This window comes from Pseudomonas sp. URMO17WK12:I9 (assembly GCF_900230165.1).
GTDB classification, from domain to species: domain Bacteria; phylum Pseudomonadota; class Gammaproteobacteria; order Pseudomonadales; family Pseudomonadaceae; genus Aquipseudomonas; species Aquipseudomonas fulva.
In genome coordinates, this window is record NZ_OCMQ01000009.1 from 1 (window position 1) to 112335 (window position 112335).

The window sequence follows — 112335 nt, forward strand, 5'->3', positions numbered from 1 at the left end:
AACGCAGGTCTTGCGGAGGGAGGTGACAGGCATGGATGCCTGTCAAGCGCTGGGCCCCAGGATGGGGCCTGCAGCGCGGTCCTCCCGGGAGCAAGCCCGGAGTGAGGGAACCCCGAAGCGCAGCGTAGGGGCCGTATGAATGGAGCGCAGCCTTTTTTGGTTACTTTTTGTGGCGTTTGACAAAAAGTAACTCGCCGTAAGGGCGAAAAGGTGATTAAGCGTCGCCATCGCAAATGGACTATGCCCTCTATCAATACCCACAAATACCCACACAAACCCAATCAAACTTCCAACTTCAAACCTCAAACCTCAAAGCGTTGGCGCATATATTGAGTTGGTATTCATTGGCGCGGGTGGCGCACAGTCACCCTTCCGCCCTTACGGCGGCTCACTTTTTGTCTTGTCAAAAAGTAAGCAAAAACCGCCTGCTCCTATCATCCGGCCCCTACGCTACGCTCCGGGGTTCCCTCGCTCCGGGCTTGCTCCCGGGAGGACCGCGCTGCAGGCCCCATCCTGGGGCCCAGCGCTTGACGGGCATCCATGCCCGTCACCTCCCTCCGCAAGCCCTGCGCTCGGCCTCCTGAAGTCGCGATCTGTGGCGCCTGGACTATCGCGCGCTTAGAAGCAAGAGCAACGGCAACGGCAATGGCAATGGCAGCATCAGCATCAGCATCAGCATCAGCATCAGCATCAGCATCAGCATCAGCATCAGCATCAAGGATTGCAAACCACTTAGGCTATTTGGTCAATGCCTCCGATTCCAGCTGCCGCAGACGCCGCCCGTCCGGCAACATGATCTCAACGGTCGTCTCGGAGACGCGCCGCTCAGGCTGGACCGCCTGTTGCTGCGCCTTGCGCGCTTCAACCCTGCGCTCGATCATGCTGGGGTAGCGAGACGCCCACAGGCCAAGCGCAGCAACAAACAGGACCACCCACACTATCGCACCGGCATCACCCTGAGCGCGACGCCTCTTCATCCTTGAACCACCGTGCAAATCACTGCAAAACGCCCCCTGTCAACGATCCTTGAACTGCGCTTCACGCTTGGCGATGAACGCGGCCATGCCCTCTTTCTGATCTTCGGTCGAGAACGCCGCATGAAACACTCGCCGCTCGAACCGCACACCTTCGCTGAGCGTGACCTCGAACGCGCGGTTGACGCTCTCCTTGACCATCATGCTCACCGGAATGGACTTGGCAGCGATGGTGGCGGCCACGTTCAGCGCCTCCTGCAACAGCTCGTCCTGCGGCACGACACGCGCCACCAGCCCTGAGCGCTCCGCTTCCTCAGCACCCATCAGGCGACCGGTCAGGCACAACTCCATGGCTTTGGCCTTACCCACCGCACGGGTCAAGCGCTGCGTTCCACCCATGCCCGGCAACACCCCCAGGTTGATTTCCGGCTGACCGAACTTGGCATTGTCACCCGCCAGAATGAAGTCGCACATCATCGCCAGTTCACAACCACCGCCCAGCGCAAACCCCGACACTGCGGCAATGATCGGCTTGCGCCGATTGGCAATGCGGTCGGCATCGCTGAACAGGTCGTCCACGTAGATTTGCGGGTATTTGAGCTCAGCCATTTCCTTGATGTCTGCGCCAGCTGCAAACGCCTTCGCCGAACCTGTGAGCACCACGCAGCCAATGCCAGGGTCGCGCTCAAGCTGATCCAAGGCCTGGTTCAGTTCGCTGACGATCTGCGCGTTCAAGGCGTTGAGCGCCTGCGGGCGATTGAGCGTGATCAGGCCAACCTTGCCATGAATGTCCAACAGGATGGTTTCGAATGCCATGTGGTCTGCTCCTTCAAAGATTGCGCGCAATGACCATGCGCTGAATATCGCTGGTGCCTTCGTAAATCTGGCAAACCCGCACGTCACGATAGATGCGCTCCAGCGGGAAGTCGCTCAGATAGCCATAACCGCCCAGGGTCTGCAAGGCATGTGAGCAAACCTTCTCGGCCATTTCCGAGGCAAAGAGCTTGGCCATGGACGCTTCCATCAGCGCAGGCTGCCCCGCATCGCGCAAGGCGGCAGCGTGCAACACCATCTGCCGGGCGACGGCGACCTGGGTTGCCATGTCCGCCAACCGGAAAGCCACGGCCTGATGCTCGATCAGCGGTTTGCCGAAACTCTGCCGCTCCTTGGCATAGTCACGGGCCACTTCGAACGCGGCGCGCGCCATGCCTACGGACTGCGCCGCGATGCCGATGCGTCCGCCCTCGAGATTGGCCAAGGCAATCTTGTAGCCTTCACCCTCCTCACCCAGTCGGTTGGCCACAGGCACGCGCACGTTCTCGAACACGATCTGACAGGTGTCGGACGCATGCTGGCCGAGCTTGTCCTCGACGCGGGCCACCTGATACCCCGGTGCGTCGGTCGGCACGATGAACGCGCTGATGCCGCGCTTGCCTGCCTGCGGATCCGTCACGGCGAACACGATCACCACCCCGGCATTCTGGCCGGAGGTGATGAACTGTTTGCTGCCACTGAGCACGTAGTCGTCGCCCTCGCGGCGCGCACGGGTTTTCAGGCTGCTGGCATCGGAGCCTGCCTGAGGCTCTGTCAGGGCGAACGCCCCAAGCATGGCGCCGGTTGCCAGCGGCGTCAGGTACTCGCGCTTTTGCTGCTCCGAGCCAAAACGCAGAATAGGCACACACCCTACCGAGTTGTGCACGCTCATGATGGTCGAGCACGCACCATCGCCGGCAGCGATCTCCTCCAAGGCCATGGCATAGGCCACATAACCGGTGTCGCTGCCGCCCCACTGCTCAGGCACCAGCATGCCGAACAAGCCGAGCGCTGCCATTTCCTCGATGGCTTCGCGCGGAAACCGATGGTCCTTGTCCCATTGTTCGGCAAACGGTCTCAACCGTTCCTGTGCAAAGCTGCGCACAGCATCGGCGATTTGTTGTTGTTCCTCGTTGACCAGCATGGTTCACCTCACTCCAGGCATTCGACAGCCATGGCCGTGGCTTCACCACCGCCAATGCAGATGGCCGCCACCCCACGACGCAGGTTGTTCTGGCGCAGGGCATGCAACAGGGTGACCAGAATGCGCGCCCCTGAGGCGCCGATCGGGTGGCCCAAGGCGCAAGCGCCGCCATGAATGTTGACCTTATCGTGGGGCAGGTCCAGATGCTTCATGGCTGCCAGGGTGACAACCGCGAACGCTTCGTTGATTTCGAACAGGTCGACATCGCTCAGCGCCCATCCCGTACGCTTGATCAGCTTGTCGATGGCCCCAATAGGCGCGGTCGGAAACAGGGCCGGGGCATCGGCGAAGGCCGCATGGCCGTGGATGATCGCCATCGGCTTCAGGCCTCGCTTGTGCGCCTCGGAGCGACGCATCAGCACCAGCGCTGCCGCACCATCGGAAATGGAGCTGGCGTTGGCAGCCGTCACCGTACCGCCGTCTCGAAACGCCGGGCGCAATTGGGCGATCTTGTCCAGGCGTGCCTTGGGCGGCTGCTCATCGTCTTTGACCAGACGGCGTTGCTTGCCTTGCGTCACCTCTACCGGCACGATTTCATCCGCAAAGCGGCCACTGAGGATGGCCTGTTGGGCACGGGTAAGCGATGCGATGGCGAAATCGTCCTGGTCTTTACGGCTGAAACCATTGGCCTGGGCACAGTCCTCGGCAAACGTGCCCATCAAGCGACCCTTGTCATAGGCGTCCTCAAGACCATCCATGAACATGTGATCGATCACCTTGCCATGGCCCATGCGGTAACCGCCGCGGGCCTTGTCCAGTAGATAGGGGGCGTTGCTCATGCTCTCCATGCCGCCGGCGACCACCATGTCGGCGGTGCCTGCCGCCAGCAGGTCATGGGCGAGCATGGCGGCCTGCATGCCGGACCCACACATCTTGTTGAGCGTGGTACAGGTGGTGTGCTTGCCCAGGCCAGCACCCAGTGCAGCCTGACGCGCCGGCGCCTGGCCAAGGCCAGCCGGCAACACGCAGCCGAACAGCACCTGATCGACGCTGTGCGCCTCCACGCCCGCGCGCTCAATCGCGGCGCCAATGGCCGCGCTGCCCAACTGCACGGCAGAGAGACTGCTAAGCTCGCCTTGTAATCCACCCATCGGGGTTCGTACTGCGCTGACGATGACGATGGGATCTTCGCGGGTGTTCATGGGTGTAACCCTCACTTGGCTGCCATGCGCAAGGCACCGTCCAGACGGATGACCTCACCATTGAGCATGCTGTTCTCGATGATGTGGCGCGCCAGCGCCGCGTATTCCTCTGGACGCCCAAGCCGCGGAGGAAAAGGCACACCCGCTGCGAGCGAGTCACGAACCTCGGGCGTCATCCCGGCCATCATCGGCGTTTCGAAAATGCCTGGCGCGATTGTCATTACACGAATACCGTAACGCGCCAGCTCGCGCGCGGCGGGCAACGTCATGCTGGCAATGGCCCCTTTGGACGCTGCATAGGCACATTGCCCGATCTGGCCGTCGTAGGCCGCGACGGAGGCCGTGTTGATGATCACGCCCCGCTCGCCTGCGTCGTCCGCCCCTCCCTCGGCCATGGCCTGGGCACATAACCTCAGCAGGTTGAAGCTGCCCACCAGGTTGACATTGATGACGTGGGCAAAACTGCTCAGACGGTGCGGGCCTTGCTTCCCCACTACCTTTTCAGCGCCCACGATGCCTGCGCAGTTCACCAGACCGTGCAGGCTACCGAACGCTGCCAGTGCCGCCGATACGGCCGCCTGCGCAGCGGCTTCGTCACTGATGTCGGCCACGCTGAAGCGCGCGCGCTCGCCCAGCTCGTGGGCTTTGGCTTGCACGGCGTCGCCGTTGAGGTCCACGAGCATGACCGAAGCGCCTGCCTCGATCAGCATGTGCGCGGTAGCGGCGCCCAGACCGGAGGCTGCGCCGCTGACGATGAAGTGTTTGTTGGCTATTTGCATGATCGGTTTCCTCTCAAACGCCGGCCGTGGTGGCGAGCTGCGCGTGTTGTCGAGCTACTTCCTGATTGCGCAGGATGAAGCGTTGCAGCTTGCCGCTGGGTGTCTTCGGCAACTCGCTGACGAACTCGACTTCTCTGGGGTAGGCATGGGCGTAGAGGCGCTGGCGGACATGCTGGCGCAATTGCTCTTCAAGTTCGGCGCTGGGGCCGTAACCCGTGGCCAGCACCACGAATGCCTTGATCACCTCGGTGCGTTCAGGATCAGGCTTGCCGACCACTGCCGCTTCGATGACGGCCGGGTGCTCAATCAGTGCGCTCTCCACATCGAAGGGCCCAACCCGATACCCGGACGTGGTGATTACATCATCGCTGCGCCCGACGAAGCTGATGCTGCCATCGGGGTTCAGTTCGACGGTGTCGCCGCTCAGGTAGTACTTGCCAACGAAGGCCTTGGTTGGCAGCCCGTGGTAACCGGCGAACCAGCACAGGGGCGATCGTTCGCGATCCACCGCCAGGATACCCGGCTGACCGGCGGGCAGTTCGCGTCCCTGCTCATCGAGTACGACAATGCGATGCCCCGGTATGGCAAAACCTGCAGATCCCACGTGCACCGGGTGGGCCAGGCCGTGATGGTTACACAGCACCATGCCCAGCTCCGTCTGCCCATAGTGGTCATGAATGGTTACCCCGGCATGCTCGGCGAACCAGCGGATCACTTCAGGGTTCAACGGCTCTCCTGCACTGCTCACCACGCGCAGGCGTCCTTTGACTGGGGTGCTGAACTGATCACCGGCTGCAATGAGCAGGCGAAAGGCCGTTGGCGAGCCGGCCAGGTTGTTGATGCCCAGCTGGGTAATGACCTTCGTACAGCTGTCGACACTAAAGGGGCCGTTGTAGAAGGTGGTCGCCTGCCCGAGTGAAAGCGGCCCGGTCACTGCGTAATAAAGTCCGTAGGCCCAGCCTGGGTCCGCCAGGTTCCAAAACCTATCCTCTGGGCGCAGATCGATGGCATCACGCATGTAGCCTTGGAACGCTACGATGGCCCGTAGCGGGACCTCAAGGGGTTTGGCAGGGCCGGTGGTTCCGGATGTGAACATCAGCAGGAAGGGATCGTCACCTGTGAGCATGACCGGTTCACATTCAGGCGAGGCGTTTTCAAGGCACTCCTGGAAGTCCAGCTCGCCGTCACGGGCATCGACCGTTATCGTGAGCGGGCAGCCGTGTACGTCATCGAGCTTTATCCGGTTGCTGCGGTCAGTCACCACGACACGGGCATGCGACTGGTGCAGTCGATGTTCGATGGCAGCAGGCCCGAAGGCGGTGAACAACGGCTGATAAACGGCACCCAGACGCCAGGTGGCTAGAATGGTGATCAACAGTTGCGGGGTGCGCGGCAACAGCCCCGCTACACGGTCGCCCGCACTCACCCCGTGGGCGCGCAAGACACTGGCAAAGCGGGTGGCCAGTGCCTGCAGGTTGTCGAAACTCATCTGTTCGCAGTTGCCTTCGCTGTCCAGCCAGTTCAGGGCCAGCTTGTCGAAGCCAGTGTGGCGATCACAACATTCGACACAGGCGTTGAGGGCCTGCAGTTCGCCCTGCAGGGCAGCCTGCGCGGCCCCAAGGTAATGGAACGAGCGAACGGCCTCGGCGTAATCACGCATCGTCAGACTCCTGCTTTTTATTGTTGGAGTGCACTGTCAAGTCAGGACGATGTTCGCGCCGCTCAGGGGTAACCACAATGGCCAAACCATTCATTGTGAATGATCGGTTTGGCCACAACGGCGGTTAAGACAATCCGCGTTCGCGACCTATAAGAAACTGCCGAGTCAGTTCGAACACCAGCGACTGGTCCTGAGTGGCTTGTTCGGTGTCCAGGCTGTCTAGCAGAAGCTGATAATCGATGGCATCCAACGTTGATTGTCGCAAGGCCAATGCCGATCGACGTGCGGCGAACTGAGCGTGCAGCGCCTCGAACACCTCGGTATGCCGCTCATGGATATAATTCGCCCAGAACACACGTTGGGACAGGCTCATCGACAGCGCATCAGGGGTCATCGCTGCGATCACCTCACGGTAGGCGTTCTCAAGCTGAGTGCTGGTCAGCTCGGCAGCATCGGCGTAGAGCATGCTATGGGGCTGACACGGCAGGTTCAGGCGAGCCCGCAACCTCACACGGTAAGCCAGGCTGACGGCAGCCTGATCCACCCTCTCCAGCGCTGCGAGGCGCTGCAACACATCTCGCCTGGCGACCTGCTCAAGCCGGTCCAGACGAAACAGTTGCTGCCCGATACCCAATAGCTCATTACCGCGCTCCGGCGCGACGTTGTGCTCAGACCTATCGATAAGTGCTCTGACTTGAAGCTCACTGAACCGATCAGCAACGGTGTTCATGCAGGTTAACGGCAGGCGAGCCAGACTATGGATTCTCTGGCGCAGCTGCTCGTTTGCGTCAACTGCTTCGAGTAATGCCCACACTCGCTCCGCCAGCTGGAACGGTGCAGTGTCGTAGTCGCCGGTATCCCCGAGAAGCCCCAGCAACCGTACCAGACCATCGCTGCCCGGATCAGCCACCAAGCGTGACCAAAGGGCCTGACGGCTGACGCGCAAATGCGGATCGCCTGCATCGAGCCATAGATCACGGGTCACCTGCCGGTCGATTACGCGCCGTGGCTCGGGAAGATGGAAATGCTCGGCGATCGAATCAAGGGCAAACAGCCGCTGCATCTCGACACTGCTCAACCGGTTTCGCTCCACCATGAAACCCATTCGGCGGGCATGTGGCAGCTGTACAATTTCCGCTGGCACAACGTGCAAGAGGTTGTCACGCAGGTCGGCGCGTTCCAAGGTGCTGCACAACTCCAACCCCGAGGGCCACGCACCCAACCTGCAGCGACGCAAGTTCAATTCGACAAGGCGCGTCAACTGGTTATAGCGCATCTCGAATGCCCCCAGCGGGTTGTAGCTCAGATCCAGGTGAGTCAACTGCGGCAGGCGGGTCAATGCGTTCAAGGCCTGATCGTTCAGCCGAATGTTGTTGCGTGCCAGGCGCAGGGTGCGCAAATCGACCAGGTAGGCGACTTCTGTAGGCACGCCGAGCAGGCCGGTGCTGCTCAGGTTCAGCTCTCTTAAGCGGGTGAAGCTTGAAAGGAACCCAGTAGGCATATGCGTGATCGGCACATCACGGATGACCAATGAGCGTGTCAGCTCGAACTCGATATGGGCAGGCAGTTCAGGGAGACTGCCGACATTCAGGTTGATAATGCTCAGCCGTTGACCAGCCGTCTCATCGCCCAGAGGTTCGCCCATCTGTCGCCAGGCGCGGCGGATCTGATCGGCGACCTGTCGACGAGTCCGCTGACGGGCCGGATTGGACTCAAAGCCTGTCCAGCGGCTCAGGTGTCTTTCAAGGTCAGCATGGTCCTCTTCCAGTTCCAGCAAGGCGTCATAGGCAGTATGAGGGCCTGTAAGCAAACGCGCCAAACGGTTGTCGATCGCACTGTCGTCCAGGCCAGGGTACAGGTTGCGCAAACGGCTTCGCAGTAGGCTGTCGGGGTTACGTCGTCGAGCCGGGCTACCACTGAGTGGGTAGCCTATGCGACCGTCGGGCATACGACGGCCTGGATTGAACCAACGATCTTGTCGAGGCCAGCCCAGCAGTTGCTCGACTTCGGCGTGCGTTTCAGGCAACTGCTCAATCAGGCGATCACGCAAGGTCGAGGCAGCGTGATCGCCATCCAGATCAAGCGCAGTACGCTGGGAAGGCTCCAGCAATGCGAGCAGCGTCTGGTAGAAGTCGTTCGACTCATCGACCACGGCTCCATAGCCTGCTTCTGGCTCTTCGATCGCCCGGAAACGCCCCTCCTTGTGAACGATCTTGACCAGATTGGCGCCCGGCAACTGATTACCTACCGCCGCAATCCGGCGCGCACCCGGGCCGTCTGTCCAGAGCTCGATGTGACGGGCCGGCCATGCATCCAATCGCTGCAGCAGGGCCAACGCGAGTTCGCCCGCTTCATCGCAGTAAGCGTTAGGGAGGTACACACCGCACATGGCCCGGGTCAACCTGGCAACACGCAGCAACGAAGCACCCTGGCGTAGGCAACGCAACGGCAGTTTTCCCATGCTCAGAGCAAGATCGCGCTCGGTTCGCCCTACGTCCGCGGCCAACGCTTGAACGTAACGCTCGGGCAAACCCGGCATGCCTGTTCTGATGACGGCCGACAACGGGTCATCGACCGCTGGCACCTGGCACAGGTGCTGGAACATTAGCCCACGTAAGCGATCTGCATGCTCAAGTAGGTTTTCCTGCAGCTGCACAAGGCTACCGCTACCGGTTTGTTCCAGGCACCACTGCACCAACGCGCTTTCATCTCGCGGGCTCGCACCGTGTTGAAGGGCGGTAAAAAACCTGCTGACACGCGCATTGGCTTCGAAACGCTCCAGGCTGTCACACAAACTGGCTGGAATGTCCCGCGCCTCCACCAGTAACCCGCGAAGTGCCGCGACATCCATTCCGGCGGCCTGCATCACCCTGCTGGCCTGCTGATGAGTGAGCGATCTAGGCTGAGGCCAAAGCTGTTCAAGCATGAGATCAGGCTGATCCATTTCCACTGCTCGACCAGCGTTCAACTGCCAGCTTCGCTCGCCGAAGTGCTCCAGAACCGGCCCAAAGCCTGCCGGACGCCGAGCATGACGCAAGCGCCATGGCTCATTTGGATCAGGGCGATGCGCCTGGAAATAACGTTTGCCACTACGGAAAAAGGCTCGCCCCCAGTCCCTGTACAGACCGTCGCTGTGCAATTGCGGGTCCTCCGGCAAGCTGGCATAGACCTTGAGGTCGTTGGCCCATAGCCGCGATTTCCCATCGACCCCGCGCACGGGTTCCAGCCCTTCTACGAAATCAGTGGCCGCATAGCCTCTGGCCAGAATATTGGCTCCGGCGCCGACAACCGCAGTCACCGCCAGCGTCTCGGCCACGCCAAGCATCTGCTCCAGAGCCTCGTGCTGATGACCGTGATACCAATCAGTTGCACCCTCGAAGACTTCCGATAGCGTTTGCACCACCAACTGCCCAAGCAGCATCGCGCCCACCACAGGTATGAAAAGCCCGGCCAGGTTGACCAGATTCCAGCCCAACGAGCGCCACTGCTTGCGTCGCGCTTCAGAGGCGTCTCGGTCCACCTGTGCGGTGGGTACCAACAGCAGACGGGCGTCGTCTTTGATTCGCTGAACCTGTTGGTCGACCAGCCTGGAGAAGATATCCTCAGGTCCCGTGACGCCTTCAAGGGAAAGGTCAGACACGGCGTCGCTCAAGCGCTTGCTCAATGTATCGAGGAAGCGTGCGCGCTCTTCCACAGACACCAACTGACTGAAGTAAGCCCGGTAATCCTCCTTCTGCAGAGCGGCCGCGAGCACGGTGTTCATTTCCTGAATGGACGTGAAATGGCGCAATGCCTGGCCCGGATCGCTGGGTCTGTAGAGTACGATCCCTCGATCCACACCTTGCCGATCGCGCAACTGGACGACTACGACATCGCTCAGGGTATGCCCCAGCATGCTCAGCATACCCGGATAGGCACCCAGCTCAGCGTGAGAGACCTCATCGTTTGCCAAGCCCGCCAACGCAATCTGCTGTCTTGCCGTTAAATCACCGCGCAGCGCCGCCACTTCGGTGGCCAACGCAAACGCCGCTCGCTTGTCTGCAATCAGCGCTTGGCAGGTGTCATCGGTGAATACCTGCGACAAGAGCTTCTGGTAACGCCCGCCCGCATCCAGGTCCCGGCACGCTTGCACCAGTGCATCCGTGCCCGCAGTGAGCAGGGCGTCTTCACCTGTACTCACCAAACCGGTGCCCAGATAGAAGCTGGCCTGCTCGTTAAAATTCTGCATCAGGCGCAAGACGGCAGGCTCTCTCACCTCGATGACCTCATCGACAGGCAGGACCATGCCATGCGGGACCTTGAAATTGCGCCGTATCTCCCGCCACTGCAGCGCATCCAGGGCCGGACTGCCCGGCAGGTGTGCAACCAGCCTCTGCATATGCAGCTCAGCGAAGCTTTGCAGTGGAATCAACCGCCGAGTAAAGGCGCGCACACGCTCCTGGCTGCCCTGGTGGGCCTTGAAGCGATCACGCAGCCGGTTGAGTTGAGCGGGAGAACCCCGCTTGAGCCACTCAGGTAGGCGCGCGGCTATGAAGTCATGTGTAGCGCTGGCGACCTTTGCAGAGGAGGGATTCGGGCCGGGAGCGGTCGTGAGAGAAGCTGTCATCGTGTAGTCCTGTCGATGCTGATTCAACCTCGACTGTGTGATGGGCGCTCAGCGACTGGCACACGGAAACCCCACCTAACCGACCTTCCCTGCACCCAGGGCCAACGTTCGATAGTGACCCGGATTGCAACCAAACCACTTGCGGAAGGCCTTGTAGAACGAACTGCTGTCGGCGAAGCCCAGACGCGCTGCAATTTCCAGCATCCCCACCTGCTCTTGAGCCAGCCAGCTGATAGCCAATTGACGCCGCACGCTGTCCTTGAGGGCCTGATAGCTATGCCCCTCCTCTGCCAACCTGCGCCGTAGCGTGGAGGCCGACAGGCATAACTGGCGGGCAAGTTCATTCGCATCGGGCCACGACGCTGGGTCGCGCTCGCTCAGATCGCGTCGAATGCGTCGAGCGAGGCTGTCAGGGTCCCGATACTTGACCAGGATATTGGCCGGCGCCTGGGCCAGAAAACGGTGCAGCTCATCGTCGCTGCGCCGGATGGGCTGATCGAAGCAGTCGGCTGCCAGGATCATGCGGGTGCGCGGGCGCGAGAACTGCAGGTTTTCCGAGAACATGACACGGTAGTCATCGCAGAACGCAGGTTCGGTGCAGCGCAACTCGATGGCCAGGATCGGGATGCGACGCCCTGCCAGCCAGCACGCTACACCATGGACGATCATCCAGAATGTGAAGTAAGTGAATGCTCGTCGAGGCTCATCACAGGGCTCGACGATGACGATCTCGGCCAGGCTTTGCTGCCGAATCAAGTGGGGCTGTAGATGATCCAGGGTCAACGACAGGAAAGCCAGTGCGGTTTCGATACCTGCTCCGATCGTCGGTTGTCCCCTGCTGGCACGGCAGAGAAATGCCAGGCTGCCGCTGCGTAGCCCGCGCGGGTCCATGGCAAAGAACTCATCGTTGCAGCGCCGCGCCAGCAGGCGCCAGAGGCGTGCGTAAGCAGTTGCCGGCACGCGCGCACCTGGCATCGTGAGCAGATGCGGCTCGATGCCTGCCTTGCGCAGCACCAGAGGCGCGTCGCCTGCTTGATGACAAGCCTGCAACAACGCCTCGCGTACCAGTTCGATGGAGATAGTGTCCTTGTCGCTCATTGACGGCCCAGTTTGCTCGAATGCAGCCATCTTAGGACCACAGCGCCAAAAGGCTAGCATTTGATCACCACAGGCCCAATCACCCTGGTAAGGCTTCACCCTCCCGGGCCAGTGCTTGGCGTGTGAGTTCGAGCGCCTTGGCCTTTACCGCCTCATCACACGCCTTGGCGATTGCCCTGGCCTGGGTATCGTACTGGGCATCTGTCAGACTCTCACGCCCTGCATAGAGCGCCTCCATCTGCTGCACGAACGGCTCGCATAGAACGTCAAAGGCTGAGCGGTACTGGCGTTGCAGGTGATCGAACCAAAAGCCACGCTCACTGATGTCCATGGCCAGATCATCGCTGGCCTCGGCTGCGCGAACCGCTGCTTCGGCTGCGTTCAGGTGCTCTTCCGTGACCCCTGCAATCGTCCTGAACTGCATGGTGGTTGCCTGACCTGGCAACTCCAGCGCCCGCGCCAGCCCCACCCTGTAGGCAAGGCTGACTTCGATCTGATCCACCTCCTCGCCACGGGTTTCGCGACTACTCATGTCTTGGCGGGCGTAGGCCTCCACTTGGTCCAGGCGGAAGAAACGTCGCGCCAGACTCAACAGTTCGCCTTCTGCGTGTTCTCCAGCGGCCGCCTCGACCGACGCACTCAGTAACCTGATCTCAAGCAAGCCGAAACTGGATATGACACTGTCCACGCACGTACGAGGTTCACTGGCCAAGGCAAAAGTTTGTTCGCGCAGTGCGGTGTTACTCTCGATTCTGTCTAGCATTGCCCAGACCCTGGCCTCCAGATCGTCCCTGGCCAGACGAAAATCACTGGTGTCAGTGAGTTCACCTATGAGCGTGAAGAAATCGCCACTGCCAGACTCATCCACCAGACGGTTCCACTGGGCGGTACGAGCGTCCTGTTGTGCTGGGCTCAAGCGCTCGACCCAACGGCTGAGATGAAACGCGTCACCGTCGGCACTGACCTCGCTTTCGGAGGTGCGACTGGCATCGATCCACAAGTCGCGGTAAAGGGCAGGCAGAGGGTTGCCCGTCAATGCCAATCTGCTTCGCCAATGGTTTCGCTGAGCCCGCAAGGGCAAGGGCAGCTCGCCGATATGGTTGTCACGCAGGTCTACATACTCCAGCGAAACCGCTCGCTCCAGATGGACCGGGACTTGCGTCAACCCCACTCTACGAAGCCCCAGCTGACGCAGGCGAGGTAATCGGTCCATGGCAATCGTGAAATGGCCGATACTGTTGTCGCTCAGGTCAAGCACACTCAGCCTCGGCATGCCCGCAAGCACTTCTAAACCAGCATCGTCCAGATGCAGGCTATTGCGCGAAATCGTCAGCTCCTGTAGTTCACGCAACTGCGAAAGCCCAGAGGGGAGCCGGGTCAGGGCGTTGTTGTCCAGGTTCAGCGTCGTAATGCCATGAAAGGGCCTGAGAAAGCGTTCGGGCACTTCACCCAGCCGCATGTTGGCCAACACGACCTCGCTGACATGGCCGAAACCCTCCACCGCGCTCAAGTCGGGCAGCTCGCCAGCACCAATATCCGATAGCGATAGCAGCATACCTGGGTCCCCATTGGTCTGCCGCCTACCTGCGTGCCCCTGAAAGCGCCAGCAGCGCCTTAGCTGGTCGCTGACTCTACGTCGCAGCGCTACATTGGCCGCATCGGCAGGCAGTGCAGTCCATTGCTCAAGGGTCAGGTCCAGGCGCGAGTATTGGCCCTCAAGCTCCAGCAAATGGGTGAAAGGCGAACCGGGCTGCTCCTCAAGCACTTGAAGATAGAGTTCGAGTTGTTGTGCGCTGAAACCTGGATACAGGCTGCGCACGCGATCCTGAAGCGTCCGCTCGGCCAGGTGGTTGACGCTGCCGCGGCCACTTAGCAAGTAGCCATAGCGATGATCAGGCAGGCGGGCGGGTGGGCGAAAGGTCGGCTGGCTCACCTGCATGCCCATCAGTTCCTGCACAGCCCTTCTTTGTGCCGGAATGCGCGCTTGCAAGCCTTCCCGCAGCGCTTTCACACCATCGGTTGTTGACCACCCCAAGCGACTACGCTGGTCTTCAGGCAGAAGCTGCCAAAGCCTCTCAAGCAAACCGCAGGCGCCAGGCACGTCTTGTGGAACGGGTTTGCCCCCCTCATAGACCGACATCTGCCCATGCTCCCACACCAGTACCTTCACACTGGCGGGATCCGTCACCGGGTACAGCTGTGCCAATACGCGCCCTGTGGGTGACGCTTCGCGAACCTGGACATTGTGGGCCATGGGCCATGCAGGTTCTTTTCGCAAGAGCCCGAAGACCAGCGACGCCAGGTCAGGGTGATAGGCATTTTCAAGGTACAGGCCCTGTAATGCGCGACAGGCGCGGGCCTCCTGTAATGCCAGGCGCGCCTTCTCGGCAAGCCCCAGATCAAGACGGCCCTGCGCGAGCAATCGCTCACACTGCTCGGCAGTGCCATTGGCTATTACCCCTTCAGCGTAAGCATCGGGTAACCCTGGAAAATCACGTTGGATTGCCGCCGCTTCGGGACTAATGGCAAGCCTGTGCGTCAAGTGGCTCATCAGGCCCTCACGCAAGCGAGGCGCCTGCGCGAGGATCGACGCAGATACGGAGGCAGGTGCGCGCTGTTGCTCGGTCAGTTGATCGAGGCACCATTGCAACAGAGAGGGATCGTTCTTGCCCTGGTGGCTCGCGAATGTGGCGAAGAAGTCTTCGATGCGCTTATCGGCTTCAAACCGTTCCAATGTGTCGCGCAGACGTACCGGCAACGCCCTCTGCTCAGCGACCGCCCGGCGCAACTGAGCCTGGTCCACGTCGGCGACCTTGAGTATCTGAGTCACACGTCCCGAATCCAGGTCGCCAGTCACGGGCCAGAGATGACTCAACAAGGCTCGCTCGCCACTCCACAATTGCGGTCGCTGCCAGTTCAGCCGCCAGCCATGCTCACCGTTCCAGTCCAACGCCGGCCCGAAGCCCGTCTTGCCATCGTTGCGCACTAGGCGCCAGGGGGATGACGCAGTCTTTCTGCTGACGGCGTAATAAGCGCCTTCATGAACCCACCAGTGCCTGTCGCCGTGCTGGAACAGACCATTCTGGCCTCGTACGGCATTGTGAGGCACGCCAACTGCTCGATAGCGCCTCAAGTCTTCAGCCCACAGCCGAGGCGATGCATTATCCAGTTCGACTGGCACCATCTCGTCAACGAAGGCGCTGCGCATGAAGCCGCGTGCAACCGCCGCGCCACCTGCCGCCGTCAGTGCGGTAACTGCAACCGTTTCGGCCACACCCAGTACATGCTCCAACGCTTCGTGCTGATGGCCCCGCGACCAGTCATACACCGCTACGCCAATTTCACCCAGCACGTCGACTACGGTCGCGGCCAACATCATCGCGCCCAGCTCCGGGACGAACAACGCTGCCATCTGTGCCAGGTTCATTCCCACCTGTTCAAGCGTCTGCAGCCGTTGAAGCCTTTGCAGCCTATCTACCTCTTCGACAGGCACCAGAAGAAACAGGGCGTCCGCTTTGATGCGGGCCACTTGCAGCCCAGCCAGCTCGGCAAACAGCGATGCGCCGGCGGTTTTGCCGGTCACTTCAAGATCAGGGGCTGCATCACTCAGACGCTTTTTCAGCACTGTCTGAAACGCTGCCCGGGCATCGGCCGCCACTAGCCTCAATAGATCGAAGGCATGCGCTGGCGTTTTGAACAGGTTCACCATGTGGGCCTTCAAACTGTCCAGATCGTCAAACTTCTTCAAAGGCCCATGGGGCAGGTAGAGCACCACCCCTGCACCCGGACTGGCCAGGCCGCTGGCCCCGCCGTCGGACAGTTCGATCACCAGCGCCCCGATCAGTGCATGTCCGAGCACATGAAGGTGCTTGACCACGACTGCCAGTTGCTTCGGATCAGGCGCCACCACCTTGTCAAAGGTTTGCCCCAGGGCAGCGGCATCTACTTCGCTGATGTCGCCTCGCAGCCCGGCAACGTCAACGGCCAACGCAAGGCGCGCGCGCTGGCCCTGGGCGAGCAGCGTGCAGGCGGCGTCGTCAAAGAAGCTTTTGAGGTAGTCCTGATAGCGCTTGCCCGTGTCCACCAAGCGGCAGGCAGTGGCCAGGCTCGCACTGTTCACCAGCAGTGGCGCGGTCAAAGACATGCCATGAGCCCCGGAGATGATGCCGCTGCGGGCGTCGAAGCTCGATCCGGAGGGAAAATTCTGCATCAGGTGAGCCATGACAGGGTGAAACGTGTAGTGATGACGTAGCGTCTCGCCCCCAAGCACGCTATAGCTGTCCCAGCGCTCTCGCCAGAGCGCATGCGTCAGATCCACCTGCACGCCCAGCTTCTGCTCTATCGTGGCAGTCAGCATCTGCTCTGCGTACCACTTCGGCGAGACCATGCCTTTGAACAGTGACGCCAGGCGCTGCTCGATACGGCGGTTTTCTTCAGCGTGCATGCGCAGGGCTTGTATCTGCCCTAAAGAAGCGGCACGCAGCCACTCAGGCATGTGCTGTGCGATGAATCTGTCGGTATGGTTCGAAGGCGTAGTGAGGACGGCCATGCTAGGCTCCAGGTTAAGGGTTGCCGCGCACCTTTACCGAACCTTGCGAATCAATACAGAGGGAACTCGATCACCTCACACAGCCGCATTGCCCTTCTGCGAGGCAGGATGCCAAGGGGCAGACCTGGCAGCCAACCCCTTTACCTCCAAAGCCAGTACCTGGTTGGCGGTTATCGCGGTAGCTGCACCTGAGGCTTGCTCGAAGCAAAGATCGCCCAACTGGAGATGAACAGCGCGGCGATCAGCGGGCCGATGACGAAACCGTTGAGGCCGAACACCGACAGGCCGCCCAGAGTCGATACCAGGATCAAATAGTCGGGCATGCGGGTGTCCTTGCCGACCAGGATAGGCCTAAGCACGTTGTCTACGAGGCCGATCACCAGCACGCCGAATGCGGTCAGGATCACGCCTTGCAGGATTGCGCCGGTCATCAGGAAGTAGATCGCCACCGGCCCCCAGACGATGCCTGCGCCAACGGCAGGCAGCAGCGAAAGGAAAGCCATCATCACCGCCCAGACCAGCGCGCTGGGGATCCCCAGGATCCAGAAAATCAAGCCGCCCAGCGCGCCTTGGGTGATGGCCACCAGCACGTTGCCCTTGACCGTGGCGCGCACCACACGTTTGAACTTCAACTGCAGTCGACGCTTCTGGTGTTCAGGCAGCGGCACGGCCATGCGCACCTTGCGCACGACCTCGGCGCCCTCGCGCAGAAAGAAGAACAGCAGGTACATCATGATGCCGAAGCCAACCACGAAGTCGAATGTGCCCTGGCCAAAGCTGAAAGCCTGGGTAGCCAGAACCTGGCTGCCTTGGGAGGCCCAGGTGGTGATCTTGTCACGCAAGGCTTCCAGGTTGCCCATGCCCAGGTTATCCAGCGCGTTCTGGGCGAACGTTGGCAGCATGTCCTTGCCCCGCTCGACATAACCTGCGATGTCCAGCTGGCCGCTCTGGATGCGTTGATACAGCGTTGCCCCCTCCTGCACCAGCAGACCGCTGATGATGATCACCGGCAGTACCGCCACCAGTAAGCAGATGAGCGTGGTCACGGCAGCGGCCACATTGCGTCGGCGCCCGAAGCGCATGAGCAGGTTGCGTTGCAACGGCGCGAACAGGATGCCAAGGATTACCGCCCAGAAGATTGCGCCGTAGTAAGGCAGCAAGATCCAGACGAAGGCAATGGTGACCAGTGCCAGGAGCACCGCCAGCGCCTTGTTCTGCAAAGCAGTTTCGTTCATTTCCGGTCCTCGGATGGGTTCTGGGGTATTAGTGCGTGGTGCTGGGGTAAAAGTGCCACCTGCCCCTTGATTCAGATCAATAAGGCCCAACCGAAAGCGGCTTAGCATCCGCGCCCTTTAACCGGTGTATTCATGAACTCCGTTGCCAAGCCCGAATTGCTGGCGCCTGCCGGCACGCTCCACACCATGCGCTACGCCTTCGCCTACGGTGCTGATGCGGTCTATGCCGGCCAGCCCCGCTACAGCCTGCGGGTGCGCAACAACGCCTTCGACCATGCCAATCTGGCGTTGGGCATCCAGGAGGCGCACGCGCTGGGCAAGCGCTTCTATGTGGTGGTCAACATCGCGCCTCACAATGCCAAGCTCAGGACCTTCCTCAAGGACCTGGCCCCTGTGATCGCCATGGCACCGGACGCGTTGATCATGTCCGACCCGGGCCTGATCATGCTGGTACGCCAGCATTACCCGCAGATGCCCGTGCACCTCTCGGTACAGGCCAACACGGTCAACTGGGCCAGCGTGCAGTTCTGGCAGCAGCAAGGCATCAGCCGCGTCATCCTCTCGCGCGAACTGTCGCTTGAAGAAATCGAAGAAATTGGCCAGCAGGTGCCTGGCATGGAGCTGGAAGTATTCGTGCATGGGGCACTGTGCATGGCCTACTCAGGCCGCTGCCTGCTGTCGGGCTACCTGAACAAGCGCGATGCCAATCAGGGCAGCTGCACCAACGCCTGTCGCTGGAAGTATGATGTTACGCCGGCAACCGAGAGCGTCACAGGCGATATCGTGCGCGAAGTGCAGCCGACCTTGGGCCAGGGTGCGCCCACCGACCAAGTGTTCCTGCTGCAGGAAAGCGAGCGTCCCGGTACCGAAATGCCCGCATTCGAGGACGAGCACGGCACCTACATCATGAACGCCAAGGACCTGCGGGCCATCCAGCATGTCGAGCGACTGGCGCGCATGGGCGTGCACTCGCTGAAGATCGAGGGTCGCACCAAGTCGCATTTCTATTGCGCACGGGCCGTGCAGTCCTACCGAAAAGCCATCGACGATGCGGCCGATGGGCAGCCTTTCGACCGCACCTTGATGGACAACCTCGAATCCTTGGCGCAGCGGGGCTACACCGAGGGCTTTCTGCGCCGCCATGTGCACGACGAGTACCAGAACTATCAGCGGGGCAGCTCGGTTTCCGAGCGCCAGCAGTTCGTGGGTGAACTGACCGGACAGCGGGTAGACGGCTGGGCCGAGGTCAAGGTCAAGAACCGCTTTGCCCTGGGCGACCACCTGGAGCTGATGACACCGCGCGGCAATTACCACTTCGACCTGAATCAGTTGCATGACCGGCAGCAGCAGGCCATCGAAGTCGCACCCGGGGATGGCCATGTGGTGTACCTACCAGTACCTGAACAAGTGTCGTTGGCGTTCGGGCTACTAATGCGCGACCTGAACGGTGACCAGGCCGCTGGCTGACGGAACTGTAATGCGCCGGTCAGCAGGTTGAAAGCCAGACGGGGCGACCCTGGCGCCTTGCGCGTTTGGACCAGGCCGTGCGCTATGCTGGGCGCAGGTCACACGTTTATCAGGAGCTCATCCATGCTGCGATCGAATCGGCTGGCCCTTGGCCTGCTGGCCTTCACCACCCTTGCACAGGCCACCGACACCATTGATGTCTACCGCGACCCCAACTGTGGGTGCTGCAAAGCCTGGATCAGTCATCTCAAAGACAACGGCTTCACTGTGAACGACCATGTCGAAACGAACATGAGCGCCGTCAAGCAACGCCTGGAAGTCCCGCAGCGGCATGCGTCGTGTCATACCGGCGTCATCGCTGGCAAGTTCGTCGAGGGCCATGTCCCCGCAACCCAGGTGCATGAGCTGGCTAGCCGCAGTGACCTCAAGGGCATGGCCGTTCCCGGCATGCCGGTCGGTTCGCCGGGCATGGAAATGGGCGAGCGCAAGGATGCCTATCAGGTCATCGGTATCGACACTGAAGGCAAGGACTCGGTGGTCGCCGATTACTGACCCGGGGCTGGTTTCACGCTTGGTAACACCTTGCGCCTCTATGGCAACTGCCCGGCTGCTACAGTCGAGTCTTCCTACTTGATCTGACATGGAGTGCCTCATGCTGCGAGCATCCGCCCTGGCCATGGTGTGCCTGGCCAGCAGCCCGGCCATTGCCGCCGAATCGCCTACCTATGGCGCCCAGCTCGAAGGGTTCGACTACCCGCATACGCTCAAGTATTTCGACTTCGAATCACAGCGCCAATCGCTGCAGATGGGTTACATGGACGTCCCGGCTTCGGGTAATGCCAATGGCCACACGGTCGTGCTCATGCACGGCAAGAATTTTTGCGCAGCCACCTGGGAAACCAGTATCGATGCCCTGACCAAGGCAGGCTATCGCGTCATTGCCCCTGACCAGATCGGCTTCTGCACCTCCAGCAAACCTGCCCACTACCAGTACAGCTTCCAGCAACTGGCCAGCAACACCCATGCACTGCTCGAACACCTGGGCGTGAAGCAGAGCATCGTGCTGGGGCATTCGACCGGGGGCATGCTCGCCACCCGCTACGCCTTGATGTACCCGCAGCAGGTCACGCGCCTGGCCATGGTCAATCCGATCGGCCTTGAAGACTGGAAAGCCCTGGGGGTGCCCTACCGCACCGTTGACCAGTGGTACGACCGCGAACTCAAGCTCGACGCAGCCGGGGTGCGCGAGTACGAGCGCAAAACCTACTATGCCGGCCGCTGGAAACCTGAATATGAGCGCTGGGTGCAGATGCTGGTGGGCCTGAATCAGGGCCCAGGTCACGAACGGGTCGCGTGGAACTCGGCCTTGATCTACGACATGATCTTCACTCAGCCGGTTTATCACGAGTTCAAGGACCTGCAGATGCCGACCCTCTTGTTGATCGGTGACAAGGACACTACGGCAATTGGCAGCGACATCGCGCCACCGCAGCTCAGGGCCAAGCTGGGCAATTACGCCTTGCTCGGCCCGCAGGTGGCCAAGCTCATTCCCAAGGGCGAACTGATCACCTTCGAGGGCATGGGCCACGCGCCGCAGATCGAGGAACCCAAGCGTTTCAACCGCACGCTGATCCAATGGCTGAACCGCTGATCGGGCGCGGCCGCATCAGGCAAAGCGCTGCAGCTGCATTTCACGCAGCCGGCTGAGGGTGCGCTGGTAGGGAAAGGCGAGATACCCCTGCGTGTACAGCGCCTCGAGCGGCACTCCTGCTTCCAGGTACAGCGCCACCCGGCGGTCGTAGCATTCGTCGACCAGGGCGATGAAGCGGCGCACGGCATCGTCCTTGGGCGAGAGTGCCGGCAAGTCGCGGTCGCCCGCTAGTACACGCGAAGCACCGTCCTCCGTGCCGCGGGCAATGCGTCCGGTCTGTTGCTGACCACTTAGAGCCGGTATGTCCGACACCAGGATCGCCGCGAAACGGTCACACAGCATCATGAATTCCTGGGTAGCCATCGGTTGTTCGCACAACGCGTCGAAACGGCACCAGATGGCCTTCGCACTTCGGCGCACTACCTGTACCTGGCGACTCCCCAACATGAGGGGCCGGTCGGTGCCTGGATCGTCTGGGCTCAGCCGCTCGAAGACCGCAGCCAGGTGACTGCCCCGGTCGTCGGTCACCCAGTAGCGCTGGCACGGCAGACCTGGGTGTTGCCGGTGGTCTTGCTCGCCCGCTACCGGCAGCACACGCATGTGCCGCTCGATGGCAGCGATGGCGGGCAAGAAACGTTCGCGGTTGAAACCGTTGCAATACAGTTGGCCGGGCGGTTGATTGGACGTGGCAACCACGACCACGCCCAAGTCGAACAGGACCTGGAACAAACGGCCTAGGATGATCGCGTCGGCAATGTCGCTGACAAACAGCTCGTCGAAGCACAGCACGCGAATCTCGCTTGCCAGCCCCTCTGCCAGCGCCATCAAGGGGTCCGGCGTGCCGTTGAGCTCAAATAACCGACGGTGCACCCAGGCCATGAAATGGTGAAAATGCTGGCGGCGACTCGGCACGGTCAGGCAACGATGAAACTGATCCATCAACCAGGTCTTGCCACGCCCTACTGGCCCCCAAAGGTAAAGGCCGTGCGTGGATCGTCCACCTTCGACAGCCTCGTAGCAGGCCTGGAGCGCCTCGATGGCAAGGCGCTGTGCGGGGTCCACGACAAAGCCCTGGGTTTCCAGGGCTTGCTGGTAGCGCTGCAAGGGATTGGTGGTCATGGCGCATTGTACCTGTCGCCTCCTTGCCGACGACAGTGCTGCTTCAGTCTGGCTGCGCCAGCCCCACCTTCAGCAGCTCGCCATCCTTGTCATCGGTCAACACGTACAGGTAACCGTCTGGTCCTACCCGAACATCACGAATGCGCGCTTTCAAATCGCCCAGCAGGCGCTCTTCGTGTACCACCTTGTCGCCCTCGAGCTGCAGGCGGATCAGCTCCTGCGTGGCCAACGCGCCGATGAACAGGTTGTGATCCCACGCCGTGAACACGGGGCTGTCATAAAATGCCATGCCACTAACCCCGGGCGACTTTTCCCACACGTGGTTCGGATCGACCATGCCATCGACATGTTTACCCTTGGCCTCCGGAATGGGCAGCATCGAATAGTTGATGCCGTGGGTTGCGATGGGCCAACCGTAGTTCTTGCCCGGCTTCGGGATATTGATTTCGTCACCACCGCGGGGACCGTGTTCGTTAGTCCACAAAGCGCCAGTCCAAGGATTCAACGCAGCACCCTGCTGGTTACGGTGGCCAAACGACCAGATTTCCGGCCGCACGTTTTTCTGGCCATAGAACGGATTGTCCTTGGGTACTTCGCCGTCTGGCAGGATGCGCACCACCTTGCCTTGCAGCTTGTCCAGATCCTGAGCCGTCGAGCGCTGATTGTTCTCGCCCAGGGCGATGAACAGGTACCCGTTGCGGTCGAACACCAGGCGCGACCCGAAATGGTTACCCACCGACAGTTTGGGTTGCTGACGGAAGATGACGGTGAAGTTTTCCAGCCGGGCACGATCGGTCGACAGCTGGCCGCGGCCCACAGCGGTCCCCGCCTTGCCGTCGCTGCCCTCCTCGGCATAGGACAGGTAGACCGTGCGGTCCTTGGCGAACTCGGGCGACAAGGCCACATCCAGCAAGCCGCCTTGGCCCTCGGCCCAGACTTTAGGCACGCCATTGATGGCCGGGCCGACCTTGCCTTCGGCGTTGATGACGCGCAGGTTGCCTGGGCGTTCGGTGACCAGCATGTCCTGGCCGCCAGGCAGGAACGCCAGCGCCCACGGCGTACGCAGACCATTGGCCACGGTATCGACGGTAAGGGTGCCCTCTTCACTTTTGAACGTCTGCTGGGCAGCGGCATTGGCCAACAGAGGCGATAACGCGGCAGCGGCCAGGGTAACCAGCCAGGTTGCTCGAGACATGCGAAGTTCCTTTGACATATACAGGGTACTGGAGTCAGGGCGCGCGCGGGTTATCCCGCGGGGGCCGCACAGGCTCCAGATTGGGCGTTTGCTGCTGACGGCGCAGGTTTTCACCGTTGCCGATGCCGCGGTTCTCTACCGTCGGGGTGCGCGGTATGGGCTGGGTAGACGGACCGCGCACAGGCGGCGTCGCCGGGACGCTGCCCTGGCGGCTGTTGGGATTGGCACGCTGTACGGGGCTGTTGTAGGGGTTGTTGCCATTGGCGGCAACGTGCAGCCACGGCTGCGCGGTCGCATGGGTAGGTAGCCAGACGGCCATGCCTACTACCAACAACGGTATCGTCAGTTTCATGCTTCACCTCCGTACGAAAACGCCTGGCCTGGTGGCTTTGATAGCCTACGGCGCAAAGGGTTCGAGTCAAAAGGCTTGGCGACGCTACAGGTGATTCACGATGTTTCAGCCAGCGCCCACTGATCGGGGCGCCGGTGTGGGTTAGGCCGTGCGCAACGGCCTCAGTAGGCCAGGCTCCAGGTCAGTGTGTAGGTCCTGCCTCGACCTTGATAATCGTAGAGGTAGGCAGGCCCATAGGTGGGCGCGTAGAACAGCGTCGCACGCTGGCCCCATACGGTGCTGTACTGCTTGTCCAGCAGGTTCTGGACACCTGCGCTGAAGGTGCCGTAATCGGTCTCCTGGCTGCCCAGCAGATCGAGCGTGGTGTAGCCATCGATCTTGTGCTGGGCGTCGTCCTTCAAGCTGAAAGCGCGATTGGCCTGCAGCCGCGCACTGCGCCCGTCATCCTTCCAACCAATGAAAGCGGTGGCTTTGGACAAGGAGGCATAACGCGCATCGCGCTTGCGCCACCCGCCGCCGTCTGCCTCTTCCTCGGAACGGGTGAGGTGCAGCGTGCCGCCGGCTTCCCAACCTTGGTCGAAGTGGCGCGTGAGTGCCCCCTCGAAGCCAAAGTCGCGACTCTTCTGGTCTTCGACGTCAATGGTGAGGGTTTGCGAATCCACATTGATGATCTTGTCCGACCAGATGTAGTACAGCGCAGCTTGAGCGTCCCACTGCACGTCGGCATAGCGCCAGCCCACTTCCACCTGGCGGCTCTTGATCCCAGCCAGCGGGTTGTCCCCGACACTGAGGCCGGGCTTGCCGTAGTACTTGGCCGGATCGGGCAAGTCAAAGCCTTCACCGTAGTTGGTCCACAGCTGATGGCCGTTCTTGAAGTCGTAGATCGCCCCCAGGTTGTAGAGATTGACCTGGTAGTCGTTACTGCCGCCCGGAACGCCCTTGAAGTCACCCACCTCCACATCCATCTGCTGGCGCCGGGCGCCGCCGGAAAACGTCAGGTTGTCGGTGGCGCGCCATTCGAGCTGGCCATACAGCGAGACCCCATCGACGACATAACTGGGGTAGCGCGCAGCCTTGCTGGCCTTGTCCAAGTCCAGCCCGCCACTTTCGGAGGACACACGTGCATCGAACACGGTTTGGTCAGCGTTGAAACGTTCGCGGTCAATGTCCACGCCATAGGTGAACTTCAGCGTGTCCCACTGCTTGGCGAACAACCCTTTGAGGCTGGTGACCTCGAAGTTCTGCTGCGAGGCTGCAAAATACACCCCGCGCGAGCCGGTGGGTGTCCCTCGGTTGTAGTAAGGGAACGGGTAGAAGTTGTTGTTTTCCTTGCGGTAGGAAGCCTGCAGGTAGAAATCCTGGCCCAGCACATCATTGCGGTGGTAATTGGCGTTGAGCAGCAGGCGCCGGGTGCGTGGGTTCAGGTCGGACGAGTACCCACTGCGCAATTGGGCCTCTTCCAGGTCGGAGGGGCCGTTGTAATTGAGGTTGGGAAACCAGATGCCGGTGCTGCCATGGTTGCCGGAATCGTAGTACTGGGCCAGCAGGTCAAGGCTCTGTTGCTCATCGAACTGCATGCCCAGGCTACCAAGCAGGTCCAGCGTGCGGTTGTATTGCAGGTCGGTCTGGGTATTGTCGATGAAGATCTGATCGCCTGCCCCATCGTAGAACGCCTCGTTCTGCTCGCCGGACACACCAAGACGGGCGGTGAAGCGCTCGTTGCCACCGCTGACCGACTGGGCAAAGCGGGTCGCCAGATCATCGCTGTTGTTGAAGCCGCTGCTGGCGCCGAGCTGGGTTTCGAAATGCGCAGGGCCCGCCTCGCCCTTTTTGGTCACGATATTGATGATGCCCCCGGTCGCACCGCCTCCGTAGATGGCGCTGGCGCCGGACAGTACTTCGACCCGCTGGACGTTGAACGGCGAGATACTGTCGAACTGGCGCGACAGGCCTCGCGAGCTGTTCTGGCTGACGCCATCGATCATCACCAGCACGCTGCGCCCACGCATGTTCTGCCCGTAATTGGTGCGTCCCTCCGGCGCCAGGTCAAGGCCAGGCACCAGTTTGCCGATGGCTTCCTTGAGGCTTACGCCACTGTCGATCTGCTCGCGAAGCTGCTGCTGATCGACCACCCATACGGTGCCTGGGATCTCGCTGATGGCGGTGCTGGTACGCGAGGCCACGCTCACTTCGATCGGCTTGAGGTTGATGGCTTCCAGGGTGGAATCGCGCTTGCGCAGCGTCACCGTGCGCGCATCGGTGAACTGCCAGCTCAAGCCGCTGCCTTCGAGCAACCGCTGCAAGGCGTGTTCGACACTGTAGGCGCCCTGCAAGGTCGGGCTCTGCAGACCCGCCACATCAGCCGTGGTGTACAGCAAATGCAGGCCGGCCTGATCGGCAAAGCGCGTCAACGCCTGGTCCAGCGGCTGCGCCGGGACGTTCAGCTGAACCTGCGCGGTCTGCACCTGCCCTTGCTGTGTCGCCGCAGCGACATGAGCAGGCAGCGTGCCGGCCAACACGGCCAACGCGCCGCACGACATCAATACAGGTGGCAGAAAACGGCAGCGGCTATTCGAGGGCTTGGGCATGAGAGGCACGAGAAAAGCTTCCAGGCAAGTCGTGAATGGGAATGGTTTGCGGCTTAGCCCCACTACGACGATCCAGCTCACAAGAACTTGCAGTACCGATGGAAAATTTTTCGGGTGAGTCTCGAAACGGCCGCTGCGAGGATCAATACACCACTGCGAGCCACGGCAAGTAGGAGACTTTCAGGCCATATCGCTGCTCCAGGGTGCGCAGCAGGGCTTGCGGTTCGTCCAGGTCGAACACGCCACTGACCTCAAGACCCGCCAGCTGTTGGTCGGACAACACGATGCGCCCAAGGCGGTAGCGCTCAAGCTCAGCGAGCACCTGCCCCAGAGGCTTGCCATTGAAGATCAACTTGCCCCGTTGCCAGGCCAGCTGCGCCTCGGCATCGGGCGTCACGCTCAAGGGTTGGGCGCCCTGCCGAGCAGCCCCCTGGCCAAGCACCACATGCCCGTCGCGCCGCACGCTGAACCTCGCGCCGGTGCCGTCTACCGGCAGCCCTGTCGTTTCGACCACGAAAGGACGGGCATCGGCGGACGTCTCGAACAGCGCTTCGCCAGCCACGACCACCACCCGACGTTCGTGCGCGTCGAATTCCAGCTTTATGGCACTGGCGCTGTTAAGGGTGACACGGGTGCCATCGGGCAAGGTGAGCATGCGCCGCTCGCCGGTACTGGTGTGATAGTCGGACAACCACACAGGTGCCTGCTGCCACGCCATCCAACTGCCCAGCATCAACGCCATGCACGCGGCAACGCCTGCCTTCTGCAGCCATCCCCGGCAGTGCCGCAGCGCCTGGCCGATGTATTTGGCCACCATGCTTTCGGACACGCCGAGCCTTTGCGCGACCTGCCTTTGCGTCAACCCTTCCACGCGGTTGAGCAAGAGCGCCTGACGCGCTTTGGGGGGCAGTTGCAGCAGGGCCTGGTCAAGAATCATCAGGCGCTCGCTCGCCAGCAGCGCCGCCTCCGGTGCCGGCGCGCCACAGGCCACGTGTGCCATGCCCTCGCTGTCGTCGTGGCACGCGGCGAGGCGCTGATCACGACGCAGGGCATCGATCGCAATGTTTCCCGCCACGCGAAAAATGAAGCGGCGCGGGTGCAGCACCGGCACGCCGTGCGCATCGATCTGCGCAAGCCTCAGGTAAGTTTCGTGGGCAACGTCCGCAGCGCGCTGGCGGTCACGCATGCGCCGTGTCAGAAACTGCAACAAGTCGTCATAGTGTTCCTGGAAACTTGCCAGCAGGCCCGGCACGTGAGACGTCAGCATGGTTAGGCAACTACACAGTAAGAGAAATTGTCGGGCGTTAATGAGAAACAGTATCTTTCATCTTCACCGACACTTTCAACGCTGCCGAGCATTTGCCACACTGCCGGACGATTCTTCCCAAGGCCTGCCCCATGACCCTACGCCCTTTGCGCCTCACCCGTCTGCTCACTGTCCTGCTGATGTCGGCGACCTTGAGCGCGTGCGCGCTGTTGCAACCCCGGGATCCGGTTTCGATCAGCGTAATCGGCCTGGAACCCTTGCCTGGACAGGACTTGGAAGTGCGCATGGCGGTAAAGCTGCGGGTACAAAACCCCAATGAAACACCGATCGAGTACAACGGTATTGCAGTGAACCTGGAGGTCAACGGCCAGCCCTTGGCAGCGGGCGTCAGCGACCAGGGCGGACAGATTGGCCGGTATGGCGAGGCTGTGGTCCAAGTGCCGGTGAGCATCACCGCGTTTGCGTTTCTGCGCCAGGCGTATGGGCTAGGCAAGTTGAACACGCTGCAAGGTCTGCCCTATACGCTGCGCGGCAAACTGGCCAGCGGCCCCTTCGGCACGGTGCGGTTCAGTGACAAAGGCACGCTGGACCTGCCCAAGGGCAGCGAGTGGTAGGGCGACACGTGCAGGGCTTAGCGAGCAGCGCTGGCAGCGGCCATCAGCTTGTTGACTTCGCTGCGCACCATGCTGGCGTATTCAGGGGGCGTCATGGTGTCCAGCTCATTGCGCACCCATTCGGCCCATTTGCCCTTGCGCCGAGGTTTTTCAGCGATCAGCCGGGCCGCCTCGCCCTTGGCCTTACCCAGGTTTGCTTGCCACATCTCGAACAGCCGGGCTTTCTCGGCCTCGATCTGTGCCCGTTCCTCGTAGCTCATGTTGGCCAGATTGAAACTCATGGATCACCTGCCTGATGGAAATGACCGGTATCTTACACCAAGGCGCCAGCGCCCACTGCGAGGCAACTTTTCTGGCGCACGAGTATCCATTGTTCTAACGACCCGTCCAGGAGGAGCATGGCATGGCCCGTAAAAATGCCGCAGTACCCGACAGCGACCAGATCAAGGACCAGGTATTCAGCGAGCTACAGGCGCTGATCGAGGAATCCGAGCGGTTGCTCAACGACAGCGCCGCGCTGGTGGGCGAAGAAGCCGAAACCCTGCGCACCCAGATCAGCCTCAAGCTACGTCAGGCCCGCGAAGCCGCCGGTAACCTGCGTGACAAGGCAAAGCCCATGGTCGCGGCCACCCAGGATTACATTGGCGGCCACCCTTGGCAGACCGTGGCTCTTTCAGCGGGCGTCGGCCTGGTGGTGGGCCTGCTGCTGGGTCGACGCGACTGACACCCACCCTGCCGCCTGCTGAGCTCAGGCGGCCTGTGCCAGCGGTATGCCGCTGTGAAAACGCAGCTCTTGATCCGCTGAGGCGATGAGTTCCGCTTCTGCGGCGCGTACCAGTTCAACCCGACGCGCGATGTCCGCCTCATCGCCATAGTGATGCGCCAACTTGAGGTAGCCCTGATAGTGGCGCGCTTCACTTTTGAGCAGGCCGTGATAGAAACGGCCCAGCTCTTCATCCAGGTGCGGCGCCAGGGCCGCAAAACGTTCGCAGCTGCGTGCCTCGATGAATGCCCCGACCACCAGCGTATCCACCAACTTGACCGGCTCGTGGGCGCGCACCAGACGACGCAGGCCCGAGGCGTAGCGACCGGCCGACACAGGGCGCAGCGGTACGCCTCGACGCTTCATCAGCCGCAAGACCTGCTCGTGATGAACCAGCTCTTCGCGCGCCAGGCGCGACATCATGTTGATCAGGTCAAGATGGGTGTTGTACTTGGCGATCAGGCTCAATGCCGTGCTGGCCGCCTTGAACTCGCAATTCTTGTGATCGATCAGCAGCGTTTCCTGATCGGCCAGCGCCGCCTCGATCCAGGCATCGGGTGTGGGGCAGCCCAGGAAGGCGTCGATTTCAGGGATCAGGGACATAAGCGATACGACCATACGGAGACAGGCAGGGGCGGCGATTATAGCGGCGGCAGCCAGCGGCGTCAGTGGCTATGCTTGATGTGCATCAAGCGTCAGCGCAACGCGCGCGGCCTATAGTCTGGCACCGCCTGCCCACCTTCCAGGGAGTACACGCCCATGCAAGCCGTTCGCAGCATTCTCGTCGTCCTCGACCCCGAGCACGCCCACAGCCGAGCGCTGACGCGCGCCAAGCTGATCGCCAGCGTCACGGGCGCACGCCTGCACTTGTTGATGTGTGACAAGCGGCACGATCACAGTGCGCTGTTGAGCCTGCTGGGCAACCAGTTGCAGGAAGACGGCTTTGACCACGTCACCCACGAAGCGGCGTGGCGAGACAACCTGCATGACACCATCATCCACGTGCAGCAGCGCGAAGGCTGCGAGTTGGTGATCAAGGAGCATCGTCCCGACAATCCACTGAAGAGGGCTTTGCTCACCCCTGGCGACTGGAAGCTGCTGCGCGCTTGCCCGTGCGCGGTGCTCATGGTCAAGAGCAAGCGGCCATGGACGGGCGGCAATGTTCTGGCAGCGGTGGATGTGGGCAACCAGGACGAGGATCACCAGCGCCTGCATGCCAGCATCATCGACCATGGCTACGAGATTGCCAGGCTGGCCAAGGGGGCGCTGCATGTGATCAGTGCCCACCCTTCGCCCATGCTGTCGGCGGCCGACCCTGTCTATCAGCTGAGCGACACCATCGAACAGCGTTATCGCCAGGCGTGCGCTGCTTTCCAGGCACAGTACGGTATCACCGACGAGTGCTTGCACGTGGCCGAAGGCCCGGCCGATGTGCTGATTCCCCATACCGAAAAACAGCTGGATGCGGTGGTGACGGTGATCGGTACCGTGTGCCGCACAGGGCTTACCGGCGCATTGATCGGCAATACTTCCGAGGTGGTACTCGATGCGTTGGAGGGGGATGTACTGGTATTGAAGAGTGAAGAGGCGATAGCGCATCTGGTGGGTTCGGCGCGGGGGTGAACCGTATGCAGTCCCTGTTGTGCCGTCTCGACCCTCAAATCGCGCTTGCGAGGTGAGGGTCAAGAGGGTATCTACACGGGGACCTCGCTAGCTGCCGGAGGCGGCGTCAGAGAGCTGTATATGCTAACTGCAACGGCAGCCAACACCTTTCAGCCCAGCGCCTCCTTCACCTTGGCATCCAACCCCTCCCCCGCATTATTGGCCTCGATCCATTCTCCCAACTGCCGGCGCATGGCCGGCGTCCAGAAGTTATGTAGATGCTGGCGAACGCCCTGCACAGCCAGGTCCCGATTCGGCTCGCTGTCGAAGTAATGGGCAATCTGGTTGGCCATCTTCACCAAACTGTCCTGGCTCATTGGCGCACCTCGGCTTTCTCGGCGGTTCGGCGTTCCTGCAACAGCCGACGCTGCTCGTCGCTGAAGTCCTGGTAGCGCTTCTGCCACTGGGATGGCTGGAACACCTTGACCACCTCCACTGCCGTGACCTTGTATTCCGGGCAGTTGGTCGCCCAGTCCGAGTTGTCCGTGGTGATCACGTTCGCACCTGACTCCGGGAAGTGGAAGGTGGTGTAGACGACACCTGGCGCCACGCGGCTGCTGACCTTGGCGCGCAGCACGGTCTGCCCGGCACGGCTGCCGATACCGACCCAGTCACCGTCCTGGATGCCACGGCTTTCGGCATCGGTCGGATGGATCTCGAGGCGATCGGCATCGTGCCAGGCGACGTTGCCTGTGCGCCGGGTCTGGGCGCCGACGTTGTACTGGCTGAGGATGCGCCCGGTGGTCAGCAGCAGCGGATAGCGGCTGTTGACCTTCTCGTCGGTCGGTACGTACCCGGTCAGCATGAACCGCCCCTTGCCCCTGACGAACTGGTCGATGTGCATGGTAGGAGTACCATCGGGCGCTGCATCGTTGCACGGCCACTGCAGGCTGCCGTGGCGCTCGATTTCGGCATAGCTCACCCGGCGGAAGGTCGGCGTCAGGCGCGCGATCTCATCCATGATCTCGGAGGGGTGCCGGTAGTTCATCGGGTAGCCCAGCGCATTGGCCAATGCCACGGTCGCCTCCCAGTCGGCCTTGCCCGCCAGTGGCTCCATGACCTTGCGAACCCGGGAGATCCGGCGCTCGGCGTTGGTGAACGTGCCGTCCTTTTCCAGGAACGAACTGCCCGGCAGGAACACATGGGCAAACTTGGCGGTTTCGTTGAGGAAAATGTCCTGCACCACCACGCACTCCATGGCCAGCAGGGCGGCGGTGACGTGCTGGGTATTCGGATCGCTCTGGGCGATATCCTCGCCTTGGCAGTACAAGGCCTTGAAGCTGCCATCGAGGGCTGCTTCGAACATGTTGGGGATGCGCAGCCCCGGATCAGGGTGCAGCGTCACACCCCATGCCTGCTCGAACTCGGCCCGTACACCTTCGTTGGAAATGTGCCGGTAACCCGGCAGCTCGTGAGGGAACGAGCCCATGTCACAGGAACCCTGGACGTTGTTCTGGCCGCGCAGCGGGTTGACCCCTACCCCTTCACGCCCGATGTTGCCGGTGGCCATGGCCAGGTTGGCAATGCCCATCACCGCAGTGCTGCCCTGGCTGTGCTCGGTCACGCCCAAGCCATAATAGATGGCCGCGTTGCCGCCGGTGGCATACAGCCGGGCCGCGGCGCGAATCTGTTGCGCTGCAACGCCACACACCTCGCCCAGCACTTCAGGGGCATTTTCCGGCAGGCTGACGAAGTCGCGCCAGCGGGCGAATTCTGCGGTTTCGCAGCGCTCGTCGATAAAGCGCTGGGCCAGTAGTCCCTCAGTCACGATCACGTGGGCCAAGGCGTTGAGCATGGCCACGTTGGTGCCGGGACGAAGTTGCAGGTGCAGCTCGGCCCGGGCATGGGGCGAGTCCACCAGGTCGATGCGGCGAGGGTCGATCACGATCAGGCGCGCGCCTTCACGCAGGCGGCGCTTGAGCTGTGAGCCGAACACCGGGTGCGCATCGGTCGGGTTGGCGCCAATGACCAGCACCACATCGGCCTTCATCACCGAATCGAAGCTCTGGGTACCAGCCGACTCGCCCAGTGTCTGTTTCAGGCCGTAGCCGGTGGGGGAATGGCAGACTCGCGCGCAGGTGTCGACGTTGTTGTTGCCGAAGGCCGTGCGCACCAGTTTCTGAACCAGATAGGCCTCCTCGTTGGTGCAGCGACTGGAGGTGATACCGCCGATGGAGTCCCGGCCATACTTGAGCTGAATACGGCGCAACTCGCTGGCGGCATAGGCCACCGCCTCGTCCCAGCTCACCTCCTGCCACGGATCTTCCAGGCGCTTGCGAATCATGGGCTTGGTGATGCGGTCCGGGTGCGTGGCGTAGCCCCAGGCAAAGCGGCCTTTGACACAGGCATGGCCGTGGTTGGCCCCGCCGTTCTTGTCCGGGACCATGCGCACCAGTTGGTCGCCCTTCATTTCGGCACGGAACGAGCAGCCAACGCCGCAATAGGCGCAGGTGGTGATCACCGCACGTTCCGGCTGGCCCAGTTGCACCAGGCTTTTCTCCGTCAGCGTCGCGGTCGGACAGGCCTGCACGCAGGCGCCGCAAGACACGCACTCGGAGGTCAGGAAATTGTCGCCCCCGGCCGCCGCTACCCGGGATTCGAAGCCGCGCCCGGTGATGGTCAAGGCAAAGGTGCCCTGGATATCTTCGCAGGCACGCACGCATCGGCTGCAGACGATGCACTTGCTGGGTTCGTAGTCGAAGTACGGGTTGGAAATGTCCTTCCTTTCGGTCAGATGGTTCGCACCGTCATAGCCGTAGCGCACCTCGCGCAGCCCCACCTGCCCCGCCACGGTCTGCAGTTCGCAGTTACCGTTGGCCGAACAGGTCAGGCAATCGAGGGGGTGGTCGGAGATGTAGAGTTCCATCACGTTACGGCGCAGGCCCGCCAGGCGCGGCGTTTCGGTGCGCACGACCATGCCTTCGGTGACCGGCATGGTGCAGGAGGCCGGGTAACCGCGCATGCCCTCGATTTCCACCATGCACATGCGGCAGGAGCCGAAGGCTTCGAGGCTGTCGGTGGCGCACAGCTTCGGGATGGTCGTGCCGAGCATGGCTGCCGCACGCATCACCGACGTGCCAGCCGGAACGCTGATCGCGCGCCCGTCGATGTTCAGGCTGACCTGCGCCTCGCTGTCGCGGGCGGGGGTGCCCAGGTCAGTTTGCGGATCGAAGATATGGATCATTGCGCGGCCTCCGCTTGGGTCAGCCCGAAATCGGCAGGGAAATACTTGAGGGCGCTGGCGACTGGGTAAGCGGTCATGCCGCCCATGGCGCACAGCGAGCCGTATTGCATGGTGTCGCACAAATCGCGAAGCAGCAGTGCATGGTCATGGCGCTCGGTGATGTCATCACTGGCGATCAGCCGGTCCACCACTTCCATGCCACGGGTCGAGCCGATACGGCACGGGGTGCACTTGCCGCAGGACTCCTCGGCACAGAACTGCAAGGCGAAGCGGGCCATGCTGGCCATGTTCAAGGTGTCGTCGGCAACCACCACGCCGCCGTGGCCGAGCATGGCGCCCACGGCCGCAAAGGCCTCGTAGTCCAGCGGTGTGTCGAAATGGCTGGGAGGTACCCAGGCGCCCAACGGCCCACCCACCTGTGCGGCCTTCAGCGGCCGGCCACTGGCCGTGCCACCGCCGTAGTCCTCCACCAGTTCACGCAGCGTCAAGCCGAAGGCACGTTCCACCAGGCCGCCATGGCGAACATTGCCCGCCAACTGGAACGGCATGGTGCCCAGCGAGCGGCCCATGCCGAAATCGCGGTAGAACGGCGCTCCCTTGGCCAGGATGATAGGCACCGAGGCCAGGGTCAGCACGTTGTGCACCAAGGTCGGCAGGCCGAACAGGCCTTCGAGGGCCGGGAGCGGCGGCTTGGCGCGGACGATGCCGCGCTTGCCTTCGATGGATTCGAGCAGCGCGGTTTCTTCACCGCAGATGTAGGCACCTGCGCCCACGCGCACTTCCAGGTCGAACGCCTTGCCGCTACCGGCCACATTGGTGCCCAGGTAGCCCGCCTGGCGTGCGATGACGAATGCCTGATCAAGTGTGCGGATGGCGTCGGGGTATTCCGAGCGCACGTAGATGTAGCCCTTGTCGGCACCCACCGCGAGGCCCGCGATGATCATGCCCTCGATCAACAGGTACGGGTCGCCTTCCATCAGCATGCGGTCGGCAAACGTGCCGGAGTCGCCTTCGTCGGCGTTGCACACCACATACTTTTGGGCAGGCTTGGCGTCGCGCACGGTGCGCCACTTGATGCCGGCAGGAAACGCAGCCCCGCCACGACCACGCAGGCCGGAATCGAGCACGGCAGCTACCACCTCGGCGCCGTCCAGGGCAACGGCCGCTTCCAGCCCGGCAAAGCCGCCATGGGCGCGGTAATCATCCAAGGACAAGGGTCGGGTGATGCCGGCGCGCGCGAACAGCAGGCGCTGCTGGGTCTTGAGATAAGGCATGTCTTCGACAGCCCCCAGCGCCAGCCGGTGGTCTGCCTCTGCACCGATCATGGCATCCAGCAGGCCGGGCACGTCCTGTGGCGTCACCGGCCCGAAACCCTGGCGCCCCTGCTCACTGTCGCACTCAAGCAGCGGTTCGAGCCAATAAAGCCCACGAGAACTGGTGCGCCGAATGTCCAACTGCACATTGCGCCGCTCGGCCTCGCGCTGCAACGCCTCGACCACTTGGTCTGCGCCGACGGCACGGGCCACCGAATCACCGGGTACATGGACCTTCAGCATGTGGCGCCCTCCTGGCAACCCTTGACCAACTCGCGTAGCCGCTCGGGCGTGAGCCGGGCGTGCACCTGACCGTCCAGCTCAAGGGCCGGCGAACAGGCACAGGCGCCCAGGCAATAGACCGGGCGCAGGCTGATGGCACCGTCGGCGCTGGTGCCATGGTCATCGAGCGCCAACTGCTCGCGCAGCTGTGCGGCCAGGGCCTCGGCGCCACGGCTCTGGCACGACTCGGCCCGGCACAGGCGCAGGGTGTGCCGGGCAGGCGCAGCGGTACGGAAATCATGGTAGAAGCTGATGACGCCCTGGACCTCGGCCCGGCTCAGGTTGAGTGCATGGGCGATCTCACCGATGGCGGCATCGGGAATGTAGCCGACGGCATGCTGAATGGCGTGCAGGATCGGTAGCAGCGCACCAGGCGTTTGCTGGTGATCGGCCACGATACGTTGGACAGCGGGCAGGTTGAACATTTGATCAGGCATACAGCGGACCTCGGCATCACGGCCCGCCCCTGTTGTTGTATTGGCGGGTTCCGGCGTGTTCTGCTGCGGCGCATCAGCCACGTCACGGTGGCGTGGTGCTGACGGCCTCCTTGCCATCGACCGTGCGTCTGCGCGCGGGTCCGACGGCATCCTGCAAGCATGGCACTTGCAGCGCCAGAAGGTTGCGCGCGAACGACCAGGCACATTCTGAAACCGACGTCCGGTTCTTTCACTTACGGTGCGATCGTCGGACGGCGCAGCACAGGGCTGTGCACCCTGACGGTCCAGCGGGTGCAAGAACCGCTTCCCGGGTACCTGCTACCGACACGCGTGGCCAGAACCGGCTCGACTACCTTTGGCGCTGCGTTTAAGCTGGCGCCTTTTCGTACGCATGGAATCGCGTTTGTCCAGCACATACCAAGGAAGCTGCCTTTGCGCGGCAATAGGTTATGAGCTGCTTGGCCCGCCCAGGGCCATCAGCCACTGTCATTGCAGCCAGTGCCGCAAAGGCCACGGTGCTGCATATGCCTCATACGGTAGTGTGCCGCGTGAGGCGCTGCGCATGCTGCGCGGCGCCGACCGGCTTGCGGCTTACGCCTCGTCGCCCACAATCCTGCGCCAATTCTGTTCATCCTGCGGCTCGAGCCTGTTCTGGTCACGCAGTGCAGGCCAATACGCCGATTGGATCTCGATCGCCCTTGGCACCCTCGATACCCCCTTCATACCGACACGTGATACCCACCTGCATCTCGACGCCGCGGCGCCATGGCACCTGCCATCGACCCGGTCTGAGATCGACCCACTGAAAAGGAAGCCCAATGCGTAAACTCAAACTCGCCCTCGCCGCCCTGCCGTTCTTCGTCATCGCCGGTTGCGGCAATGACGCCCTGGAAGGCACCTATGAGCAAACCACGACCGTGATGGGTATCCAGAGCCCGAAACAGACGTGGGAGTTTTCCAAGGACTACATCATCACCAACGGCAACAAGCTGAAGGTGGATGAATGGGAGCGCAAGGATGACATGGTCACCGCCCGCAACAAGGATGGCATGGCGTTGATCAACGTACGCGTGCTCGACGGCGGCAAGCGCCTGGAGGCCGTCGGCGGTAGCGACATGGCCAAGAACGTCTTCGTGCGCGTCGACTAAAAAGCCTGCGCCCCGCCCACCGCCGATAAGTGCATTACGGCGGTGGGCGGGGCATGCCACGCTACAGATCGTCTACGCCCTGCTCAGAGCTTGAAGGTGCTGACCATGTCGTTGAACGAGATGGCCAGGCGCGACAATTCCTGGCTGGATGCGCTGGTTTGATGCGCACCGGCCGAGGTCTGGGTCGACAAGTCCTGGATGTTGATCAGGTTGCGGTCCACCTCGCGGGCCACATGGGCCTGCTCTTCGGACGCCGTGGCGATCAGCAGGTTGCGATCGTTGATCTGGGCGATGTTCCGGGCGATCCGCTCCAGCGATTCGCCGGTCGCCTGGGCCAAGGCCTGGGTGCTGTCGGCCAAGTTTCGGCTGTTGCCCATGGCCTTGACCGCATCGTCGGCACGCGACTGAACGCCTGTGATCATGGCTTCGATCTCCCCCGTCGAGGCCTGGGTACGCGCCGCCAGTGCCCGTACTTCGTCTGCCACCACCGCAAAACCTCGGCCCTGCTCGCCAGCGCGTGCCGCCTCGATGGCCGCGTTAAGCGCCAGTAGATTGGTCTGTTCGGCAATGCCCCGGATCACATCGACCACCTTGGCGATTTCGCGCACGCTACCGGCCAATTCCCCCACGATGACCGTAGACTGCCCGATTTCGCTGTTCACGCTGGTGATGGCCTGCACGGCCTCCCGGGCCTGGTCGCGGCCACTGGCCGCTTCCTCGGACGTCTGCCGGGAGGCTTCGGAAGTGGAGGTGGCGTTGCGAGCCACTTCCTCGACTGCCGCACTCATTTGCGTGACCGCCGTGGCGGCGAGCTGAATTTCATCATTCTGGCGCGTGAGCCCGCGGGTGCTCTCATCTGTGACGGCGTTGAGTTCTTCGGCCGCAGAGGCGAGCTGATCCGCTGCATTGGCGATTTGCTCCAGGGTGCGTTTGAGGCCTTGCTGCATGCCCCCCAGGGCATTTAGCAGTTGCCCGGTTTCGTCGGCGTGACCTGTGGCCACGGGTTTGCTCAGGTCGCCGCCTGCAATGCGCTCGGCCGTGTTCACCGCCAGCGCGATCGGTTTGCTGATGACACGGCTGATGAACATGCCAAGCAAAATGGCCGCCACGAACGCCGCACCGATGCCCAGGTACAGGTTGAGCTTGGCCGCCGCCTCGTTGTGTTTTGCCGCTCGCGCGCCTTCATCGATCTGTCGGTTATTGGACTCGACCATTGTGGTCAATTCGTCGAGCACGGTACGAAACGCCTGATGCAATTCGCCGGCCATCAATTGCCTGGCTTCAGCCAGGTCACCTCGTGCGATGGTGGCTACCGTCCGATCCATGATGGCCTGGTAGGCTGGCCAGTCCTTTTCCATGCGATCGCCGGCAAGGCGTTCATCATCGGCCAGGGGCGTGGCTCGGTAGACTGCAAATGCCTGCTCGCTGCTCTGCCGGTTTTCTTTCATCGACGCAAGAATGGCAGCGCGTTCAGCTTGCGGCGCATTGATGGCGGTGGCCGCCACGAGTCGGTAAAGGTCGCGGCTCTGGGCAATGGCACTGGAGCGTGCCTCTGCAACTTGTGCCACGGACACGAGGTTATTGGAAAACACCTGTTGCAAGCTGGACGAGAGCGAGCCGATTCCTTGGCTACCGACAACTCCAACACTCAAGGTGATCAGTGCGCACAGCGCGAAAGCGAGGTACAGCTTGACCGACAACCTGGCATCGTAGAACCAATTCATGAGTTGAAACCTGAACGAAGTGAGAGAAAACAACAGTGTCAAAAGAGCGGGTGCAACGGACCTGTAGCCGTAGCTTGGGCACCTGGCCTGCCAGCTGTCAGCCGCGCATCATGTCGGCCGCCTGTTCAGTGGCCTCCGTCGTGCGCGTGGCCAGCTTGCGTACTTCATCGGCCACCACTGCAAACCCCCTGCCCGCTTCCCCGGCACGTGCTGCTTCAATGGCCGCGTTGAGTGCCAGCAGGTTGGTCTGGCTGGCAATGCTCTGAATGGTGCCGACGATCTGGGTGAGCTTGGTGATGTTGGATTCCAGGGTGCGCTGGTGCGCAGCCTCCGTCTCACGCATGGCCGACTGCTGATGCTCCAGGTCCACGTCCACCAATGCCCCGACCACACGTAATGGCGCGCCATAAGGGTCGCGCTTGGTCTGGCCACGGGCGCGGAACCAGCGGTACTCCCCGCTTTTCATCTTGAGTCGGTACTCGATATCGAACGGCGTCTTGCCTGTACGGTCGTTCAGGTGCGCCTGGAAGGCTTCCAGGCTGTAGGCCTTGTCCTCCGGGTGCAGGCGTGAGGCCCAGCTGTCCAACACATCCGGAAATTCCTCGACGGTTTCGAAACCCAGCAAACGCCGAAACTGGGGCGACCACCAGAAGGGGTTCTTGGGGTTGACCGGGTCACCGGCGATCACTTCCATGTCCCAGAGCCCGTCGGAGAGCATTTCCCGCGCCAGTTCGAAACGGGTGATGATCACGTCGTGCTCTTGTTCACGTTGCAACTCATCGTGGATGTCGCGCAAGGCGCCAGCAACGCGCAAAGGCACGCCACGTGCATCGCGCAGGGTTTCGCCCTGGGCGAAGAACCAGCGGTAGCTGCCGTCTTTCATGGCCAGGCGGTTGCGCACCCGGTAGGGGGTCATGCCTGATTTGTCGTTCAGGTGGCGGGCAAAGGCGTCCAACGTGGCGGCCTTGTCTTCCGGGTGCAGGCGATCAGCCCAGCTGGCCAGGACATTGGGAAAATCGCGCTCGTCGCGAAACCCCAGCATTTCGCGAAATTGCTGCGACCACCAGAAGCGGTTGCGCGGGTTGACCGGATCACCTGCCACCACTTCCATGTCCCACAGGCCTTCGCTGGAGGCACGGTTGACCAGGTCAAAACGGGTTTCCGAGGCGCGCGCATTGGCGTCGGCCTCCGCCAGCATCAGCCGGGCGTTTTCCAGCTCGCGCTCGAGCTCGGCAATACGGCCTTCACGCGCAGTGGCATGCAACTCACGCGAGGTCCATTCACGTTGCACGTCTGTCCATCTGGGGGCAGTGCGGCCACCGTCAGTGTGGGTTTGCGGGAGGGAGGCAGCCAGCTGCGTGAGCGCCTGACGCTCGCCGCGGTTACGAAAAAGATGAAGCATGGGTCGGTACTCGGAGGAAGACGAAAAAGACCAATCCCTGGCTTCAATACTGGGTCACGCACAGCAATCGCAGGTCGCGATCACTGCTGCCTGACCGGTAGTGCGTACTACGACAGCAGCACAACGACAAAGGTTGCGCGGCAATGACATCATTACGATATCAGTTATGTGAGGGTGCCAAGCAAGCCCCGCGCGGGCCGCTAGCGCCGGCCACCCACACAGACCAATCAGCCGGCCGGATCGATCAAAGACGCTTGTCGCCCTGGGCCCTTTTGGCAGCCAGCTCAGCGGCAGTACGCTTGCGGCTACGGTGCTGACGGTAGTAACCCATGCCCGCCTGGTAGGCAATCACTGCCAGAATCACCACCGAGGCGACCAGCCAACCGGTGGATGCCATGGCGCTGAAAAATCCGGCAAGCACAGGCTTGGGCCAGTAGCTGACGATGGCCAGGCTCAACCAGGGTGCAGCGATCAAGAACAGGACTGGCGCCCAAAAACCCCAGAAAAGAATCTCTCCCAACACCACGAAATTTTCGTTCCAGGACGGGCCTGGGGATAACGGTTTTTTTTTGGCCATGAATGCTCCTGCTTTCCACGTCGGCACAAGCGGTGCCGTTCCATGCACAGGTTGACGGCAAGGATGCGGAGCAGGTCACAGGCCAGGTCTGCGGTAAATCGGACGGTGGCCATCAAGGGGGCGCTCGTCGGCAACGGCTGGCGATGCCATGTAGGCCCCGGAGAAACATCGCAATGGCATTCGTCGAAATCGAACCCGAAACAGCCTGACTTCAGATTCCCTTCAGATAAGCACTCGACACTGTCTCCCATCGAACCTGCTGGGAGACGTTTCATGACCCACCGTGACTGGAGCCACCTGCTTCCACTGGCCATCGGCAGCCAGGCCGATCGTCAGGCAACATTGTCGCTACACCTGGCAGACGACCCGGGGCGAATGGCCCTCGAGCGGTTCATCCATCAGTGCTTTGCGCTAAGCCATCAGGCCGACATTCAGCATTTCCTGCCGCAATTACTGGCGTTTCACGACAGCCAAGGCCGGTTGACAGCCGCCGCGGGCATTCGCCCAGCCAATGACGGCGCCCTATTTCTGGAGCGCTACCTCGACATGCCTCTGGAAGACGCCGTGTCCCGTGTGGTCGGGGCAACCCTGCCGCGCAGTTGTATGGTCGAGGTGGGCAACCTGGCCTCGCTCAGCGCCGGCAGCGCGCGCTTGATGATCGCTGCGGTCACGTGGCTGCTGGCCTCACGCGGCCTGCACTGGGTCGCATTCACCGGCGCGGCGACGCTGATCAACAGCTTCCAGCGACTGGGGCTGAGGCCCGTCGTCCTGGCGCCAGCCGATCCTGCTCGCCTTGAGGACCAGGCTGAAATATGGGGCACCTACTACAGCCATTGCCCTCAGGTGTTTGCCGGAAATATCCGTTACGGCTTCGATGCCTTGACCCGCTCAGGCGTCTTTCAGCGCCTTGGCTTTCCGGTCCTGACAGAGGAATCCGGTCATGCGGCATGAACTGAACCGCTTCAAGGCCTTGCTGAAGGAACACGCCCAACGTCAGCCTGACGCCATCGCCGTGCAAGGTGCCGACCAGCACCTGACCTATCGCGCCTTGTTCGAGGCGGTCGAGGTACGCGCCGCCTGGCTTGGGAGCCAACCTCAGGGCGCATTCGCCCTGGCCTTGGACAATGGCCCGCAACTGCTGCTGTGGGACCTTGCCGCGCTGTTCGCCGAACGTCCCTGCGTGGTCATCCCTCCGTTTTTCACCCGCGCTCAAATGTCCCATTGTCTCAGGCAAAGTGGCGTCACCCTGGTGCTGAGCGAAAGCGGATGGGACTCGCGCCTTGTCGAGCTGGGCTACGCCCCACACGCCCGGCCGGGGTTCTGGCTCTGTAAATCGTTCGCTGCGGCGGCCATTGCGCCCGAAACGGCAAAAATCACCTACACCTCCGGCAGCACGGGATCACCGAAAGGTGTCTGCCTGAGCGCCGAGGCGTTGCTGGGCGTGGCCCATGAACTTGAGGCGGCTAGCCGCGCCAGCGCACCCATGCATCACCTGGCCGTTCTGCCACTGGGCGTTCTGCTGGAAAACCTGGGCGTATACGCCGCGCTGATCGCCGGGGCCTGCGTGCACCTGCTCAGCCAGCAGCACCTGGGCATCAGCGGCGCCACCCAGGTGGACTTCAAGCGGCTAGTGGGTGCGGTTGTGCAGCGTCAGGCCCAGAGCCTGATCCTTGTGCCGCAACTGCTGATGGGGCTGGTTGCCGCTGTTGAACAAGGGGCGATGCCCGCTGAGCAGCTGAGGTTCGTCGCCGTAGGTGGCGCTCGGGTATCGCCCAGCTTGCTGGCCCGTGCCGAGGCTGTCGGGCTTGCGGTGTACGAAGGCTATGGGCTGTCTGAATGCGCGTCGGTGGTCGCGCTCAACCGTCCGGGCAGCGTCCGCCGTGGCAGTGTGGGCAAGCCGCTGCCCCACGTGCAGGTGCGCATCGCGAAGGATGGCGAGGTGCTGGTGGCCGGTTGCACGCTACTGGGCTACCTCGATGCCGCGCCTTTCGACGGTCGATGGTGGGCAACCGGGGACCTGGGCCATTTGGATGACGACGGCTACCTGTACCTCGACGGACGCAAGAAGCACCAGTTCATCACCAGTTTCGGCCGAAACGTCAGCCCTGAATGGGTAGAGGCCGAACTGACCCAGAGCGGCGTCATTGCCCAGGCATTCGTGCACGGCGAGAGCCTGCCAGGCAACGTGGCGTTGATCTGGCCGATGGACCCGAGCCTGAGTGACGACCAGATCGACCAGGTAGTGGGCCAGTGCAATGCACGGCTGCCCGATTACGCACGTGCCCACCACTGGCGACGCCTCACGGCGCCGCTCAGCGTCACCGATCAAACCCTGACAGCCAACGGCCGCCCTCGGCGCGAGGCGATTCTTGAACGCTATCAATCTCTGATCCGCATACCCCAGGAGTGAGTTCGCCATGTCCTTCTTTGAAACGTTGCAACTGCAAACCGCCCATGAGCGCCAGGCGCTGTTCGGCGTTCCGGTGATCCGCGAGGCCATGGCTGGGCAGGTCAGCCTCGACAGCTACATCGCATTTCTCACCCAGGCCTACTACCACGTGCGCCACACCGTCCCGCTGATGATGGCATGCGGGGCGCGCCTGCCCGCCCGGCTCGAATGGCTGCGCGGTGCCGTGTGCGAGTACATCGAGGAAGAATACGGCCATGAACAGTGGATCCTCAACGACATCGAGGCCTGTGGGGGCGACTGGGAGGCGGTACGCGACGGCCGACCCGCGCAGTCGATCGAGCTCATGGTCGCTTATCTCTATGACTTGATCGCACGGGGCAACCCGGTAGGGCTGTTCGGCATGGTCAACGTCCTGGAAGGCACCAGCATTGCCCTGGCCACACAGGCCGCCGGCGCCATTGCACACAGCCTTTCGCTGCCAGACCGGGCAATGAGCTACCTCAAGTCCCACGGCGCGCTCGACCAGGACCATATGGTGACCTACAGGCAGTTGATGGACCGCCTGGACAATGCCGAAGACCAGCAGGCGGTCATTCACGCGGCCAAGATGGTCTACCGCCTGTACGCCGAGATGTTCCAAACGTTGCCCCGTGCGGGCCAGTCAGGGGTGCGCCATGCGGTTGCATGAGTCGATCGTGGTGCTCACCGGCGCCAGCGGCGGGATTGGCCTGGAGCTGGCCGAGCAGCTCTGCCATGCCGGCGCGCAGGTTTTGGCCGTGAGTCGGCACATGGGCAAACTGGCCAGCTTGATGAACCGCTACCCAGGCAGCCTGCGCTGGCAGTCGGCGGACTTACGGACACAGGAGGGCCGGGCACAGGTCGTGACGCGCGCGCGCGAACTGGGCGGCTTCAATGCGCTGATCAACGCTGCCGGGGTCAATCGCTTCGCCTTGCTCGACCAGCTGGACGAACAGGCCCTCGATGAGCTGCTGGACATCAACCTGAAGGCACCTTTGCAACTGACCCGGGCTTGCTTGCCTCTTCTGCGCGAGCAACCCAAGGCGTTGGTCGTCAACGTCGGCTCGACTTATGGCTCGATCGGCTACCCCGGCTATGCCAGCTACTGCGCCAGCAAGTTCGCGCTGCGCGGGTTTTCCGAAGCACTGCGCCGTGAATTGGCCGACACCCCGGTCAATGTGCTGTACGTCGCGCCACGCGCAACCCGCACCAGCATGAACAGCAGCGCCGCTACCGCCCTCAACCAGGCGCTGAAGGTAGGCATGGACGACCCGGTCTACGTTGCCAAAGCCGTGCTCCAGGCGGTCCAGTCCGAGCGCAGCGAGCTCTACCTCGGCTGGCCGGAGAAAATGTTCGTGCGCCTGAACGGCATCCTGCCAGGGTTGGTGGATCGAGCCTTGCGTAAACAACTGCCCTTGATTCGGCGCCATATCGGCAGCCACATAAAGGAACCGAGCAAATGAAGCCCATCGTACTGGCCAGCCTGCTGGCATTTACCCCGTTTGGCTGGGCGCTTGATCAGACAGGCGCCCAACACCTGCACGACTTGCAGCAACAATGGGCGCATATCCAATATCAGTTGCCCAAGGATCAACGCGCAGGCGCGTTCGAGAAGCTGGCAAACGAGGCGGCCGTTTTCGTCCGCCAGAACCCCAATACACCCGAGCCTCTGATCTGGGACGGCATCATCAACAGCAGCTGGGCTGGCGCAACCGGTGGGCTGAGTGCGCTAGGCAAAGTCAAGGCCGCCAAGGCCAGCCTGGAAAAGGCCATCGCCCTCGACCCTCAAGCCCTGCAAGGCTCGGCCTACACCAGCCTGGGCACCTTGTATGACCAGGTTCCAGGCTGGCCCATCGGCTTCGGGGATGACGACAAAGCCGACACGCTGCTCAGGCAGGCCTTGAAAATCAATCCCGCGGGCATCGACAGCAACTATTTCTGGGGCGATCATCTGGTGCGTCAGAAGCGTTACAGTGAGGCCAGGGCTGCGCTGCACAAGGCGTTGCAGGCACCGCCCAGGCCGGGCCGGGAATTGGCCGATGAGGGCCGGCGTGCCGATATCAATGCTTTACTCGACACCATCAAGGACAAACAGGACTAGACATGCGCCTGCTGCTGGTTGAGGACGATAGCGCGTTGGGTGAAGGCATCTGCGATGGTTTGCGCCAGGAGGGCTATACCCTTGACTGGTTGCAGGACGGCGTCAGTGGCTTGCACGCCTTGCAGCATGAAGCATTCGACGTGTTGATACTGGACCTGGGCCTCCCACGCCTGGACGGCATTGAATTGTTGCGGCGGCTTCGCGCGGGAGGCAACAGCCTGCCGGTGCTGATTCTCACCGCACGCGATGCCTTGGACGATCGCATCGCAGGGCTTGACGCCGGGGCGGATGACTACCTGGTCAAACCCTTCGACCTCAATGAACTCAAGGCACGCCTGCGTGCACTGCTGCGCCGCAGCGCTGGCCGCGCCACGGTGCTGATCGAGCACGGCGGTGTCAGCTTGGACCCGGCAACCCAGCAGGTGCATTTCAAGGGGGCCGAAGTGGTGCTCACGCCCAAGGAGTACCGGCTGCTGCACGAGCTACTCGCCCAGCCCGGCAAAGTCTTTACCCGCGAACGCCTGACGCAGTTGCTCTATGGCTGGGACGAGGAGCCGGAGAGCAATACCCTGGAAGTGAACATCTATCAGCTGCGCAAGAAACTGTTCAATGGCCTGATACGCACCGTGCGTGGTATCGGCTACCTGGTCGAGGCCAAGGTATGAGGTCGCTACGCCAGCGCACGCTGTGGCGCGTCATGCTCTTGCTGCTGATCGGCACCGGCTTGCTTGCGTTGTACAACTACCACGACAGCCGCCATGAAATTAACGAAGTGTACGACGCGCACCTTGCCCAGAACGCACGCCTGCTCCAAGGAGTAATGAGCATGCCAGTGCAAGGCGGCGCGCGTGACGACCTGTACCGTGCCTTCAACGCCGCGCTGGCCCAGGCGGGCCGACACCGGGTGGGGCATCCCTACGAGAGTAAGCTGGCCTTCCAGGTCTGGGACGAAAACGCCACCCTGATGGTGCAGACGCCCAGCGCACCTCGCCTGGATCCGCGGCCCATGCGGCCTGGGTTTTACGATTTCACCAGCGACGACAAGCAATGGCGCGGCTTCGTGCTACCTGTGCCCGAGAAAGGCTGGGTGATCTGGGTGGGTGAACGCGATGACGTGCGCTATGACTTGATCGACCGAATCGTTCGTCACACCTTGATGCCATTTCTGCTGGGGGCCCTGGCGCTTGCCGTGCTGGTATGGGCCGCCATTGGCTGGGGGCTCAAACCGTTGAAGAACATGGCCGACGTCATTCGCGCGCGGCATGCCGAATCACTCGAACCGCTGCAGCTGGTGCCGCTGCCATCGGAGCTCGAGCCCATGCAGGCTGCCCTCAATCGCCTGCTGGCGCAGATCAAGGACCTGCTGCGCCGTGAACATCGCTTCATTGCCGACGCGGCCCACGAAATGCGAACACCCTTGGCGGTGTTGCGCCTGCATGCGCAGAACGCACTGGCTGCCAGCAACGACGTCGAACGCAACAAGGCCTTGACGTTCCTGATGGGCGGTGTGGATCGGTTGACGCGAGTGGTCAACCAACTGCTGACACTGGCCCGCGTGGAGCCTCGGCTCGGCCATCGCCCCCGTGAGCCTGTCGACCTTGCCGAGGTGGTCACCGACATCCTGGCCGAGCTTACCCCTTGGATACTGGACAAAGGGCTGGAGCCCTCGCTGGAAATAGAGGGCGGCGAGCACCGTGTAGCCGTCGACGCCAGCGCGTTGGGCATTGCATTGCAGAACCTGATGTCCAACGCGGTCGAGCACTCGCCTCTCGGGGGGCGCATCACGGTCTCGCTGCGGGGCCACGATGAGCGTGTCGAGTTGGTGGTGGAAGACGAAGGGCCAGGCATCGACGAGGCGAGCCTCTCACGGGTGTTCGAACGTTTCTACAGCCGCAATAGCCCCAACGGCGCTGGCCTTGGGCTGTCGATCGTGGCAACCATCATGGAGCACCTGGGTGGCCGGGTGGTCCTGAAAAACCGAGCGGCGGGCGGGCTAGAGGCAGCGCTGGTGCTGCCGAGGCAATGAGGCGCGGTACCGAGCCTATTACCCAAGGCCAGCCGTACACACCTGCGCCGCCTGCCCCAGCATTTCCCCCGCCAACACCCGAAATCGTCGAGTCAGCACGTTCTCCGGCCGGTCGGATGAGCGCAGCAGATACGTGTAGAACCGCAACTGCGGGGCAAACGGCCGTATGTCGATGCCGGTGTGCAAATACTCTGCCGCGACCAGTGGACTGACCACGCTCACCCCCAGCCCAAGCCCGACCAGTGAGCACACGGTGGCGGCATGGGTAGCGTCCAAGTTGAGCACCCGCGGGTCGTCATCGGCAAACAGCCGGTCGAGCCGAGTGCGCGAGCCGTCAGTGTGCGACAGCGAAATGAATTCTTCGCCCTTGAGGTCTGCGGGCGTCACGGCCTGCAAGGCACCGAGCCGGTGCCCCTTGGGGAAGATGCACACACCCGGTACATCACAGATGATCTGAGACTGCACGCCCGCCATGTCCTCGGCCACATAAGACACCAGGCACACGTCGCAAAACCGGGTCGCGGCCCAGTGTGCCACGTTCGGCGAGTCGTTGGTGTGGATGGAGATATGAACGTGCGGGTTCTGCTGACGAAAGCGCTGGATGATCTTGGGCAGCAAGCCATGGGTCAGGGAAGGCACCGCACCGATGCGCAATTGCCCGGTGCCCCCGCGCTTGAGGTGCTCGGCGGAGGTTTCCAGGCTGTGCAGCCCGATGAACGCGCGCTCCACGTCGGCGAAGAACTGCGCGCCCTCATCGGTCGGCAGCAAGCGCCCCCCTACCCGCTCGAACAACTTGAACCCATTGGCCCGCTCCAGTTGCGCGATCAGCCGGCTGACATTGGGCTGGGAGGTATGCAGCGCCTGCGCCGCTGCTGTCATGGAGCCGCTGAGCATGACCGCGCGGAAGGTTTCGATCTGCTTGAAATTGATGGCCATATCATTTCTGCATGACGGGTTGATGTATTGTCATTTGATTGCATGACGCGCAGATTTTATAACTACAACCACATCGACGTCTGCCCCGATGCAGCGCGATACCCCCGAGCGCATACCGGCAACAACACACATAAAACCGGTGCTCCAGCGTCACTTCAGCTCTGCCCTTGTACTCACGCATCGCTCCAGCACATTGGCGCGATGCAGCCCGGTAATCAGGAGGCATCATGTCGTTCTCGTATAAAAAACTAAGCGCTGCACTGGCCCTGACGTGCGTGGCGTTGGCGGCGGTATCCACCGTTCAGGCCGCCGACCTGCCAGCAGTTCCAGCAGCCATCAAAGAGGCGGACCACCTGCGCGCGGGTGTGCGCTGCGACCAGCCACCGTATGGCTATCAGGACAACAAGGGTGAATTCGCCGGCGTCGAGGTCGAAATGGCCAAGCAGATTTCGCTTTGGGCCCTGGGCTCGAAGGACAAGGTCAGCTTCACCTGCGTCACCGCCGAAAACCGAGTGCCGCAGCTGCTGGGCCGCAAGGTGGACTTGCTGATCGCCACGCTGGGCGTCACCCCGGAACGCCAACGGGTGATCGACTTCACCACGCCCTACCGGTGGGGTGCCAGTGACGTGGTCGTGAAGAAGGACAGCCCGGCCCGGACCATCGCCGACCTCAAGGGCAAGACCCTTGCCACGCTCAAGGGGTCGGTGCAGGCCAAGTGGTTCGAAGACCACATGCCCGACGTCAAGACCCTGCGCATGAACAGCGCAGCCGATGCCCTGCAAGCCTTCCGCCAAGGTCGCGCCGACGCCTACACCCACGATGCCGCGACCCTGGTGGTGGTCGCCGACAACGACCAGGATGCTCGCCTGATAGGCCAACCGTTCCAGATCTCCGACGCGGCCATCGGCGTGCGCAAGAACGAAGCGCAATGGCGCGACTTCCTGAGCGCGGCGGTATTGCGCATGCGCGAAGAACACCTGTTCCGAGGCTGGGTGCAGCAGTTCGTACCCGAAAACATCCAGAGCTACTACATCAGCGTCTTCGAGCAGGCCAAGCCTGCCGAAGCACTTTGATCGGCCGCCATCATGGAGTTCGACGTCCATTATCTGATCGAGCAATGGCCTGCCCTGCTCGACGGTGTGCTGATGACGCTGCGCATCACGGCCCTGGCCATCCTGTGTTCCCTGCTGATCGGGGTGCTGGGCGGGGCAGTGCGCGTCATGAAGGTCCCGGTGCTGTCCCAGGCAGTGGCGCTGTACGTGGAGTTGATCCGCAATACGCCGATCCTGGTGCAGTTGTTCTTCATCTTCTATGGCCTGCCGGCCATTGGGCTTGGGCTGTCGCTGTTCTGGTCGGGGGTGGTGTGCCTGTCGCTGTGGGCCGGTGCATACCAGATCGAGAACATCCGCGGCGGGCTGGCCACGGTGGAGCGCGGCATGCGCGAGGCGAGCCTGGCACTGAGCCTCAAGCCCGTGCAGTACTTCGCGCTGATCGCCATGCCCATCGCGTTTCGCACCAGCCTGCCGGCGATGCTCAACACCGCGATTTCACTGCTGAAGAACTCTTCCTATCTACAGGCCATCGGCCTTGCGGAATTGACCTTCGTCGCGGTGGACCGCATCGCCACGGACTTTCGCGCCATCGAGATGTTCACGGCCATCTGCGTCATGTACCTGGTGCTGGTGGGGGGGCTCGCGTTGATGACTGCGCGGCTGTCTGCCCACCTGCAACGCCCTTTCCGGCAGTGAGGCGACCATGAATTTCCTACTCGAAAACTGGAGCTTCGTGTGCAAAGGGTTGTTGATGACCCTGTACCTGGCTTTGGTGGTGTTGCTGTTCACCACGCTGATCTCGGCCGTGCTCGGCGTGCTGGCCACGGTCAAGAACCGCCTGTTGGGGTGGACGATCCATGCCTACGTGGAGCTGTTTCGCTCCATTCCGCTGATCGTCAACGTGTTCTTCATCTTCTTCGGTGCGCCGATGTTCGGTGTGGACCTGAGCCCGTTCGCCGCCGTCACCGTGGGCCTGACCCTGTGGGGCAGCGCCAACGGGATCGAGATCGTGCGTGGCGGGCTGGAGTCGGTGTCCAGGCACCAGTGGAAAAGCGCCTGGGCCCTGGGCCTGCGCCCCTGGCAGATCTACCTGCACGTGGTTGTGCCGCAGTCGATGAAAGCCATTCTGCCAGCCTACACCGGGCTGCTGACGATCCTGGTGCAGGCCACGTCCCTGGGCGCTTTGGTGGGTGTGGGGGAGTTTCTCAAGGTCGGCCAGATCATCATCGAGCGTGAAACCGTCATGACCGGCGTCAGCCCTGCCTTCGCGGTCTACGGCGTGGTGTTGCTGGTGTACTTCGTCATCTGTTCGGCGCTGACCTGGCTCAGCCGTTATCTCGAACGTCGTCTGGGTCGTCCGGCGGCACGTACTTCCATTGAAGAGGTTCCAGCATGCAAGCATCCAAAGTCAGTCGGCGCCTGAAGGAAAGCACTGCGCCGCAAGTGAACGAGTACATCTACCGCCCGCGCCTGGAAGGCTTTGCCAGCGGCTTCGCGAACCTGGGTAACGTCAACAAGGCGCACATCCTGATGCTGGCCGAACAGGGCCTTATCCGCGGCGAACATGCCAGCGTGCTGGCCAAGGGTGTGCTGGACATGGAGCAGGCAGGACCAGAGGCGGTCGAGCTGGACCCTTCGCGCGAGGACGCCTACTTCAACTACGAGGCGCACCTGATCGAGCATATCGGCGCTGACATCGGCGGGCGCCTGCACACCGGTCGCAGCCGCAACGACATCCTGGCCACCCTCGACCGCCTGCGCTGCCGCGACCTGCTGATGGACCTGATCGACGAATTGGCAACGGTACGGGCCACGGCCCTGTGCTGTGCCAAGCGGTACGCCGAAGTGGTGATGCCCGGCTACACGCATCTTCAACCGGCCCAGCCAATCACCTACGGCTATTACCTGAGCGCAGTGGAACAGGCTCTGGAGCGCGACAGCAAGCGCCTGACTCAGACGCTGGAGTCGATGAACCAGTGCCCGCTGGGTGCCGCTGCCTTCGCCGGCACGCCGTTCGACATCGACCGCGCGCGCACCGCCGAGCTGCTGGGCTTCGACGGCTACCTGGACAATGCCCTGGATGCCATCGGCTCGCGGGACTTTCTGCTCGAAAGCCTGTCGCACCTGAGCAACCTGGCGGTGTTCTGGAGCCGCGTCGCGCAGGACTATTTCGTGTGGAGTACCCATGAGTTCAACCTCATCGACTTCCCCGACAGCGTCGCCGCCACGTCCAGCATCATGCCGCAAAAGAAGAACCCCACCGTGCTGGAGTACCTCAAGGGCCGCAGTGGCCATATCGTCGGCCTGCTGATGGGTGCGAGCGTGACCATCAAGGGCACCAATTTTTCCCACACCGGCGACGGCAACCGCGAAGGGACGCGGGGCTTCTGGGAGGCCGCCGAAGAAAGCCTGCGCTGCCTGAAACTGCTGGACCTGGTGCTGCGCACCGCCACCCCCAACATCGACCTGGCGGCACGCCGCGCCGGTGAGGATTTTTCCACCGCCACCGGTTTGGCCGACCTGATGGTGCGCGAGGTCGACCTGTCGTTCCGCGAAGCCCACCATGTGGTCGGGGGCGTGGTGCGCATGGCCATGGACCAGGGCCTGCCGGCCCATCAGATCACCACCCAGATGGTCGATGCCTGCGCCCTCGAGCAGCTGGGTCATGCCCTGCACCTACCCGAGCAGAAAGTGCGTGATTGCCTGGACCCGGTCAGCAACGTGCAGGGTCGCAGCTCCGCCGGCGGCCCGTCGCTTGGGTCGCTGATGCCAAGCCTCGCCCGCGCCAGCGAGCGCCTGAGCGCAGAGCGTACGGCCAACCAGCAACGCCGCGCGCGCATGAGCGAGGCCGACCTCAACCTGCAAGCCCTGACCCGGGCACAGGCGGGCCTATGAGCACGATCCTGACGGTGCGCGACCTGCATAAAAGCTTTGGCACCCATGAAGTGGTCAAGGGCGTCGACATGGACGTGCGCCAAGGCGAGGTGGTGGTCATCATCGGCCCCAGCGGCTCGGGCAAGTCCACCTTCATCCGCTGTCTGAACAGCCTGGAACCGCCCTCCAAGGGCACCGTGGTGGTGGGCGATGGCGATCAGACCCAGGCGGGAAACCGTAAAGCCCTGGCCCGGCTGCGCGAGGACGTGGGCATGGTGTTTCAGGACTACACGTTGTTTCCGCACATGACGGTGCTGGCCAACATGATGCTTGCCCCAGTCAAGCTCAAGCGCGCAACCAAGGCGCAAGCCCAGGCCCATGCCCTGGCCTTGCTCGAGCGCGTCGGCCTGCAGCACAAGGCCGGGCATTACCCGGCCGAGCTGTCAGGCGGCCAGCAGCAGCGGGTGGCGATCGTTCGCGCCTTGGCGATGAAACCCAAGCTGATGCTGTTCGACGAGCCCACCTCTGCGCTCGACCCGGAAACCGTCGGCGACGTGCTCAACGTCATGAAGGGCCTGGCGGCCGAGGGCATGACCATGATCGTCGTCACCCACGAAATGGGGTTCGCCCGCGAAGTGGCCGACCGCGTGGTGTTCTTCGATGCCGGCAAGGTCATCGAGACCGGGCCGCCGTCGCAGCTCTTCAGCGCCCCTGAACAGGCCCGCACCCGGCAGTTTCTGCAAAGCGTCCTGCGCTGAACGAACATCCTCTTCCCAATGCCGGTGCGCCCGCTTGCACCGGCCAAGCGTGGCTGCGCGCCAGCCAGGAGTATTCCAGATGAACCAAGCGACCCAATCGCTGGACTCACCGGGCCTGCGCCCCATGATCCAGATGGAGAACGTCAGCAAGTGGTACGGCAGCTTCCAGGTGCTCAAGAACATCAACCTCAGCGTGCAGCCAGGTGAGCGCATCGTGCTGTGCGGCCCATCCGGCTCAGGCAAGTCGACCACCATTCGCTGCCTGAACCGCCTTGAAGAACACCAGCAGGGCCGCATTGTCGTCGAGGGTGTCGAACTGACCGACGACGCCCGGCAGGTCGAAACCATCCGCCGCGAAGTCGGCATGGTGTTCCAGCACTTCAATCTGTTCCCCCACCTGACCATCCTGCAGAACTGCACCCTCGCGCCCATCTGGGCCCGCAAGCTGCCGCGCCACGAGGCGCAAGCCCTGGCGATGCATTACCTGGAGCGGGTGCGTATTCCCGAACAGGCGCACAAGTACCCTGGCCAATTGTCCGGCGGCCAGCAGCAGCGCGTGGCGATTGCCCGGGCGTTGTGCATGAAACCCAAGATCATGCTGTTTGACGAACCCACCTCGGCACTGGACCCGGAAATGGTCAAGGAGGTGCTCGACACCATGGTCAGCCTGGCCGAGGACGGCATGACCATGGTGTGCGTGACCCATGAAATGGGCTTCGCCCGGACCGTGGCGCACCGGGTGGTGTTCATGGACCAGGGCGAGGTGGTCGAGCAGGCTGCGCCAGCGGTGTTTTTCGAGCGTCCTTTGAGTGAGCGAGGGCGGTTGTTCTTGAGTCAGGTGTTGCATTGAGCAGGGGGGTGCCCCTTGGGCGCCAACTGAACCACTAACAGGCACCTGAGCGACAACCTGCTCTTGCTTTCGACGGTAGGATCGAGCCGCGCATCCACCGCGAGCATGCCCCGCGCGTGTTGTAGGCCGGGGCAGCTTAACTCGCTGCATCGACGCGCTTGAACACCGCCTCTACTCCAGGTTCCAGTTGATTGACCGCGCCGAGATACTCGATCAACTCTGCCGCCCGGCTACCACGCAGCCCGGCCGTGGTCATTTCTCCATCGACCACATAGCTGTACACACCACTTACCGCAAACGCCTTCAAACTTCCGATGTGCCGCGCCTGATCCGCCAGCGTCTTCTTGAACGCCTGCCCCTCGAAAAACCGGCGCCGTGCCACAGGGTTTCCGAAGGCGACTTCCATGATCACCAGTTCGGCGCGCGCCGGCGTGGCCGTGTGTGCCACGTCTGGCGCCGGTGGATGGCTCCCATCGTTCTGGAAAGGGGCGCACAGGTGCAGTTGCACTTTCAAGACCGAGGTATCCTGCGCCAGGGTCGGCGCGAGTTTGTCGCGCACATACGCTTGCAGATCTTCTAGGCTTTGGCGTGGGCTCATGTGCACATGGATCCGATCGGCATGATCGAGCCCATTGAGGCGCTCGTCCGCTAGCCGGTTCACCACCCTCATTGATCCGTGCGGCAGGTCGTACGCCAGCGTTTCCTCGAACATGTTCTGCTCGTCCGAAAACAATAGAGGGCTGGCTTGCTTGAAGCGCTCCTGCTGGTCGGCGGACTTGAAGCCGATCTCTACACCGCCATCGAGTTCGTAGTCTGCGATCTCTCCCACGCCCTCGGCCAATGGCCAAAGGTGCGCGTCCTGATTGCGCGAGAAGTGGTGCTGGATGTACAAGCCCAACCCTGGCAACCGGGAGCACAACGGCCCGTGCACGTCGCGCCAGTAGTGGGCGAAGATGGCGTGTGGGACGCGCTCGCGTCTTTTGACCGTGGTGTAGCTGTTGATGGTGATCGTCATGGTCTGACCTTGTTGAGCTTGTGGGGTGTTTAGAGTCAGAGCTGGCTGTGGGGGACGGCGTTCAGTCGAGGTCATTGCGGCGTGGCTAGAGGGAGTTGGGCGTAACAGATCGAGAGGCTTACTGGCCGAGAGGTGCAGTCAACGGGGACTTCTTGATCAGCAGACCTGATAGAATTCCCGCTTTTGCGCTTGATCGTGGACTGAGCACAAGACACGGCTAATAGACCTCCTCTCTGAGGACGATGGCGGTGACCGGTCAGTAAAAAGCGCTCTACATCAGTAGTAACCGAGAGATTTCCGAATGCCCCCCGAAACGCCAGAAAACGCGGCCAGCCCCATGGATACGGTAGTGAGACGGTTTTCTGTTGCCCCCATGATGGATCGGGTCGATTAGAAATTATCGACCAGCAAATACTGAGGACTGGGGCACTTGAAGTTTTGTTGTAGCAAAATTTTAGCAAGATTGAAGTGGTGACCTCGTAAATGCTACTTGCTCTGCGACTAAAACGACTAGCTCCGGACCGAGTTGACCGAAGCCAAGCTCAACATCTAGAGGCTGGTCGAGATCAACCAAGCGCTCTAAGGCCAGATCGCTGCCGAAGCCAGACGCGCGAACGGCACGTATGTCCGGCTGGTAATGCTCCAGAATTAGCTGAGGACCGGCCAAGCGATAAGCATGTCGACCTGGTTCTCCGACCAGTGACCGCTGTTGAGTGGAAGGCGTACGCGCGGCAGCTGCATGCGGATGATAGTCCGTCGCCGCTTTCTAAGGCCTAGACTCTAGATGGACTAGTTAATTCAAGGTCGGCGTTTTTCTGCTGCCGTCGGTCATAGGCTTGCGAGATTGCCCCTTGCTCGCCTTTGGCTGAACGGCACCTAGACTGACGGATTTGCAATCCGAACAAAAACCCTTATATATCATTGAGTTACAGTCTTATCGATTCCGTAATTTTTCGTTTACATAGACCTTCTGAGTCAGTGAATTCAAGAGTGCGTGACCCAGTTGCGGAACTGATTTCAAGAGCACTTTGCCCCCCCTTGAAATGTCGAAACCCCAAAATTATCCAGCTATTCCAGCGAATTCAAACCCCACAACTTTGCCGCTTTCATAGCTCCAGCATGTCGCTAAGTCGCTCGGTTTGAAAGTTCAGAGGTTGAAGACCGCGATCCTGAGCGCAGAAATGCATGCCGGTCAATCCCTTGAGGCAGTGCCTTCAAGGCCTAGAGCCTGTAAAAAAGAGCCCTCACCAGACCTAGAACAAAGCGCACCACGGACTCTGCTTTGTCCTTGGCAGGAGGCTGCCCCTAACCTGCATGACTAGTGCAGTACGGAACAGCCCAAGCACCGATTGTGCTGCAGCAGGAAAGGGAAAAAGCGCTAAAGCCTCGCTACATCAGGAGTTGGGTGCCTTTTTCATTCTGGCATTTGCGTATACATGGGCTTATATTGGCATCGACTAGCGCATGGTTTGCGTCAGTTTTACCCCTTAAATAGCCCAAATTCACACCACTAAGGCCGAGCTGCCATTGCTGTGACCTTGCCAGACCGGGGAAGGATTTGAACCCACCCGTAGCTCTCGAGAGCCTGCCATAGGTCAGAAGATACACCTATCTAGTGTCACCTGCTGGTCCATCTAGGCCGAAGGCGCCCTAGAATTTGCCCTAAATTTGCCTCAAAATTCTCGTACCTGGAGCATGTGCATGGATGACCAAGCCTCAACCACAGCCGACATCCTTGAGCTATTGCAGCTCAACCAGATCGCTATCAGGGCAGCTCTAGAGGAGCTTTCGCTATGGGTTAGCCATCGCGGCTCAATACACGTACATGAGAATATCATGAGTGCTTTAGCAACCCTTGATTTACATGCTGAAGCGATTTCATCCGGGCTTGAACGCCTCCGGGCTTGAGCAATTGCGTACGTATCGACAGACTCTAAGGCGTCGAGGAAGAAATCAGCAGCTGATCAGCGTCGCTGATAAATTTTTCTCTACCTGCAGGGCCAAGCGAAAAGGTACTAACATGCTTGTGTACGCTCAAAGTTGCCTGAGGCCCACCCTTTTATTGCCAATGCTTTTGTATTTGCCTCATATAAATGGCTGCGTGGCGTGCAATGTCTCAGAAGCTCATAGCGTGGCACAGCTACCGCTGGGCTTTTCACTTGCACCTTACATCTATCGATCTCCGTGGCAATCTTTTTTCTGCGTCAAGCACACTGAAGAAGTTTCATCACACTTAGACAACCCTTGGATGAATTTGAATTGACTCCTAAAGATATAGTAAAAGACTGGAATGGTTTTGAAAAATTCGTTGCCCATCTACACGAAGACGGCGAGGTTGAAGTTTCGCACGATCAAACCTTAACGGGACGTTCTGGGGCAACGCGTCAGATTGATGTGGTTGTCGAGCATAAGAAAGGCCCATATACCTACCTGACTCTTATAGAATGCAAATATTGGAAAGAGTCTGTAAAGCGCGAACAAATCGATGTTCTACATGCAAGCATGCTAGACCTCAATGCTTCCAAAGGAGTTTTCTTTACCACAAAGGGATTCCAGCGCGGCGCATTGAAATACGCAGAATCTAAAGGAATTACGCTCTATAAAGTTCGAGAACTTACAAATGAAGAATGGGGGCGCCCTGGAAAAATCATTGACCTTTACCTACATGTTTTGCAGCCAACTCTAAAATCAATGAGCCCAAACATCACTGGAATATCCAACACGAAAATAAATGACGTCATTGAACGAATCGACATTCCTATTTCTCTAGGCACTAGCAAAGGATTGTGCCCCATATTCTCGAAACACAATAACAAATATGAAACTCTGGAAGCGCTACTGGACCATTACATATTTGAGAGCCTGGCATTGACGATGAAAAAACCATTCCTCATCAACGGTGGCGAGGAATGCACTCGCTACTTAGTTGCACCAATAAACCTCGAGTTCGCTGAACCGCTTGTGATAAAGCCATATGACACATACCTGCTTATAGACCAAATAAAGCTCGAGATTGGCATTAAGCTCATGCAGTCAAGAATATACATTGACCGCTCAAGCAAGATGAAGTACGCACTTGCAGTTTACGACTGCATTACCAAACAAACATTTGCAGTTTCTGAAAATGCGGCCAAATCTTATGCAGACTGGAGCTTGTTAACTCCAAATGATGAAATTACCGATACTGAAGCAGTTACTAACGGCAGCATAATCTCGGCAACAGTTAAAGGTTATTTCGACCCTCAAGAAATGTCTGGGCTACTCCCCACAGAGCTGGTGCTATAATCAATAGCGCAGGAGCCTTTGTACAGATCGTCTGGTCGTTTAGTCTAACGAGGGTGTGGAGGCACCTATACAAAGAAGCCGCTTACTCAGGATGATAATTTAAAAAACAATAGACACCAAGTGGCATCAATTGTCCGTTATTTCCAGAGTACGAGGTGATGAATTTCGTTAACGAATTAGCCCGTGGCAGTGCTTATATTTTTCTCCACTACCACAAGCGCATCGCTCATTCCTCCCCTGCTTAGGGTAAAAGCCTGGCAGCTTGGTTATATCGAATACCGTAGGAGTCTGTGCAGGGGTATACACAAGACCTCGTATCACTGACGCGCCTCCTCTCCCGATCATGATTGACTCGCCGTCAAAATCATATATAACATCGCTACCATCAAACTCACCCCCTCCAGTTCGTAGCACTCCACCATTAAATTTAAACTCAATATCTCTGCCCTCAGTACAACTCACCTCTATCCCCTTGTAGTACATTTGTAGACGCTCTATGACAATCTTCTTCGGCGGCTCAACCCTCAGAACTACGTCAAAGATACCCTTCCCGCTTCGGATATTAATACGCTGCCCTACCACCTCCACATCCCAATTAGTACACAATAGTTGAATTTGATTGTCATGCACACTTGCAATAAGATTACCAGACCGATCAAATATTTTTGCATTCACAGAAAATGGCAACCCAGGAGCGACCGGTTTAGACAAGGAAAACATATCCTCCCCACAAATTCTTAATAAAACCTTTGACCGGTATGCTGTAACCCCTCCCATCTCGATAACGGGATGTTCACTTCCAACATCCAAGACACCCCACGAGAAATTATTTTGCTTACATCTGGGATTAGCAGCAGACTTTAAAATAGATTCCGAAGAGAGCATGCCACGTGTTTTTCTATCATGACATCCCCCACACAATAAAACGATATGATTTGGATCATGAGTAACCGCATCACTATATTCTATTCCAATGTGATCGTACTGATAAAAAAAACTACCGCAGACCACACATCCAAATCCGTCGCGTTGTCTCACAGCGCGCTGGACGTCAGCGGGGATATTACGTGACAAGCCATTTTTATTTTTCTTAACGCCTTTCATAATCTTTAGTCCTTCTAACAATCAAAATAAAAAATTAATCCCAAAACACGAAATTGCATTGTAGCAAATCATCTCTCAACGATAGCCCATATCGATTAACCCCGGAAGCATTGAGGCGAAGACACGACTATGGATTACTACTTTTACGAGCACTGGCTATTTCGCGTACGAAACTCTGACAGGCCTGCAGCGCTTTTAATCCGTCGTCGCCGTCGCCGGTGATGCCGACAATTCGTTGAGCATGCGCTGGGTCAAGTTCGGTTCGCGTGGCTCCATGAACCACGCCGCCGGCGCCGGCGGCGGCTCGCAGCCCACCGTCGCCACCTGCGGGGGCACGGGCGCCGGCGTTGAGTAGGACTGACAGCCGCAGGTCAGCAGTAGCAAGCCTGTCACGCAGGCGATCGCGCTCGCTTTGAGCATGGGTAAGTTCCTTGTGGTGAAGTTGATCTTGCGCCTGCAGGCGCTGCTCGAGCGCGCCCCGCTTGGCTTGTTGCTGCTGGACCTGCTCCAGGACCGTCGAGACGGCGCTGGCCTGCCGCTGAGCATATTGCCGTTCCACGTCGGCCAGCTCGCGGTCCTTGCTGGCCAGCTGTCGCCCGTACTCATTGCCCTGCCAGAGCCAGGCGCCCCGGCCACCGACGCACAGGCCCAAAAGCAGCACCAGGATCGCCAAGCGCCAGTTCAGGCCCATCACTGCAGCACCTGTAGCGCGGCCTTGTAGAACGCCTCACGTTCCTCCAGGCCGTTGGTACCGCCATTGATCCGCTTGGTGATGGCCACGAAAGCCCCCTTGTCGGCCAGGCTGTTCAGCCCCTCCTTGTGCCAGAACCAGGCCGCCGAGTTCGCCGCATGCTCTGGCTGCTCGAGCAGTTCGGGGTGGTTGAGCAGATCCAGGCCCAGGGCCTCACCACAGCGCGCGTGGTTGTCGCGCCCAGTAATCTGGATCAGGCCGTGGCCGCGATACTTCTGCCCGTCGCCGTCGGCCTCGGGCGTATTGCCCAGGCGCGCGGCCAGGGGGCCGGTGTCGTACTTGGACAGGTACTTGTCACTGCCCAGCTCGCGCACGTAGCGGAACTGCCCGGACTCGTGCCCGACCTGGGCCAGGAAGGCCGCGCGGCGCAGTTTGGTGACGATGCCCCATTTGCCCATGGCCGCATTGAGCGCAGGAACAAAAACGCCGGCGTTGCGGCCGGCGTTGGGGAAAATCTGCTGCAGCTGTCGAACGGTGATGGTCATCTTGTCTCTCCAGGTAGGGGGCATGGCCCCGCGTTACAGCTGCTCCACACGAAGCGGCTTGTCGGTTTTCTTGGTCTTCTTGCCCTTGGCTTTCGCCTTGCCCTTCTTGCCGCCGTTGCACTCGACGGTCGTGGTCCACCCGGACTGGGTGAATACCTGCTCCACCCCATCCACCAGGTACTCGCCGTCCAAGCCTGGCTTGAAGCCCTGGGCGTTGATCGAGCGTTCGGCGAACAGATCGGTGCGCCCAGGCATTTCCAGGCGGACGCCGGCAGTGCTGCGGTTGAACGCTGCCAAGCGCGCCTTGGCGGCCTGCTGGGCGGCGGTCTTGTTGGGGTAGACGTGCCGGTCGGTATGCACCGGCGGCAGGCTGTCCGGGGCGTCGTCGTTGCCCAGCTCGACCACCTGCAGCTTTCCGGTCTTCGGGTCTTGGTGCTGGGTCTTCACCGCCTTCTGCGTGTTGCGATCGCCAAGGCGAAATTGGTAACGGTTCACGTCGCTCTTGTTGATCGTCACCACCGACATTGCCCTGCCGGTGGTGCTCTGCCCGCCCTGGCGTGGCATGACCAGCAGCTTGCCTTCGGCCACCTTGGCGGTGCAGTCGTACTGCTTGGCCAGGCGGGTGATGAAGTTAAAATCGGACTCGTTGCGCTGGTCGACGCGCTCGACCTTGGTGGCCACCGAACACACCGGCTCCCAGCCGTTGCGCTTGGCGATGTCGCCGACGATCTGCGACAGCGGCACGCCCTCCCAGCTACCGCTGCGCACGGTCTTTCCGCTGCCGCGCATGTCACTGGCCTTGCCGCGCACGACGATGGTGTCAGGCGGGCCGGTCAGCTCGACCTCGTCGACCGTGTAGGCGCCCAGTCGGGTCAGGGCCTGGCCTTCGTAGCCCATCAGGACCGCGACCTGGCTTCCGCGCGAGGGCAGCGCCACGGCCTGATCGCGGTCGTCAATGCGCAGCTCGAACTCGTCCGACTCCATGCCGGGCTTGTCCGAGGTGCGCAGCATCAGCAGCCGATCGTTGATCAGCGCCGTGATGTCGTTGCCGTCAGCGATGATCTGATAGGTAGGTTTCATGTGAGGCTCCAGAAACGGAAAACCCGCACCGGGCGGGGTTCGTGACGCGTAACGCTGCCTTAGCCGAACAGCTGCAGCAGCTCGACGGCAGGTGCCGCCAGGTCAGGTAGGTGGATGAGCAGACCGGCGCGGTACGGCTGCGCCTGCCTGGCCAGGTCCGGGTTAGCCTCCAGCACCGCCTCGACGGTGCCATTGAGGTGTCCGTAATACTGCTGGCAGAGCACGTCCAGCAGATCCCCGTCAGACGTTCTGCAGGTCGTTGCCATAGCTCACAAACTCCAAGGTGAAGCCCTGCTTACGCGGGATGCCGCCGGCGAGCAGATTGCTCTGCTCTTCCTCGACGCTGACCAGGCACCAGTCGCCCAACACCTCGCCATAGCCGGTGACCAGGTTCAGTGGCCGCAGGCCTCGCCCGATCGTGCGCAGGGTGTTGAGTTGTTTCAGCCCGCCCTTGTGGTGAGGGAAGATCGCGCCCTTGAGAGTGATCTTCTCTTCGCCCAGGCCGACCGCCTGCTGGGCCACGCTTCGCCGCAGCCGCTCCTGGCCAGCCCAGCGAAACGATGCCTGCCGACGCAGCTCGTCGAACGCGGCCGTGTCGAGGTTGAAGTAGTACGGCTGCACGTTGGGGTCGTGCGTCTGGATGATCAGCAGGTGCGGATACGGTGCCACGGCCTGGGGCTTCGGGGTTGCCGAGGCTGCCAGGCTGCTGGACGGCACGACGCTGGCCAACGCAGGGCTGGCCTTGCCGGCGAACTGAATCACCTTTGCCGAGACCTTGCTGGCCACCTGCTTGAAGGCTCCCAGCCGTTCCTGCACCTGGGCGACCCCGGACACGACACGGTTGTATGTCGACGCTACCTGGCCGACTCGCGCCTGGGCCATGTTGATGGTGCGCATCATCCGGCCCAGCTTTTCACTGGCACCCGACGGCAGAAACGGGATGTTCTGCAGGTCCGTGGCCGCGCCGGTGATGTTGACCACGGCAGTGTTGAGCGGGGCCAGCATGCCGTCCGCGCTCTTGCGACCGGCCTCCCCTGCCGCCACCAGGCCCGACAGTGACGCCTCCAATTGCTGCATGTACGCCATAGCGGCTCCTTAGACATGGGGTTGATCGAACAGCTGGGTCGAGGCCATGCGTGAGGCTGCTTCGCGGCTCCATGCGTCGAACATTTGCCGCAGCGTCCCCTCCGCTTCCCGCAGCAGCTGCGCCGGGTCTTTCACGTCGCCCTGCACGTCGAGCTTGATGCTCGGCGAGAAAGAAAACGCTTGGTCGACCTTCGGCGCCGGCGTCGGCGTCGCTGCCTTGGCCGGAGCGGCGTCGGGCAGTTTCGCCGGCGGCGCTACGCTCTTGCTCATGTCGCGCACCAGGTCACCCAGCCCGGCAGGCGGCTGTGGCCTGACGGGATCTGCGCCGGGGAACCGCACCGCACTGGCTGCAGGTACCGGCACCACCAAGGGGACTTTGGCCTGTGCCGGTGCCGCCGGCGCAGGCTTGGCCTTGACCGTCTCGCCCAGCTTCGGCGCCGGGTCATACTGCACGCCTGTCGTCGCTTTGGCCTTGGCCTGCGCCGCCTGGGCCTGCTCGGCTTCGTACTTCTCCCGGTAACCCGGAGGCACCAGGTCAGCACCAGGGAAGCGCACTCGACCTGCTGTCAGCGCCGGCACCATGAAGGGATCTTCGCCGCCTGGGCCGTACTGCACGCCCGACGCCGCCTCGGCCTTGGCTTGTGCCGCCTGGGCTTGCTCCGCTTCGTACTTCTCCCGGTAACCCGGAGGCACCAGATCAGCACCTGGGAAGCGCACCCGCCCGGCCGCGAGTGCCGGCACCAGAAACGCGTTTTCAGATTCAGGGTCGCGCGGGTCATACGACACAGCCCGTGCCGGCGGCGTGGGCTGCGGCTTGATCTCCCGATCGGCAGGCGGCGTGACGGGTAACGTTGCTGCAGGCGTGCTGGATGGCTTCGCCTCGGCGTCTTCTGCCTTGGCGTCCTCAGCCTCGGCCTCTTCCGCGTCCTCGCCGAACAGACGCTTGCCCAGCCAGCCGCCGACGGACTCACCGCCAAGCCCACCGAGGAACGCGCCGACCACACCGCCGACCGCCGTACCGATCACCGGTACCACGGACCCGATCGCCGCACCTGCAGCAGCGCCGGCGAGCGTGCCTGCCATGCCTCCAGCGGCGCCGCCGTAGCCTTCGGCCTTCTCGTCCTGGGTCTGGGCATTCATCGCCACGTCCAGGACCGTAGCCCCGCCGTCGATCAGCTTGCCGCCTGGCACGAACTTGCCCAGGCGTGTGACACCGCGCAGCGCGCGGGCGGCCTTGCCCAGCTTCGACATGCCGGTGAGGGCTGACGGTACTGCAGGCGGCAGGGCTGGAATCTGCGGCTTGGGCACAGGCACTTTGGTCGATGGCTTGGCCTTGGCAGCAGACCCACCAGCGCCGCCCTGTCGCGCGGCGCGGCGGCGTTCCCGGCGCCGGCTCCGCCGACTGCCCTTTGGACCGCCTGCGGGGCCGTTATTGGCGACCCGACTGCCAATCCCGCCGATGGCATCGGCGTTGACCACAAACACGCGCTGGGGATCGTTGGCGGCCTCTGCGGCCTCACCCGAGGCGCCCGGTGCGAACACCTTGCCCAGTAGGCCCAGTCCGGTGTCGAGCACCTTGCTGCCGGTCTTGGGCAGGTTGATGGGCGGCCGCGCGGTCCGGTTGCCCCGGCTGGCCATGCCCTCCATGCTGCGGCCGAGTGCGATGTTGAGCACCCCGCGCCCGATCTTCAACGCACTGCGCGCCGTCACGAAGGCCATTACGGCCGCCGTGGCGCCGGCAATGCCCATGACCAGCGGCTGGAAGTCGTCGGCTAGGGCCGTGACCTTGCGCGCGACCAGGGTCAGCCCCTTGGCCGCCAGGTCGGTGGCCGGGCGAATGGCATCGCCAATGCTGCGCATCGAGTCGTCGACCGCCTGGCCCAGTTCGGACCATTGCTGTTTCGAGGTCTCGCGGCGCTCGGCCAGGTTCTTGTCGAGGATGCCCGAGGCCTTGCGCGAGTCGGCCTTGAGTTCTTCGTAGAGTCCGCGGTTCTGCCCGTAGGCAGTGAGCGCGGCCTTGACCTGCTGGTCGGCGAAGATATCGCCGGTGCGCAAGGTGCGCTCCAGCGCCTCGAGCGCGGCCTTGGCCTTCTCCGGGTCGGCCTCCTTGTCGATGTTGGCCTTGGCCTCTTCGATCTTCTTGGCCTTGGCAGGATCGGTCGCCTGGACGTACTTCATGGCCAGGGCCATAGACGACTCGATAACGTTCATGCCCTTCTGCAGGCCGGTGTTCAGCGAGGCCTGATAGTCGATGCCTGCGTCCTTGTACGCCTTGACCACGTCGCCGGCGCCGATCTTCTCCATCCAGTTCTTGAAGTTGTTCGCCGCCTCGTCCGAGCTGCCAGCGGTCTTCATCTGCACCTGCAGCATCGAGCCGAGCGAGGTCACCGCGTCCAGCCCGGTGATGCCGTTCTTCTCCATGCCGGCGAGCAGCTGCGGGAACCACTTGGCCATGGCGTTGGCCTCGAAGCTGCCCGCCTGGCCTTGGTAGGCGATCGCCTCCAGGGCCTGCTGCATGACCTTGGGGTCGCTGATCTTGGCGTTCTGCTCGAGCGCCTGAACCATCGACGCCGTGTCGACGCCCGAGGCACCCTGACCCACGGCGAACTTGGCCGCGACCGGGGCATAGGACATGGCCTTGTCCAGGTCCATGCCGGCACCGACCAGCTGGTTGACCAGGTCGGCCACGTCGTTGCGCGACATGCCGGTGTCCTTGGCTGTGTCGAGCACCGTGCGGCTGAGCTGCTGTTCCTCGGGCTTGTTGGCGATGTCGGCCTTGATCGCGATGTCGCGGATGATGGCCTGATAGTTCGCACTGATCGTCGTCGGTACTGCAGCCAGGCCCGTGGCGACCACGGACCGGCCGATGTTGGACGTGAGCGCGGTCTTGCCTGCCTGCAGCTGCTGGTGGCCCTTGAGCTGCAGGTCGGCCGCTCTCGCCTCGCGGCCCAGCCGCTGGTACTCCCGGCCCAGCCGGCCGACCTCGATCCCCTGCCTGCGCAGCGCATCCAGGTTGCCGTCCAGTTTCTTCTGCAGCTTGTCGGCGTTGGCCGAACCGCTGTCGTGCGCGCGCTTCCACTCCTCGCGCAGCTTGATGGTTTCGCCGATGGTGCTCTTGAGCACCTTGGCTTTGTTGCCCTTGGCCTCGAGCTTCTGGATGCCGTTTTCGACCGTCCTGAACGCGGCGCCGACCGACGAGGCGACCGCGCCGCCGATCACCAGCGATAACGCTACCCTGCCCGCCATGGATACCTCCCCTGCCCGCTCAGTCCGTGAGCCACCAAACCATGTCGGCATACGACATGGTCATGATTTCTTGCGCGGAAAAATGCAGCTCGGACGCCAGGCGCCGGGCCGCATGCTTCAACGTCTGCGGGTTACAGTTCGTCTTCTCGCACCAGAAAGTTGTACCCGGTGGCCAGGCGGTTGTAGTCCTTGTAGGTCAGCCCCTCCAGATCCTTCACCCCCACCTCGGACAGGGAGGCGAACAGGTTCAGCTCGCGCTGTTCATCGTCGTCACCGCCGGTCTGCGTGGAGGCGCGCACGTCGCGTACGGTGGGCGAGCGCATGGTGATGGCCTGCACGTTCACGCCGTTGACCTCGCTCGGCTTGGTCAGGGTGACGGTGACGCTGTCGGCGCTCAGGTTCAGATACTTCGGTACTGGCTTGCTCATGGGGATGGTGTCCTTGGGAAATAGTCGAGAGGCGACCCAGGTGTTATGGGCCGCCAGGTAGTCGGGGGATAGGTAGGTTGAGGGGTAGCGGGTTTACAGGCCGAGGTCGGAACGCTGGCTGGCCAGCTGGTCGGTGCCGTTGATCACGCGCTTCATGCCGATCGGATCAATCTCGTAGATCAGCTCACCGCCGACCTCGAGCTTGTAGTAGGCGACGGCAATGCCATGCTTGACCTCAGCCTTGTCGCCGGCCTTCCAGTCGCCCATGTCCAGTTCCTTGAGCATGCCGCGCAGGGTGACGACGACCGCCTTGGTCGCGCCGCGCTGGCCTTTGAACGAGCCACGGAACGTGCCGTTGAAGGCGTTACCGTCGGCCAGGCCGAAGAACTTCAGCGACTCCTTGCGCACGCCGGTGGTGGTGAAGTTGGCTTCCATCTTCTCCATGCCCATGTCCAGCTCGATGCCCATGTCCATGCCGCCGGCACGGTGCTCCTCGGTCTTGAGGGTGAGCTTGGGCAGGGTCAGGCTGGGCACGTCGCCCTGAAAGCTGACGCCGTCGACGAACATGTTGGTGTTCGCCAGGGTTTCGGGAATCAATGCCATGCGGGGCGCTCCTTAAGCGGCTTTGTCCAGGACTTCGGTGAGCCACTGGTTGGTCACCTCGACTTGGAAAGTGGGGTTCTCGGCAGGCGGTACGTCAGTGAAACGGATGTTCCAGTACACCTTGCCCTGCTCGAGCTGGGTCGCGGTGTTCAGCACCGGATCGGCGTACACCTCGAAGTTGATGATCGCGCCCTGATTCTTGAGGTCGCGCATGAACGCCTGTACGCCCTCGGTCACGTCCTTGACGTAGGTCGCGGTGATGCCTCGGTCGACCGCCCAGCGGTGGCCGTACAGGATCGCGTCCATGACCATGTCCATGGTGCGCACACGGGTGACGAAGGCCCATTTGGGATCGCTCGACAGCGTGCGGTTACCCCACAGGCGGTAGCCGTCCTCGCGGATGATGGTCGTGATATTGGCGTTGTTCAGCAGGTTGGCCCGGCAGGTCTCGTCGCCGTCCAGGAACTCGACCGAACGGGTGGTACCGGTGATGCCGACGAACTCCTTGTTGGACGGCGAGGCCCAGAAGCCGTATTCGGCATCGGTCCAGGCGAACAGGCCAGCGGCGTAGGCAGAACCCGGCGCGTCGACGGTGGCGTTCTTGGTGGTGTCCCAGTACTGCACACCAGGGTCGACCATGAACACACGCTTGGAACCGAAGTTCTTGGCGTAGGCCATGGCTGCCTCGTCCGTGGTGCCCGGCCCGTCGATAATGGCGACCGCACGCAGCTTGCCGGCCAGTGCGTCCATGGCCGTGGCCACCGCCTGGGTCGCGCTGTGCTTGGGCGCGATCAGCAGACGCGGCTGGGCGTTGAAGCGGCTCTTGCCGTCCAGCAGCGCCTGCAGGCCGCTACGCTTGCCGCTGGCCAGCACCCCGCCAATGATGGCCGAGGTCTGCGCGGCCGCATCGGCGCCCTTGGCCACGCCACAGGCGACGATCACTGCCTTGGCCCGGACGAAGATCGCCTGACAGGCCTTGGTGATGGCCGCATCGGCGCCCCAGGCGGCGATCGCCTCGCGCTCGTTGGTGATCAGCTGTAGATCGCCGGCGGCGGCCGTTGGCGTGCCGGAGGCGCCAGGGCCTGGGGTGAAGGTGTCGACCAGGCCGATGATCGAGGAAGACGGCAGCGCTACGCTGCGCGCCCCGGTGTCCACGTTCGAGACCGTGACGCCGTGAAAGAATCCAGCCATTGAAAAACTCCAGAAAGCACACGGCCGCGACAGTGCGCGGCCGGGCATAAAAAAAGCCGCGTAGCGGCCTGGGGGATGGCAAGGTGAGGGGGTGGGTCAGGCGGCGTTACCGATGCCCTGTACGCTCGCGTGAATCGCCTTGATCGCGACATCAGCAATGGACTCGACGGCATCGTGCGTGGCTTCTTTCAGCACATCCTGCTTGCCCTTCAGGCGCAGCGCGCGCAACTCATAGAGAGCTTTCTTCCAGGCAGCGGCCTCGGCCAGAATGCTGTCGGTTGCAGGCTTGGCCTCCAGATTGGCGGCGTCCATCCATGCTTGCACCGTAGGAGGTACGTCGCCGCTGTAGTCGGCTGCAGCAAATGCAGTCGCCTCCTGGGCAGTCAGCTGGTACTCCAACGCGCGCAAGGTGTCACCCAGTACCGCGCGGCGTGCCGTGTCTGCGGCCTGATCGATCTGACGACAGGCCACTTGTGTGGCAGCAGCCAATGGCAGACCAGCGAAGTCGAAGCCGTTGTAGGTCTTGCCATCGAGCTCGATGGAGAGATTGGTCTTCTGCATGGGGAGTCCTTAAAGGGTAGCCAGGTTGGTCAGGAGATTGGACAGCGAGGCCGGATTTGTACCGGCTGGCACGCCGTTGACGTAGCGACCGCCGAAATTGGCCGGGAATGTCGAATTGAAGATTTCAAGCACGACCGCGCTGTTGGAAGCCGCGACGAGCCAACCGGTCCAATCAGCAGCCGCCACGACATCACAGGCGGACAATTTGACCTGCACAAGCGGCGTGCCTGCGCTGGAGTTGGCCATGAACACTGCGTTTTTCAGGCCATAGGGAACGGGCGCCAGGCCCGACGGTGTAGGCAGCTCGAGGGTGATGTCGGTGAACAGCGTCTGTCCCCCGTAGTACATGACGAAACCGCCCAACCAGGTAGAGGCTGCATCGTTGGTCAGATAGTAGGCGCAGCGCAGCTTGCGTTTGACCCCGAAAACATCCGAGCAGATGTGCATGACCCGATTGCTCACCGCAACGTTGGTATCAAGCAGGTAATCGGTCTGTAGATAGCAGACCACCGTGCCACCCGACGGGGTGTTGTACAGTGCCTGCTTGAGGGACTTGAGCGGCGCAGCAGCCGTACCAGGATTTTTGTCGTCGCCGGTGATCGAGTTGATATAGAACGACTTCTCGTTCGAGGGAATCGCTGCGATAGCCGCCGCGACAGCTTTGTTGATTTCGGCATTCTTGCCACTGAACGTAGCGATCAACGCGTTGCTCGCGGTGACCAGGTCTGCGACTTGCGATTCAAGACTCATGGAAAGTCATACTCCTAGGGTTTTCTGAGAGAACATGTTCTGCAGGTTGATCAACGCGGTGGCATTGGCAACGACTGCTGTCAGCAGGCCTTCGCGATCCGACTCCTGCCGGGTTTCGCAGGCCTTCATGCGTTCGGTGAGATTGCCCAGCAACTCACCGGCCACGCGCAGCTGCTTGGCCTGCGTATCGAGCTGGTCCTGTTGCTGGACGCCTCGCATCATTTCGGCGACGAGTGCTGAAGCCTGTGCAGCCAGCGGCCCAGCCAGGGTGAGGTTGAGGCCGGTTGCGGTACTGACGATGGTCACGCTGTCTGCTGGCAGCGCTTCAAGCGACAGGTCGTAGGCCAGCAGAAGGTCGCCGGCGGCCGGTTTGAACGTCAGCGGGTCGCCGGTGCTGGACCACACCGCGAACAGAGTCCCGTCAGCCAGATAGAACCCAACGCTTCGGACCCAAAAGGCCTTGCCGTCATCGGCCAGCGCAGTCAGGTGAATGAGCGAACTGCTTAGTTTCTCGCCGCCGGCGACCGGATACTGGGCAACCAATCCGCGCAAGGTCGTTTGGTCGACGGTGGGGGTAAAGCCCTGATCCCCAAGACCGATGTAGGCGATCTCAGCTTTCAGGCCAGTGCTGGTCGCATTCCAGATGGCTGCCAGGCCAGCTTTAGTGATCAGCGGTTTTAAAGCGGTACTCATAGAGCAGCCTCCATCGAGACGCGCAGGACAGTACGGGCAGCGGCTGCATTAACGGCCGTCAGCACTGTTTGTTGGTGGATCGGTACGCCCTGCGCCTCCACAGACCAGCGGGAAACGCAGCGCGCTTGGGTTGTGTTGACCAGTGCCAGGACTTGCTTGGACTGAGGTACCGGGATCGGCTGGGCCTCGGCAGACCGGCGATGCACCTGCCAAAGCCGAGACAGGTTCACCAGCGCAATGGGCTGCTCGAACAGCGGCAGTGGTATCGGCTGCACCTGTGCCGACTGACGCAGCCAGCACTGCACCCGAGCAGCATTGGCAGCCACCAGGCCGCCGTCGAAGCGCGCACCGAGCCGGAAGGTGTAGTGACTGCGCTCGTTCTTCGCCGCGTTGATCAGGGCACGCAGACGCTCGCCCAACTGCGGCGAAATGATCGAGCCTTCACCACTACGGTTCTCGTTGGCCCAGGCCGTGACCTGGAAGGTGTACGGCACCCCGTTGGGGATCTCCCGCCAGTCCTTGAGATCGGCATTGACGTTCACCGCCCGCAGCACCCGGCGGATGGCTCCGACCGTGCCCTTGGTCTTGTGGATCGGTATCGCCTGGCGGATCAAGGCACGCTGCTGGTCTTCGGTGTTGGCCGCCTCCCAGCCCTCGACCTTCATCGCCCATCCAAGCCAGGGCAGGAAGTGCGGCGGGCAGCGCGCCGAGTCGGCGACCCCACGGATGATGTCGGGGTCGACGTTCTGGTCGCAGGCCACTTCCAGCGCGCGCTCGAGCTGGGTCGCATTGGGCGGTAGCAGGCTCACGTCACCACCTTCGTACCCAGCGCGATGCCGGTGCAGTTGGGGTAGTGACGCTTATCGCTCAGCACGTCGCCCTTGGGCTGGACCAGGTCGACGCGCTCCACCCCGCTGACGTGCAGCGCGGCGTAGATGGCCGACAACGACAGTTCGCCTTCCAGATCCCGCGCCTTGGCAATGGCCGCGTCCAGGCTGGCTCGAGCGGCCTTTTGCACCACGGCAGGCTCCGGGCCGTTGTCCAGCTCGAGCGTGGCCACCACCTTGAAGTCCACCGGCTGACCCAGCTGGGCGCGCGGTCGATCAGTGAGCGGTCGCACCGTCTCCGCCGACAGCGCGGCCTGCACCAGGTCTACCAGCGTCTGCGGCTTCTCCTGGCTGTCCAGCCGTGGCAGCACGGCCAGGGACACGTCGCCTGGCAGCGGGTTGGCCAGGCCTGCGTCGTAGTCGCAGACCAGGACAATGGCCCCGGCCGGCAACTGCGCACGTACCGCCTCGGGCACCGCGACCCCGACAAAGGTCGGCGAGTCCACCGACACGCTGCCTACGCTCGCCGAGGCACTGAGGCCGTGGTACTCGTAGGCGCCGCGACTGCCGGCAACAGACAGGGCCTCAAGCGACAGCCGCGTGCGGTAGCGCAGTGGCTCGTCCTTTTCCATGACGGCCTCGACCGGCGGCACCGCGTCGTGATCGGCCGGTACCAGGGTCAGCCGCGTGACCTCGTAGTCGGCCGCGCGGTTGTCCAGGTCGGCGCCCTTGGCATAGGCCAGCAAGCTCGACTTGGCCGCGTCGTTGGTACGCGCCCGGCCGAGCATCTTCTGGTAGGCCGCGACCTCGAGCAGTTTCACGACCGGATCGGACTCGAGCAGCGCCGTCCACTGATCGCCCATCTGCGCGCGGAAGTTGCCGAGCATGTCCTGATAGAGCGTTTCGTACTCGAGCGTTTCCATCACGTCCGGCGGTGGCAGCAGAGAAAGATCGATCATGCACTGACCTCCACGACAAGGGCGTTGCCCAGGTATTCACCGCTCAGGCGCAGGCCGATCTGTCCGTCGATCACCGAGACCACCTGGACCCGCTCGAGCTTGATGCGCGGTTCCCAGCGGCCCAGCGCGCGGGCAACCTCGGCCTGCACGGCGCTTTTCCATCCGTCGTTGACTGGCATGTCGACGTAGCGGCGCAAGCTGCTGCCGTACTCCGGGCGCATGCGCCGGCTCCCTACGGGGGTCGTCAGGATGTCGCCGATGGATTGCTTGAGGTGGTCTACCCCGGACAGCGACAGCCCCGTGCTACGGTCGACGCCGATCATGTGGTCAGCCCTCGCGCACCAGGTCCGCATGCGCCTGCAAGAAGGCCATGGCCTCGGCGTCGTCCTCGTCAACGCTCACCAGGTGCGCACGCACGGGCAGTTCGCGCATGCTGTCCGGCAGGATCAGAACGCGGGAGGTGAAAACGGTGTCGCGGAACGTCACCTGCGCCGGCGCCGGTGCGGCCTCGGTGGTGGTGTCTGGATCTGCTGCAGTGGTCTTTTTCGTGGCCATGTGTGGCTCCAATGAAAAGGCCCGCACGCGGCGAGCCTTGAAAGGGTTGGTGGGGGTGGTCGTGTTATGTGAGCGCCTGCCGGACCTCAGCCGCCAGGGCCTCGGCGTCAACGCTGCCCTGGACCGCCAGATTCACCGTCACATGACGTGCCGGAGCCTGGATGTAGTGACCACCGCTCAATGCCCGGCACAAGCCGTCGGCAATGACCTCGGGGTCGTTGTCACCGGCCAGCAGCCGGCACCAGAAGCTGCGCATGCGGTGCTGATCAAACTGCCCGGTGATCTGGTGATCGACCATGGTGGCCACTGTCTCGCTGTCGACACCGTTGATGGGTCCGCGTGTCTTGCTGTCAGCCATGCCTGCCTCAATGCTTGTGGTTGGGGGTGTTGCCGGCGGTATCGATGATCCTTGCACCGCCGAAGATGTCGCCCGTTACGCGTAACGCGCCGTCGATCTGGACGTTGCCCTGCAGGGTGATACTCGGTGCCTTGACCGTGACCGCCTGGGCCTCTACCGATGCGGTCGAAGTCTTGGCGGTAATGGCGTCGTCAGTGAGCACCGCCGTGCTGCTGCCGACCTTGATGGTGACCGTGCCGCTGGGCAGCGTGATGGTGTAGCTCTTGGCCTGCCAGTCGTAGACCAGCGAACCACCATCGTCGAATCGCCACACCTCGACGTGGTCGCGGTTGTCCGGCTGCGGGCCGGCGTTGCCGTACAGCCCCGGTACAAAGGTGCCCTGGGCAGGGTCACCGCTCGGGCTGATCAGCGCGCCCTGCTCACCCATGCTTGGCGCTCGCCAATGCCGGGCCTTGCCGGCGGCCAGGGCATGCCACTTCACCCAGGCACTGACCCAGTCGGTACCGTCCGACATGCGTACCTTGCCGGCCACCAGGTCCACAGCGACGATGTATCCCTTGATCACTTGGTCGGACAGCATCCGGTCATGCTGCGCGGTTGCGTAGCTCATGCCAGATTATCCGGCGCCTGATAGTGGCCTTCGTGATCCGGCCCGGACTGGGGATCGAAGGCGAAGACCAGCGACCCCGGCGGTTCGTCTGGCCATGGCCATTCGGTGTCGCCCAGGTAGACCACCTGCCGCCACTGCACAGACCAGCCGACGCATTTCAGCAGCTCCGGGGTGATCTCCGACGGCATGGCCTGCACGTCCTGGGTCTGGTCGACGAAGTCCAGATCCCAATACTGCCCGTCCAGCAACTTGACCAGCTTGCTGGCCAGGATCGCAGCCTGCAGCGGCGCCTGTTCGCGTTCTTCCTCGACCAGAATCAAGGCCTCGAAGGTGGCCACGATGCAGGTGCGGCCGTCGCCGGGGTCTGGCCCAGGGGCCATGCCGGTGATGGCATAGAACAGCGCCGGCAGTTTCATGCCGGCCTCGAGCACCGGATAGGCCGCGATGTTCTGCAGCTGCGGCAGCGCCTGGGTCATGGCCTCGGTCATGGCCGTGTGCAACTGGGTCAGCTCGCTAGGTGATGTCTGCTGTTCGCTCATGCTTCACCGTCAGGATCAGGGTTACCCAGCCAGTACCGTCCGGCTCCGGCCGTACAACGGTGTAGGCCCCGCCGCCGTCCTCGGGAGCCAGCTCGATGGTCAGAGCCGCGCCCTTGGCCAGGCCGGCCGCATTGGCTGCCGGCAGACTGAACTGGGGTTCGCGCGCCGCCTCGGCGTTGATGCTCGGGGCCAGGCGCTTGCTGCCCAGCTGGGGATCGTGGAAGGGGTTTTCGAAGATGCCCAGCACCGAACGGCCATCGGCAAGCGTGGCTCGATCGCCGACACGTCGCAGGATGGGACCGTCCAGGCGCCGGGCCGCGCGCTCTCGAAAGCTCGATGCCGTCGCCATCACTGCACGATCAGCACTTCGGCATAGCCGCCGGCGGAATCGCTCAGCAGCTTGCCGTAGGGCTTGGCCCCTTCCGTACCTGGCGCGACCAGGGCGCCGTCCTTCACGCTGGCCGCGTTGCCGGCCTTGAGGGACGCGTCAGCCGGGACGTTCCAAGCCCCGGTCGTGCGGTAGGTGATGAGCGTGCCCTTGGAGCCGCTTTCCAGCGGCATGACCGCCAAGTCGTTGATGACCTGGGGCACGCCCTTTTCCGACCCGCCAGTCGGCGCCGGCAGGGTGACGGTGTCGCCACTGTTCACATAGTTGGTCGCCATGATTCTCTTTCTCCAGAAACAACAAACCCCGCAGGTGCGGGGTGTTTGGCATCGCGCGCGGCTTACTGGCCGGCGGACTTGTTCAAGCCACGAGCATCGAGCGCGGACACGCCGGCATCGATGCGAACCTTGGAGGCGATACCGTCGCTGGTGAAGCCTTCCTGCTGGTCGAAATACGGCGTCTCGATGCCGTCCAGGTAAGCCACTTCGATGGTGTCAGACCCTTGCTTGGCCGCCAGGTAGTAGGCACTCGACGAATCCGCGTCCAGTCGCGGCTCGGCGATCACCTGGGCGAAGTTGCGAATGGGGTTGTCGATGCCGGCATTGGTGTCGGCACCCGGTACCGAGGCCGAGCGGATCAGCTGGTTGGCCTTGTCTTCCAGGGCCACCGGGCACAACAGGAAGGCCGGACGGATGTTCAACGGACGTGGCTTGGCGTCCTTGGCCACGGTGGCCTGCTGCAGCGCCATAGCGGTCTTGGCCGCGCTCATCGCCTCGATCGACAGCTTGGAAGCGGCGCCGGTGAAGAGGTTCTTGCGCGAGGCATCGAACAGCGGTCGACCGTCCTTCATCTTGCCGTTCTTGGTCAACAGGTCGTAGACCAGGTCGCCGATGGTCGCACGCGCGGCCTCACCCATCAGGCGCGGGATCGCGGTCAGCGCGTCCAGGTCATCGTTGATGATCGCCTGACGGTTGATGGTGAACAGCTCGCCGTAGGTGGCCAGCTGGATAGTCTCCCCGGTGTCGCCCAGGGTGATGTTCTTGTAGTCGGCACCAGGACGCACCTCGCGCAGCGACGAGAACGACCCCAAGCCTACCCGGTTGGCGACCTTGAAGTCGCTCAAGCGGCCTTTCTTGGTCCACAGGTGATACGTCTCTTCGGACTTCTCCCAGCCCGTCAGCAGCGACTTATACGCCGCGTCGAGCAAGATGTTGCCGAAGTCGCTCGAGCCGTGGGTAAAGGCCAGTCCGATCATGTTCATGACGTTGAGCGTCGAGACGCCCACGCCGCGCTCGACCAGCGAGGCACGGGCCAGCTCGCGCAGAGTCATGAAGTTGAACCCGTTGTCGTTCTGCAGCTCGTCCAGGCCGGCCCGTGCGTAGATCGAAGCACGGACCGAGTCGCCCACCAGGTTGCCGTTGGTGAGGTGGCCATGGTGGCGAACGGTACCGGTCGGGGTCGTGCCTTGGCCGATCACCTCGAGCAGCTTGGCGTTGGCCTGCTCGGGCGTGCAGCCGGGGTCATTCAGGCAGGTATCGCGCAGCGTTTCATGCCCGGTGAAGGGGGTGAAGGCCGCCTGAATGGCGGTACGGCGAGCACCGTCAGCTGCCAGGACACGCGCGGCGATCTGCTCGGCGGTTTCAGTAGGGTTGCCAGGCGTCGTTGCTGGCCCGCCTACAGGCGGGGTGACCGAACCGCGTGGGGTGAAGAGGTGCTGTGCAGCTGGGGGCATGTTGGTGTAGTCCTTCAGGCGGTTGGAGTTGATCGTGGCGAAGGCTTCGATCGGGTCAAGCAAGGTGTCGGCAAAGCCCAGGGCGACCGCCTCGGCGCCGGTCATCCAGGTTTCGGCCGTCAGCAACGCCTCGACCTCTTCGACGCTCTTGCCAGTCTTGGCGACGTACACCGCCACCATGCCGGTCTCGAACTTGTCGAGAGTTTCGGCGTACTTGCGCATGGCCTCGGCGTCACCGCCCTGGATGCCCCAGGGCTTGTGAACCATCATCATGGCGTTGGCCGGCATGCGGATCTCGTCGCAGGCCATGGCCACCACGCTGCCCATGCTCGCGGCCAGGCCGACCACGGTGCCGATCACCCGTGCCTTGTGGCTCTTGAGCAGGTTGTACATGGCCATGCCTTCGAAGACGGCACCGCCGGGCGAGTTGATGTGCAGGTTGATCTGCGACACGTCGCCCACGGCGCGCAGGTCGTTGGCGAACTGCTGCGCCGAGATCCCCCAGTCGCCAATGTCACCGAACAGATACACCTCGGCCACGCCGCGCGTGGCAGCAGCCTTGATGGTGTACCAGCTGCTGCCGGGGTTATCCGTCGTCGTCCCGACCGACCCCTGCGGCTCCATCAGCGGCGGGGGCAGGTTCCTTGTTTGCATCTGCATCGGTTTGGTTCTTCCCGTAGATTTGGTGGTAGTAGTCCGAACTCAGGACCAGCTCGGCCTCGCGGTTGGCGGCAATCTCCGCAATCCGCGAGGCCTTGAGTTCGGACGGGTTGCGCTGCCGCGACCGAGCCACCTCGGCCTCGTCGGCAAAGCCTGCCTTGACCAGGATTTCCCAGGCGGTCGCCTCATGCACCGGGTTGATCCAGGGCATGACCGGGCCTTGATAGAAGGCGCCGTAGAGGGTCCGCTGATCCACATCAGGTGGCACCCGCAGCTGCCCGCTCATGACCGCCATGCGCAGCCAGGCTCGGTACACCGGGCGGCACCAGTAGTCGATGAACTCGTGCTGCAGCAGGTCATAGCCCAGCTGGCCCTCGACCAGCTCCTGCCGCTGCGCCGAGTAGGTGCCGTCGTAGCTGCGGGCCACGCTTGAGTAGGTGCTGCGCGCGCCGGCGGCCACGGCCTTGAGCTGGCCATTGCGGAAGCCTTCAAGGAAGGGGTTCGGGCGGTTGCTCTCGATCGTCCCGACTTCCTCGCCGGGCAGCAGATTGTCCATCACCATGCCTGGCCCGAATGGGAAGGTGCGCTGCTGCTGCTGCGCCTGTCCCTGGCCCGGTGGCACATAGTCGTCAGGCGTGCCCTTCTTGATGTACATGGCCAGCGCGGCGCTGATCCGCGCGGCCACACGCTCGCTCTGCTCGTAATCCTTGATATCCGCCAAGCGGATGACCACCGCGTGCAGCAGGGGCTGGCCCCGGTTCTGACCAATGCGTTTGCGGTTGGCAATGTGAATCACCCGATCGGCCGGCACGCGCTTGGTGTTGCTCGCCCACTTCTGGCCAATCATGGCCCCCGGATGGCCGTCGAGCAGGTGGTAAGCCATCACCCGCCGCCAGTTGTCGCGCTCAACGCCCTGGACGATGCCGGCGCTGTAGTCGACGTAGTCAACCGGCAGGTAGTCAGGCTCGAGCAGCTCAATGGCGAAGGGCACACTGTGCAGGTGCGTATAGCCTGGCACCTTGCCCATGAGCATCTGCCCCAAGGCCTCCCCGTCGCGCAACCAGGTGCGGCACACCAGCCGCTCCATTTGCGGCCGGGTCAGCTCGCCAGAGGTCTCAGGGCGCAGCGACCATTCGGCCCACAGCGACTTGATGGCTGCTGCAAAGGTCGTATGCACCGTGCCGTTATAGCGCAGGGGAATCGGCTCGACCGCGATGCCAGGCCCGCCGACCACGCGTTCCTCGAGCCGATCGAACAGGCCCGTGACCAGGTCGTGGTCTTCGTCCAACTTGCGGCACTGCTCACGCAGGGATTTCAGCGAGCCGTGCAGCGAGCTGTCAGCGTCTTTTGCCTGCTTCTTGGGCTTGTGCGTGCGTGAGGGCTTGGCGGCCTCGAAGGCCAGAATCACGTTGCGGGCACGCATGCGCTCGGCGACTACTCGCGGGAAGAACGGCGCCAAGGCGCGGTCGACCAGGTCACCGATCATTCGAACGTCGCCAGGGAGTGCCCTGGACGCCCTCCGCGCGCTGCAGCAGCGGCGCGGCGCTCCCATTCCAAGCGACCGGCACGGATCTGCGGCAGCTCGGCCATCGTCACGCGGCGACCGCCAAACTGCACGTCCTTGCCGCCCTCGAGCAGGTCGACCTCAGCTTGCAGGTAGCGATCTACCATTTCCTGCGGGGTCAAAGCCATCCGCTGTCTCCTGTATCGATCCAGTCGCCAGAGACTGACGGGGGATCTGGTTGGGGGGATGCCGGGAGAGCTGCTGCTGGGGCAGGTTCCGGCTCGCTTTCGGATTCGCTCGGCTGCTCGGCGGCTGTTTCATCAGCCTCCTCGTCAGCCTCGGGGTAGGGTTCCAGCGGCTGCGCTTGAATCTTGTAGGCCTGCACTGCTGGGTTCTGCAGGGCCAGCACCTCAAGGTCCAAGCCGAACTTCTGCTGACTGATCCGCAGAGCGGCGAGGGCATACACAAAGCAGTCGAGTGCTTCGTTGCGCCGCTTCTTGGCGTCCCAGCGCAGCACGCGACGACCGCGCACGATGACCCACACCTTGCTCTCGCTGGTCAGCTGCTTGAGTTCGTCGTCGTCGCAGATCAGATCGTCTGCAGGGAAGTGAACAAGCCCAGGCACCGGGCGATCGCCATCGGGCTGTAGCTTGAGGCGGTTGTAGATGACCTCCTTGGCGTTGTCGGTACCGACCTCGGTCAGGTAGGTCTTGGACTTCTTGTCTTTCTTCTTCGGGAACGAAGCAATGTCTTTGCCGTAGGTACTGGCCCCAAAGATCGGGATGACCCAGTGCAGACCATGCTTGCGGCTCTGCTGCTTGACGGTGTCGGAGTGGTGGCCACCGGAGTCCCAGCACCACCGCATCACGCCCAGGATCGTGCCATCGGCGCGGGTGAACCGTCGGTGCAGCTCCAGCCCCACCTGCCGCAGCAGCTCGATACTGGATGGGTCGCCCGTAAGCACCCGCCGATAGATCAGCCATGACTCTTCGCCGGAGCCAAACGCCCATACCCGCAGCTCGTAGCGATCGTCCTGGGTATCGATCGATCCCATGAGTACCAGGGCACGCGCCGGCACCTGCGCCGGGTAGACCTCGCGCCGCTCACGCAGCTGCTCCCAGCTAACCTTTTCCGTTTCGTCCTCTTCCCACACCTCGCCGAGGGTGGTGTTGACGAAGGTTTTCAGTTTGCCGCGGTCTTTGCCGACCTCGACGCGCTCGGCGGCGATCTCCACCCAGGTGGTGAAGGTCGAGTAGATAGTCCAGATGTGGAACGTGACCGAGCGCGGCGGCGCGATCGGCTTATCGTCAGCGCGAAACCACGACATGCTGTCGCGCGTCCACACGCCGGTCCGATCGCAAATGTAGCGCCCTGTTTTGGCGGCCGCCTCGACCATTTCGTGGTACTCGAACGTGCCGCCCTGGCAGTGCTCGCACAGGTACCAAGCCGCTACCACCTCGCCGTCCTCACCCTTGCGCCACTTCAAGCCATACGGCTCATCAGGCCCGCCCCATTTCAGGGTTTGCTCAGCACCGCAGCATGGGGCCTTGATGTGGAAGCGCATGTACCGCGAAGACTTCTCGGCGGCTCGGCTGACCTGGCAGGCGCCGGCGATACCGGGGGTCGACCCCCTGATCGACTTCTTGTAGGTCGAACCCTCCAGGCGTTTGTCGCCCAGCATCGTCGGTGCGCCTTCACCCTCGATGTCGGGGTCGAACTTCGACAGCTCGTCGTAGACCACCTCGTCGGGGCTTTTCTCGCGGTAGTTTCGGGCAGCTTTGCCACCCAGGCACCACAGCATCTTGCGGTTCTCGAAGCACTTCGAGTCGATGGTGTTATCGCCGTGCTTCTTGCCGTGCCACGGGGCCAGGGCCAGCAGCACCGGCACGTCGCGAATCATCGTGTCGACGTGCCGCTTCATCATGCCTTCCGCGTCCGGGTCGGTCGGGCAGTACATGAGCAGGTTGCGTTTCTTGTGCTGCACCTTGTAGCCGTGGTTCGCCATCAGCATCTTGGTGTAGCCAATCCGCGCTGACTTGATCAGGTTGACGATGCGGATCAGGTCATTGCCCATCGCATTGAGCAGCGCGACCTGGAACGGCGCCGTGGTCCATCGGCCTTCCTGGTAGGACGACTCGGACGACAGGTAAAAATGCTTGTCAGCCCACTCAACGGCCGACAGGGGAGGTTCTTTGTAGAGCGCGGCCAAGCCACGCCTGACCGCTTCACCCAGACTCTTTGTCCAGGGCGGCGACGTACTCATCTAGCAGCTCCGGTATGGTTTCGGCCAGACCGGCCGCTTCGTTACGCGTCACAGCAATCTCCCGCTCGAAGCTCTCCATAAAACGGATCTCGAGGTCGGGGTGTTTGAGCTTCACTTTCTTGGGGATCGTGTCCAGGTAGGAGGCCAGCAGGGCACACAGCCTGGCCAACATGAACGTGGCGAAAGCGACGGGGACCAGCTCCTTCTCCCCTACCCGGTTTTTCCGGGCCTGGGCGTCGGCCTGCTCCTTGGTGAGCCGCCATCGCTCGAAGTCGATCTTGTGTCCGATCAGCGGATCGATGTCGGCAGCACCAGGTTGTTGTTTCCCTGTCTGGTGCTGCAGACGGTTGTCGAGCACCGACCGGGTGTCGTAGAAGGATTCGCGGCCGATCTTCGCGACCGGCTCAACACCCCATTTATCAAAGGCTTGAACGGTGATCCCGAGGCTTTCGGCCATGCTTTTCTTGTTCAGCCAGTACGGCTTGCGTGCGATCGTTGAAATGGCCATAGACGAAACAACAACCAACCTCTGAAATTAGGTCGTACATAGCGAAGAAGCGGGGCCCGAATTACCCCCTACCCCCGGTACCCTCGGGAGGACCCATCGAAAATGGTCAAAAATCGACCAAAATCGACCGAATCGACCCCGTCGCCCTACCCCCTCACTCCTGCAAGCCACGGAACACGCGGTCTCCAGCGTATCGGCCTGAAAACGGTCAGGTTCGAGCGGTCAGGATGGCGTCACGTAGGGCGCGGTCGAGCACTGTCGGGCCGTGAGCCTTGGCGATGTTCGAGGCGATTTTGAAGAACGGGAAGATCACGCGGTACGAAGGCGCGCTGTCGGTGAACAGGAAGACAGGCTTGGCCGCTTCACCGAATGCGGTGTCCTTGCGCTCCCAGATACCCTGCTCATCGTTGACCGTGCCAGTGAAGTAGCGCTTGGCATTGCCCTTGCGTTGGCTGCGCTTGCTGCCGGTGGCATTGGCCTGGAAGCCACTTGCCGACTCAGCTGCACCCAGGCCCGACAGGATGCGAGTCATGGTGCCGCGCGAGACGTTGCCGTACTGGTTGAGCAGGTCGTTGACCGGTACCGCGTACTGCCCGGACTTCATCAGCCCCTTGGCGATCAGCGACTTCTCGAACCGCTTGTGAGGCCGCTGTCCGCCCTGGACGGCCTGCTGCAGGTAGGCATCAGCAGGAATGCCCGAGGTCCAAGCGTCCTTGAAATAGACCCTGGCCGGGCGGCTCTTGGTGGCTGCCTGAACGAATAAGCTGCGCATCGTGGTCGGCGTGGGCCGGTCGATGCGTTGCTTCATTACTTCCAGCATGCCGGCCTTGATTTGCTGGGCCAGCCGGGTCTGGGCAAGGATCTGTGCGAACGGGATCTGCCGCTTCTGGATGTCTGAGATTTCGCGGGCCAGCGGGATGCGGTCGATGTCCAGTTTGAAGTCGATCATGGCTGGCTCCTGGACATGTCAGACGTTAAGAATGGTTGAACTGATCACTGCAGTTCTCGCTGTAGGAAGAGGCAGCCAGAGAGGTGATCGATTCGTAAGAACTCATATGACCCTGCAGCGCAAATGCGACAAAGGCGACGACGACAGCCAAAAGCGGCCGGGTGATCATTGCGAATCCACCTTGCGGCTGGCCCATTGGCGACCCAACTGGCGGACCTGCTCAACGCCAAGCACGCCGACAAAGCCAGCGACTGCATAGGCGTAGCCGCCGGTCATGCCGAACTTTTCCGCGCCGATGCCGACCATGAAAACCAGCACACCACCCAGTGCAGCCTCGAGCAGGCGGCGATCCCAGCGGGGTTCTTTGTCGTCGTAGAGGATTCGTAGGTAACTGAGGATGGTGGCCAGAGCGGCGGGCATGCCGTGGTCACGCAAGGCGGCCGCAAGCATGACCCAGAAGGTCGGATCCTTTTCAGGGGGCATGGTCTGCATCTCGATTCCTCCCGAATCGGGAGTGCAAGGTAAAACGCCCCGGCAAATGCCGAGGCGCAGAAACGAAAAACCCCGACTCATTGGCCGGGGTTTGTCAGTGTCACATTGCGTTGCAAGCTGGACACGCTGCTATAGAAACAGGTCTTTATCCGCGCGGAAAGAACTTTTTAAGCTGCTTCTCTCACCTGCTCCAGTGCGCAATCAATCCAAGCGACTCCGGCCTTGATCAGCTCGCGTGCTTTGGCTTCGCTTATCTTGCTTTCTCGGGCCACACGAAGAGCAGGCCACTTTGCTCCGAAATACAGCCAAAGGAAGTCGCCCATCTGCTGATCACGCTTGGTCAGACGTGCCAAGGCACCATCTACCGCGAGGGCCAGTTCATCGGTAATGACGTACTGCTTCATGCCTCCTTCCGAAAGTACGTGATCACGCATGAGCGCAAACAGAGGCGAGACGTAACGCGGTATCCCCATCCCATCCATACGCCACCACCCCCATTGTTCAAGCATGTACTCGGTATCACCCAGGGGCTTGTCCGTGTAGGTTCGTTTTTTCATGTGCCGCTCAATCCCCAGTGAAGTTGGATCCGCCCGCGCCGCGTCGGTTGGAACCTTGGTAATGCTGCTCCGGCCCTTGCATCACGCTAGGCCTTTTCATCTGTTTTATTTCTTGCTCTGCCGCTTGCAACTTGAAGCTGAGTTGGGTCACCAGGTGCTCCAGTGAAAGCACCAACCTGGAACCTTCAACAACCCAACCTGACCCGTTGCAATCCGTGCATGCCAGCTCAAAAAACACGCCTTCTACCACTGCCCTGCCCTTGCATGTTGGGCACTTGATCAGGTCCAAGCGGGGCTGCTCAAAGCCACGGTTGGTGCTCTTTTTCACGTTGTGCATTCTCCCCTGTAATAAATTCGTCGATGGGGCTGCGCGCCTTGCGTGGCTTGGCTTGCGGCCCGTTGTGAGAAATTGCGGATTGCATGTCTGTCAACTTGTGAATGGCTGCGAAGCCGATCCCGTCAAGCCATTCATGCCACTGCTCTAGGGCGTCCCGGCGCAGGCCATTTGCCTTGGTCTTGATATAGGTATCAGCAACCTTCCCCAGCGAGTGATTCAGCAGCATTTCGCCAATGAAGCCGTCGACACCCATGTCGAGCCATGCCGTGCGGGCGACCTTGCGCAAGTCGTGACTCGACCAAGTCCGGCTGGCCAGGCGGCGAAAAATGGCTGAGGCCTGGCTTTCGCTCAGCGGCTGCCCCTTACGACCAGGGAACAGGTACTGCCCGCTGTACCCGGCCGAGATCTGCGTGGTCCGGTACCGCCGTAGAAGCGCCGACACGCGGGGAGTCAGCGGCAGGCGGTGTTCTGACCGCGTTTTGGTGCGCACGGCGGGAATGACCCACTCCGCATGGCTCAGCGAGAAGTCTGCCCATTGCGCCTGGCGAGACTCGCCTAGGCGAGTGCCGTGGCAGATCATCAACAGCACCAGCATGGCCTCGGCAGGTTTCTGCTCGAATAACGCAGCCAACGCGGGTACTACCTCATGCAGATGGTCTGCGCGCAGCCGGCCATCCTTCGGCAGAATCTTGGTCTTGATGAAGTGGGTGAACCGCATCTCAGCCATTGGGTTCGCGGCAATCAGCCCCAGCTCACGTGCTTTACCGACAGCTAGACTCAGCACGCGAAACATCTGCCGAACGTAGGCCGTCGAGAACCTTGCCTGGGCTGGCCACATCAGCAGTTTGTCGAGCGTAGCCGCAGTTAGGGCAGTGATCGGCAGTTCATCCAGGCGTGGCAATAGCTGCTTGCTGATCACGGTTCTGACCGTGCCCTTCCAAGAGTCGGATAGCGAAGCGTCATTGCCTACTCGATCACTGAACCATCGCAGCAGATCGCCTGCGGTCACCAGGCCTTCCAGAGCTACAGCATCGTCAGGCCGACCCAGCAAACGCTGTCGCAAGGCAGGAAGCTCTGCAAAGATCGCCGTTGCGCCGTATTCGGGAAAGCGGGCAAGCCGGTTCCACTTGCCGCGCACGACGAGAAACCAGGTGCCGGCCTTTCGGCTTTGATCAAAGCGGAACCGCAAACCTGGGTGGCGTGGATCCCGCAGATCTCGCACGCCGTCCACAGTCGATTGTCGCCGAATCTCGGCGTCGGACACCTTTACAACTGCTGTCGCACTCATGCTGAAAACCGATCGCCATGGAAACGCGTAGTTCGATACCTAACGACACTCATTGGCGCTTTTCCCTGTTGCCGTACCGTGAGGCCATACTGGTGACCTTGGCCGGCCGTTCGACTGTGGCCGGTTGCCAGCTGGCTGACAGGTTTTCAAAGCGGTTGTACTGGCCAAGGAAGGCTGCGCGGACGGTACCGGTTTCCACGTCCCGGCCCTTTCCGATGATGATTTCGGCAATGCCCTTGTATTCGGTGTTCTCGTTGTAGACCTCGTCCCGGTACACAAACAGGATCACGTCGGCGTCCTGCTCGATGGCGCCCGACTCACGCAGGTCGGATGGCACCGGGCGCTTGTTGGGGCGCTCCTCGCACTTGCGGGACAACTGGCTCAGCAGCACGACTGGGATGCCCAGCTCGCGCGCCAATAACTTGCAGCCACGGCTAATGCTGCTCACCTCCTCGGTGCGGTTCCCGCCATCGCCTTCCATCAGCTGCAGGTAGTCGACCACCAGCAGGTCCAAGCTATAGCGCAGCTTGTGGCGACGGGCCATGGAGCGGATGCGGCCCACAGTGGCGCCAGCTCGATCGGCGATGAACAGGTTCGCTTGCTGGATCTTGTGAGCAGCTACACCCATTTCAGTCCCGTGAGACTGGCACGCGGCGCCGTTCTTGATCAGGTTGAGCGGGATACGCCCTTCGGACGCCATCGCCCGGTCCAGCAGCTGTCCCTTGCTCATTTCAAGGCTGACCACAAGGGTCGACTTACGCTGGCGCACAGCAGCTTCAATGGCGAACCCCATGGCCAGGGTGGTTTTCCCCATGGCAGGCCGCCCTGCGACGATGATCAGTTGCTCAGGCTGCAGTCCGCCCAGCTTCTCGTCCAAGTCCGCCAGGCCGGTGGACAAGCCGATCAAGGTCTCGCCGCGCGCATGCCGGTCATGGCGCTCTTGCCACACCTCGACCTGTTCAGTCATCAGGTCGCCAGCTTTAACCACTTCATCCTGATCCGCGCCGGTGTCGATCGCCATAGCTGCCGCTTGGACAGCTGCAATCTTGGCTTGGATGTCACCGCCGCCTTGGACGATATCAAGCGTTTGAGCGCTCAGGTCATACAGGGCACGCTCAATGGCGCGCTCTCGAACGATCCGCGCGTAGGCGCCGGCATTGGCAACACTGGGCGTGTTGGCGATCAGCGAGCCGCAATGACCCAGGGCCAGGTCACCCGTGTGCAGCATTCCGACGTGATCAGCCACAGTCAGCAGGTCCACAGGTTTTCCAGCAGCCCGGAGTTCCAGAATACCCCGATACACCTCGGCGTTTTCCACGAAGTAAAACGACTCAGGGGTCAGGTCATCGGACAGCGTATCGATCAGCTCTGGACGCTGCAGCATGGCTCCCAACAGTCCATGTTCGGCGTCTGCGTTGTAGGGTTCACGCATGGTAGTTGCCCTCCACCACTTTCACGAAGTTGGTAGGAGCGATCAGCCAGTCGAATGTGCAACGGAACTGCTTTTCGCGACCTTCGATGCGGCCCATCAGGAAGTCACTCGACTCGACCATGCCGAACAGGTCTCGCCAGAACTCCAGGTCTTGGTGCACAGGGCTATCGGCCCATCGTGCGGCAAGCTTGCTGCGCCGATCCTTGTTGATCAGCACCACGCTTGGCAGTGTCGGCAGCAACTCGTTGAACAAACCAATGATCTTTTCGACCGGCACCTTGGCGCTGTCGCCGATGCCCTTTTCTTCTTCTGACGGTTCCTTGATGGTTCCTTTACGGTTCTGGGGGCAGGAGCTGCCGGGGTGGTCGGCACCTGCTGCCGGGGTGGGGGGCATTTCCTGCCGGGGTGGGGCGGCATCTGCTGCCGGGGGGCAGGAGCTGCCGGGGTCATAGCTGGAAGGGCTAACGGTGTACCAGGTCGAGCGGCCCGAACGCTGGTGTGCGGTCAGGATTTTGGCGTGCTCAAGCCAGCGCAAAGCTGTGCGGACAGCGCGTTCCGACAGGCAGGTGCGCTGAGCGATGCGCGACACCGAAGGCCAACACACGCCGTCGTCGTTCGCGTTGTCAGCAAGCGAGATCAGCACGGCCTTCTGTGCGGGGCTCATGCTCTGGAGTGGCCAGCAAGCTGTCATGATGATCGTACTCATGAAAAAAACCACATCGGGAGCGCCCAGGCAGCGGTGTTGCCTGCGATAAGTGATAAGTGCATAATTGGTCTCGTTACGTTGTTGAAGAAACCGCCCTGCCAGGCGGTTTTTTTGTGCCTGTAATTCAGGTTTTATAGATGTACAGCGCATCTGTGGTAGCTTTTTGCCTCCACACGAAAAGGTCCAAGGAGGCATGAAATGAAGGTAAAAGGGACTATCGCGGCGGCGAACTTGTACATTGGCCGCTATGTCGTGAGATCGCCTGCAGGCTACTTGGTGATGGATCTGATGCAGGGAGAGCTAAGCCTCCGAGACGAAGTGAGTTTCGATCCCCAACATCTCGGTCCGGTCTATTTGATAAACCACACCACCGGAGAACCCGTCGAAGTCTGCGTCGAAGCACTTCTTTCAACCCTACGAGCAGCAGTAGCTCTAGCGGAGAGTAGATAACCCCGTTCTCAAATTGCCCGCCGAACCACAATCGTTTGGCGGCTTTTCCAAGCTTTTCCATCGCCTCTCCTATTGGTTAAATTCGCGGCTGGTTGGGGTACTGGATGAATCACCAGTCACACTAGGAATCTGTCGATACCTGCTTTGGTAGGTCAGAATTCTTTTCTGTCAGGCGACCAGCTCGTCCCACGGGAAGCTCGGGCACAGCGCCTCTTTCTTGAATGCGCCAGCGGTAATCCGCTCGGCGCGCTTGGCGACTACAGGTGACATGCCGTGCTTACCGCGCACCCATCCGGAGACAGTGCTTTGGTCGACGCCCAGCTTTTCAGCGGTTGCCTCTTGCGTTCCGAAGAAGGCGACGAGACTTTTAAAGATGGCATTCATGCTGCCGCTCCGTATGTGAATACCCATACTCTATGGCATGGGCATACCTGTTTGCAAGAATATGGGAGCGCCCTTAATAATCCGCACATGGAATACAAAGACCGCGTCAAGGCAGCTAGAAAACACGCACGGCTCACCCAGGTTGAGCTGGCAAGGCTCGTGGGCATCGATCAAGCGTCGATCTCGGACCTCGAGCGCGGCAGGTCGAGTCGATCGTCCTATAACGCCTCTATCGCAAAGGCCTGCGGTGTGTCCGCGCTTTGGCTAGAAAATGGCAAGGGTGAGATGCTGGAGGCGCGCCATGAGCAGTCGAACGTCGCGCCAGTGGCAAAACCTGAGCAATTCTTTCGCTATCCAATCATCAGTTGGGTTGCAGCTGGTGCCTGGGCCGAAGCGGTCGAGCCTTTCCCACCCGGATTTTCCGACCGGTACGAATTGTCCGAGTACGACGCCAAGGGCACTGCATTCTGGCTGGAGGTAAAGGGCGATTCGATGACGGCGCCAGTGGGCCAGAGCATTACCGAAGGCACGTTGATTCTGGTCGACACCGAGGCCGATGCGCAGCACGGCAAGCTGGTGATCGCCAAGCTGGCGGACAGCAATGAAGCCACCTTCAAGAAGCTCGTTGAAGATGGCGGACGCAGATACCTGAAGCCTTTGAACCCTGCTTACCCTACCGAGATGTGCGCTGGTGATTGCCGGATTGTAGGTGTTGTCGTCAGGGCGCTCATGAAGCTGTAATTTTCCTATGGCATTCCGGCCCGCTTATGCGGGCTTTTTTGCATCCACCATAAAAATATGTGCATTCCCATAGACAAAAATTATGTGTGCCCCTATATTTCCTCTCATCGCGGTCACCGACGGCGAAAGGCAGCGATGGGTCGGCCTCAACGGCCCAGAGGGATGGCAACTGTCCCAGGCGTGCAGCGTAAAGCGCAAAACTAGTTTTCCAGCAGGCAAGTGCCGTGGCTGGATGGAAACATCGATTTCGCTGGCTGGCCTTCCGCCGAGGGCCAGACAGGAAACCAACCAAGGAGTAGGACCATGCTGATACTGACCCGCAAGACAGGCGAGACCATCGTAATCAACGAAAACATCCGGGTGACCGTGTTGGGCGTTAGAGGCAACCAGGTGCGGATCGGCATCGAGGCGCCACATGACGTGTCGGTGCATCGTCATGAGGTCCAAGAGCGGATCAAGGCTGAGGCTGAAACCGCCGCCTGACTGAATAATTACCGCCACGGCAGCCTGCCGTTAACTGCCCGACGTCCTGCACCCCATCGCAGGCCGCATCGGAGTGTGATCTGGAAAGGCGACTCCATACCGGGCACGCCCTGTCACCGTGCTGAGCCCTTGAGGCGGTACCGAATGGGCGTCCTAGCGATGACAAGCGCAGATCACACCCCGATGCGGACGATTCTGTACCGCGCAACACGCTCGCCTTCATCACCCCTCCCCCAACTTCTCGACCGCATTGGCAGGCGCCAGGCCAGCTCGTTGGCTGGGGTTGGTCGCCCGCACCTGGCGTCTGACCAATGCGGTCCACCGAGACAGATTATGGAAACGATCACCTGCGGTAAATGGACTGGCCAACTCGGCGATGCCCTGGCGCCACGTGAGCTTGAAGCTCTGCTGTGGGTCGCCCAGGGCCTCACCACGAAAGAGATCGCCCGCCAGATGGGCACCACCCCCGGTACCGCCGCCAATCGCGTGAAGCTGGCCCTGTTCAAGATGCAGGTCAGCCGGCGCGTCGAGGCCGTCACCAAGGCCATGAGCCGCCAAATCATCAGCCCCCTGTGCATCGCGCTGGCCAGCCTCATCGCGCTGCACGCCGCCATCGACGTGGGTGACCCCATGCGCCGCGACCGTCGCGTGCCAGAGCGCCGCACCGCCCAAGTTCGAATCGTTCGCAAGGCCGAGGCCTTCGAGCTCCACGTCTGACCGAGGATCACATCATGCAAACAGCAACGAGTCGCGCCTTCGCTCAAGGCGTTCCACAGCTCAAGGCGCTGCTGGCCAGCACCAGTCCCGCCCGGCAAGAGGCCCAGGTCCGCGTCAAGGTCACCGCGCCACGCTACCAGGCCATGAGCCGCGGCAAGATCTGGGAAGTAGTCGACCTGCGTACCGACGCCGTCATGGGCATGGCATACCACTACGACGCCGCCATGGTGTTCGTCAACGCGATGGAGGCAGCTGCCCGGTGCAAGCTGGTCGAACGGCAATGAGCGGCGAGAAAACCCCTAAACGGTACAAACAAACTTACATAGTTCATCTGCCGCATCTATAAGCTGCTTACATATGATCTTTTGACACCTTGATTACATCATCCTCAGAACTTAGCCACTGCTTAATTAAGCTATGTATTTGAAACAATGCGGAGATCAAGAAAGAAATAGCCAAGAAAGGAGTAAAGGTTGGAATTATTAGAACAAACTTGTTGTTAGAAAAACCAAGTGTAAGTTGACTAAGCGACGAAATTATTGATAAAAATATAGCGCTCACCAACATCACACTTATGAACCTAAGCGGCTGATACAGATCTTTTTTAGATATATAATCGCCCTCTTTGAGATTCATATGCAACACGTATAACTTAAGATACTCAGGGCTATCAAACATTTTCTCCTTGATGTTTATAACTAAAAAAGTCAGGAGTGATATCAAAAAAGAGGACGCCCCTAAAAAAGCAGCAAAAACGAACCCTTTAATACTGGTCTGATACGTTAAAATCACCGTATCTAGGCAGCCACTTAGCTTGTACGCTAAAAGCAAGGCGGTAGCATATGCCATTATAGCGGCTACGCAGCACGTGGCAAAAATTGTCTTTTGCATTGTACCTTCCCGAGCTTTAAGCTCTCTTCACCAATGAGTTCGACAGTATTTCTTTTTTCGCATTCTTAAATAGATCACTACTCAAAAACTGACTCAAGCTTATGCCATTCAAGGAAGAAATATAATCAGCATATTCCATAGAATATATGCTATTCACAGCATCGGCTATCCCAATGGTCTCCCCCGCTAAGCTGGTCGAGCCAGTTCCCTTTACGCTAACCCCCGTACACCCGTCTTTAATGAGACCTTCCAGATAGTCAGAAATTTCTTTTCTCTTAGAAAGCGACTTAAGAGAAAAATGGCCGACCCGCTGAACAACTCTAAGACTTTTTGCGCTTTTAAATATAGAGTTATTCATTCTTTTACCCGTGGCCGGATTAGTGAAAGTCGCATTTATCTCGTCAACTTCACTTAGCCTAGATACCTTATTGAATATATCTGCAGAATCAACCAGCCGCTGAATACTAAATTTCTCGTCTCTTTTAGAACGCTTATGCCTGTTTCTTAGCACTTGCCTAAACGCCCATCTCAATTTAGATTCAAAGGTATTTAGCCTTACTGAACCTTCATTATTTAAATAGGCCCCCGCGTAATTTTTTTTACTAATAACTAGCACATTGGTCTCAGCAATCTTATTTGTTAGATCGCCGCTTAATTTCCAGGTAAAGTCGGACCCAGTGTCATCGCCTTCACAGAAATTCTTTAAATCCTTTATGGTAAGAACGATAACTATGAAGGAGTCTTGGTCATCAAAAAATTTAAATTTAACTTCTTTATCTATAGACTTGAAATCCGATTCACCAGAGTAATTTTTTACCAAATGATCGAAAAACTCTCTAAGACTCAAGCGCGGACTTATACCAACCAACTTCACCGGAGTAAAATAAACCTTCATGGAAATCCCTTTAAATACACATGATTGATAAGCCGACAAAATTAGTTGTAAGCAAATCTATTTATTCATGACAATAACGAACAGCAATACTATGTCAACGCTAAAATCTAACATCCACCTATGGGAGCTCTATAGCTAGTATAGACTACTCTCCGTGCCTTCAGGCCTTAGCTTACCACTTTCCAATTCTCTGAAGCCATCGCCTGCTACATCAATCGACCGGTCGGTGCCATGGTCATATCGGACCGCTGAGCTCTGGTCGACGAGGGCTGAATACAAACCCCTAGCGCCAGTGAAGAATTGCCTGTCTAGGCCTTCCTTGTTGCCCTCTTCCGGGCTGACAAAAATCGCCTGACCATGCGCGTGCCTGGCAACACTTTGCCACTTTTGGCTGGACAACGAGTCATCGCAGCATTACTTGAGCGAGCCTAGCTTTCAGTCCAGAAGTTTGAAGGAAAATATGCCCCCACCTAAAGTACTTAGCGGATACCTACCAAGACCGGCCTTAGCATGAAGCGTTTCAATAAACTCACGCACAACTTCAAGGCTATCCCTGGCTCTTTCGATATCGCAAAACCTCATCCAGCTAGGAAACTGGTGATCGGTTACGCGATGTGGAGCTTCGTTTCCCTCAAGAGTCTCACTAACGGTAATTGATTCTGTCTTTCCATGCGCTAATGTGTTTCGGAATTCCAGAAGTTCGGCAACACTAGGATACGCATCCACGAGTTTGGTAGTAGGTAGCTGCAAAGCAACGGCTATAGCCTGGTATTTTTCCCAGACGCTCGGTCGTGATCGCTTGAAGACCAAATTCATGTGATGGTCCTCTGGCCCCTCAATCAAGTGGTTCAGATAAGCTTCCACCGTAAACGCTTGAAGAATCAGACAGTTCATCACTTCATAAAGCTGCCCCTCGACTTCCTCCTCTGCCGACTCCAGGGCACGGCAAGCCCCCGAAAATAGGTATGAAAAAGTTTTCGTGGTTTGGGTGCCATTATACTGCCCAGCCATAATCTGCCTCCTTAAATCGCCAAAATGTATCGCACAGGCTTCTCCATGCCCATAGAAAACCGCTCCAACCGCAACAACAGAACTAGAACCTTCACTCTCGACTCACTGATCACTGCGCTCAAGCAAGTCGGAGCACATCACGAAATCAGCGCAGACCTCATTGCAGAGCAGATTTTCGATCAGCCGGCCCAGCAGGGCCAGGGCGAGCCTGCGGGTTACCAGATCCGCAGCAAGACCGATGGATTTGGGTCGCAGTGGACACCGTGGCGGGAGTGCTGTGACACCGAACGGGCCATGCACGATCATGAGGTAGGCCGCTTCAATCAGTTCGGGATCATGCGCGAGATTCGGCCGGTCTTCGCAAGCGCTGCCGGTCCTGCCGAGGTTGAGCGACTGCGCATCGAGAATGTCCGCCTGAATGGCTTGAAGCCTGAAGGACCACCGCGGCCACCAGCTGGATATGGCCTGCCTCGCTACGGTCTCCGCTGGAACGGTCTACAGCAGCCTATCGCAGTACCCATGGATGATGGCTATTGGACGCCTTGGCATCTGGCGGATCGCCTGCGCCAAGAACGCGACAACCTGCTCGAAGCCGGCGCACACCTGCTGTAACCCTTCCCCTAATCTAGCTCGCCGACATGCGCGGGCATGGAGAACTCGTGAACACCCATTTCCTGCTGATGGCCCAGTACGGTGGCCAGGCAATCATCCCGCTCGAGCGCATATGCCTCGACTACTTCAGCCACCTGACCCCCGAGAAGATGAAGGCAAAGGTCGCCCGAGGCGAGATCAACTTGCCCCTCGTCTGTATGGAGGCCAGCCAGAAGTCAGCTCGAGGCGTACACCTGAACGACCTGGCCGCCTACCTCGACGCGCAGCATGCCAAGGCCAAGACCGAGCACGACAAGCTCATGGGTCGCGGTCTTCGACGCGCCTCTTGACCCTCTTCCGGGCCTCGATCACGGGGCCCGCTATCACCCTGTCGATCCATCCCCACCCCGCATACGGATCGCCATTCCCCCGCAGGTGCGTATAGCGCCGCATCGAGTTCCAATCCCGGTGACCGGAAACAGAAGCCACCTTCGGGATATCCCACCCCATTTCGAAAAGCCGGCTCACGCCATCATGGCGTAGGTCGTGAAAATGCAGGTCGTCGATCTCTAGAAAATTGCATGCTCTGGTGAACGAGGCCGATATCGACTTCGAGTTGTACGGAAAAACCTCGCTGGCTACACGCGGCATCGACTGCAGGATGCGCCAGGCTTCGTCCGGCAAATGGCACCACACATCATTCCCGTATTTCTGCCCGGGGTTCTTCATGTCGGTGATGAGGGCTGACCGGTCCTTGTCGTTGAGTGAATCCCAGCGTATGCGTGTGATCTCCTCCTGCCGCCGGGTAGAGAAGAGCGCGAATAGCACCACCCGAAGCATATCGATCTCCTGCTTGCGACGGTCGCGCATCTCGTCAAAGTACGCTAGCAGGCGCTCAAGCTCGTCCAGAGTCGGCCGTCGGTTTCGTTCACGGCTTCTGCTGACCGCGCCCATCTTCCTCAGCACCTTCCGGGCGTCGGGCATAGCGTGCGGGTCAACTTCATAGCCCCAGGCCGGCCGCGCAACGGAGAGGACCGCGCCCAAGTGCGCCAAGTCGTTGCCTACAGTCTGTGCCTGAATGCCGCTGTTCTCCATCCGCCACATGGCGTACTCGACCAGCTTCTGGCTGGTTAGGTCTGTGTCCGCAACCTCGCCCAGCCAAGTTTCCTTGATGGCGTTCAGGGTAGCGCGTTTCGTTTTGCCCAATGGACGCAACTTTTCGTACTGATCCAGGTAACGGTCGACCATGTGCTTGACCGTGATGCCGCCGCGATTCGCTTTGTCGATCGCGCCTGGCTCATGTAGCTCCGCCTCGCGCTTCCTGATCCAGGCCTGCGCTGTAGCCTTGCGATCGAACGTCTGGCTTTCCTGATAGACTGACTGACCCTTCTTCATGATCCGGATCTGCGCGGTGTACGCTGCAGACCCATCCTTGCGCTTCCGAAGCGTAATGGTTCCCATTGGTTTTGCTACACGGCTGCTATGAGTTACTACATTGTAGCAACGACAGACGGCAAACGAGCAAAAATGATGGGAGACGGTAGCAAACGAGAGAATCGAAAATGCCCCCTAAAACCCCAGAAAACAAGGCCTCCCCAGTAGATTCAGTAGTGAGGCGGTTTTCTGTTGCGCCGATGATGGATTGGACCGACCGCCACTGCCGGTTCTTCCTGCGCCTGCTCTCCAAACACACCCTGCTCTACACCGAAATGGTCACCACCGGTGCCCTGCTGCACAACGACGCCCAGCGTTTCCTGCGCCACGATGCCTCCGAGCACCCGCTGGCCCTGCAACTGGGCGGCAGTGTGCCGGCGGACCTGGCGGCGTGTGCGCGGCTGGCCGAGGCCGATGGCTATGATGAGGTCAACCTCAATGTCGGCTGCCCCAGCGACCGGGTGCAGAACAACATGATCGGCGCCTGCCTGATGGCGCACCCGGCGTTGGTGGCCGATTGCGTGAAGGCGATGCGCGACGCTGTCTCGACACCGGTGACAGTCAAGCACCGCATTGGCATCAATGGCCGCGACGGCTATGCAGAGCTGTGTGACTTCGTCGGGCAGGTGCGCGAGGCGGGTTGTCGCAGTTTCACCGTGCACGCACGCATCGCCATCCTCGAAGGGTTGTCGCCCAAGGAAAACCGCGAAGTGCCGCCGCTGCGCTATGACGTGGCCGCGCAACTGAAAGCTGATTTCCCGGACCTTGAGATCGTGCTCAACGGCGGCATCAAAACCTTGGCCGACTGCCATGCCCACCTTCAGACCTTCGACGGCGTGATGCTGGGCCGCGAGGCCTATCACAACCCTTACCTGCTGGCCGAGGTGGATCAACAGCTGTTCGGCAGCACGGCACCGGTGGTCACCCGCACCGAAGTGCTGGCGCAGTTACGGCCTTACATCGTGGCCCATATGCAGGCAGGGGGTGCGATGCATCACGTGACCCGGCATATTCTCGGCCTGGCCCAGGGCTTCAAGGGCGCTCGTCGGTTCCGTCAGCTGCTTTCGGCAGACATTCACAAGGCAGCCGAGCCGCTGGTCGTGTTCGACCAGGCCGTTGAGCTGTTGCAGGGGCGTTGAGGCGCTGGCGTGTCACGCAGGCGCCTGCCGGTTGCGCGACACGATGCAAGGCCCGGCCTGAAGGGAACCTGAGGGACGGTGGGTACTCGAACATTCACCTCTCGTACAGCCGGGCCCTTGAGCGACCGTGGGGGCTGGGGTAATGTCGAGTCATTGCACAGGACAGAGCACGCCCATGACTTCCAAGCTGGAACAACTCAAGCAGTTCACTACCGTGGTCGCCGACACCGGTGACCTGGACGCCATCACGCGCCTGAAACCGGTAGACGCCACCACCAACCCGTCGCTGCTGCTCAAGGCTGCCGCCATCCCGGCCTATGCCGAGTTGCTCACGCGCGTGAAGGGCGAGGCCAACGGTGATCTGGACCAGGCCTGCGACATGTTCGCGGTGGCGGTGGGTTCCGGCATTCTCAAAGCAATCCCCGGGCGTATCTCGACCGAAGTGGATGCGCGGCTGTCGTTCGATGAACCTGCCCTGCTGGCCAAGGCTCGCTCGCTGATCGAGCTGTACGACAAGGCCGGTGTTGGCCGGGACCGTGTGCTGATCAAGCTGGCGTCCACCTGGGAAGGTATCCGCGCCGCCGAGAAGCTGGAGAAGGAAGGCATCCAGACCAACCTGACCTTGCTGTTCTCCTTCGCCCAAGCCCAGGCCTGCGCCGACGCTGGTGTGTTCCTGATTTCGCCGTTCGTGGGCCGGATTTACGATTGGCACAAGAAAAGCACGGGCAAGGAGTACACCGGTGCCGATGATCCAGGCGTACAGTCCGTCACGCGGATCTACAACTACTACAAGGCTAATGGCTACGACACCGTGGTCATGGGCGCCAGCTTCCGCAATACCAACCAGATCGAACAGCTCGCCGGTTGTGATCGCCTGACCATCAGCCCGGAATTGCTGCAGCAGTTGAGCGAAGACCAAGGCGACCTGCCGCAGGTATTGAAGCCAGGCAATGCCGGTGAGCCCAAGCGTCATCTGAGTGAGAGCGAGTTCCGCTGGGACATGAACGAAGACGCCATGGCTACCGAGAAGCTGGCCGAGGGCATCCGCCAGTTTGCGCGCGATCAGGAGAAGCTTGAGAAGGTCATGGGTGAAGAAGGCTGATCCAATTCAGGTTGTCTCGCGGGCGGGAAGTGTTCGACATTTCCCGCCCGTGTTGTTTTTACAGGTGGTGCCGTCGTGCGGCCTGCATGCTGTCTCAGATGCGCCAAGTCCATAGTCACAAAAGCTTTGCATGGCTTGGCAAGACAACCCGATCCCGAAGGCATGACCCTCTGGAGGCAGCTGGCGCCCCACCGACGGACAGGTTCATACAGCTCGCCCGGGCAGCATAGGCCTCAGAAAGCCTACCAGGAAAGAGGCAGGCTGCTCTTGACCCCAGAACCTGGTGACTCGATCAACTGCGCTCCAGCGCACTCACCAAGTCATGAAAGGCTTCGCGATTGGACTCATTCAAGCCCATCAGAATCCGGTGTGCTTCCAGCACCTTGGAACGCACCACCTCCTCGTTCTGGTCCTGGGATGGCAGGTCAGACAGGCATTCAGGGCACGGGATGGGGCGGTCGACGATGTTGAATACCTGATCGAACCCCATCGATTGCAACAGGCGGGAAATATCCGGGTTGGTGGTCACGACGGTCGGCAGCAGGCCCACTTTCTGTCGCGACAGGATCGACAGCTTGGCGAGCAAGCCAAGGGTGGTGCTGTCGATGCTTTCGGTTTCGGTCAGGTCGATCACGATGGTCGAGAAATTCAGCGCGGTGAATATTCGCTCGATCGTTGCATCGAGCGCCGAACACAAGGTCAGGCGCACTTCACCGACGAATTTCAGTACGAAGGTACCGTCCTGCTCGGCGAACTGGATTCTACCGGTACTCATTGAAGGTTCCTGCTCAACACCAATAGGGCGATATCATCCGGCATCTCCCCTAGCGTAGCCAATCCAAAACGTTGACGCAGCCCATCCAGGCTACCCTCTGCCGCCCTGACGATTTCAGGCAGCGCAGCTTCTTTATCTTTGAGCGTATCACCTGGCAAAAGGTCCAGGATGCCATCGGACATCAGGCTCAGGCTGAAACGTGGTGGCAGTTCAACCACCAGGTCCTGGTAGCGGGCCTCCTCGAACAGCCCCACGGGCAAACCGCGGCCTTCGAGGTAGCGGGTGTGCTCGGGTGTATGCAGCACCGGCAGCGGCAGGTGCCCGCCTACGGCATAGGTCAGCAACCCGGTGTCTTCATCGATCACCCCGCCCACCATGGTCACATGCTTGCCCAGCTTGCAGTTGATCAACCCACGGTTGATGTGGCTGAGCACTTCAGAAGGCTGGAACTCGCGCATGTTGCCGCCACGCTTGAATTCGAACAGAAGGCGGGTGGTCATGAACTTCAGCAGCACGGTGACGAAAGCCGAAGAAGCACCGTGCCCGGACACGTCGGCCAGGTAGAAAGCGATACGCCGCTCGTCCACACGGAAGTAGTCGGCGAAATCACCCGACAGGTACAGCGACGGGATGATCTGGTGCTCGAAGGCAAAATCACCGGCGTGCCAAGGGCTTTGGGGCAACATGTTCATCTGCACTTGCCGACCAGCGGTCTGGTCTTCCTGCAACAGGTGCAGGCTGGCCTCCAGTTCGCGGTTGGCAGCCTCGAGCTTCTCGCGGTAGCGCTGGTTTTCCAGCACAAGGTGCGCTCGATCCAACGCACGGCGCACCGAGTGCTCAAGCACCGCCAGGTCTTCAAGTGGCTTGATCAGGTAATCCGCAGCGCCCAGTCGCAATGCATCCACCGCATCGGCCATGACCCCGGCACCCGACACCACGATCACGGGTATCTGCGGTGCACGGGCGCTGATCTGACGAATCAGTTCAAGCCCGCCCATTTGCGGCATGCGCAAATCGCAGATCACAAGATCAGGCTGGTGCTCTTCGAAGACCTGAAGCCCCTGCTGGCCGTTGCCAGCCTGGAGAACGCTGAAGCCACTGTCTTCAAGATACGCGGCGAGGCTTGCACGGACCACGTCGTCGTCATCGATGATCAGCAGCGTTGCACTGGTTTTCTGCATGTGGGCGAACGGCGCCGATTGGGGTTTGTGCAGCGAGCCGGCAAGGCAGACCAACAGCTGCGGGAATTCTGAACAGGTCGCACGTTCTGCGAGTTGTAGGGCAAGAAAGCCTACCTGGCAACTGCGAGATATGCGGTGTAAGGCGCAGACGGTACTCCCATCCGCCAGGGGTTTCAAGCATCGAACGGTACGCTTGAGCGGCTTTACAGGGCAAATGACCGAGAGTTATAAGAAACCCTCACGATGTAACCTCACAGGAAGGATGCAGCATGCCCGATAACGCCACCAGCCACAGCGAGAAACGCGATTTCATCCGCATGCGCATCGACACGCCGGTTACCCTGGTACACGAGGGTAAGGTCATCGCCGCGGTGTGTCTCGACCTGTCCAGCAGCGGGATGCAAGTACAGGCGCCTCAGCCGTTCCACGTCGGGGATCGGCTGCAGGTGCGCCTGGAGTCGGATCACCCTTCGCTCGAAGGCTTGCACGCCACGGCGGAAGTCGTGTGGATCGCGGCCCAGGCGGATGGGCAGCACACGTTTGGGCTGCGCATCCTGGCCATGCGGTAGCCTTAGAAATCGTCCTCGACTTCGCCATCGCGCACCTTGAACTCGCGGTTCTGCAGGTAAGCGTTGCGAATGAAGATGTACTTGTCACCCTGAATCAGCTTCTCAGCCGGCAGCAGGCTTGCACGGGTGTCCACCACGTCCAGGGCGAAGGCCGAATTGCGGGTAGGCACATGGTCCACGTAGCGATAAGGCCGGGTGAACGTGTCCGGGTACTTGGCTACGCCATCGCGCACAGTGCTTGGGCCCAGCAAGGGAATGACCACGTACGGGCCGCTGGGCACACCCCAGTAGCCCAGGGTCTGACCGAAGTCTTCATCGCTGCGCTGCAGCCCCATCTTGGTGCCGACATCGAAGAACCCGGCCACGCCGAAGGTGGTGTTGACGATCAAGCGCGCCGTATCCACCCCTGCCGCATGGGGTTTGAGCTGCAGGACGTTGTTGGCCAGGTTGGTCACATCGCCCAGGTTGCGGAACATATTGTGGATGCCGTCTTCGAGAAACTGCGGCGTCACGGCGTCGTAACCCTTGGCGAGCGGCTTGAGCGCGTAGGTATCGAGCGTATCGTTGAAGCGGAAGATCGGGCGATTGACCGCTTCCCAGGGATCTTCTTCAGTGGCGGCCTGAGTAGCCGCCACGGGCGCCAGCAGCATGCTGGCGCATACACAGGCCTGGGTGACTCGTTCGATCACACTGGCACCGATCCTACGCATAGTGTTTCTCCATCAGGATTATCGGCCGCAAGCGCAACGGTCGCGCTGCTGTAGTGCGGCAGTATAGAGTTTTGCAGGCCGATAGACAGCTTTCGGCATCCATGAAGTTTAATGTGACCAAGTGTTACGTCAGTGGTGCTACGCAATGGCAGCAAGATTTAACGAGAACCTGTTGCTCGCCAACCTCATGGATGAAACGAACCGCTTCCCAGCGAATGCGCGAAAAATACGGACACAGCTCAGCGGCTGCCAGCCATGCAAATCCCACGCGAAAGGTTTACGCTCAATACAGGCCAGAACCTTTGCCGCCTCGCTGAGGTCCATGGCTTGCCAAACCTATGATGGAGAAGTGCCAATGCCTGCCCGCGAATTGCAAGAGCGCCTCAACAGCCTGCGCGAGCAACTGGATCGCAACGTGCCGCTTTCGGACGAAGAGCTGGCTGCGCTCCATGAAGAAGCGCGTCAAATCGAAGCGCAGCTGAAGCTGGAAAACGCCACGCCTGACAACAACCTGGCCGACGGTGTGAACCTTGCCGTGGAGCGATTTGAAGCCGACCACCCTGACCTGACGGCCACCCTGCGCAGCATTGCCAACTCGCTGCACAGCATGGGTATCTGAGGCATACGGCTCGGGCTGCTGCGCACACAGCGCAGCGCAGTGGCCTGCCATTACCCGCACTGCGTCCAGGGTCGAACAGCACGCGGCCTGTTGTCAGGGTCGGGTGCGGTTCAACGCAGGCGCACCCCGGCGGCGGTCACTGCCTGGCCAGGCGCCCATTGCTCACGAAGATTTCCCCCATGCTGCGGTAGGGGTTGATATCCAGGCCACCCCGGCGCACATACCGGGCATAAACGGTCAAGTGCTCAGGCTGCAAGAGATTCTTCAGGTCCAGGTAAATGCGCTCGACGCATTGTTCATGGAAATCCGCATGCTGGCGGAAGCTGATGAGATAGGTCAGCAGGCTGGCGTGATCGAGCGCCCTGCCCTTATAGGTCACTACCACGCTTCCCCAGTCCGGCTGACCGGTAACCGGGCAGTTGGATTTGAGCAGGTGACTGTGCAGCGTCTCTTCGAGCACCTGATGAGCGTCGCATTGCAACAACTCCGGTTGCGGCTGCGCATAGTTGGAAATAGCCACATCCAGCCCATCGATACAGGTGCCTGGCAAAGCGACCACGCCTTGGGCCTCGACCTCTTCCAGCGTCCTCACCTTCACCCCTACCGCCTTGCCGGCGGCCGCCGAAAGGTCTTTCTCAAGGCACGCCTGCAAGGGCTCGATGCCTGCGAAAACGGTCTGGTTCAAGGAGTTCAGGTACAGCTTGAATGACTTCGATTCGATGATGTTGGGCGAATCGGCGGGGATGGCGAACTCGCCTATGGCTACCACGGGCTTGCCCGAGGGCAGCAGCCAGGACAGCTCGAAACAGTTCCAGTAATCCACCCCTTGCCAGGGAAGCGTCTGCGCGGTGACACCCAGCTCCGCCCATTTGGCGGTGCGTGGGATCGGGAACAGCAGCTCCGGGGAATAGGTGGCGACGTATTCACTGGACTTGCCCAGCGGGGAGTGTTCGGCGGCAGGGTGCATTGGAACTGACCTGAAAGTGTGGAGTGGACGCTAGCGTTCGTACGGTGCGCGCCCCCATTGCTGGGGTAACCCTGTCGTGTACAGGATGACGCGTAGGGCGCCCAGTCTACCCTGTTGCTTGCCGCCTTGCAGCGCCCCTCACTCGATGGTCAGCGGCCCAACCATGCCCGCTTGGTAATGGCCTGGCACATTGCAGGCGAATTCGATGGGTGCAGAGGCCTTGAAGGTCCAGGTCAACTCAGCGCGCTGGCCAGGCATCACCAGCACCGTGTTACCGCCGCCATGCCCATGACCTGCACCGTGATTGTGCCCGCTCATGTCGCCATGCCCCATGCCCTGCTCATCTGCGGCTGCATTGAACAGCTTGGCTTGCATGGCAACCATCTGTTTTTGATGTTCGGCATGCATGGCTTTGTCACCCAGGTTGAACTCGTGGGGCAACTGACCCTCGTTGATCAACACGAAGCGCACCGTCTCACCTGCCTTGACAGTGAGGCTGGCGGGCTCGAAGGCGATATCCTTGAGCCGCACTTCAACCGTACGGGTTGCCTCCTCGGCTGGTGCAGGCTCACCGAAAGCTAGCGGGTGTGCGGTGCCTGCCTGGGCAAGACTACTGGCCAGCGTCAGTGCGCAGGCAATGATAAAGCGAGACATCGAGGCTCCCATGCGTTGGATTGAACGGCGCCAGATTAAGGCCACGCGACTGCCATGAAGCTGACCGCTGCATTACAAGCGTGTCAGTTTGGTTCAATGCCGCGCAGGTCACGTATGATCCTGGCACCCACGCGCCGGCTGGACCTCACTGCGGCGCGCCGCATCAACCGCCGGAGCTTGCCTCAATGAAACTGTTGATCGTCGAAGACCAGGCCCGTACTGGCCAGTACCTGCATCAGGGCCTGAGCGAGGCCGGCTTCACGGTGGAGCTGGCCACCGACGGCGAAACAGGCCAGTTTCTGGCCCTGACGGGCGATCATGACCTGCTGATCCTGGATGTGATGCTGCCAGGGCGCGACGGCTGGCAGATCCTCAAGGCCGTGCGGCAAGCCGGTATCGATACGCCCGTGCTGTTCCTGACCGCCCGCGATGCCGTCGAGGACCGGGTACATGGCTTGGAACTGGGCGCTGATGATTACCTGATCAAGCCATTCGCCTTCTCGGAGCTGCTGGCGCGCGTGCGCAGCCTGCTCAGGCGCGGCTCCACGCCCAGTGCCGATACCTTGCTGACGGTAGCAGACCTGCGTCTTGACCTGATTCGTCGACGTGTCGAGCGCGGCGGCCAGCGCATCGACCTGACCGCCAAGGAGTTCGGTTTGCTCGAACTGCTGCTGCGCCGTCAGGGCGAGGTGCTGTCCAAGGCGCTCATTGCGTCCCAGGTTTGGGACATGAACTTTGCCAGCGACACCAACGTGATCGAAGTGGCCATCCGCCGACTGCGGGCCAAGGTGGACGATGCCTACGAGGACAAGCTGATCCATACGGTACGCGGCATGGGTTATGTGCTGGAAGTGCGCCCATCGTGAGGCGCCGCATTTCGCTGACCAGTCGCCTGGCGCTGCTGTTCGCTGCCTGCACCGCTGCGGTTTCGCTCGGGGCGGGCCTGGTGTTCAATCAGGCCAGCGAGCAGCATTTCATCGAACTTGACCAGCAGTTGCTGGCCTCGCGCTTGTCGTTGTTGCGCCGTCACCTGACGGACGTCGGCACGCAGGCCGACCTGCAAACCCGCCTGCCGGCCCTGCGCGAGGAGCTGAGCCATCAGGCCGACCTGTCCGTGCGGGTCACCTCGGGTGGGGGCGTCACTTGGTTCGAGAGCCAGGCCGGCCTCCCCCCGGCGCCCTCCTCCACGGGGTTGAAGACGCTGCATGCGCAGGGCATTGACTACCGCAGCCTTGCTGTGGCGCTGATACCAGGCAGCGCGACCTCGCCGCAACTTGTGTTGTACCTCGACATCACCCATCACCAGCATTTTCTGCAAGGCATGCAGCGCCTGATCTGGCTGACAGTCGGACTGTCGGCGCTGGTCACCGCCCTGCTGGGGGCCTGGGCGGCGCGCAGCGGCCTACGGCCCTTGAGGCAGATGGGCCGCATCACCGCACGCGTCTCTGCCCGTTCGCTCACCACCCGGCTACCCGTGGAGCAAATGCCCGCCGAACTGGCTCAATTGGCTGACAGCCTCAATGCCATGCTGCAGCGCCTGGACGATGCGTTTCAGCGCCTGTCGGCGTTTTCGGCCGACATCGCCCATGAGCTGCGCACGCCGCTGTCCAACCTGCTGACCCACACCCAGGTCACCCTGACTCGCCCACGCAGCCTCGACACCTACCGAGAGGCCTTGCACGACAACCTCGAAGAATTGCAGGCGATGGCGCAGATGATCAATGACATGCTCTTTCTCGCCAAGGCTGACCAGGGACTACTCACACCAGGTGACACCCCACTTGCCCTGCATGATGAAGTGGATTCTCTACTGGAGTTTTACGCCCTGGCTGCTGAAGAAGCGGCCGTGCAGCTGACACGCGAGGGACAGGCGTGGCTGCCCGGCGACAGGACCATGCTGCGCCGGGCGCTCTCCAACTTGCTCGACAACGCCCTGCGTTTCACGCCGACGGGGGGACAGGTGCGGATCACGCTGGCGACAGGACCGCGCATCACCGTGAGCAATACCGGCAGCGCCATCGAGGCGACGGCATTGCCTAGGCTGTTCGATCGTTTCTACCGGGTGGACCCGTCCAGGCATGAAGGCGGGGGCGAACATGCCGGGCTGGGCCTGGCGATCACGCGGTCGATCGTGCAGGCCCATGGCGGGCGGATTCAGGTGGCGTGCGAGGCGGGGTGGACCCGCTTCACGCTCGATTTCTCAGGCCGGTAAAGGCTTGGTCAAACCGCCAGGCCAATGGCCGGTTGTACCTGGGAAGCCCGGTAGGCTGGGTAGAGGGTAGCCAGGAAGCTCATCACCAGCCCTGCCGCGCAGATCATCACCACATCTCCGCTTTGCAGCTCCGAGGGCAGGCTGCTGATGAAGTACACGTCGGAGGTGAAGATATGCTGACCGCTGATGCGCTCCAGCCAGCCCACGATCTGGCTCACGTTGAGCGCGGCGATGACCCCGAGCACCCCACCGATCAGCGTGCCGACGACGCCGATCAAGCTGCCCTGGACCATGAATGTCCCCATGATCTGCGCAGGCGTTGCCCCCAGGGTGCGCAGGATGGCGATATCCGGCCCTTTGTCGTTCACCACCATGACCAAGGTGGCGATGATGCTGAACGCGGCCACGGCGATGATCATCAGCAACAACAGGCCGATCATGGTCTTTTCCATCTTCATGGCGCTGAACAGGCTGCCTTGGGTGTGGGACCAGTCATCTGCCCGGTAGCCCTCGCCAAGCTGCGCTGCGATGGCCTCGGAGACTTGCGGGGCGGCATACAGGTCATGCAGCTTCAGCCGCACACCTTGAACCTGGCCGGGTGCCCAACGCTGCATGGTCGCGGCATCGGCCATGTGAATGTAGGCCTGGGAGCCATCGAGCTCGGCGCCCACCTTGAAAATGCCCACCACGGTCAAGCGCTGCATGCGTGGGGTGATCCCGCCAGGCTCGCTGCTGATCTCTGGCACGATCAAGGTCAGTTTGTCCCCGGTATTCAGGCGAAAACGGCGGGCCGTCAGCTCGCCAATCACCACGCCGAACTCGCCAGGCTGCAAGTCCTGCAAGCGGCCTTGAACGATGTGCCGCCCTACGATCGAAACCTTGTTTTCCTCGGCCGGATCGATACCGCCCACCTGAATGGGTTGCATGGCGCCCTTGTAGGACAACATGCCTTCCATCTCGGTGATCGGGGCCGCGGCAACCACGGCAGGGTTTTTCATGGCCGCATCGGCCACCTGCTGCCAGTTGTCCAGCGGCTGCTGGCCCAGAATGGCCGCGTGGGGGACCAAGCCCAGGATGCGCGAGCTCATTTCGCGCTGGAAGCCGTTCATCACCGACAGCACCACGATCATGGCCAGCACGCCCAGGGACAGGCCGATCATCGAGGTCATGGAGATGAACGAGATGAAATGGTTGCGACGCTTGGCCCGGGTATAGCGCGCGCCGATGAAGATGGGCAGGGGTCTGAACATGTGCGAATACACCCAATCAAAACAGGTCGCGGGATGAAAGGGTCATCCCGCTCGGTCGGTCAGATCGCCACCAGGTGGCCATTGTCGAGTTTCAGTACACGGTCCATCTGACGCGCAAGGCTCAGGTCGTGGGTCACCACCAGGAACGCCGTGCGCGAAGCACTGGACAGTTCCTGCATCAATTCCTGGATGCCTTGGGCAGTGTGGTGATCGAGGTTCCCGGTGGGTTCGTCCAGCATCACAAGGCCCGGGCGGTTGACCAGCGCACGCGCAATGGCCACCCGCTGACGCTCACCGCCAGACAGCTCGGCCGGCTTGTGATTGAGGCGATGCCCCAGCCCAACGCGTTTGAGCAGCGCCTCGGCACGTTCACGCGCCTCTGGGATAGCGGTACGGCCGATGAGCAGCGGCATGCACACGTTCTCCAGGGCCGTGAATTCGGGCAGCAGGTGATGAAACTGGTACACGAAGCCCAACTCGCGGTTGCGCAGCAGGCCACGGGCGCGCTCGCCCAACGCCGACAGCTCCTCGCCGGCCAACCACACGCTGCCCTGTGTGGGGCGATCCAGGCCGCCCAGCAGGTTGAGCAAGGTGCTCTTGCCCGACCCCGAACTGCCGACGATGGCGATGCGCTCGCCGGCGTGCAGTTCCAGGTTCAGGCCAGACAACACCTGCACCGACTCGGGGCCCTCGTCGTAGGACTTGCCCAGGTTGCGGCAACTCAGAACGGCTTTATCACTCATGCGCGACTCACTCATAACGTAACGCCTCTGCCGGCTGGGTGCGTGCCGCACGCCAGGCAGGGTACAGGGTGGCGAAGAAACTCAGGACCAATGCCGCACCACAGACCATGTACACGTCCTGGGCCTGGATCTGCGAGGGCAGGTAATCGATGAAATACACGTCGGCGTTGAGGAATTTGTGGCCGATCAAATGCTCGATCCCGGCGATGGCCGTACTGACGTTGAGCGCGGCGATGATGCCCACCACGGCGCCGATCAACGTGCCCACGACACCGATCACGGTGCCCTGCACCATGAAGATGAGCATGATCTGCCCGGGGGTGGCACCCAACGTGCGCAGAATGGCGATGTCCCCTCGCTTGTCGTTGACCACCATCACCAGCGTGGAAATGATGTTGAACGCGGCAACAGCGACGATCAGCAGCAACAGCAGGCCGATCATGGCTTTTTCCATGCGAATGGCCTGGTAGAGGTTGCCATGGGTACGGGTCCAGTCGCGGCTGTAGAAGTCCTGGTCGCCCAGCTGTTGGGCTATGTCGTAAGCCACCCGCGGGGCCTGGAACAGGTCATCGAACTTCAAGCGCAGGCCCTGCACCTGGTCGGGCTTCCAGCGGTGCAGGCGCGACAGGTCGGCGATGTTGGTCAGCCCCAGGTAACCGTCGATTTCGCCGGCTCCCACATGGAAGGTGCCGACCACGGTGAAGCGCTTCATGCGCGGGAACATGCCGGCCGGTGTAACGCTGACCTCCGGGGCCACGAAGGTGAGTTTGTCACCGACGGCCACGCCCAGCTTGGCTGCCGCCTTGTCGCCGATCATGATGCCCCACTCACCGGGCGCCAACTGGTCCAGCCGGCCCTGCTGGACGAAGTTATCGATGATCGATACCTCCCGTTCCCGGGCCGGATCGATGCCGTTGAGCAACACCTTCTGCACCTTGCCGTCATGGGTAAGCAAACCCTGCATCTGGGTGAAGGGCGCGACCGCCACCACCTGCGGATTCTGCTTTACTTGTTCGGCAAGGGCAGGCCAGTCGGCGATGGGCTGGCCGCTCTCGAGCGTGGCGTGAGGGATCATGCCCAACACGCGGGTGCGCATCTCGTGGTCGAACCCGTTCATCACCGACAGCACCACGATCATGACTACCACGCCCAGGGCGAGGCCGATCATCGAGGTCAGGGAAATGAACGAGACGAAGTGATTGCGACGTTTGGCACGGGTATAACGCGTGCCGATGAATGCGAAAAGAGGTCTGAACATGTCGGGGCTTGTTCGGATGGAAGGGAACGTCCTTGTGGCGAGGCGCCTACGGCGGCTTTACACTCGGACCACCGCCGCTACCATGGGTTCGCCATGACGACATTAGACGAAGAAGATCGCCGCGAATACTACCGCATTGCTGATCGGATCGCACTTCAAATCAGCCCATTGAGAGCGGCCCAAGCCCTTGATCCAGATGTGTTGCAGGATGATTACCCACTGTTCAATCTGCTCAGCGAGCTGCACCTGTCCGACTTCGAGGCCCAGCACCTGCTGCGCCAGCTCAGCGACAAGGACCGCACCCTCGCAGCGTTTCTGCGGGTACAGAACAAGCGCCTGGACGTGCTCAGCGCCGTGGTCGCCCATACCCTGCTGGGCGAGGTAGGCCAACCGCAGGCAGTGGTGATGTCCGAAGGCGGTCTGGAGTGCGTCCAGCCAGGGCCTTTTGCACCGGGTACCCAAGTGAAGGTACAAATGGTGCTGATGCCACGCGCCCATGGCCTGCTGTTGCGTGGCAAGATCACCCATTGCGAGGCCAGGCCCGAGGAGGGCTTCGAGGTCGGCATCGAGTTCATCGACATGGTCGATGCCCAGCGCCAGCTGCTTGCCCGCTACATCCTGCAGCGCCAGCAGCAGCAAAGACGCCAGCAACTGGAACAGAACGCCCCATCACCCTGACTCCATTTTTCTCACTGAAGGAACGAACGTGACCCTGATCTATGGCCATCGCGGCGCCAAGGGCGAAGCGCCCGAGAACACCCTGAACAGCTTCCGCCAGTGCCTGTCCCACGGCATCATGCGCTGCGAGCTGGATCTGCACCTGTCGGCCGACAACCAGCTGATGGTGATCCATGACCCTACCCTCAAGCGCACCACCGGCAAGCGCGGCAAGGTGGTCGAGCACCCGGCCGAAGACCTGGTCAAGCTCGACGCACGTCAGGGTGGCCCGGGCTGGGTCCAGCCCTGCCCCATCCCACGCCTGGAAGAGTTGTTCGAGAAATGCCCGTTCGAGCACTGGCAGCTGGAGGTCAAGAGCGCCTCGCGCACCCGCGCAGCCAGCACGGTGCTGGCCATTCGCGAACTGGCCCAGCAGTTTGGCTTGCTGGACAAGGTAACGATCACCTCCAGTTCACGCGAAGTGCTGGGCGCCGCTCAAGAACTGGTGCCGGATGTGCAACGCGGCCTGGTGGCCGAGTACGCCTGGCTCGACCCGCTGAAAGTTGCACAGAACTATGGTTGCCAGATGCTGGCCTTGAACTGGACGCTGTGCACCCCGGAACGCCTGCAAAAAGCGCAAAAGCAGGGCTTGCACGTGTCGGTATGGACGGTCAACGAGCCGGCACTGATGCGCCGGCTCGCTGATTTTGGCGTGGACAGCCTGATTACAGACTTTCCCGGTTTGGCCAGGACCACCCTCGGGCAGGGTTGAATTCGGTCTCTCCGACCGGCTCAGGCCACCGGTCGGAGCCGCTCAAAAAAGCCGGTTCAGACCGTCATAGGCCGCTACCCGATAGGCTTCGGCCATGGTCGGGTAGTTGAAGGTGGTGTTCACGAAGTACTTGAGGTTGTTCAGCTCGCCCGGCTGGTTCATCACCGCCTGGCCGATATGCACGATTTCCGACGCCTGATAGCCGAAGCAGTGCACACCCAGCACCTGCAGCGTCTCGCGGTGGAACAGGATTTTCAGCATGCCCTGGGGCTCACCGGCAATCTGCGCCCGGGCCATGCTCTTGAAGAAGGCCTTGCCCACTTCATAGGGCACCTTGGCCTGGGTCAGTTCCTGCTCGTTCTTGCCGATCGAGCTGATCTCCGGAATGGTGTAGATACCCGTCGGTACATCGTTGACGAAACGCCAGCTGCCGTTGTCGACGATGCTCCCTGCGGCCGAGCGGCCCTGGTCGTGCGCGGCACTGGCCAGGCTTGGCCAGCCAATCACGTCGCCGGCGCCGTAGATGTTCGGCACGCTGGTGCGGTAGGCCTCGTCCACTTCGATCTGGCCGCGGCTGTTGACCTTGATGCCGATGTTCTCAAGCCCCAGCTTGTCGGTGTTGCCGGTACGCCCGTTGCACCAGAGCAAAGCATCGGCCTTGATCTTCTTGCCCGACTTCAGGTGCAGGATGACACCGTTGTCCAGCCCCTCGACCCGCTCATAATCTTCGTTGTGGCGCACGGTGATGTTGTTGTTGCTGAAGTGGTAGCTCAGGGCCTGGGAGATTTCCGAATCCAGGAAGCTGAGCAATTGCCCACGGTTGTCCACCAGTTCGACCAGCACACCCAGGCCGCTGAAGATCGAGGCGTATTCGCACCCGATCACCCCGGCGCCATAGACGATCAGCTTGCGCGGGGTATGGCTCAAGCTGAGGATGGTGTCGCTGTCGTACACACGCGGGTGGTTGAAGTCGATGTCTGCTGGCCGATAGGGGCGCGAACCGGTGGCAATGATGATGTGCTTGGCGTTGAGTTTTTCCACCACACCATTGGGGCAGACCACTTCGACGGTCTGCTCGTCGGCGAAGCTGCCGGTGCCGAAGAACAGATCGACGCGGTTGCGGGCATAGTAGCCCGTACGCGAGGCCACCTGTTTGGCGATGACCTTCTCGGCGCTCTTAAGCACGTCCGGGAAGGAGAACCAACGCGGCTCGCCGATGGCGCGGAACATGGTGTTGGTGTTGAACTGCATGATCTGCCGCACCGAGTGACGCAGTGCCTTGGAGGGGATGGTGCCCAAGTGGGTGCAGTTACCCCCGACTTGGCGGCGGGTGTCGACCATCGCCACCTTGCGCCCTGCTTTGGCGGCGTTCATTGCCGCACCTTCCCCGGCTGGGCCGGAACCCAGCACCACTACGTCGTAGTTGTAGACAGCCATGCGTACTCCTTCAGAACTGGCCCGCAAGCCACGGTCGCTTGCGGCGCACGATCATGCCGCCTGGGCGCCATGAGAAAAAATCGGGTGCAGTCTAATCAAGCGTGAACGGCGCGCACATTAACCCTTGGTCGCGTCGTAGGCCAATTTCGCCCGCACTACATAAACCACCTTCTCCTTGGCGGCAATCATCCTCGTCCCCGCTTTCGATCACCTTTCACTACCTGCTCAGGCGAAAAAACCGCTCAGGCACCTGCCAAACGGCGGTCATTGTCCCTGAAATGTCGCGTTGAGTCACTCGGTGCCCCCTGCGCTCTGCGAGTACAAGCACCCGTGCCCGGCCGCCCAAACGAAAACGGGAACCCGAAGGTTCCCGTGTGTTCAGCGTCTGAACGGCCGATCAGCGTGGAAAGGCAGGTGGGTTGACCCCGGCCATGTCTTCCATCACGCGCACGACCTGGCAGCTGTAGCCGAATTCGTTGTCATACCACACGTACAGCACGACGCGGTTGTCGTTGCAGATGGTGGCTTCGGCGTCTACCACACCGGCGTGGCGCGAGCCCACGAAGTCGGTGGAGACCACTTCCTGGGAGCTGACGTAGTCGATCTGCTTGTGCAGGTCCGAGTGCATGGCCGTCTGGCGCAGGTACTCGTTGATTTCCTCGCGGCTGGTGGCCTTTTCCAGGTTCAGGTTGAGGATGGCCATCGACACGTTCGGCGTCGGCACGCGAATGGCGTTGCCGGTCAACTTGCCCTTGAGCACTGGCAGGGCCTTGGCGGCGGCGGTGGCAGCACCGGTTTCGGTGATGACCATGTTCAGCGGCGCGGCGCGGCCACGGCGGCTGCCCTTGTGGAAGTTGTCGATCAGGTTCTGGTCGTTGGTGAACGAGTGAACGGTTTCGACGTGGCCGTTGACGATGCCGTACTGGTCGTTGACGGCCTTGAGCACCGGCACGATGGCGTTGGTGGTGCAGGAGGCGGCGGAGATGATCTTGTCATCGGCCGTGATCTCGCCATGGTTGATGCCGTGCACGATGTTCTTCAGGGCACCCTTGCCAGGTGCGGTGAGGATCACGCGGCTGGCACCCGGGCACGCCAGGTGCTGGCCCAGGCCGTCGGCATCACGCCATACGCCGGTGTTGTCCACGATCAGCGCGTTGTCGATACCGTACTGGGTGTAGTCGACTTCGCTCGGGTTCTTGGCATAGATGATCTGGATCAGGTTGCCGTTGGCCGTCAGGGTGTTGTTGGCTTCGTCGATGGTGATGGTGCCATCGAACGGCCCGTGCACCGAGTCACGACGCAGCAGGCTGGCACGCTTGACCAGATCGTTCTCGGCGCCTTTGCGCACGACGATGGCACGCAGGCGCAGGCCGTCGCCGCCACCGGTCTTCTCGATCAGGATACGCGCCAGCAGGCGACCGATACGGCCGAAACCATACAGCACGACGTCGGTGCCCTTGCGCGCAGCGGCGTTCTGCTGGCCCACCACGTCGGCCAGCTCTTCACGCACGAACTGCTCGGCGCTGCGGCCGTTGCCTTCGAGCTTGAACTTGTTGGCCAGCTTGCCCAGGTCGACCGAGGCGGCGCCCAGCTTCAGCTCGCTCATGGCCTTGAGCAGGGGGAATGTCTCGTGAACGGACAGTTCGGTTTCGTCGGTCTGGCGATGACGCGCAAAGCGGTGTGCCTTGAGGATCGAGATAACCGAACGGTTGATCAGGCTGCGGCCATAGATCGAGCTCACCACATTGTTGTTGCGGTAGAGCTGACCGATAAGCGGGATCATCGCTTCAGCCAGGGCTTCACGATCGATCCACTCACCAAGACACTGGTCGGGCTTCTGAGTCACGGGAACCTTCCACATGTAGGGACAGAAAAAAGGGGCTACATTATGACGCCCCGATGCGTAACCGGCAATGAGCGCCTG

The 112335-nt window shown here is 61.3% G+C and carries 112 protein-coding genes; 37 read left to right on the forward strand and 75 right to left on the reverse strand.

Features of this window, described 5'->3' with window-relative positions; all coding sequences use genetic code 11:
• Positions 1–737: 737 nt before the first annotated feature.
• The 10 genes from CRP40_RS16955 to CRP40_RS17000 all read right to left on the reverse strand — a co-directional run bounded on the left by CRP40_RS16955 (position 738) and on the right by CRP40_RS17000 (position 18060).
• Positions 738–977: a hypothetical protein gene (locus CRP40_RS16955; protein WP_027914979.1), complete on the reverse strand. Its 240-nt coding sequence runs from the start codon at positions 975–977 to the stop codon at positions 738–740.
• A gap of 39 nt (positions 978–1016) precedes the next feature.
• Positions 1017–1790, reverse strand: coding sequence for an enoyl-CoA hydratase (locus CRP40_RS16960; protein WP_027914980.1), 774 nt, complete (start codon positions 1788–1790; stop codon positions 1017–1019).
• A 13-nt stretch (positions 1791–1803) separates the two neighbouring features.
• Positions 1804–2931 carry an acyl-CoA dehydrogenase gene (locus CRP40_RS16965; protein WP_027914981.1) on the reverse strand — a complete coding sequence of 376 codons (1128 nt, stop codon included), beginning with the start codon at positions 2929–2931 and terminating at the stop codon, positions 1804–1806.
• 8 nt (positions 2932–2939) lie between these two features.
• Positions 2940–4133 (reverse strand): acetyl-CoA C-acyltransferase, encoded by a 1194-nt coding sequence (locus CRP40_RS16970; protein ID WP_027914982.1) that lies wholly within the window; start codon positions 4131–4133, stop codon positions 2940–2942.
• Positions 4134–4144: 11 nt separating this feature from the next.
• Positions 4145–4912, reverse strand: coding sequence for an SDR family NAD(P)-dependent oxidoreductase (locus CRP40_RS16975; RefSeq protein WP_027914983.1), 768 nt, complete (start codon positions 4910–4912; stop codon positions 4145–4147).
• A gap of 13 nt (positions 4913–4925) precedes the next feature.
• Positions 4926–6572 (reverse strand): AMP-binding protein, encoded by a 1647-nt coding sequence (locus CRP40_RS16980; RefSeq protein WP_027914984.1) that lies wholly within the window; start codon positions 6570–6572, stop codon positions 4926–4928.
• Between the two features lie 124 nt (positions 6573–6696).
• On the reverse strand, positions 6697–11178 hold the full coding sequence (locus CRP40_RS16985) for an NEL-type E3 ubiquitin ligase domain-containing protein (protein WP_081728206.1): 4482 nt from the start codon (positions 11176–11178) through the stop codon (positions 6697–6699).
• A gap of 75 nt (positions 11179–11253) precedes the next feature.
• Entirely contained in the window at positions 11254–12276 is a 1023-nt protein-coding gene (locus CRP40_RS16990; protein WP_027914986.1) for an AraC family transcriptional regulator, read from the reverse strand.
• Between the two features lie 79 nt (positions 12277–12355).
• Positions 12356–16825 carry an NEL-type E3 ubiquitin ligase domain-containing protein gene (locus tag CRP40_RS16995; RefSeq protein ID WP_050587323.1) on the reverse strand — a complete coding sequence of 1490 codons (4470 nt, stop codon included), beginning with the start codon at positions 16823–16825 and terminating at the stop codon, positions 12356–12358.
• A gap of 170 nt (positions 16826–16995) precedes the next feature.
• Positions 16996–18060, reverse strand: coding sequence for an AI-2E family transporter (locus tag CRP40_RS17000; protein WP_027914987.1), 1065 nt, complete (start codon positions 18058–18060; stop codon positions 16996–16998).
• A 132-nt stretch (positions 18061–18192) separates the two neighbouring features.
• Here CRP40_RS17000 and yegQ point away from each other — a divergent pair, with 132 nt between their 5' ends.
• The 3 genes from yegQ (at position 18193) to CRP40_RS17015 (ending at position 21178) form a co-directional block, all read left to right on the forward strand.
• Positions 18193–19527, forward strand: a complete 1335-nt coding sequence (gene yegQ, locus CRP40_RS17005; RefSeq protein ID WP_027914988.1) for a tRNA 5-hydroxyuridine modification protein YegQ — start codon at positions 18193–18195, stop codon at positions 19525–19527.
• A gap of 123 nt (positions 19528–19650) precedes the next feature.
• A complete protein-coding gene (locus tag CRP40_RS17010) occupies positions 19651–20079 on the forward strand; it encodes a DUF411 domain-containing protein (RefSeq protein WP_027914989.1) in 429 nt (142 codons plus the stop codon).
• A 100-nt stretch (positions 20080–20179) separates the two neighbouring features.
• Complete coding sequence (locus CRP40_RS17015) at positions 20180–21178, forward strand: alpha/beta hydrolase (RefSeq protein WP_027914990.1); 999 nt, start codon at positions 20180–20182, stop codon at positions 21176–21178.
• 15 nt (positions 21179–21193) lie between these two features.
• On the opposite strand, the gene zapE is transcribed toward CRP40_RS17015, so the two are convergent.
• From zapE to CRP40_RS17040, 5 genes are all read right to left on the reverse strand, one after another.
• Positions 21194–22297, reverse strand: a complete 1104-nt coding sequence (zapE, locus tag CRP40_RS17020; RefSeq protein WP_027914991.1) for a cell division protein ZapE — start codon at positions 22295–22297, stop codon at positions 21194–21196.
• A 43-nt stretch (positions 22298–22340) separates the two neighbouring features.
• Positions 22341–23492: a PQQ-dependent sugar dehydrogenase gene (locus CRP40_RS17025; RefSeq protein ID WP_027914992.1), complete on the reverse strand. Its 1152-nt coding sequence runs from the start codon at positions 23490–23492 to the stop codon at positions 22341–22343.
• Between the two features lie 34 nt (positions 23493–23526).
• A complete protein-coding gene (locus CRP40_RS17030; protein ID WP_027914993.1) occupies positions 23527–23844 on the reverse strand; it encodes a hypothetical protein in 318 nt (105 codons plus the stop codon).
• Between the two features lie 161 nt (positions 23845–24005).
• On the reverse strand, positions 24006–26432 hold the full coding sequence (locus CRP40_RS17035) for a TonB-dependent receptor (protein WP_027914994.1): 2427 nt from the start codon (positions 26430–26432) through the stop codon (positions 24006–24008).
• Positions 26433–26574: 142 nt separating this feature from the next.
• Positions 26575–27699 (reverse strand): sigma-70 family RNA polymerase sigma factor, encoded by a 1125-nt coding sequence (locus CRP40_RS17040; protein WP_027914995.1) that lies wholly within the window; start codon positions 27697–27699, stop codon positions 26575–26577.
• A gap of 131 nt (positions 27700–27830) precedes the next feature.
• Between CRP40_RS17040 and CRP40_RS17045 the strand changes: the two genes are divergently transcribed.
• A complete protein-coding gene (locus tag CRP40_RS17045) occupies positions 27831–28313 on the forward strand; it encodes an LEA type 2 family protein (RefSeq protein ID WP_027914996.1) in 483 nt (160 codons plus the stop codon).
• Between the two features lie 17 nt (positions 28314–28330).
• Here the strand turns inward: CRP40_RS17045 and CRP40_RS17050 are convergent, their stop codons facing one another.
• Entirely contained in the window at positions 28331–28594 is a 264-nt protein-coding gene (locus CRP40_RS17050) for a hypothetical protein (RefSeq protein WP_027914997.1), read from the reverse strand.
• A gap of 122 nt (positions 28595–28716) precedes the next feature.
• Here CRP40_RS17050 and CRP40_RS17055 point away from each other — a divergent pair, with 122 nt between their 5' ends.
• Complete coding sequence (locus CRP40_RS17055; RefSeq protein WP_027914998.1) at positions 28717–29037, forward strand: DUF883 family protein; 321 nt, start codon at positions 28717–28719, stop codon at positions 29035–29037.
• 24 nt (positions 29038–29061) lie between these two features.
• On the opposite strand, the gene CRP40_RS17060 is transcribed toward CRP40_RS17055, so the two are convergent.
• Complete coding sequence (locus CRP40_RS17060) at positions 29062–29679, reverse strand: tRNA-(ms[2]io[6]A)-hydroxylase (RefSeq protein WP_027914999.1); 618 nt, start codon at positions 29677–29679, stop codon at positions 29062–29064.
• A gap of 156 nt (positions 29680–29835) precedes the next feature.
• Here CRP40_RS17060 and CRP40_RS17065 point away from each other — a divergent pair, with 156 nt between their 5' ends.
• Positions 29836–30699: a universal stress protein gene (locus CRP40_RS17065; protein WP_027915000.1), complete on the forward strand. Its 864-nt coding sequence runs from the start codon at positions 29836–29838 to the stop codon at positions 30697–30699.
• Positions 30700–30848: 149 nt separating this feature from the next.
• Here the strand turns inward: CRP40_RS17065 and CRP40_RS17070 are convergent, their stop codons facing one another.
• The 4 genes from CRP40_RS17070 to CRP40_RS17085 are packed head-to-tail and all read right to left on the reverse strand — an operon-like array spanning position 30849 to position 35954.
• The gene (locus tag CRP40_RS17070) at positions 30849–31055 is read right to left on the reverse strand and encodes a formate dehydrogenase subunit delta (protein WP_027915001.1); all 207 of its coding nucleotides are present in this window, start codon (positions 31053–31055) and stop codon (positions 30849–30851) included.
• Positions 31052–33922 carry a formate dehydrogenase subunit alpha gene (gene fdhF, locus CRP40_RS17075; protein WP_027915002.1) on the reverse strand — a complete coding sequence of 957 codons (2871 nt, stop codon included), beginning with the start codon at positions 33920–33922 and terminating at the stop codon, positions 31052–31054. The genes CRP40_RS17070 and fdhF overlap by 4 nt, the downstream gene beginning before the upstream one ends.
• Positions 33919–35478, reverse strand: a complete 1560-nt coding sequence (locus CRP40_RS17080) for a formate dehydrogenase beta subunit (RefSeq protein WP_027915003.1) — start codon at positions 35476–35478, stop codon at positions 33919–33921. Before CRP40_RS17080 ends, fdhF begins: the two co-directional genes overlap by 4 nt.
• Positions 35472–35954: a formate dehydrogenase subunit gamma gene (locus CRP40_RS17085; RefSeq protein ID WP_027915004.1), complete on the reverse strand. Its 483-nt coding sequence runs from the start codon at positions 35952–35954 to the stop codon at positions 35472–35474. Before CRP40_RS17085 ends, CRP40_RS17080 begins: the two co-directional genes overlap by 7 nt.
• Positions 35955–36345: 391 nt before the next feature.
• Between CRP40_RS17085 and CRP40_RS17090 the strand changes: the two genes are divergently transcribed.
• Positions 36346–36780, forward strand: coding sequence for a GFA family protein (locus CRP40_RS17090; protein ID WP_305955245.1), 435 nt, complete (start codon positions 36346–36348; stop codon positions 36778–36780).
• Complete coding sequence (locus CRP40_RS17095) at positions 36773–37102, forward strand: hypothetical protein (protein ID WP_023534182.1); 330 nt, start codon at positions 36773–36775, stop codon at positions 37100–37102. Before CRP40_RS17090 ends, CRP40_RS17095 begins: the two co-directional genes overlap by 8 nt.
• An 83-nt stretch (positions 37103–37185) precedes the next feature.
• On the opposite strand, the gene CRP40_RS17100 is transcribed toward CRP40_RS17095, so the two are convergent.
• The 3 genes from CRP40_RS17100 to CRP40_RS17110 form a co-directional block, all read right to left on the reverse strand.
• Positions 37186–38826 (reverse strand): methyl-accepting chemotaxis protein, encoded by a 1641-nt coding sequence (locus CRP40_RS17100; RefSeq protein ID WP_027915005.1) that lies wholly within the window; start codon positions 38824–38826, stop codon positions 37186–37188.
• 97 nt (positions 38827–38923) lie between these two features.
• Entirely contained in the window at positions 38924–40228 is a 1305-nt protein-coding gene (locus tag CRP40_RS22305; RefSeq protein ID WP_027915006.1) for a PAS domain-containing protein, read from the reverse strand.
• Between the two features lie 244 nt (positions 40229–40472).
• Positions 40473–40805: a hypothetical protein gene (locus CRP40_RS17110; RefSeq protein WP_050437996.1), complete on the reverse strand. Its 333-nt coding sequence runs from the start codon at positions 40803–40805 to the stop codon at positions 40473–40475.
• A 273-nt stretch (positions 40806–41078) separates the two neighbouring features.
• On the opposite strand from CRP40_RS17110, the gene CRP40_RS17120 reads away from it, so the two are divergent.
• Genes CRP40_RS17120 through CRP40_RS17150 form a run of 7 tightly spaced genes read left to right on the forward strand, consistent with a single transcriptional unit; the run spans position 41079 to position 47360 of the window.
• The gene (locus tag CRP40_RS17120) at positions 41079–41756 is read left to right on the forward strand and encodes a thermostable hemolysin (protein WP_027915007.1); all 678 of its coding nucleotides are present in this window, start codon (positions 41079–41081) and stop codon (positions 41754–41756) included.
• A complete protein-coding gene (locus tag CRP40_RS17125) occupies positions 41746–43215 on the forward strand; it encodes an AMP-binding protein (protein ID WP_027915008.1) in 1470 nt (489 codons plus the stop codon). The genes CRP40_RS17120 and CRP40_RS17125 overlap by 11 nt, the downstream gene beginning before the upstream one ends.
• A gap of 7 nt (positions 43216–43222) precedes the next feature.
• Entirely contained in the window at positions 43223–43903 is a 681-nt protein-coding gene (locus tag CRP40_RS17130; RefSeq protein WP_027915009.1) for an iron-containing redox enzyme family protein, read from the forward strand.
• The gene (locus CRP40_RS17135; RefSeq protein ID WP_027915010.1) at positions 43890–44696 is read left to right on the forward strand and encodes an SDR family oxidoreductase; all 807 of its coding nucleotides are present in this window, start codon (positions 43890–43892) and stop codon (positions 44694–44696) included. Before CRP40_RS17130 ends, CRP40_RS17135 begins: the two co-directional genes overlap by 14 nt.
• Positions 44693–45334: a hypothetical protein gene (locus tag CRP40_RS17140; protein ID WP_027915011.1), complete on the forward strand. Its 642-nt coding sequence runs from the start codon at positions 44693–44695 to the stop codon at positions 45332–45334. Before CRP40_RS17135 ends, CRP40_RS17140 begins: the two co-directional genes overlap by 4 nt.
• A 2-nt stretch (positions 45335–45336) precedes the next feature.
• Complete coding sequence (locus CRP40_RS17145) at positions 45337–45999, forward strand: response regulator (RefSeq protein WP_027915012.1); 663 nt, start codon at positions 45337–45339, stop codon at positions 45997–45999.
• Positions 45996–47360: an ATP-binding protein gene (locus CRP40_RS17150; RefSeq protein ID WP_027915013.1), complete on the forward strand. Its 1365-nt coding sequence runs from the start codon at positions 45996–45998 to the stop codon at positions 47358–47360. The genes CRP40_RS17145 and CRP40_RS17150 overlap by 4 nt, the downstream gene beginning before the upstream one ends.
• Before the next feature lie 18 nt (positions 47361–47378).
• On the opposite strand, the gene CRP40_RS17155 is transcribed toward CRP40_RS17150, so the two are convergent.
• A complete protein-coding gene (locus CRP40_RS17155; RefSeq protein WP_305955244.1) occupies positions 47379–48296 on the reverse strand; it encodes a LysR substrate-binding domain-containing protein in 918 nt (305 codons plus the stop codon).
• Between the two features lie 227 nt (positions 48297–48523).
• Between CRP40_RS17155 and CRP40_RS17160 the strand changes: the two genes are divergently transcribed.
• The 6 genes from CRP40_RS17160 (at position 48524) to CRP40_RS17185 (ending at position 53830) form a co-directional block, all read left to right on the forward strand.
• On the forward strand, positions 48524–49369 hold the full coding sequence (locus CRP40_RS17160) for a transporter substrate-binding domain-containing protein (protein ID WP_027915015.1): 846 nt from the start codon (positions 48524–48526) through the stop codon (positions 49367–49369).
• A gap of 12 nt (positions 49370–49381) precedes the next feature.
• Positions 49382–50044, forward strand: coding sequence for an amino acid ABC transporter permease (locus CRP40_RS17165; RefSeq protein ID WP_027915016.1), 663 nt, complete (start codon positions 49382–49384; stop codon positions 50042–50044).
• Between the two features lie 7 nt (positions 50045–50051).
• Positions 50052–50771: an amino acid ABC transporter permease gene (locus tag CRP40_RS17170; protein ID WP_027915017.1), complete on the forward strand. Its 720-nt coding sequence runs from the start codon at positions 50052–50054 to the stop codon at positions 50769–50771.
• Positions 50741–52243 (forward strand): argininosuccinate lyase, encoded by a 1503-nt coding sequence (gene argH / locus CRP40_RS17175; protein WP_027915018.1) that lies wholly within the window; start codon positions 50741–50743, stop codon positions 52241–52243. The genes CRP40_RS17170 and argH overlap by 31 nt, the downstream gene beginning before the upstream one ends.
• On the forward strand, positions 52240–52980 hold the full coding sequence (locus CRP40_RS17180; RefSeq protein WP_027915019.1) for an amino acid ABC transporter ATP-binding protein: 741 nt from the start codon (positions 52240–52242) through the stop codon (positions 52978–52980). The genes argH and CRP40_RS17180 overlap by 4 nt, the downstream gene beginning before the upstream one ends.
• A gap of 79 nt (positions 52981–53059) precedes the next feature.
• The gene (locus CRP40_RS17185) at positions 53060–53830 is read left to right on the forward strand and encodes an amino acid ABC transporter ATP-binding protein (protein WP_033695059.1); all 771 of its coding nucleotides are present in this window, start codon (positions 53060–53062) and stop codon (positions 53828–53830) included.
• Between the two features lie 136 nt (positions 53831–53966).
• Here CRP40_RS17185 and CRP40_RS17190 read toward each other — a convergent pair whose 3' ends face one another.
• Positions 53967–54845, reverse strand: a complete 879-nt coding sequence (locus tag CRP40_RS17190) for an EthD domain-containing protein (RefSeq protein ID WP_027915021.1) — start codon at positions 54843–54845, stop codon at positions 53967–53969.
• A gap of 1701 nt (positions 54846–56546) precedes the next feature.
• On the opposite strand from CRP40_RS17190, the gene CRP40_RS17195 reads away from it, so the two are divergent.
• Entirely contained in the window at positions 56547–56753 is a 207-nt protein-coding gene (locus CRP40_RS17195) for a hypothetical protein (protein ID WP_027915022.1), read from the forward strand.
• 336 nt (positions 56754–57089) lie between these two features.
• Positions 57090–58130, forward strand: coding sequence for a restriction endonuclease (locus CRP40_RS17200; RefSeq protein WP_158545153.1), 1041 nt, complete (start codon positions 57090–57092; stop codon positions 58128–58130).
• 168 nt (positions 58131–58298) lie between these two features.
• Here the strand turns inward: CRP40_RS17200 and CRP40_RS17205 are convergent, their stop codons facing one another.
• The 35 genes from CRP40_RS17205 to CRP40_RS17380 form a co-directional block, all read right to left on the reverse strand.
• The gene (locus CRP40_RS17205; RefSeq protein ID WP_033695060.1) at positions 58299–59234 is read right to left on the reverse strand and encodes an SEC-C metal-binding domain-containing protein; all 936 of its coding nucleotides are present in this window, start codon (positions 59232–59234) and stop codon (positions 58299–58301) included.
• 127 nt (positions 59235–59361) lie between these two features.
• Complete coding sequence (locus CRP40_RS17210) at positions 59362–59925, reverse strand: lysis system i-spanin subunit Rz (protein ID WP_033695061.1); 564 nt, start codon at positions 59923–59925, stop codon at positions 59362–59364.
• The gene (locus tag CRP40_RS17215; protein ID WP_027915025.1) at positions 59925–60470 is read right to left on the reverse strand and encodes a glycoside hydrolase family 19 protein; all 546 of its coding nucleotides are present in this window, start codon (positions 60468–60470) and stop codon (positions 59925–59927) included. The genes CRP40_RS17210 and CRP40_RS17215 overlap by 1 nt, the downstream gene beginning before the upstream one ends.
• A 33-nt stretch (positions 60471–60503) precedes the next feature.
• Complete coding sequence (locus CRP40_RS17220; RefSeq protein WP_027915026.1) at positions 60504–61550, reverse strand: contractile injection system protein, VgrG/Pvc8 family; 1047 nt, start codon at positions 61548–61550, stop codon at positions 60504–60506.
• Between the two features lie 59 nt (positions 61551–61609).
• Complete coding sequence (locus tag CRP40_RS17225) at positions 61610–61816, reverse strand: tail protein X (protein ID WP_027915027.1); 207 nt, start codon at positions 61814–61816, stop codon at positions 61610–61612.
• Positions 61791–62636 carry a phage tail protein gene (locus tag CRP40_RS17230; protein WP_027915028.1) on the reverse strand — a complete coding sequence of 282 codons (846 nt, stop codon included), beginning with the start codon at positions 62634–62636 and terminating at the stop codon, positions 61791–61793. The genes CRP40_RS17225 and CRP40_RS17230 overlap by 26 nt, the downstream gene beginning before the upstream one ends.
• A 9-nt stretch (positions 62637–62645) precedes the next feature.
• Entirely contained in the window at positions 62646–65882 is a 3237-nt protein-coding gene (locus CRP40_RS17235; protein ID WP_027915029.1) for a phage tail tape measure protein, read from the reverse strand.
• A gap of 131 nt (positions 65883–66013) precedes the next feature.
• Complete coding sequence (locus CRP40_RS17240) at positions 66014–66310, reverse strand: phage tail assembly protein (protein ID WP_027915030.1); 297 nt, start codon at positions 66308–66310, stop codon at positions 66014–66016.
• Between the two features lie 93 nt (positions 66311–66403).
• On the reverse strand, positions 66404–66913 hold the full coding sequence (locus CRP40_RS17245) for a phage major tail tube protein (protein ID WP_033695062.1): 510 nt from the start codon (positions 66911–66913) through the stop codon (positions 66404–66406).
• Between the two features lie 12 nt (positions 66914–66925).
• The gene (locus CRP40_RS17250; protein ID WP_027915032.1) at positions 66926–68104 is read right to left on the reverse strand and encodes a phage tail sheath family protein; all 1179 of its coding nucleotides are present in this window, start codon (positions 68102–68104) and stop codon (positions 66926–66928) included.
• A gap of 96 nt (positions 68105–68200) precedes the next feature.
• Positions 68201–68665 carry a hypothetical protein gene (locus tag CRP40_RS17255; protein WP_027915033.1) on the reverse strand — a complete coding sequence of 155 codons (465 nt, stop codon included), beginning with the start codon at positions 68663–68665 and terminating at the stop codon, positions 68201–68203.
• 9 nt (positions 68666–68674) lie between these two features.
• Positions 68675–69415, reverse strand: a complete 741-nt coding sequence (locus CRP40_RS17260) for a hypothetical protein (protein WP_027915034.1) — start codon at positions 69413–69415, stop codon at positions 68675–68677.
• Between the two features lie 6 nt (positions 69416–69421).
• Positions 69422–70108, reverse strand: a complete 687-nt coding sequence (locus CRP40_RS17265) for a phage tail protein (RefSeq protein ID WP_027915035.1) — start codon at positions 70106–70108, stop codon at positions 69422–69424.
• On the reverse strand, positions 70105–70917 hold the full coding sequence (locus CRP40_RS17270; RefSeq protein ID WP_027915036.1) for a phage tail protein I: 813 nt from the start codon (positions 70915–70917) through the stop codon (positions 70105–70107). Before CRP40_RS17270 ends, CRP40_RS17265 begins: the two co-directional genes overlap by 4 nt.
• The gene (locus tag CRP40_RS17275; protein WP_027915037.1) at positions 70914–71894 is read right to left on the reverse strand and encodes a baseplate J/gp47 family protein; all 981 of its coding nucleotides are present in this window, start codon (positions 71892–71894) and stop codon (positions 70914–70916) included. The genes CRP40_RS17270 and CRP40_RS17275 overlap by 4 nt, the downstream gene beginning before the upstream one ends.
• A complete protein-coding gene (locus CRP40_RS17280; RefSeq protein ID WP_027915038.1) occupies positions 71891–72217 on the reverse strand; it encodes a GPW/gp25 family protein in 327 nt (108 codons plus the stop codon). Before CRP40_RS17280 ends, CRP40_RS17275 begins: the two co-directional genes overlap by 4 nt.
• A gap of 4 nt (positions 72218–72221) precedes the next feature.
• Positions 72222–72449: a hypothetical protein gene (locus tag CRP40_RS17285; protein WP_027915039.1), complete on the reverse strand. Its 228-nt coding sequence runs from the start codon at positions 72447–72449 to the stop codon at positions 72222–72224.
• A 64-nt stretch (positions 72450–72513) separates the two neighbouring features.
• Positions 72514–72807, reverse strand: a complete 294-nt coding sequence (locus CRP40_RS17290) for a hypothetical protein (RefSeq protein WP_027915040.1) — start codon at positions 72805–72807, stop codon at positions 72514–72516.
• Positions 72808–72814: 7 nt separating this feature from the next.
• Entirely contained in the window at positions 72815–73417 is a 603-nt protein-coding gene (locus tag CRP40_RS17295) for a phage baseplate assembly protein V (RefSeq protein ID WP_027915041.1), read from the reverse strand.
• Positions 73414–73956: a hypothetical protein gene (locus tag CRP40_RS17300; RefSeq protein WP_033695063.1), complete on the reverse strand. Its 543-nt coding sequence runs from the start codon at positions 73954–73956 to the stop codon at positions 73414–73416. The genes CRP40_RS17295 and CRP40_RS17300 overlap by 4 nt, the downstream gene beginning before the upstream one ends.
• Positions 73931–74305: a hypothetical protein gene (locus CRP40_RS17305; protein WP_033695064.1), complete on the reverse strand. Its 375-nt coding sequence runs from the start codon at positions 74303–74305 to the stop codon at positions 73931–73933. Before CRP40_RS17305 ends, CRP40_RS17300 begins: the two co-directional genes overlap by 26 nt.
• The gene (locus CRP40_RS17310) at positions 74305–74619 is read right to left on the reverse strand and encodes a DUF2190 family protein (protein WP_027915044.1); all 315 of its coding nucleotides are present in this window, start codon (positions 74617–74619) and stop codon (positions 74305–74307) included. The genes CRP40_RS17305 and CRP40_RS17310 overlap by 1 nt, the downstream gene beginning before the upstream one ends.
• Positions 74620–74681: 62 nt before the next feature.
• Positions 74682–76697, reverse strand: a complete 2016-nt coding sequence (locus CRP40_RS17315; RefSeq protein WP_050587325.1) for a ClpP-like prohead protease/major capsid protein fusion protein — start codon at positions 76695–76697, stop codon at positions 74682–74684.
• On the reverse strand, positions 76660–78219 hold the full coding sequence (locus CRP40_RS17320; protein ID WP_027915046.1) for a phage portal protein: 1560 nt from the start codon (positions 78217–78219) through the stop codon (positions 76660–76662). Before CRP40_RS17320 ends, CRP40_RS17315 begins: the two co-directional genes overlap by 38 nt.
• Positions 78216–78425 (reverse strand): hypothetical protein, encoded by a 210-nt coding sequence (locus CRP40_RS17325; protein WP_027915047.1) that lies wholly within the window; start codon positions 78423–78425, stop codon positions 78216–78218. The genes CRP40_RS17320 and CRP40_RS17325 overlap by 4 nt, the downstream gene beginning before the upstream one ends.
• The gene (locus tag CRP40_RS17330; RefSeq protein ID WP_027915048.1) at positions 78416–80500 is read right to left on the reverse strand and encodes a terminase gpA endonuclease subunit; all 2085 of its coding nucleotides are present in this window, start codon (positions 80498–80500) and stop codon (positions 78416–78418) included. Before CRP40_RS17330 ends, CRP40_RS17325 begins: the two co-directional genes overlap by 10 nt.
• Complete coding sequence (locus CRP40_RS17335) at positions 80463–81008, reverse strand: terminase small subunit (RefSeq protein ID WP_033695065.1); 546 nt, start codon at positions 81006–81008, stop codon at positions 80463–80465. Before CRP40_RS17335 ends, CRP40_RS17330 begins: the two co-directional genes overlap by 38 nt.
• Before the next feature lie 208 nt (positions 81009–81216).
• Positions 81217–81957, reverse strand: a complete 741-nt coding sequence (locus CRP40_RS17340; RefSeq protein WP_027915050.1) for a hypothetical protein — start codon at positions 81955–81957, stop codon at positions 81217–81219.
• Between the two features lie 165 nt (positions 81958–82122).
• Positions 82123–82449, reverse strand: a complete 327-nt coding sequence (locus tag CRP40_RS17345) for a phage holin, lambda family (RefSeq protein ID WP_239930231.1) — start codon at positions 82447–82449, stop codon at positions 82123–82125.
• Positions 82450–82616: 167 nt separating this feature from the next.
• Positions 82617–83006 carry an antiterminator Q family protein gene (locus CRP40_RS17350; protein ID WP_027915052.1) on the reverse strand — a complete coding sequence of 130 codons (390 nt, stop codon included), beginning with the start codon at positions 83004–83006 and terminating at the stop codon, positions 82617–82619.
• Between the two features lie 7 nt (positions 83007–83013).
• The gene (locus CRP40_RS17355) at positions 83014–83343 is read right to left on the reverse strand and encodes a hypothetical protein (protein WP_097223520.1); all 330 of its coding nucleotides are present in this window, start codon (positions 83341–83343) and stop codon (positions 83014–83016) included.
• Complete coding sequence (locus CRP40_RS17360) at positions 83306–84607, reverse strand: site-specific integrase (protein WP_239930233.1); 1302 nt, start codon at positions 84605–84607, stop codon at positions 83306–83308. The genes CRP40_RS17355 and CRP40_RS17360 overlap by 38 nt, the downstream gene beginning before the upstream one ends.
• A 73-nt stretch (positions 84608–84680) precedes the next feature.
• Positions 84681–86063, reverse strand: a complete 1383-nt coding sequence (gene dnaB / locus CRP40_RS17365; protein WP_027915055.1) for a replicative DNA helicase — start codon at positions 86061–86063, stop codon at positions 84681–84683.
• Entirely contained in the window at positions 86056–86769 is a 714-nt protein-coding gene (locus tag CRP40_RS17370) for a helix-turn-helix domain-containing protein (protein WP_097223521.1), read from the reverse strand. The genes dnaB and CRP40_RS17370 overlap by 8 nt, the downstream gene beginning before the upstream one ends.
• 618 nt (positions 86770–87387) lie before the next feature.
• Positions 87388–87603: a YdaS family helix-turn-helix protein gene (locus CRP40_RS17380; RefSeq protein ID WP_027915057.1), complete on the reverse strand. Its 216-nt coding sequence runs from the start codon at positions 87601–87603 to the stop codon at positions 87388–87390.
• 87 nt (positions 87604–87690) lie between these two features.
• Here CRP40_RS17380 and CRP40_RS17385 point away from each other — a divergent pair, with 87 nt between their 5' ends.
• From CRP40_RS17385 to CRP40_RS17400, 4 genes are all read left to right on the forward strand, one after another.
• On the forward strand, positions 87691–88344 hold the full coding sequence (locus CRP40_RS17385; RefSeq protein ID WP_027915058.1) for a LexA family transcriptional regulator: 654 nt from the start codon (positions 87691–87693) through the stop codon (positions 88342–88344).
• A 303-nt stretch (positions 88345–88647) separates the two neighbouring features.
• Positions 88648–88827 carry a carbon storage regulator CsrA gene (gene csrA / locus CRP40_RS17390; RefSeq protein ID WP_027915059.1) on the forward strand — a complete coding sequence of 60 codons (180 nt, stop codon included), beginning with the start codon at positions 88648–88650 and terminating at the stop codon, positions 88825–88827.
• A 333-nt stretch (positions 88828–89160) separates the two neighbouring features.
• Complete coding sequence (locus CRP40_RS17395) at positions 89161–89544, forward strand: helix-turn-helix transcriptional regulator (protein ID WP_027915060.1); 384 nt, start codon at positions 89161–89163, stop codon at positions 89542–89544.
• Positions 89545–89558: 14 nt separating this feature from the next.
• Positions 89559–89828: a hypothetical protein gene (locus CRP40_RS17400; protein WP_027915061.1), complete on the forward strand. Its 270-nt coding sequence runs from the start codon at positions 89559–89561 to the stop codon at positions 89826–89828.
• 67 nt (positions 89829–89895) lie between these two features.
• Here the strand turns inward: CRP40_RS17400 and CRP40_RS17405 are convergent, their stop codons facing one another.
• From CRP40_RS17405 to CRP40_RS17415, 3 genes are all read right to left on the reverse strand, one after another.
• Positions 89896–90435, reverse strand: a complete 540-nt coding sequence (locus CRP40_RS17405; protein WP_027915062.1) for a hypothetical protein — start codon at positions 90433–90435, stop codon at positions 89896–89898.
• A gap of 16 nt (positions 90436–90451) precedes the next feature.
• The gene (locus CRP40_RS17410; RefSeq protein WP_027915063.1) at positions 90452–91330 is read right to left on the reverse strand and encodes a hypothetical protein; all 879 of its coding nucleotides are present in this window, start codon (positions 91328–91330) and stop codon (positions 90452–90454) included.
• A 435-nt stretch (positions 91331–91765) separates the two neighbouring features.
• Positions 91766–92341, reverse strand: coding sequence for a hypothetical protein (locus CRP40_RS17415; protein WP_027915064.1), 576 nt, complete (start codon positions 92339–92341; stop codon positions 91766–91768).
• A gap of 45 nt (positions 92342–92386) precedes the next feature.
• On the opposite strand from CRP40_RS17415, the gene CRP40_RS17420 reads away from it, so the two are divergent.
• A complete protein-coding gene (locus CRP40_RS17420) occupies positions 92387–92953 on the forward strand; it encodes a hypothetical protein (RefSeq protein ID WP_027915065.1) in 567 nt (188 codons plus the stop codon).
• A 47-nt stretch (positions 92954–93000) separates the two neighbouring features.
• On the forward strand, positions 93001–93282 hold the full coding sequence (locus tag CRP40_RS17425; protein ID WP_027915066.1) for a pyocin activator PrtN family protein: 282 nt from the start codon (positions 93001–93003) through the stop codon (positions 93280–93282).
• Here CRP40_RS17425 and CRP40_RS17430 read toward each other — a convergent pair.
• Entirely contained in the window at positions 93251–94393 is a 1143-nt protein-coding gene (locus CRP40_RS17430; protein WP_027915067.1) for a site-specific integrase, read from the reverse strand. The genes CRP40_RS17425 and CRP40_RS17430 overlap by 32 nt on opposite strands.
• Before the next feature lie 101 nt (positions 94394–94494).
• Here CRP40_RS17430 and dusA point away from each other — a divergent pair, with 101 nt between their 5' ends.
• Together dusA and tal are read left to right on the forward strand one after the other, a co-directional pair.
• The gene (dusA, locus tag CRP40_RS17435; RefSeq protein WP_050587327.1) at positions 94495–95505 is read left to right on the forward strand and encodes a tRNA dihydrouridine(20/20a) synthase DusA; all 1011 of its coding nucleotides are present in this window, start codon (positions 94495–94497) and stop codon (positions 95503–95505) included.
• A gap of 175 nt (positions 95506–95680) precedes the next feature.
• The gene (gene tal / locus CRP40_RS17440) at positions 95681–96607 is read left to right on the forward strand and encodes a transaldolase (protein ID WP_027915069.1); all 927 of its coding nucleotides are present in this window, start codon (positions 95681–95683) and stop codon (positions 96605–96607) included.
• 292 nt (positions 96608–96899) lie between these two features.
• Here tal and rssC read toward each other — a convergent pair whose 3' ends face one another.
• The gene (gene rssC, locus CRP40_RS17445) at positions 96900–97382 is read right to left on the reverse strand and encodes an anti-sigma factor antagonist RssC (RefSeq protein ID WP_027915070.1); all 483 of its coding nucleotides are present in this window, start codon (positions 97380–97382) and stop codon (positions 96900–96902) included.
• Positions 97379–98563, reverse strand: a complete 1185-nt coding sequence (gene rssB, locus CRP40_RS17450) for a two-component system response regulator RssB (RefSeq protein WP_027915071.1) — start codon at positions 98561–98563, stop codon at positions 97379–97381. The genes rssC and rssB overlap by 4 nt, the downstream gene beginning before the upstream one ends.
• Before the next feature lie 269 nt (positions 98564–98832).
• On the opposite strand from rssB, the gene CRP40_RS17455 reads away from it, so the two are divergent.
• Positions 98833–99132: a PilZ domain-containing protein gene (locus tag CRP40_RS17455; protein ID WP_027915072.1), complete on the forward strand. Its 300-nt coding sequence runs from the start codon at positions 98833–98835 to the stop codon at positions 99130–99132.
• Between the two features lie 2 nt (positions 99133–99134).
• Here the strand turns inward: CRP40_RS17455 and CRP40_RS17460 are convergent, their stop codons facing one another.
• Positions 99135–99842: a VacJ family lipoprotein gene (locus CRP40_RS17460; protein ID WP_027915073.1), complete on the reverse strand. Its 708-nt coding sequence runs from the start codon at positions 99840–99842 to the stop codon at positions 99135–99137.
• Between the two features lie 355 nt (positions 99843–100197).
• Here CRP40_RS17460 and CRP40_RS17465 point away from each other — a divergent pair, with 355 nt between their 5' ends.
• Positions 100198–100461, forward strand: a complete 264-nt coding sequence (locus CRP40_RS17465) for a DUF4404 family protein (protein ID WP_023534264.1) — start codon at positions 100198–100200, stop codon at positions 100459–100461.
• A 136-nt stretch (positions 100462–100597) separates the two neighbouring features.
• On the opposite strand, the gene queF is transcribed toward CRP40_RS17465, so the two are convergent.
• Together queF and CRP40_RS17475 are read right to left on the reverse strand one after the other, a co-directional pair.
• Complete coding sequence (queF, locus tag CRP40_RS17470; protein ID WP_027915074.1) at positions 100598–101428, reverse strand: NADPH-dependent 7-cyano-7-deazaguanine reductase QueF; 831 nt, start codon at positions 101426–101428, stop codon at positions 100598–100600.
• Positions 101429–101566: 138 nt separating this feature from the next.
• Positions 101567–102082: a cupredoxin family protein gene (locus CRP40_RS17475; protein ID WP_027915075.1), complete on the reverse strand. Its 516-nt coding sequence runs from the start codon at positions 102080–102082 to the stop codon at positions 101567–101569.
• Between the two features lie 185 nt (positions 102083–102267).
• On the opposite strand from CRP40_RS17475, the gene CRP40_RS17480 reads away from it, so the two are divergent.
• Positions 102268–102948, forward strand: a complete 681-nt coding sequence (locus tag CRP40_RS17480; protein ID WP_027915076.1) for a heavy metal response regulator transcription factor — start codon at positions 102268–102270, stop codon at positions 102946–102948.
• Complete coding sequence (locus CRP40_RS17485; protein WP_027915077.1) at positions 102945–104294, forward strand: heavy metal sensor histidine kinase; 1350 nt, start codon at positions 102945–102947, stop codon at positions 104292–104294. Before CRP40_RS17480 ends, CRP40_RS17485 begins: the two co-directional genes overlap by 4 nt.
• A gap of 8 nt (positions 104295–104302) precedes the next feature.
• On the opposite strand, the gene CRP40_RS17490 is transcribed toward CRP40_RS17485, so the two are convergent.
• The 3 genes from CRP40_RS17490 to CRP40_RS17500 are packed head-to-tail and all read right to left on the reverse strand — an operon-like array spanning position 104303 to position 107545.
• The gene (locus tag CRP40_RS17490; protein ID WP_027915078.1) at positions 104303–105544 is read right to left on the reverse strand and encodes a lipoprotein-releasing ABC transporter permease subunit; all 1242 of its coding nucleotides are present in this window, start codon (positions 105542–105544) and stop codon (positions 104303–104305) included.
• A gap of 59 nt (positions 105545–105603) precedes the next feature.
• Positions 105604–106287 carry a lipoprotein-releasing ABC transporter ATP-binding protein LolD gene (gene lolD / locus CRP40_RS17495; RefSeq protein ID WP_174435400.1) on the reverse strand — a complete coding sequence of 228 codons (684 nt, stop codon included), beginning with the start codon at positions 106285–106287 and terminating at the stop codon, positions 105604–105606.
• Positions 106288–106294: 7 nt separating this feature from the next.
• Complete coding sequence (locus CRP40_RS17500) at positions 106295–107545, reverse strand: lipoprotein-releasing ABC transporter permease subunit (protein WP_027915079.1); 1251 nt, start codon at positions 107543–107545, stop codon at positions 106295–106297.
• Between the two features lie 93 nt (positions 107546–107638).
• Between CRP40_RS17500 and CRP40_RS17505 the strand changes: the two genes are divergently transcribed.
• Positions 107639–108223, forward strand: a complete 585-nt coding sequence (locus CRP40_RS17505) for a PilZ domain-containing protein (protein ID WP_027915080.1) — start codon at positions 107639–107641, stop codon at positions 108221–108223.
• A gap of 28 nt (positions 108224–108251) precedes the next feature.
• Positions 108252–108974 (forward strand): glycerophosphodiester phosphodiesterase, encoded by a 723-nt coding sequence (locus CRP40_RS17510; RefSeq protein WP_027915081.1) that lies wholly within the window; start codon positions 108252–108254, stop codon positions 108972–108974.
• Between the two features lie 42 nt (positions 108975–109016).
• On the opposite strand, the gene sthA is transcribed toward CRP40_RS17510, so the two are convergent.
• Together sthA and CRP40_RS17520 are read right to left on the reverse strand one after the other, a co-directional pair.
• Positions 109017–110411 (reverse strand): Si-specific NAD(P)(+) transhydrogenase, encoded by a 1395-nt coding sequence (gene sthA, locus CRP40_RS17515; RefSeq protein WP_023534167.1) that lies wholly within the window; start codon positions 110409–110411, stop codon positions 109017–109019.
• Positions 110412–110808: 397 nt separating this feature from the next.
• A complete protein-coding gene (locus tag CRP40_RS17520; protein ID WP_027915082.1) occupies positions 110809–112272 on the reverse strand; it encodes a glyceraldehyde-3-phosphate dehydrogenase in 1464 nt (487 codons plus the stop codon).
• Positions 112273–112335: the final 63 nt, after the last annotated feature.

Bases quoted from the DNA above. Each gene is read 5' to 3' on its own strand.
- CRP40_RS16965 (WP_027914981.1), bottom strand. From the start codon at position 2,931: ATGCTGGTCAACGAGGAACAACAACAAATCGCCGATGCTGTGCGCAGC.
- CRP40_RS17260 (WP_027915034.1), bottom strand. From the start codon at position 69,415: ATGAGTCTTGAATCGCAAGTCGCAGACCTGGTCACCGCGAGCAACGCG.
- CRP40_RS17030 (WP_027914993.1), bottom strand. From the start codon at position 23,844: ATGAAACTGACGATACCGTTGTTGGTAGTAGGCATGGCCGTCTGGCTA.
- CRP40_RS17290 (WP_027915040.1), bottom strand. From the start codon at position 72,807: ATGGCTGACAGCAAGACACGCGGACCCATCAACGGTGTCGACAGCGAG.
- CRP40_RS17010 (WP_027914989.1), top strand. From the start codon at position 19,651: ATGCTGCGATCGAATCGGCTGGCCCTTGGCCTGCTGGCCTTCACCACC.
- CRP40_RS17120 (WP_027915007.1), top strand. From the start codon at position 41,079: ATGACCCACCGTGACTGGAGCCACCTGCTTCCACTGGCCATCGGCAGC.
- CRP40_RS17025 (WP_027914992.1), bottom strand. From the start codon at position 23,492: ATGTCTCGAGCAACCTGGCTGGTTACCCTGGCCGCTGCCGCGTTATCG.
- CRP40_RS17205 (WP_033695060.1), bottom strand. From the start codon at position 59,234: ATGAAAGGCGTTAAGAAAAATAAAAATGGCTTGTCACGTAATATCCCC.
- CRP40_RS17430 (WP_027915067.1), bottom strand. From the start codon at position 94,393: ATGGGAACCATTACGCTTCGGAAGCGCAAGGATGGGTCTGCAGCGTAC.
- CRP40_RS17080 (WP_027915003.1), bottom strand. From the start codon at position 35,478: ATGCTGAAGGTCCATGTACCCGGTGATTCGGTGGCCCGTGCCGTCGGC.
- CRP40_RS16970 (WP_027914982.1), bottom strand. From the start codon at position 4,133: ATGAACACCCGCGAAGATCCCATCGTCATCGTCAGCGCAGTACGAACC.
- CRP40_RS22305 (WP_027915006.1), bottom strand. From the start codon at position 40,228: ATGCTTCATCTTTTTCGTAACCGCGGCGAGCGTCAGGCGCTCACGCAG.
- CRP40_RS17140 (WP_027915011.1), top strand. From the start codon at position 44,693: ATGAAGCCCATCGTACTGGCCAGCCTGCTGGCATTTACCCCGTTTGGC.
- CRP40_RS17305 (WP_033695064.1), bottom strand. From the start codon at position 74,305: ATGGCGACGGCATCGAGCTTTCGAGAGCGCGCGGCCCGGCGCCTGGAC.
- CRP40_RS17520 (WP_027915082.1), bottom strand. From the start codon at position 112,272: ATGTGGAAGGTTCCCGTGACTCAGAAGCCCGACCAGTGTCTTGGTGAG.
- CRP40_RS17160 (WP_027915015.1), top strand. From the start codon at position 48,524: ATGTCGTTCTCGTATAAAAAACTAAGCGCTGCACTGGCCCTGACGTGC.
- CRP40_RS17050 (WP_027914997.1), bottom strand. From the start codon at position 28,594: ATGAGTTTCAATCTGGCCAACATGAGCTACGAGGAACGGGCACAGATC.
- CRP40_RS17110 (WP_050437996.1), bottom strand. From the start codon at position 40,805: ATGGCCAAAAAAAAACCGTTATCCCCAGGCCCGTCCTGGAACGAAAAT.
- CRP40_RS17420 (WP_027915065.1), top strand. From the start codon at position 92,387: ATGCCCATAGAAAACCGCTCCAACCGCAACAACAGAACTAGAACCTTC.
- CRP40_RS17135 (WP_027915010.1), top strand. From the start codon at position 43,890: ATGCGGTTGCATGAGTCGATCGTGGTGCTCACCGGCGCCAGCGGCGGG.
- CRP40_RS17055 (WP_027914998.1), top strand. From the start codon at position 28,717: ATGGCCCGTAAAAATGCCGCAGTACCCGACAGCGACCAGATCAAGGAC.
- CRP40_RS17100 (WP_027915005.1), bottom strand. From the start codon at position 38,826: ATGAATTGGTTCTACGATGCCAGGTTGTCGGTCAAGCTGTACCTCGCT.
- csrA (WP_027915059.1), top strand. From the start codon at position 88,648: ATGCTGATACTGACCCGCAAGACAGGCGAGACCATCGTAATCAACGAA.
- CRP40_RS17340 (WP_027915050.1), bottom strand. From the start codon at position 81,957: ATGATCGACTTCAAACTGGACATCGACCGCATCCCGCTGGCCCGCGAA.
- CRP40_RS16960 (WP_027914980.1), bottom strand. From the start codon at position 1,790: ATGGCATTCGAAACCATCCTGTTGGACATTCATGGCAAGGTTGGCCTG.
- CRP40_RS17195 (WP_027915022.1), top strand. From the start codon at position 56,547: ATGGATGACCAAGCCTCAACCACAGCCGACATCCTTGAGCTATTGCAG.
- CRP40_RS17070 (WP_027915001.1), bottom strand. From the start codon at position 31,055: ATGAGCCAGGACAGTTTGGTGAAGATGGCCAACCAGATTGCCCATTAC.
- CRP40_RS17150 (WP_027915013.1), top strand. From the start codon at position 45,996: ATGAGGTCGCTACGCCAGCGCACGCTGTGGCGCGTCATGCTCTTGCTG.
- CRP40_RS17400 (WP_027915061.1), top strand. From the start codon at position 89,559: ATGCAAACAGCAACGAGTCGCGCCTTCGCTCAAGGCGTTCCACAGCTC.
- CRP40_RS17155 (WP_305955244.1), bottom strand. From the start codon at position 48,296: ATGGCCATCAATTTCAAGCAGATCGAAACCTTCCGCGCGGTCATGCTC.
- CRP40_RS16955 (WP_027914979.1), bottom strand. From the start codon at position 977: ATGAAGAGGCGTCGCGCTCAGGGTGATGCCGGTGCGATAGTGTGGGTG.
- CRP40_RS17225 (WP_027915027.1), bottom strand. From the start codon at position 61,816: ATGGCAACGACCTGCAGAACGTCTGACGGGGATCTGCTGGACGTGCTC.
- CRP40_RS16975 (WP_027914983.1), bottom strand. From the start codon at position 4,912: ATGCAAATAGCCAACAAACACTTCATCGTCAGCGGCGCAGCCTCCGGT.
- CRP40_RS16980 (WP_027914984.1), bottom strand. From the start codon at position 6,572: ATGCGTGATTACGCCGAGGCCGTTCGCTCGTTCCATTACCTTGGGGCC.
- CRP40_RS17345 (WP_239930231.1), bottom strand. From the start codon at position 82,449: ATGCAGACCATGCCCCCTGAAAAGGATCCGACCTTCTGGGTCATGCTT.
- CRP40_RS17015 (WP_027914990.1), top strand. From the start codon at position 20,180: ATGCTGCGAGCATCCGCCCTGGCCATGGTGTGCCTGGCCAGCAGCCCG.
- CRP40_RS17145 (WP_027915012.1), top strand. From the start codon at position 45,337: ATGCGCCTGCTGCTGGTTGAGGACGATAGCGCGTTGGGTGAAGGCATC.
- CRP40_RS17355 (WP_097223520.1), bottom strand. From the start codon at position 83,343: ATGCACAACGTGAAAAAGAGCACCAACCGTGGCTTTGAGCAGCCCCGC.
- CRP40_RS17490 (WP_027915078.1), bottom strand. From the start codon at position 105,544: ATGTTCAGACCCCTGCCCATCTTCATCGGCGCGCGCTATACCCGGGCC.
- CRP40_RS17165 (WP_027915016.1), top strand. From the start codon at position 49,382: ATGGAGTTCGACGTCCATTATCTGATCGAGCAATGGCCTGCCCTGCTC.
- CRP40_RS17385 (WP_027915058.1), top strand. From the start codon at position 87,691: ATGGAATACAAAGACCGCGTCAAGGCAGCTAGAAAACACGCACGGCTC.
- CRP40_RS16995 (WP_050587323.1), bottom strand. From the start codon at position 16,825: ATGGCCGTCCTCACTACGCCTTCGAACCATACCGACAGATTCATCGCA.
- CRP40_RS17245 (WP_033695062.1), bottom strand. From the start codon at position 66,913: ATGGCATTGATTCCCGAAACCCTGGCGAACACCAACATGTTCGTCGAC.
- CRP40_RS17300 (WP_033695063.1), bottom strand. From the start codon at position 73,956: ATGAGCGAACAGCAGACATCACCTAGCGAGCTGACCCAGTTGCACACG.
- CRP40_RS17095 (WP_023534182.1), top strand. From the start codon at position 36,773: ATGCGTAAACTCAAACTCGCCCTCGCCGCCCTGCCGTTCTTCGTCATC.
- CRP40_RS17240 (WP_027915030.1), bottom strand. From the start codon at position 66,310: ATGAGCAAGCCAGTACCGAAGTATCTGAACCTGAGCGCCGACAGCGTC.
- CRP40_RS17330 (WP_027915048.1), bottom strand. From the start codon at position 80,500: ATGAGTACGTCGCCGCCCTGGACAAAGAGTCTGGGTGAAGCGGTCAGG.
- sthA (WP_023534167.1), bottom strand. From the start codon at position 110,411: ATGGCTGTCTACAACTACGACGTAGTGGTGCTGGGTTCCGGCCCAGCC.
- CRP40_RS17185 (WP_033695059.1), top strand. From the start codon at position 53,060: ATGAACCAAGCGACCCAATCGCTGGACTCACCGGGCCTGCGCCCCATG.
- CRP40_RS17475 (WP_027915075.1), bottom strand. From the start codon at position 102,082: ATGTCTCGCTTTATCATTGCCTGCGCACTGACGCTGGCCAGTAGTCTT.
- CRP40_RS17315 (WP_050587325.1), bottom strand. From the start codon at position 76,697: ATGGAGCCGCAGGGGTCGGTCGGGACGACGACGGATAACCCCGGCAGC.
- CRP40_RS17255 (WP_027915033.1), bottom strand. From the start codon at position 68,665: ATGCAGAAGACCAATCTCTCCATCGAGCTCGATGGCAAGACCTACAAC.
- CRP40_RS17285 (WP_027915039.1), bottom strand. From the start codon at position 72,449: ATGGCCACGAAAAAGACCACTGCAGCAGATCCAGACACCACCACCGAG.
- zapE (WP_027914991.1), bottom strand. From the start codon at position 22,297: ATGACCACCAATCCCTTGCAGCGCTACCAGCAAGCCCTGGAAACCCAG.
- CRP40_RS17085 (WP_027915004.1), bottom strand. From the start codon at position 35,954: ATGCCTGATCAAATGTTCAACCTGCCCGCTGTCCAACGTATCGTGGCC.
- CRP40_RS17455 (WP_027915072.1), top strand. From the start codon at position 98,833: ATGCCCGATAACGCCACCAGCCACAGCGAGAAACGCGATTTCATCCGC.
- CRP40_RS17065 (WP_027915000.1), top strand. From the start codon at position 29,836: ATGCAAGCCGTTCGCAGCATTCTCGTCGTCCTCGACCCCGAGCACGCC.
- CRP40_RS17465 (WP_023534264.1), top strand. From the start codon at position 100,198: ATGCCTGCCCGCGAATTGCAAGAGCGCCTCAACAGCCTGCGCGAGCAA.
- CRP40_RS17395 (WP_027915060.1), top strand. From the start codon at position 89,161: ATGGAAACGATCACCTGCGGTAAATGGACTGGCCAACTCGGCGATGCC.
- CRP40_RS17045 (WP_027914996.1), top strand. From the start codon at position 27,831: ATGACCCTACGCCCTTTGCGCCTCACCCGTCTGCTCACTGTCCTGCTG.
- CRP40_RS17215 (WP_027915025.1), bottom strand. From the start codon at position 60,470: ATGACCATCACCGTTCGACAGCTGCAGCAGATTTTCCCCAACGCCGGC.
- CRP40_RS17500 (WP_027915079.1), bottom strand. From the start codon at position 107,545: ATGTTCAGACCTCTTTTCGCATTCATCGGCACGCGTTATACCCGTGCC.
- CRP40_RS17180 (WP_027915019.1), top strand. From the start codon at position 52,240: ATGAGCACGATCCTGACGGTGCGCGACCTGCATAAAAGCTTTGGCACC.
- CRP40_RS17335 (WP_033695065.1), bottom strand. From the start codon at position 81,008: ATGGCCATTTCAACGATCGCACGCAAGCCGTACTGGCTGAACAAGAAA.
- dusA (WP_050587327.1), top strand. From the start codon at position 94,495: ATGCCCCCTAAAACCCCAGAAAACAAGGCCTCCCCAGTAGATTCAGTA.
- rssB (WP_027915071.1), bottom strand. From the start codon at position 98,563: ATGCAGAAAACCAGTGCAACGCTGCTGATCATCGATGACGACGACGTG.
- CRP40_RS17460 (WP_027915073.1), bottom strand. From the start codon at position 99,842: ATGCGTAGGATCGGTGCCAGTGTGATCGAACGAGTCACCCAGGCCTGT.
- fdhF (WP_027915002.1), bottom strand. From the start codon at position 33,922: ATGATCCATATCTTCGATCCGCAAACTGACCTGGGCACCCCCGCCCGC.
- CRP40_RS17275 (WP_027915037.1), bottom strand. From the start codon at position 71,894: ATGATCGATCTTTCTCTGCTGCCACCGCCGGACGTGATGGAAACGCTC.
- CRP40_RS17350 (WP_027915052.1), bottom strand. From the start codon at position 83,006: ATGAAAAAACGAACCTACACGGACAAGCCCCTGGGTGATACCGAGTAC.
- CRP40_RS17130 (WP_027915009.1), top strand. From the start codon at position 43,223: ATGTCCTTCTTTGAAACGTTGCAACTGCAAACCGCCCATGAGCGCCAG.
- CRP40_RS17190 (WP_027915021.1), bottom strand. From the start codon at position 54,845: ATGACGATCACCATCAACAGCTACACCACGGTCAAAAGACGCGAGCGC.
- CRP40_RS17000 (WP_027914987.1), bottom strand. From the start codon at position 18,060: ATGAACGAAACTGCTTTGCAGAACAAGGCGCTGGCGGTGCTCCTGGCA.
- yegQ (WP_027914988.1), top strand. From the start codon at position 18,193: ATGAACTCCGTTGCCAAGCCCGAATTGCTGGCGCCTGCCGGCACGCTC.
- CRP40_RS16985 (WP_081728206.1), bottom strand. From the start codon at position 11,178: ATGACAGCTTCTCTCACGACCGCTCCCGGCCCGAATCCCTCCTCTGCA.
- CRP40_RS17415 (WP_027915064.1), bottom strand. From the start codon at position 92,341: ATGGCTGGGCAGTATAATGGCACCCAAACCACGAAAACTTTTTCATAC.
- CRP40_RS17235 (WP_027915029.1), bottom strand. From the start codon at position 65,882: ATGGCGGGCAGGGTAGCGTTATCGCTGGTGATCGGCGGCGCGGTCGCC.
- CRP40_RS17280 (WP_027915038.1), bottom strand. From the start codon at position 72,217: ATGATCGGCGTCGACCGTAGCACGGGGCTGTCGCTGTCCGGGGTAGAC.
- CRP40_RS17380 (WP_027915057.1), bottom strand. From the start codon at position 87,603: ATGAATGCCATCTTTAAAAGTCTCGTCGCCTTCTTCGGAACGCAAGAG.
- CRP40_RS17220 (WP_027915026.1), bottom strand. From the start codon at position 61,550: ATGAAACCTACCTATCAGATCATCGCTGACGGCAACGACATCACGGCG.
- CRP40_RS17035 (WP_027914994.1), bottom strand. From the start codon at position 26,432: ATGCCCAAGCCCTCGAATAGCCGCTGCCGTTTTCTGCCACCTGTATTG.
- CRP40_RS17060 (WP_027914999.1), bottom strand. From the start codon at position 29,679: ATGTCCCTGATCCCTGAAATCGACGCCTTCCTGGGCTGCCCCACACCC.
- CRP40_RS17410 (WP_027915063.1), bottom strand. From the start codon at position 91,330: ATGAAGGTTTATTTTACTCCGGTGAAGTTGGTTGGTATAAGTCCGCGC.
- tal (WP_027915069.1), top strand. From the start codon at position 95,681: ATGACTTCCAAGCTGGAACAACTCAAGCAGTTCACTACCGTGGTCGCC.
- CRP40_RS17265 (WP_027915035.1), bottom strand. From the start codon at position 70,108: ATGAGTACCGCTTTAAAACCGCTGATCACTAAAGCTGGCCTGGCAGCC.
- CRP40_RS16990 (WP_027914986.1), bottom strand. From the start codon at position 12,276: ATGAGCGACAAGGACACTATCTCCATCGAACTGGTACGCGAGGCGTTG.
- CRP40_RS17090 (WP_305955245.1), top strand. From the start codon at position 36,346: ATGGAATCGCGTTTGTCCAGCACATACCAAGGAAGCTGCCTTTGCGCG.
- argH (WP_027915018.1), top strand. From the start codon at position 50,741: ATGCAAGCATCCAAAGTCAGTCGGCGCCTGAAGGAAAGCACTGCGCCG.
- dnaB (WP_027915055.1), bottom strand. From the start codon at position 86,063: ATGCGTGAACCCTACAACGCAGACGCCGAACATGGACTGTTGGGAGCC.
- CRP40_RS17040 (WP_027914995.1), bottom strand. From the start codon at position 27,699: ATGCTGACGTCTCACGTGCCGGGCCTGCTGGCAAGTTTCCAGGAACAC.
- CRP40_RS17230 (WP_027915028.1), bottom strand. From the start codon at position 62,636: ATGGCGTACATGCAGCAATTGGAGGCGTCACTGTCGGGCCTGGTGGCG.
- CRP40_RS17310 (WP_027915044.1), bottom strand. From the start codon at position 74,619: ATGGCGACCAACTATGTGAACAGTGGCGACACCGTCACCCTGCCGGCG.
- lolD (WP_174435400.1), bottom strand. From the start codon at position 106,287: ATGAGTGATAAAGCCGTTCTGAGTTGCCGCAACCTGGGCAAGTCCTAC.
- CRP40_RS17480 (WP_027915076.1), top strand. From the start codon at position 102,268: ATGAAACTGTTGATCGTCGAAGACCAGGCCCGTACTGGCCAGTACCTG.
- CRP40_RS17405 (WP_027915062.1), bottom strand. From the start codon at position 90,435: ATGCAAAAGACAATTTTTGCCACGTGCTGCGTAGCCGCTATAATGGCA.
- CRP40_RS17250 (WP_027915032.1), bottom strand. From the start codon at position 68,104: ATGGCTGGATTCTTTCACGGCGTCACGGTCTCGAACGTGGACACCGGG.
- CRP40_RS17505 (WP_027915080.1), top strand. From the start codon at position 107,639: ATGACGACATTAGACGAAGAAGATCGCCGCGAATACTACCGCATTGCT.
- CRP40_RS17170 (WP_027915017.1), top strand. From the start codon at position 50,052: ATGAATTTCCTACTCGAAAACTGGAGCTTCGTGTGCAAAGGGTTGTTG.
- CRP40_RS17370 (WP_097223521.1), bottom strand. From the start codon at position 86,769: ATGAGTACGATCATCATGACAGCTTGCTGGCCACTCCAGAGCATGAGC.
- rssC (WP_027915070.1), bottom strand. From the start codon at position 97,382: ATGAGTACCGGTAGAATCCAGTTCGCCGAGCAGGACGGTACCTTCGTA.
- CRP40_RS17295 (WP_027915041.1), bottom strand. From the start codon at position 73,417: ATGAGCTACGCAACCGCGCAGCATGACCGGATGCTGTCCGACCAAGTG.
- CRP40_RS17325 (WP_027915047.1), bottom strand. From the start codon at position 78,425: ATGGCTTTGACCCCGCAGGAAATGGTAGATCGCTACCTGCAAGCTGAG.
- CRP40_RS17125 (WP_027915008.1), top strand. From the start codon at position 41,746: ATGCGGCATGAACTGAACCGCTTCAAGGCCTTGCTGAAGGAACACGCC.
- CRP40_RS17320 (WP_027915046.1), bottom strand. From the start codon at position 78,219: ATGATCGGTGACCTGGTCGACCGCGCCTTGGCGCCGTTCTTCCCGCGA.
- queF (WP_027915074.1), bottom strand. From the start codon at position 101,428: ATGCACCCTGCCGCCGAACACTCCCCGCTGGGCAAGTCCAGTGAATAC.
- CRP40_RS17210 (WP_033695061.1), bottom strand. From the start codon at position 59,925: ATGGGCCTGAACTGGCGCTTGGCGATCCTGGTGCTGCTTTTGGGCCTG.